Annotated in this window: 98 protein-coding genes, 5 tRNA genes, 1 pseudogene and 1 other annotated feature (2 of these 105 cut by a window edge); of the genes and pseudogenes, 46 read left to right on the forward strand and 58 right to left on the reverse strand. The window is 62.8% G+C overall.

What is annotated here, in order from left to right:
• Positions 1-156, forward strand: partial view of an LpxL/LpxP family acyltransferase gene (locus tag BN1143_RS18745; protein ID WP_042051701.1) — the end only. It extends 840 nt beyond the left edge of the window; 156 of the gene's 996 nt are visible here — the last part of the coding sequence; its start codon lies beyond the left edge, outside the window; the stop codon is at positions 154-156.
• A 110-nt stretch (positions 157-266) separates the two neighbouring features.
• Positions 267-1,127 (forward strand): PA4780 family RIO1-like protein kinase, encoded by an 861-nt coding sequence (locus tag BN1143_RS18750; protein ID WP_017782756.1) that lies wholly within the window; start codon positions 267-269, stop codon positions 1,125-1,127.
• A gap of 52 nt (positions 1,128-1,179) precedes the next feature.
• Here BN1143_RS18750 and BN1143_RS18755 read toward each other — a convergent pair whose 3' ends face one another.
• From BN1143_RS18755 to BN1143_RS18765, 3 genes are all read right to left on the reverse strand, one after another.
• On the reverse strand, positions 1,180-1,722 hold the full coding sequence (locus BN1143_RS18755; protein WP_042051703.1) for a GNAT family N-acetyltransferase: 543 nt from the start codon (positions 1,720-1,722) through the stop codon (positions 1,180-1,182).
• Positions 1,719-2,957: a GGDEF domain-containing protein gene (locus BN1143_RS18760; protein ID WP_042051705.1), complete on the reverse strand. Its 1,239-nt coding sequence runs from the start codon at positions 2,955-2,957 to the stop codon at positions 1,719-1,721. The genes BN1143_RS18755 and BN1143_RS18760 overlap by 4 nt, the downstream gene beginning before the upstream one ends.
• Before the next feature lie 202 nt (positions 2,958-3,159).
• Positions 3,160-3,654, reverse strand: a complete 495-nt coding sequence (locus BN1143_RS18765; RefSeq protein WP_197069886.1) for a prolyl-tRNA synthetase associated domain-containing protein — start codon at positions 3,652-3,654, stop codon at positions 3,160-3,162.
• Positions 3,655-3,849: 195 nt separating this feature from the next.
• Between BN1143_RS18765 and BN1143_RS18770 the strand changes: the two genes are divergently transcribed.
• On the forward strand, positions 3,850-6,288 hold the full coding sequence (locus tag BN1143_RS18770; protein ID WP_197069889.1) for a DNA polymerase II: 2,439 nt from the start codon (positions 3,850-3,852) through the stop codon (positions 6,286-6,288).
• Positions 6,289-6,423: 135 nt separating this feature from the next.
• Here the strand turns inward: BN1143_RS18770 and BN1143_RS18775 are convergent.
• From BN1143_RS18775 to BN1143_RS18805, 7 genes are all read right to left on the reverse strand, one after another.
• Positions 6,424-6,500 (reverse strand) — tRNA-Val (locus tag BN1143_RS18775).
• Between the two features lie 37 nt (positions 6,501-6,537).
• A tRNA-Val gene (locus BN1143_RS18780) sits at positions 6,538-6,614 on the reverse strand.
• Positions 6,615-6,672: 58 nt separating this feature from the next.
• Positions 6,673-6,749: transfer RNA gene (locus tag BN1143_RS18785), tRNA-Val, on the reverse strand.
• 16 nt (positions 6,750-6,765) lie between these two features.
• Positions 6,766-6,842 (reverse strand) — tRNA-Val (locus tag BN1143_RS18790).
• Between the two features lie 12 nt (positions 6,843-6,854).
• Positions 6,855-6,931 (reverse strand) — tRNA-Val (locus BN1143_RS18795).
• A 161-nt stretch (positions 6,932-7,092) separates the two neighbouring features.
• The gene (locus BN1143_RS18800) at positions 7,093-8,472 is read right to left on the reverse strand and encodes an MATE family efflux transporter (protein WP_017764378.1); all 1,380 of its coding nucleotides are present in this window, start codon (positions 8,470-8,472) and stop codon (positions 7,093-7,095) included.
• Between the two features lie 147 nt (positions 8,473-8,619).
• Positions 8,620-8,826 carry a YaeP family protein gene (locus BN1143_RS18805; RefSeq protein ID WP_005301307.1) on the reverse strand — a complete coding sequence of 69 codons (207 nt, stop codon included), beginning with the start codon at positions 8,824-8,826 and terminating at the stop codon, positions 8,620-8,622.
• A 131-nt stretch (positions 8,827-8,957) separates the two neighbouring features.
• Here BN1143_RS18805 and BN1143_RS18810 point away from each other — a divergent pair, with 131 nt between their 5' ends.
• Positions 8,958-9,569: a riboflavin synthase gene (locus tag BN1143_RS18810; RefSeq protein ID WP_005301301.1), complete on the forward strand. Its 612-nt coding sequence runs from the start codon at positions 8,958-8,960 to the stop codon at positions 9,567-9,569.
• Between the two features lie 85 nt (positions 9,570-9,654).
• Here the strand turns inward: BN1143_RS18810 and BN1143_RS18815 are convergent, their stop codons facing one another.
• From BN1143_RS18815 to BN1143_RS18835, 5 genes and pseudogenes are all read right to left on the reverse strand, one after another.
• Positions 9,655-9,858, reverse strand: a complete 204-nt coding sequence (locus BN1143_RS18815) for a CPXCG motif-containing cysteine-rich protein (RefSeq protein ID WP_005301298.1) — start codon at positions 9,856-9,858, stop codon at positions 9,655-9,657.
• A gap of 132 nt (positions 9,859-9,990) precedes the next feature.
• A pseudogene (locus tag BN1143_RS22955) lies at positions 9,991-10,113 on the reverse strand (hexitol phosphatase HxpB); the annotation flags it as partial.
• A gap of 8 nt (positions 10,114-10,121) precedes the next feature.
• Entirely contained in the window at positions 10,122-10,781 is a 660-nt protein-coding gene (gene hxpB, locus BN1143_RS18825) for a hexitol phosphatase HxpB (protein WP_010633870.1), read from the reverse strand.
• A 127-nt stretch (positions 10,782-10,908) separates the two neighbouring features.
• A complete protein-coding gene (purT, locus tag BN1143_RS18830; RefSeq protein ID WP_010633871.1) occupies positions 10,909-12,087 on the reverse strand; it encodes a formate-dependent phosphoribosylglycinamide formyltransferase in 1,179 nt (392 codons plus the stop codon).
• Positions 12,088-12,172: 85 nt separating this feature from the next.
• Positions 12,173-13,063: a DMT family transporter gene (locus BN1143_RS18835; RefSeq protein WP_042051863.1), complete on the reverse strand. Its 891-nt coding sequence runs from the start codon at positions 13,061-13,063 to the stop codon at positions 12,173-12,175.
• A gap of 225 nt (positions 13,064-13,288) precedes the next feature.
• On the opposite strand from BN1143_RS18835, the gene BN1143_RS18840 reads away from it, so the two are divergent.
• Positions 13,289-13,876 (forward strand): FMN-dependent NADH-azoreductase, encoded by a 588-nt coding sequence (locus tag BN1143_RS18840; protein ID WP_005301286.1) that lies wholly within the window; start codon positions 13,289-13,291, stop codon positions 13,874-13,876.
• Positions 13,877-13,972: 96 nt separating this feature from the next.
• Here the strand turns inward: BN1143_RS18840 and BN1143_RS18845 are convergent, their stop codons facing one another.
• From BN1143_RS18845 to BN1143_RS18860, 4 genes are all read right to left on the reverse strand, one after another.
• Complete coding sequence (locus BN1143_RS18845; protein ID WP_017779728.1) at positions 13,973-14,152, reverse strand: hypothetical protein; 180 nt, start codon at positions 14,150-14,152, stop codon at positions 13,973-13,975.
• A 163-nt stretch (positions 14,153-14,315) separates the two neighbouring features.
• Complete coding sequence (locus BN1143_RS18850; protein ID WP_010633874.1) at positions 14,316-14,504, reverse strand: DUF4250 domain-containing protein; 189 nt, start codon at positions 14,502-14,504, stop codon at positions 14,316-14,318.
• On the reverse strand, positions 14,501-14,971 hold the full coding sequence (locus tag BN1143_RS18855) for a MarR family winged helix-turn-helix transcriptional regulator (RefSeq protein ID WP_005301279.1): 471 nt from the start codon (positions 14,969-14,971) through the stop codon (positions 14,501-14,503). Before BN1143_RS18855 ends, BN1143_RS18850 begins: the two co-directional genes overlap by 4 nt.
• Positions 14,972-15,140: 169 nt before the next feature.
• Positions 15,141-16,355, reverse strand: coding sequence for a UPF0149 family protein (locus BN1143_RS18860; RefSeq protein ID WP_042051706.1), 1,215 nt, complete (start codon positions 16,353-16,355; stop codon positions 15,141-15,143).
• A 212-nt stretch (positions 16,356-16,567) separates the two neighbouring features.
• Between BN1143_RS18860 and BN1143_RS18865 the strand changes: the two genes are divergently transcribed.
• Both BN1143_RS18865 and BN1143_RS22195 read left to right on the forward strand, forming a co-directional pair.
• Positions 16,568-17,443, forward strand: a complete 876-nt coding sequence (locus BN1143_RS18865; RefSeq protein WP_010633876.1) for a CvfB family protein — start codon at positions 16,568-16,570, stop codon at positions 17,441-17,443.
• Positions 17,444-17,755: a DUF1289 domain-containing protein gene (locus BN1143_RS22195; protein WP_081588809.1), complete on the forward strand. Its 312-nt coding sequence runs from the start codon at positions 17,444-17,446 to the stop codon at positions 17,753-17,755.
• Positions 17,756-17,798: 43 nt separating this feature from the next.
• On the opposite strand, the gene BN1143_RS22685 is transcribed toward BN1143_RS22195, so the two are convergent.
• Positions 17,799-18,122: an HI1450 family dsDNA-mimic protein gene (locus BN1143_RS22685; RefSeq protein ID WP_005301259.1), complete on the reverse strand. Its 324-nt coding sequence runs from the start codon at positions 18,120-18,122 to the stop codon at positions 17,799-17,801.
• A gap of 145 nt (positions 18,123-18,267) precedes the next feature.
• Between BN1143_RS22685 and BN1143_RS22865 the strand changes: the two genes are divergently transcribed.
• On the forward strand, positions 18,268-18,402 hold the full coding sequence (locus BN1143_RS22865; RefSeq protein WP_017764392.1) for a hypothetical protein: 135 nt from the start codon (positions 18,268-18,270) through the stop codon (positions 18,400-18,402).
• A 23-nt stretch (positions 18,403-18,425) separates the two neighbouring features.
• On the opposite strand, the gene mtgA is transcribed toward BN1143_RS22865, so the two are convergent.
• The 5 genes from mtgA to minC form a co-directional block, all read right to left on the reverse strand.
• The gene (mtgA, locus tag BN1143_RS18880; protein ID WP_010633878.1) at positions 18,426-19,133 is read right to left on the reverse strand and encodes a monofunctional biosynthetic peptidoglycan transglycosylase; all 708 of its coding nucleotides are present in this window, start codon (positions 19,131-19,133) and stop codon (positions 18,426-18,428) included.
• A 53-nt stretch (positions 19,134-19,186) separates the two neighbouring features.
• Positions 19,187-19,513: an HI1450 family dsDNA-mimic protein gene (locus BN1143_RS18885; protein WP_005301255.1), complete on the reverse strand. Its 327-nt coding sequence runs from the start codon at positions 19,511-19,513 to the stop codon at positions 19,187-19,189.
• A gap of 198 nt (positions 19,514-19,711) precedes the next feature.
• Positions 19,712-19,978 (reverse strand): cell division topological specificity factor MinE, encoded by a 267-nt coding sequence (gene minE, locus BN1143_RS18890; protein WP_005301252.1) that lies wholly within the window; start codon positions 19,976-19,978, stop codon positions 19,712-19,714.
• 2 nt (positions 19,979-19,980) lie between these two features.
• Positions 19,981-20,793, reverse strand: coding sequence for a septum site-determining protein MinD (minD, locus tag BN1143_RS18895; RefSeq protein ID WP_005301248.1), 813 nt, complete (start codon positions 20,791-20,793; stop codon positions 19,981-19,983).
• Between the two features lie 18 nt (positions 20,794-20,811).
• Positions 20,812-21,522, reverse strand: coding sequence for a septum site-determining protein MinC (gene minC / locus BN1143_RS18900; RefSeq protein WP_042051711.1), 711 nt, complete (start codon positions 21,520-21,522; stop codon positions 20,812-20,814).
• Positions 21,523-21,629: 107 nt separating this feature from the next.
• Between minC and BN1143_RS18905 the strand changes: the two genes are divergently transcribed.
• On the forward strand, positions 21,630-21,911 hold the full coding sequence (locus BN1143_RS18905; protein ID WP_017764394.1) for a YcgL domain-containing protein: 282 nt from the start codon (positions 21,630-21,632) through the stop codon (positions 21,909-21,911).
• On the forward strand, positions 21,908-22,867 hold the full coding sequence (locus BN1143_RS18910) for a lytic murein transglycosylase (protein WP_042051712.1): 960 nt from the start codon (positions 21,908-21,910) through the stop codon (positions 22,865-22,867). The genes BN1143_RS18905 and BN1143_RS18910 overlap by 4 nt, the downstream gene beginning before the upstream one ends.
• 163 nt (positions 22,868-23,030) lie before the next feature.
• Here the strand turns inward: BN1143_RS18910 and BN1143_RS18915 are convergent, their stop codons facing one another.
• The 3 genes from BN1143_RS18915 to ppnP form a co-directional block, all read right to left on the reverse strand.
• Positions 23,031-24,401, reverse strand: coding sequence for an L-serine ammonia-lyase (locus BN1143_RS18915; RefSeq protein ID WP_005301233.1), 1,371 nt, complete (start codon positions 24,399-24,401; stop codon positions 23,031-23,033).
• A gap of 276 nt (positions 24,402-24,677) precedes the next feature.
• Positions 24,678-26,060 (reverse strand): L-serine ammonia-lyase, encoded by a 1,383-nt coding sequence (locus BN1143_RS18920; protein ID WP_010633883.1) that lies wholly within the window; start codon positions 26,058-26,060, stop codon positions 24,678-24,680.
• A gap of 202 nt (positions 26,061-26,262) precedes the next feature.
• A complete protein-coding gene (gene ppnP, locus BN1143_RS18925) occupies positions 26,263-26,547 on the reverse strand; it encodes a pyrimidine/purine nucleoside phosphorylase (RefSeq protein ID WP_010633884.1) in 285 nt (94 codons plus the stop codon).
• 269 nt (positions 26,548-26,816) lie between these two features.
• On the opposite strand from ppnP, the gene BN1143_RS18930 reads away from it, so the two are divergent.
• Positions 26,817-28,055 carry a dicarboxylate/amino acid:cation symporter gene (locus BN1143_RS18930; protein ID WP_005301229.1) on the forward strand — a complete coding sequence of 413 codons (1,239 nt, stop codon included), beginning with the start codon at positions 26,817-26,819 and terminating at the stop codon, positions 28,053-28,055.
• A gap of 56 nt (positions 28,056-28,111) precedes the next feature.
• Here the strand turns inward: BN1143_RS18930 and BN1143_RS18935 are convergent, their stop codons facing one another.
• Positions 28,112-28,507: a MerR family transcriptional regulator gene (locus BN1143_RS18935; protein ID WP_005301228.1), complete on the reverse strand. Its 396-nt coding sequence runs from the start codon at positions 28,505-28,507 to the stop codon at positions 28,112-28,114.
• A gap of 121 nt (positions 28,508-28,628) precedes the next feature.
• Here BN1143_RS18935 and BN1143_RS18940 point away from each other — a divergent pair, with 121 nt between their 5' ends.
• Positions 28,629-29,792 (forward strand): acetyl-CoA C-acyltransferase, encoded by a 1,164-nt coding sequence (locus BN1143_RS18940; protein WP_042051864.1) that lies wholly within the window; start codon positions 28,629-28,631, stop codon positions 29,790-29,792.
• Here the strand turns inward: BN1143_RS18940 and BN1143_RS18945 are convergent.
• The 11 genes from BN1143_RS18945 to BN1143_RS18995 form a co-directional block, all read right to left on the reverse strand.
• A complete protein-coding gene (locus tag BN1143_RS18945; RefSeq protein WP_042051713.1) occupies positions 29,789-31,012 on the reverse strand; it encodes an EAL and HDOD domain-containing protein in 1,224 nt (407 codons plus the stop codon). The two genes, BN1143_RS18940 and BN1143_RS18945, sit on opposite strands and share 4 nt — an antisense overlap.
• Positions 31,013-31,140: 128 nt before the next feature.
• A complete protein-coding gene (locus BN1143_RS18950) occupies positions 31,141-32,397 on the reverse strand; it encodes an OmpP1/FadL family transporter (RefSeq protein ID WP_010633887.1) in 1,257 nt (418 codons plus the stop codon).
• A 253-nt stretch (positions 32,398-32,650) separates the two neighbouring features.
• The gene (locus BN1143_RS18955; RefSeq protein WP_017786984.1) at positions 32,651-33,949 is read right to left on the reverse strand and encodes an outer membrane protein transport protein; all 1,299 of its coding nucleotides are present in this window, start codon (positions 33,947-33,949) and stop codon (positions 32,651-32,653) included.
• Between the two features lie 410 nt (positions 33,950-34,359).
• Positions 34,360-35,097 (reverse strand): DUF3379 domain-containing protein, encoded by a 738-nt coding sequence (locus tag BN1143_RS18960; RefSeq protein ID WP_042051714.1) that lies wholly within the window; start codon positions 35,095-35,097, stop codon positions 34,360-34,362.
• Complete coding sequence (locus tag BN1143_RS18965; protein ID WP_005301215.1) at positions 35,090-35,680, reverse strand: sigma-70 family RNA polymerase sigma factor; 591 nt, start codon at positions 35,678-35,680, stop codon at positions 35,090-35,092. The genes BN1143_RS18960 and BN1143_RS18965 overlap by 8 nt, the downstream gene beginning before the upstream one ends.
• A 12-nt stretch (positions 35,681-35,692) precedes the next feature.
• Positions 35,693-37,231: a BatD family protein gene (locus tag BN1143_RS18970; protein ID WP_042051716.1), complete on the reverse strand. Its 1,539-nt coding sequence runs from the start codon at positions 37,229-37,231 to the stop codon at positions 35,693-35,695.
• A complete protein-coding gene (locus BN1143_RS18975) occupies positions 37,228-38,718 on the reverse strand; it encodes a vWA domain-containing protein (RefSeq protein WP_042051717.1) in 1,491 nt (496 codons plus the stop codon). The genes BN1143_RS18970 and BN1143_RS18975 overlap by 4 nt, the downstream gene beginning before the upstream one ends.
• Positions 38,718-39,728, reverse strand: a complete 1,011-nt coding sequence (locus BN1143_RS18980; protein WP_042051718.1) for a VWA domain-containing protein — start codon at positions 39,726-39,728, stop codon at positions 38,718-38,720. The genes BN1143_RS18975 and BN1143_RS18980 overlap by 1 nt, the downstream gene beginning before the upstream one ends.
• Positions 39,725-40,297, reverse strand: a complete 573-nt coding sequence (locus BN1143_RS18985; protein ID WP_042051720.1) for a DUF4381 domain-containing protein — start codon at positions 40,295-40,297, stop codon at positions 39,725-39,727. The genes BN1143_RS18980 and BN1143_RS18985 overlap by 4 nt, the downstream gene beginning before the upstream one ends.
• Positions 40,282-41,172, reverse strand: coding sequence for a DUF58 domain-containing protein (locus BN1143_RS18990; protein ID WP_042051723.1), 891 nt, complete (start codon positions 41,170-41,172; stop codon positions 40,282-40,284). The genes BN1143_RS18985 and BN1143_RS18990 overlap by 16 nt, the downstream gene beginning before the upstream one ends.
• Positions 41,173-41,206: 34 nt before the next feature.
• Positions 41,207-42,157, reverse strand: coding sequence for an AAA family ATPase (locus tag BN1143_RS18995; protein ID WP_042051725.1), 951 nt, complete (start codon positions 42,155-42,157; stop codon positions 41,207-41,209).
• 194 nt (positions 42,158-42,351) lie between these two features.
• Between BN1143_RS18995 and fadI the strand changes: the two genes are divergently transcribed.
• The 12 genes from fadI to BN1143_RS19050 all read left to right on the forward strand — a co-directional run bounded on the left by fadI (position 42,352) and on the right by BN1143_RS19050 (position 57,968).
• Positions 42,352-43,662: an acetyl-CoA C-acyltransferase FadI gene (gene fadI / locus BN1143_RS19000; protein ID WP_017782779.1), complete on the forward strand. Its 1,311-nt coding sequence runs from the start codon at positions 42,352-42,354 to the stop codon at positions 43,660-43,662.
• Positions 43,662-45,785: a fatty acid oxidation complex subunit alpha FadJ gene (gene fadJ / locus BN1143_RS19005; protein ID WP_042051727.1), complete on the forward strand. Its 2,124-nt coding sequence runs from the start codon at positions 43,662-43,664 to the stop codon at positions 45,783-45,785. The genes fadI and fadJ overlap by 1 nt, the downstream gene beginning before the upstream one ends.
• Before the next feature lie 294 nt (positions 45,786-46,079).
• Positions 46,080-46,220, forward strand: coding sequence for a TIGR02808 family protein (locus BN1143_RS22210; RefSeq protein WP_005301193.1), 141 nt, complete (start codon positions 46,080-46,082; stop codon positions 46,218-46,220).
• A gap of 192 nt (positions 46,221-46,412) precedes the next feature.
• Positions 46,413-46,970, forward strand: a complete 558-nt coding sequence (locus BN1143_RS19010; RefSeq protein ID WP_005301189.1) for a YaeQ family protein — start codon at positions 46,413-46,415, stop codon at positions 46,968-46,970.
• Positions 46,971-46,981: 11 nt separating this feature from the next.
• The gene (locus tag BN1143_RS19015) at positions 46,982-47,866 is read left to right on the forward strand and encodes an AEC family transporter (RefSeq protein WP_042051728.1); all 885 of its coding nucleotides are present in this window, start codon (positions 46,982-46,984) and stop codon (positions 47,864-47,866) included.
• Between the two features lie 215 nt (positions 47,867-48,081).
• Entirely contained in the window at positions 48,082-50,016 is a 1,935-nt protein-coding gene (locus tag BN1143_RS19020; protein ID WP_042051730.1) for a sigma 54-interacting transcriptional regulator, read from the forward strand.
• Between the two features lie 428 nt (positions 50,017-50,444).
• On the forward strand, positions 50,445-51,632 hold the full coding sequence (ygeW, locus tag BN1143_RS19025) for a knotted carbamoyltransferase YgeW (protein WP_042051731.1): 1,188 nt from the start codon (positions 50,445-50,447) through the stop codon (positions 51,630-51,632).
• Positions 51,633-51,759: 127 nt separating this feature from the next.
• On the forward strand, positions 51,760-52,959 hold the full coding sequence (dpaL, locus tag BN1143_RS19030; RefSeq protein ID WP_042051732.1) for a diaminopropionate ammonia-lyase: 1,200 nt from the start codon (positions 51,760-51,762) through the stop codon (positions 52,957-52,959).
• 117 nt (positions 52,960-53,076) lie between these two features.
• A complete protein-coding gene (locus BN1143_RS19035) occupies positions 53,077-54,294 on the forward strand; it encodes a YgeY family selenium metabolism-linked hydrolase (protein ID WP_042051734.1) in 1,218 nt (405 codons plus the stop codon).
• A 119-nt stretch (positions 54,295-54,413) separates the two neighbouring features.
• Positions 54,414-55,838, forward strand: coding sequence for a dihydropyrimidinase (hydA, locus tag BN1143_RS19040; RefSeq protein WP_042051865.1), 1,425 nt, complete (start codon positions 54,414-54,416; stop codon positions 55,836-55,838).
• A 95-nt stretch (positions 55,839-55,933) separates the two neighbouring features.
• Positions 55,934-56,866: a carbamate kinase gene (gene arcC / locus BN1143_RS19045; RefSeq protein WP_017764418.1), complete on the forward strand. Its 933-nt coding sequence runs from the start codon at positions 55,934-55,936 to the stop codon at positions 56,864-56,866.
• Positions 56,867-57,044: 178 nt separating this feature from the next.
• Positions 57,045-57,968 (forward strand): DMT family transporter, encoded by a 924-nt coding sequence (locus BN1143_RS19050; RefSeq protein WP_005301161.1) that lies wholly within the window; start codon positions 57,045-57,047, stop codon positions 57,966-57,968.
• Positions 57,969-58,039: 71 nt separating this feature from the next.
• Here the strand turns inward: BN1143_RS19050 and yqeB are convergent, their stop codons facing one another.
• Both yqeB and yqeC read right to left on the reverse strand, forming a co-directional pair.
• A complete protein-coding gene (gene yqeB, locus BN1143_RS19055) occupies positions 58,040-59,632 on the reverse strand; it encodes a selenium-dependent molybdenum cofactor biosynthesis protein YqeB (protein ID WP_042051735.1) in 1,593 nt (530 codons plus the stop codon).
• 19 nt (positions 59,633-59,651) lie between these two features.
• Positions 59,652-60,500, reverse strand: a complete 849-nt coding sequence (gene yqeC, locus BN1143_RS19060; protein WP_042051736.1) for a selenium cofactor biosynthesis protein YqeC — start codon at positions 60,498-60,500, stop codon at positions 59,652-59,654.
• On the opposite strand from yqeC, the gene mocA reads away from it, so the two are divergent.
• The 12 genes from mocA to BN1143_RS19120 all read left to right on the forward strand — a co-directional run bounded on the left by mocA (position 60,499) and on the right by BN1143_RS19120 (position 82,140).
• On the forward strand, positions 60,499-61,134 hold the full coding sequence (gene mocA / locus BN1143_RS19065) for a molybdenum cofactor cytidylyltransferase (protein WP_226009926.1): 636 nt from the start codon (positions 60,499-60,501) through the stop codon (positions 61,132-61,134). The two genes, yqeC and mocA, sit on opposite strands and share 2 nt — an antisense overlap.
• Positions 61,135-61,554: 420 nt before the next feature.
• Positions 61,555-64,665 carry a putative selenate reductase subunit YgfK gene (gene ygfK / locus BN1143_RS19070; protein WP_042051737.1) on the forward strand — a complete coding sequence of 1,037 codons (3,111 nt, stop codon included), beginning with the start codon at positions 61,555-61,557 and terminating at the stop codon, positions 64,663-64,665.
• Positions 64,666-64,695: 30 nt separating this feature from the next.
• A complete protein-coding gene (ssnA, locus tag BN1143_RS19075) occupies positions 64,696-66,024 on the forward strand; it encodes a putative aminohydrolase SsnA (protein ID WP_042051738.1) in 1,329 nt (442 codons plus the stop codon).
• Positions 66,025-66,104: 80 nt separating this feature from the next.
• Positions 66,105-66,881, forward strand: a complete 777-nt coding sequence (gene ygfM, locus BN1143_RS19080) for a molybdopterin-dependent oxidoreductase FAD-binding subunit (protein ID WP_010633913.1) — start codon at positions 66,105-66,107, stop codon at positions 66,879-66,881.
• The gene (locus BN1143_RS19085; RefSeq protein ID WP_231570697.1) at positions 66,878-69,775 is read left to right on the forward strand and encodes a molybdopterin-dependent oxidoreductase Mo/Fe-S-binding subunit; all 2,898 of its coding nucleotides are present in this window, start codon (positions 66,878-66,880) and stop codon (positions 69,773-69,775) included. Before ygfM ends, BN1143_RS19085 begins: the two co-directional genes overlap by 4 nt.
• A gap of 95 nt (positions 69,776-69,870) precedes the next feature.
• Positions 69,871-71,388 (forward strand): nucleobase:cation symporter-2 family protein, encoded by a 1,518-nt coding sequence (locus BN1143_RS19090; RefSeq protein WP_042051740.1) that lies wholly within the window; start codon positions 69,871-69,873, stop codon positions 71,386-71,388.
• Between the two features lie 24 nt (positions 71,389-71,412).
• Entirely contained in the window at positions 71,413-72,729 is a 1,317-nt protein-coding gene (gene guaD / locus BN1143_RS19095) for a guanine deaminase (RefSeq protein WP_010633916.1), read from the forward strand.
• Positions 72,730-73,015: 286 nt separating this feature from the next.
• A complete protein-coding gene (locus tag BN1143_RS19100; protein ID WP_042051742.1) occupies positions 73,016-74,389 on the forward strand; it encodes an NCS2 family permease in 1,374 nt (457 codons plus the stop codon).
• 331 nt (positions 74,390-74,720) lie between these two features.
• Positions 74,721-77,039 carry a xanthine dehydrogenase molybdenum-binding subunit XdhA gene (xdhA, locus tag BN1143_RS19105; protein WP_042051743.1) on the forward strand — a complete coding sequence of 773 codons (2,319 nt, stop codon included), beginning with the start codon at positions 74,721-74,723 and terminating at the stop codon, positions 77,037-77,039.
• Positions 77,032-77,910 carry a xanthine dehydrogenase FAD-binding subunit XdhB gene (gene xdhB / locus BN1143_RS19110; protein WP_042051745.1) on the forward strand — a complete coding sequence of 293 codons (879 nt, stop codon included), beginning with the start codon at positions 77,032-77,034 and terminating at the stop codon, positions 77,908-77,910. Before xdhA ends, xdhB begins: the two co-directional genes overlap by 8 nt.
• Positions 77,907-78,392 (forward strand): xanthine dehydrogenase iron sulfur-binding subunit XdhC, encoded by a 486-nt coding sequence (xdhC, locus tag BN1143_RS19115; RefSeq protein WP_042051747.1) that lies wholly within the window; start codon positions 77,907-77,909, stop codon positions 78,390-78,392. Before xdhB ends, xdhC begins: the two co-directional genes overlap by 4 nt.
• Positions 78,393-78,921: 529 nt before the next feature.
• Positions 78,922-82,140, forward strand: coding sequence for an ExeM/NucH family extracellular endonuclease (locus BN1143_RS19120; RefSeq protein ID WP_042051748.1), 3,219 nt, complete (start codon positions 78,922-78,924; stop codon positions 82,138-82,140).
• A 127-nt stretch (positions 82,141-82,267) separates the two neighbouring features.
• Here the strand turns inward: BN1143_RS19120 and BN1143_RS19125 are convergent, their stop codons facing one another.
• Complete coding sequence (locus BN1143_RS19125; RefSeq protein ID WP_042051750.1) at positions 82,268-82,813, reverse strand: glycine zipper 2TM domain-containing protein; 546 nt, start codon at positions 82,811-82,813, stop codon at positions 82,268-82,270.
• A gap of 504 nt (positions 82,814-83,317) precedes the next feature.
• Between BN1143_RS19125 and BN1143_RS19130 the strand changes: the two genes are divergently transcribed.
• Positions 83,318-83,506: a hypothetical protein gene (locus BN1143_RS19130; protein ID WP_017764436.1), complete on the forward strand. Its 189-nt coding sequence runs from the start codon at positions 83,318-83,320 to the stop codon at positions 83,504-83,506.
• Positions 83,507-83,566: 60 nt separating this feature from the next.
• Here BN1143_RS19130 and BN1143_RS19135 read toward each other — a convergent pair whose 3' ends face one another.
• On the reverse strand, positions 83,567-85,093 hold the full coding sequence (locus tag BN1143_RS19135) for a YfcC family protein (protein ID WP_042051751.1): 1,527 nt from the start codon (positions 85,091-85,093) through the stop codon (positions 83,567-83,569).
• A 634-nt stretch (positions 85,094-85,727) separates the two neighbouring features.
• Here BN1143_RS19135 and BN1143_RS19140 point away from each other — a divergent pair.
• Positions 85,728-87,350 carry an acyl-CoA synthetase gene (locus BN1143_RS19140; protein WP_042051754.1) on the forward strand — a complete coding sequence of 541 codons (1,623 nt, stop codon included), beginning with the start codon at positions 85,728-85,730 and terminating at the stop codon, positions 87,348-87,350.
• A gap of 139 nt (positions 87,351-87,489) precedes the next feature.
• Positions 87,490-89,022 (forward strand): KAP family P-loop NTPase fold protein, encoded by a 1,533-nt coding sequence (locus tag BN1143_RS19145; RefSeq protein WP_042051755.1) that lies wholly within the window; start codon positions 87,490-87,492, stop codon positions 89,020-89,022.
• Between the two features lie 33 nt (positions 89,023-89,055).
• Here BN1143_RS19145 and hisIE read toward each other — a convergent pair whose 3' ends face one another.
• The 11 genes from hisIE to hisG form a co-directional block, all read right to left on the reverse strand.
• Positions 89,056-89,691, reverse strand: a complete 636-nt coding sequence (hisIE, locus tag BN1143_RS19150) for a bifunctional phosphoribosyl-AMP cyclohydrolase/phosphoribosyl-ATP diphosphatase HisIE (RefSeq protein ID WP_042051756.1) — start codon at positions 89,689-89,691, stop codon at positions 89,056-89,058.
• Positions 89,684-90,457, reverse strand: a complete 774-nt coding sequence (gene hisF, locus BN1143_RS19155; protein WP_042051757.1) for an imidazole glycerol phosphate synthase subunit HisF — start codon at positions 90,455-90,457, stop codon at positions 89,684-89,686. Before hisF ends, hisIE begins: the two co-directional genes overlap by 8 nt.
• 180 nt (positions 90,458-90,637) lie before the next feature.
• Positions 90,638-94,609: a PAS domain S-box protein gene (locus tag BN1143_RS19160; RefSeq protein WP_042051759.1), complete on the reverse strand. Its 3,972-nt coding sequence runs from the start codon at positions 94,607-94,609 to the stop codon at positions 90,638-90,640.
• The gene (locus BN1143_RS19165) at positions 94,606-96,759 is read right to left on the reverse strand and encodes a PAS domain-containing protein (RefSeq protein ID WP_017784286.1); all 2,154 of its coding nucleotides are present in this window, start codon (positions 96,757-96,759) and stop codon (positions 94,606-94,608) included. The genes BN1143_RS19160 and BN1143_RS19165 overlap by 4 nt, the downstream gene beginning before the upstream one ends.
• On the reverse strand, positions 96,752-97,861 hold the full coding sequence (locus tag BN1143_RS19170) for a response regulator (protein ID WP_017784287.1): 1,110 nt from the start codon (positions 97,859-97,861) through the stop codon (positions 96,752-96,754). The genes BN1143_RS19165 and BN1143_RS19170 overlap by 8 nt, the downstream gene beginning before the upstream one ends.
• A 151-nt stretch (positions 97,862-98,012) precedes the next feature.
• Complete coding sequence (gene hisA / locus BN1143_RS19175) at positions 98,013-98,762, reverse strand: 1-(5-phosphoribosyl)-5-[(5-phosphoribosylamino)methylideneamino]imidazole-4-carboxamide isomerase (protein WP_017778983.1); 750 nt, start codon at positions 98,760-98,762, stop codon at positions 98,013-98,015.
• A 5-nt stretch (positions 98,763-98,767) separates the two neighbouring features.
• Positions 98,768-99,397 carry an imidazole glycerol phosphate synthase subunit HisH gene (gene hisH / locus BN1143_RS19180; protein WP_042051760.1) on the reverse strand — a complete coding sequence of 210 codons (630 nt, stop codon included), beginning with the start codon at positions 99,395-99,397 and terminating at the stop codon, positions 98,768-98,770.
• The gene (gene hisB, locus BN1143_RS19185) at positions 99,397-100,527 is read right to left on the reverse strand and encodes a bifunctional histidinol-phosphatase/imidazoleglycerol-phosphate dehydratase HisB (protein WP_042051761.1); all 1,131 of its coding nucleotides are present in this window, start codon (positions 100,525-100,527) and stop codon (positions 99,397-99,399) included. The genes hisH and hisB overlap by 1 nt, the downstream gene beginning before the upstream one ends.
• 15 nt (positions 100,528-100,542) lie before the next feature.
• The gene (gene hisC, locus BN1143_RS19190; RefSeq protein WP_042051762.1) at positions 100,543-101,613 is read right to left on the reverse strand and encodes a histidinol-phosphate transaminase; all 1,071 of its coding nucleotides are present in this window, start codon (positions 101,611-101,613) and stop codon (positions 100,543-100,545) included.
• Positions 101,610-102,935, reverse strand: a complete 1,326-nt coding sequence (hisD, locus tag BN1143_RS19195) for a histidinol dehydrogenase (RefSeq protein ID WP_042051763.1) — start codon at positions 102,933-102,935, stop codon at positions 101,610-101,612. Before hisD ends, hisC begins: the two co-directional genes overlap by 4 nt.
• 12 nt (positions 102,936-102,947) lie before the next feature.
• Positions 102,948-103,844 carry an ATP phosphoribosyltransferase gene (hisG, locus tag BN1143_RS19200; protein WP_005301071.1) on the reverse strand — a complete coding sequence of 299 codons (897 nt, stop codon included), beginning with the start codon at positions 103,842-103,844 and terminating at the stop codon, positions 102,948-102,950.
• Between the two features lie 24 nt (positions 103,845-103,868).
• Positions 103,869-103,997: a sequence feature (His leader region), on the reverse strand.
• A gap of 186 nt (positions 103,998-104,183) precedes the next feature.
• Here hisG and BN1143_RS19205 point away from each other — a divergent pair.
• The 7 genes from BN1143_RS19205 to rnd all read left to right on the forward strand — a co-directional run bounded on the left by BN1143_RS19205 (position 104,184) and on the right by rnd (position 111,838).
• Positions 104,184-104,426, forward strand: coding sequence for a hypothetical protein (locus BN1143_RS19205; protein ID WP_005301068.1), 243 nt, complete (start codon positions 104,184-104,186; stop codon positions 104,424-104,426).
• Between the two features lie 71 nt (positions 104,427-104,497).
• Entirely contained in the window at positions 104,498-106,408 is a 1,911-nt protein-coding gene (locus BN1143_RS19210; protein ID WP_017788103.1) for a DNA repair helicase YoaA, read from the forward strand.
• A 157-nt stretch (positions 106,409-106,565) separates the two neighbouring features.
• Positions 106,566-107,267 carry a tRNA (adenosine(37)-N6)-threonylcarbamoyltransferase complex dimerization subunit type 1 TsaB gene (tsaB, locus tag BN1143_RS19215; RefSeq protein WP_017784293.1) on the forward strand — a complete coding sequence of 234 codons (702 nt, stop codon included), beginning with the start codon at positions 106,566-106,568 and terminating at the stop codon, positions 107,265-107,267.
• Positions 107,268-107,362: 95 nt separating this feature from the next.
• Positions 107,363-107,878 carry a Slp family lipoprotein gene (locus BN1143_RS19220; protein WP_017784294.1) on the forward strand — a complete coding sequence of 172 codons (516 nt, stop codon included), beginning with the start codon at positions 107,363-107,365 and terminating at the stop codon, positions 107,876-107,878.
• Positions 107,879-107,887: 9 nt separating this feature from the next.
• On the forward strand, positions 107,888-108,754 hold the full coding sequence (locus BN1143_RS19225; RefSeq protein ID WP_042051764.1) for an alpha/beta fold hydrolase: 867 nt from the start codon (positions 107,888-107,890) through the stop codon (positions 108,752-108,754).
• Positions 108,755-108,952: 198 nt separating this feature from the next.
• Positions 108,953-110,629, forward strand: coding sequence for a long-chain-fatty-acid--CoA ligase FadD (gene fadD / locus BN1143_RS19230; protein ID WP_010633942.1), 1,677 nt, complete (start codon positions 108,953-108,955; stop codon positions 110,627-110,629).
• 96 nt (positions 110,630-110,725) lie between these two features.
• Positions 110,726-111,838 (forward strand): ribonuclease D, encoded by a 1,113-nt coding sequence (rnd, locus tag BN1143_RS19235; protein ID WP_197069887.1) that lies wholly within the window; start codon positions 110,726-110,728, stop codon positions 111,836-111,838.
• A gap of 41 nt (positions 111,839-111,879) precedes the next feature.
• Here the strand turns inward: rnd and BN1143_RS19240 are convergent, their stop codons facing one another.
• The 3 genes from BN1143_RS19240 to dusC all read right to left on the reverse strand — a co-directional run.
• Complete coding sequence (locus BN1143_RS19240) at positions 111,880-112,647, reverse strand: substrate-binding periplasmic protein (protein WP_017782824.1); 768 nt, start codon at positions 112,645-112,647, stop codon at positions 111,880-111,882.
• A 94-nt stretch (positions 112,648-112,741) separates the two neighbouring features.
• The gene (locus BN1143_RS19245; RefSeq protein WP_005301043.1) at positions 112,742-113,110 is read right to left on the reverse strand and encodes a TraR/DksA family transcriptional regulator; all 369 of its coding nucleotides are present in this window, start codon (positions 113,108-113,110) and stop codon (positions 112,742-112,744) included.
• A gap of 97 nt (positions 113,111-113,207) precedes the next feature.
• A protein-coding gene (dusC, locus tag BN1143_RS19250) for a tRNA dihydrouridine(16) synthase DusC (RefSeq protein ID WP_042051768.1) crosses the window boundary here: on the reverse strand, positions 113,208-113,953 show its 3' portion. 199 nt of this gene lie beyond the right edge of the window; 746 of the gene's 945 nt are visible here — the last part of the coding sequence; its start codon lies off the right edge, out of view — the gene reads right to left on this strand; it ends in the stop codon at positions 113,208-113,210.

Genomic DNA, 113,953 nt, shown 5'->3' on the forward strand with positions numbered 1-113,953 from the left:
ATGAACGACATGGTGGAGCAGCAGCTGCGCCAGCACCCGGAGCAGTACATGTGGTTCCTCAAGATCTTCGAGACCATGGAGCATCCCCAGGGGCACGAGGGCTTCTACGAAGAGGGCATTAAGCGGATCCGCGGCGACCTGCCCCCCGAAAACTGACGCAATGGAAGGACCGGCGCCCGGGCGCCGGTGGCACGGCACAATCTGGAATAGGCAAGCGCACCGGAAGAGGCTATCTTCGGGGGCGCACACAGGGTGAAAGGGCGGGCATGAAAACTCCAAATCGAATCCAACCTCTGGTTGACGACGGCCTGGTTGACGAGGTGATCAGCCGGCTGATGAGCGGCAAAGAGGCCGATGTTTACGTGGTGCGCTGCGGCGACGAGATCCGCTGCGCCAAGGTGTACAAGGAGGCCGCCAAGCGCAGCTTCAAGCAGGCGGTGGTCTATCAGGAAGGGCGCCGGGTGCGCAGCAGCCGCGATGCCCGCGCCATGGAGAAGGGCTCCAAGTACGGTCGCAAGCAACACGAAGAGGTGTGGCAGAACACCGAGGTGGATGCCCTGTTCAAGCTGGCCGCTGCCGGCGTGCGGGTGCCGCGGCCCTATGTCTGCCTCGACGGCGTGCTCTTGATGGAGCTGGTGACCGATGCCGATGGCAATGTGGCGCCCCGCCTCAACGACGTGGCCCTCAGCCGCGAACAGGCGTTGGCCGACCACGCCAGGGTGATCCGCTACGTGGTGCGCATGCTCTGCGCCGGCCTCATTCACGGCGACCTGTCGGAGTTCAACGTGCTGGTGGATGAAGAGGGGCCTGTCATCATCGACCTGCCCCAGGTGGTGGATGCCGCCGCCAACAACCAGGCGAAGGCCATGCTGGAGCGGGACGTCGACAACATGCGCAACTACTACGGCATGTATGCCCCCGAGCTGCTCAAGACCCGTTACGCCAGGGAGATGTGGGCCCTCTATGAAGATGGCAAGCTCACCCCCGACAGCGAACTGACCGGGTTGTTCGAAGAGAGCAACGAGCGGGTGGATCTTGACGCCGTACTGCACGAAATCGAGAGCGCCGAGGAGGAGGCCCTGGCCCGCCAGGCGCGACTGAAGGCGGAGCAGGAGGAGGGCTACTGACGCCCAGGCTCCTGCAACCAAGAGACCGACTGAGCGCCTGCGGGCGCTCTTTTTATGGCTGCGAGTCAGCGGCGCCTTGCTGGCGGGCGGGGTGGGGCTGGATCTGGTAAAAGTTCACCCAGCAGCGATCGCCAGCATGGTAGCGGCGATCCAGCCATTGCCCGCCGACGCTGGCGATCACCTTGAGGGAGGCGGGATTTGCCTCGTCACAGCTGATGAGCACGGGGCCGCTCAGGACATGGCGTTGCAGCCAGCCGAGCAGGGTGCGGGCCACCCCTTCACCGCGGCGGGAGGGGCGGGTCTCGTAACCGATATGGCCGAGCCATTGGCGGGTTGCCGGGGTGTCGTCGTGGCGCAGGCGCAAGGTGGCGAGGATCTCTTCCCCCTCGAGGGCAAAGTAGGTGGTGGTGGGCGGGTAATCCGGCGGCAGGCGCTCGCCAGCGGCATGGGCGAGCAGATCCTGCAGCCACTGATCCGGGTCGAATTGCGCCACCTGATAGAGGGGCAGGCCGGCGGCACCACACTCGGCCACATAGCGGCGGTAGGCGGGGCCATCGGCAGGCTGCGCGGCTCGACACTCGATGACGGTTGTCACGGGTGCAGCTCTGCCGCTTGCAGCAGGCGTGGCTCGCTGTGGTGGGCCTCGCGGATGCAGGCGCGCATGCGCCCGCTCTGCTTGGCGGCATAGAGCGCCTGATCCGCCCGCAGATAGGCCTGCTCGAAGCTCTCTCCCGTCTGCAGCGAGGTCAGCCCCATGCTGAGGCCAATGGGGCCGCCAGCCAGCGGGCGGGTGGCCTCGGTGACCCCCTGTTGCAGGGCGTGGCAGTAGCCTGGCAGCGTCTGCGGCGTCTCCATCACCAGCAGCGCCAGCTCGTCGCCGCCGAGGCGCCCGGCCAGTGCCGCCGGTGGCAGGCTCTCCCGGATCACTCGCCCCACCGCCCGCAGCATGGCATCGCCGGCGGGGTGGCCGTGGCGGTCGTTGATCTGCTTGAAGTTGTCCAGGTCGATCAGCAGCAGCTGCCAGGGGCGGGCGCTGCGGCAGGCCCGCGCCGCCAGCTGCTGCTCGAAATGGTGACGGCTGTCCAGCCTGGTCAGGGCATCCTGGTTGGCGCGCCGCTCCAGCTCGCGCTGGGTGGCGAGCATGGCCTGCTGCTGGCGGGTGTGCACCAGGCTCAGCAGGATGAAGCTGCGGGCAATGGTAAAGAGCAGGCTGAGCAGGATCACCGGGCCGAGCAGGGGGTCGGTGAGGCTGGAGGCAGCCGACTCCGGCCACCACTGATGCTTGGCCATCCTGAGCAGCTGCAGGGCCAGTTGCAGGGCGAGCAGCAGGATGGCGAAGCGCAGCACCCGATAGGCGGGGGCCAGTCGCTGGTAGCGCCAGAGCTGCCACAGCAACAGGCCAATCTGCAGCGAGAGCACGCCGGAGAGGGTGATGATCCGGCTGTGCACATTGGCCAGCGGTTGCTGCGAGGCCACCAGGGCAAACAGCAGGAAGCCGGCGAGGGCGAGGAGCGGGCAGAGCCAGCCGAAGCGGTCGGCCTCGCGCCGGAAAAAGTGGCGCAGGCCCCGCTCATAGAGCAGCGGGGTGGCGATGATCAGCAGGTTGGTGAGCAGGATATTGGCAAGGGACGTCTCCCCCGTGAGGGGGCGCAGCAGCAGGCAACCAAAGGCGGCGGCGATGGCCAGCTCGCTGGCCGACCAGTAGAGCAGGGCGCGCAGCGGTCGCTGGGTATGCCACAGGTAGGCGAAAATGGCCGCGACCCCGACGTGGGACAGGCTGACAAACAGCACCAGGCTCAGCAACTGGGCCGAGGAAAACAGACTCTGCATCAAGGGTGTGGGCTCTTCCTGCCGGTAACGGCGCTGTGGTCTCAGGGCCGGGTGACTGGGGCGGATCACAGCATGAATTGTGCCGCTGAGCAATGGCTTGGATGGTCTGGGCAGGATAGTGCCAACACCCCCAGTTGCCGGCGGCTGACACGATTAATCAGGGACGGGGAGTGACGAAGGGCCATCCCCCCACACGTCGACCTCAGTCGACCACCACCGGCAGCCGCATGACGGTGGCATCCCGGCCGAGGTGGGCCAGCAGACGGCGCACGTCGTCGAGGCGAATAAGCAAGGTGGCGGTATTGACCAGCGGGTGGCACTGCACCCGCTCGGCCTGCCAGATCGTCTCATCCACCACCAGCTCCACCGCGTTTTCCCTGTCTCGCACCATGGCGAGCAGGGTGACCGAGCCCGGGGTGAGGCCGAGCACGGATTCCAGCCGCTCGGGCGAGCCGAAGCTCAGCCGTTTGACGCCAAGGGCACTCGCCAGCGCCTTGAGATCGATCCGGCTCTGCTCAGGGGTCACCACCAGAAACAACCGTTCGCTCTTGGGGTCGCGCAGGAAGAGGTTCTTGGTCTTGGCGGCGGGCAGGTTGGGCAACAGCCGGCTGGCCTCCTCGCAGGTGAAGACGGGGGCGTGATCGATGCGCTGATAGGAAATGGCCAGCTGATCCAGCAGAGAATAAAGCGCCACCATGACCTCCTGATGTTGGCTGACAAGCGGGGTGAGTCGATGGGCGAACACCACTGCCACAGGCAGTGCGTGCCCGTCTGGCCGAGCATACCAGTTTGCGCTGCCCCTGGCAGCCTGCGTGGCAATGGCAGCCTGGCGTGCCAATTGCAGTAAAGCACTGTATGAACGTACAATAGTCCCACACCTATGTTGATCCCGATGACTGGCATGACCGACCACCCCCCCATCCCTCCCGTTACCCCGCCGCGCGACGGCTTTATCCTGACCCGTCACGGGCGGGATTTTCGCGGCCGCGGTGAGCAGCCGGAGCGCACCGAGATCGTGATGTGGCTCTGGAGCGAACAGGGGCCGGTGCGGGTGGTGGTGCCGGGGCAGGAGCCGGTCTTCTTCCTGCCGCAGAGCCATATGGCGGAGGCGGCGGAGCTGTTCAAGGGGGCCGGGGTGAGCGGGCGGTTTCGCCGCCTGCCGATGCACACCTTCGACGGTCGTGCCGTGGTGGGCTGCTATTTTGCCACCCTGAGCGCCTTTCACCGCGCCATCGAGCTGCTGCTCATCCGCGGGCTGGAGCACTTCGAGGCGGATATCCGGCTGCCTGAGCGCTTCCTGATGGAGCGTTTCATCACCGCCGGCGTGCGCTTCGAGGGGCGGGCGCGCAAGAAGGGGGGCAAGCAGGGCTACTGGGAGGTGAACGAGGCGCGCTGCGCGCCCCAGGCGGTGACGCCGACCCTCTCCTGGGTGTCACTGGACGTGGAGTGCGCCATGGACGGGGCCCTCTTCTCGGTGGGGCTCTACAGCCCCGAGGATGCGCGGGTCATCATGATCGGTACGCCGGAGGCTGATGCCAACAGCTGGGGCACCCAGGTCGAGTGGGTGGCGGACGAGAGCGCCCTGCTGAGTGCGCTGGAGCGCTGGTTTGTGCGGCACGACCCCGATCTGGTGATCGGCTGGAACGTGGTCAACTTCGACTTTCGCCTGCTGCTGCGCCGCGCCGAGCTCAACAAGCGGCGGCTGCGACTCGGCCGTGGCCACGAGCTCTGCTTCTGGCGCTCATCGCGCAATGACCCCCAGAGCGGCAGCGTCATCATCCCCGGGCGCATGGTGCTGGACGGCATCGACACCCTCAAAAGCGCCACCTGGCAGTTCCCCAGCTACAGCCTGGATGCGGTGGCGAGCGAGCTGCTCGGCCGCGGCAAGGACATCGAGGACGTGGCCAACCGGGGGGAGAAGATCACCGAGCTGTTCCACTCCGACAAGGAGGCGCTGGCCCGCTACAACCTGGAGGATTGCAAGCTGGTGTGGGAGATCTTCGACTACTGCCACCTCATCCCCTTTGCCATCGAGCGCGCCTCTCTCACCGGCCTCGAGCTCGACCGGGTAGGGGGCTCTGTGGCGGCCTTCACCAATCTCTATCTGCCACGGCTGCACCGCGGCGGCTATGTGGCCCCCAACCTGCCCGCCGACGGGGGGCTCGCGAGCCCCGGCGGCTATGTGATGGACTCCAAACCTGGGCTCTATCGCCACGTGCTGGTGCTCGATTTCAAGAGCCTCTATCCCAGCATCATCCGCACCTTCTGCATCGACCCCATGGGGCTCATCGAGGGGCTGCAGCATCCCGACCATGCCATCCCGGGTTTTCGCGGCGCCCTGTTCTCCCGCGAGCGCCACTTCCTGCCGGATCTCATCGCCACTCTGTGGGCGGCGCGGGATAGAGCCAAGGCGGCCAGCAACAAGGCGCTCTCCCAGGCCATCAAGATCATCATGAACTCCTTCTACGGGGTGCTGGGCTCGGGGGGCTGCCGCTTCTACGACCCGCGGCTTGCCTCCTCCATCACCTTGCGCGGTCACGGCATCATGCAGCAGACCCGGGAGTGGATCGAAGGGGAGGGTTTCGAGGTGATCTATGGCGACACCGACTCCACCTTCGTCCACCTGGGGCGTGAGACCAGCCCCGCCCAGGCGGACGAGATTGGCCGGCGATTGGCCCGCATGATCAACGACAACTGGACTGCGCTGATCAAGCGGGAGTTCGATTTGCCGAGCTATCTGGAGATCCAGTACGAGACCCACTATCGCCGCTTCCTGATGCCCACCATTCGCGGGCTGGAGAAGGGGAGCAAGAAGCGTTATGCGGGTTTGGTGGCAGGCCATCAGACAGGTGAAGAGGAGCAGCTGGTGTTCAAGGGGCTCGAGTCGGTGCGCACCGACTGGACGCCCCTTGCCAAGGCGTTCCAGACCCGCCTCTACGAGATGGTGTTTCACGACCAGGATCCCAGCGGCTATGTGCGCACCATGGTGGACGAGACCCGCGCCGGCCTTCACGACGAGCTGCTGGTCTATCGCAAGCGGCTGCGCCAGAAACTCGAGGAGTACCAGAAGAACGTGCCGCCCCACGTGCGGGCGGCGCGCCTGGCGGACGAGGAGAACCTGCGCCGCGGTCTACCCCAGCGCTACCAGCACAGGGGCACCATCGCCTACCTGGTGACCCTGAATGGCCCCGAGCCGCTGGAATACCGGCGCAGCGCCATCGACTACGAGCACTACATCGACAAGCAGCTCAAACCCATCGCCGATGCCATCCTCCCCTTTATCGGTGAGTCGTTCGAGCGGATCTGCGGCCAGCAGCTCGATCTCTTCTGACTGGGCAAGGGAACGCTGCGGCCATGTCCCGACAATGGCCGCAGCGGGTCAAGAGGGGCTGATGAGAGGGGAAAGCATGGATCGTCAGAGAAGAGAGATGCAAAAAGCCCGCTCGAGGAGCGGGCTTTTCAAATCTGGTGCGTCCTAGTGGATTCGAACCACCGACCCCCACCATGTCAAGGTGATGCTCTAACCAGCTGAGCTAAGGACGCAGGGTGCGCAAGGCGACTTTGTGTGATTGCAGGGGAGTGGTGGGTTTAATTGGATTCGAACCAACGACCCCTACCATGTCAAGGTAGTGCTCTAACCAACTGAGCTATAAACCCACATCTGTGTTTGAGCTATCAGCTCACACTCAATTCCTGCAATTTATTCAAACTGTTATGGTGCGTCCTAGTGGATTCGAACCACCGACCCCCACCATGTCAAGGTGATGCTCTAACCAGCTGAGCTAAGGACGCATAACAGTGTTCCGGATGGTGCGTCCTAGTGGATTCGAACCACCGACCCCCACCATGTCAAGGTGGTGCTCTAACCAGCTGAGCTAAGGACGCATCGCGGAAAAGTGGTGGGTTTAATTGGATTCGAACCAACGACCCCTACCATGTCAAGGTAGTGCTCTAACCAACTGAGCTATAAACCCACTTCATAAACCGGATTGAAAACCCGTTTTATCCCGCCAGCACTGCTGGCGTGGTCGGCATACTACCCATGCCCCCCTAGGCTGTCAACAGGCCGCACGCACAAAGGAGACTGTTTGCCCAGTTCTTGCGCAGCCTGTTGATTTTGCAGGCGAGTTTCCCCTTATTGCGCCTTGGAGAGGGCGCTGCAGGCCTCCGGGCTGGCAAAGCGGCCATAGATGTAGCGCAGCCGGGTACCCAGCATCAGGGCGGCGCTGGTGAGGCCGACGATGAAGCCGACCCAGAAGCCCTGGGGTCCCATCTGCGGCACCACCCAGTCGGTCAGGCCCAGGATCATGCCGGTGGGCAGCCCCAGTCCCCAGTAGGCGACGATGGTGACGTAGAAGATCGCCTTGGTGTCCTTGTAACCGCGCAGGGCCGCCGCCGCCACCACCTGTACCGAGTCGGAGATCTGGTAGATGGCGGCGAAGAAGAGCAGGGTGGCCGCGAGGGTGATCACCTGCAGATCTTCGGTGTAGATGGTGGCGATCTGCTCGCGCAGCAGCACGGTGAGGGCGGCGGTGGCGGCGGCCACCGTCATGCCCAGCATCAGGCCGGTGCGGGCCGCGACCCGGGCGTGATCAGGCAGCCCTTCGCCGATGCTGTGACCGACCCGGATGGTGACGCCCACCCCGATGGAGAGCGGCAGCATGAACACCAGGCTGGAGAAGTTGAGCGCTATCTGGTGGCTCGCCACCGTCTCCGCGCCGAAGGGGGCCAACATCAGGGCCACCACGGTAAACAGGGTCACCTCGCAGAAGATGGCCATGGCGATGGGGAAACCCAACCGGAACAGGCGCCAGATCCGGCTGCCATTGGGGCGCGCGAGCTGGGCGAACAGGTTGATCTCCTTGAAGTGGCGGGAGAGCTTCACATAGACGATCATCGCCAGCAGCATGGCCCACAGCACGATGGCGGTGGCCACGCCGCAGCCGACCCCACCCAGTTTCGGCATGCCGAACAGGCCATGGATGAAGATGGTGTTGGCCGGGATGTTGACCGCCAGCCCCACGAAGCCGATCACCATGGTCGGCATGGTGTGGGAGAGCCCCTCGCTGAAGTTGCGCAGCACCTGGAACAGCACGAAGGCGGGCAGCCCCCACAGGATGGCGTGCAGGTAGCCGGTGGTCTTGGCGGCCATCACGGGATCCACCTCCATGAACTGCAGCGCCAGCGGGCTGAAATAGAGCGCCACCATGGCGATGGGGGTGACCATCAGCGCCAGCCAGAAGCCCTGGTGCACCGCCGGGCGCACCTCGTCCCGTTTGCGGGCGCCATTGAGCTGGGAGACGATGGGGGTGAGCGCCATGATGATGCCCTGCACCAGCAGGATCACCGGCAACCAGAAGCTGGAGGCAACCGACACGGCGGCCAGATCGACGGCGCTGACCTGTCCCGCCATCACGGTATCGACAAAGTTCATGGCGATCTGGGCCACCTGGGCGACCAGAATGGGGCTGGCTAGACGAACGAGTTGCCTCGCCTCGGACCAATAACGTTGCACTGACACCTCCGAGTGGATCAGATAAAGCGTAAAAAGAGCGGGTATCGGGAAGAGCCTTTGCACTCCGGAAGCGGGAGTGCAAAGTGCGGGGGGGGTCATTCTAGCCTGAAATTCATCCGGGACGAAACGATTGGTGCAAGCCCGGGATCAGGCGTCTTCGTGATCGCTGATCAGCAGGTTGGCGGCGGCGTAGGCGGCCTGCTCGCGCAGATCCGCCGGCACCCGCTCATCCGATGCCACGGCGTTGAGCGCCCTGATGGTGGCGGCGATGGCCTGCGGCACATAGCCCTGCTCGCCGGAGCCAATCTGGTTGTAGGCGATGCGAATGGCCTCACAGCATTGATATACCTGCATTTTTGTTTCCTTGTCAGCACTTGGTTTGAATGCCGTCACTATAGCGATCGGCCGCCTGCTTGTCAGCGGTTGCGCTTGTCTGGGTCGTGTGGCGAGGTTACCCTGCCTTTTTTCGTAGCAGGAGACGAGACATGTTCACCGGCATAGTGCAGGGGACCGCCGAACTGGTGGCCATCGAAGAGCTGCCCAACTTTCGTACCCACGTGATCCGCATGCCGAGCCCGGCCTGGGGCGAGGGGCTGGCGCTGGGCGCCTCCGTGGCCCACAACGGCTGCTGCCTGACCGTCACCCGGGTCGAAGGAGATCTGGTCAGCTTCGATTTGATGCAGGAGACCCTGCGCCTCACCAACCTCGGCCAGCTGCAGTTGGGGGACAAGGTCAACGTGGAGCGGGCCGCCCGCTTTGGCGACGAGATTGGCGGCCACGCCATGTCCGGCCACATCATGGGCACCGCGCAGGTTATCTCGGTCATCGACACCCCCAACAACCGGCAGGTGTGGTATCGCCTGGCCCCAACGCTTATGAAATACGTGCTGACCAAGGGTTACATCGGCATCGATGGCATCAGCCTCACCGTGGGCGAGGTGCGCGGCTGCGAATTTTGCGTCAACCTGATCCCCGAGACCCTGGCCCGCACCAACCTCGGCTGGGTCAAGGCCGGCTGGCAGACCAACATCGAGATTGACCCCCAGACCCAGGCCATCGTCGACACGGTGGAGCGGGTGCTGGCGGCCCGCCAATAAGGCGCAGAGGCGGCCGCTTAGGCGAAAAGGAAAGCGGGGCACAGTGGGCCCCGCTTTGTTTTGCGCTATCCCCTGTCAGGGCGACTCAGAACATTTGCTCGTCGTCAGCATCCACGAAGAGTTGCAGGCAGTCGCGCGCCTCATCCCGGTGCAGTCGCAGGTGGATGGGGTTGCAGCAGGCCATGCAATCCTCATAGAACTCCTGATCTCCCTGGCTGGCATCCAGCTCGACCCGGGTATGATGGCCACAATGGGGGCAGACGATGCGCTTGCTGGTGTACTCGATCATGATGACCTCCTCGGGCCCGTGGGCCGCCTCTCTCCCCAGATTCTAGCTGGATCGCACCTGCCTGACCGCGAGCAAGCGCACGATTATGACCGGGATCAAGGGAGGCAGGAGGTCAGTCCGCCAGAGCGTGGTTTATTTGACCCAGCTGGCCAGCATCTCGCAATTAAGCTCGGCCAGCGAGCGCAGCCGATGGTCGGCGATGGCCAAGCGTGGGTCACCCACCAATGCCGGGTACATGGGAACGATCTGCGCCTGCTGGTCGTTTACTTGACCCAGCTGGTCAGCATCTGGGCATCCAGCTCGGTGAGCGAGCGCAGCTGATGGTTGGCAATGGCCAGACGCGGGTCACCCACCAGCGCTGGATCCGGCACTATCAGCGTGGTCATGGAGGCCGCCTTGGCCGCCAGCAGACCGGTAAAGCTGTCCTCGATGGCGAGGCAATGCACCGGCTCGACTCCCAGCTTCTCGGCGGCGTGGATATAGACATCCGGGTGCGGCTTGCCAAAGCGCTCCACCTCGGCGGAGTGCACCGCCAGGAAGCGATCGCGAATGCCGAGCTTGCCGAGCACGGCCTCCACCATGGCAAAGGGGGAGGAGGTGGCCAGACCGATTTTAAGGCCTTGCGCCTCGATAAGGTCGAGTGCCTCCAGCACACCAGCCTTGGCCTGACCTTCGGAGAGGATCAGGGCGTTGACCCGATCCAGGATGCGCTGCACCACCTCTTCCTGGCTGGGGCCGCTCCAGGGGCGCAACCGATACCAGTGGGCGACCAACTGATCGATGCGCACGCCTATGGTCGATTCGCAATCTTCCACCGTGTGGGGATGGCCCAGTTCGGAGAAGACAGCCATCTGGGCTCGTTGCCAAAAGGGTTCCGAGTCGATCAGAACACCATCCATATCGAAGATCACGGCAGTTAACATCTTGTACTCCTGACATAGGTGAAGGGGGGATTATAAACAAGGTGCCTCAATGCAAAAGGGGCATTGCCATGCCCCTTGCGCTGGGTCATGCTGGCAAACGTTTGATTTCGTGTGCCAAAAAGTGGGCTTAGAACAGCACCTTGACGCCGGCCGCAACCGCTTTGGCTTTTTCTACCGCCTCGTCGCACTGCTTGGCTCGCGTCAGTGCCACGCCGAGCCGGCGGCGACCGGCGATCTCCGGCTTGCCAAACAGCCGCAGCTGGGCACCTGGCACCAGAGCCAGCGCCTCGCCAATCCCCTGATAGCGGATGTCCTGGCTGTGACCTTCGCGCAGCACCACGGCGGAGGCGCTCGGCCCGTACTGGGTGATGGCCCCGATGGGCAGCCCCAGAATGGCGCGCACGTGCAGGGCGAACTCGGAGAGATCCTGGGAGATGAGGGTCACCATGCCGGTGTCGTGGGGGCGCGGTGAAACTTCGCTGAACCACACCTCGTCACCCTTGATGAAGAGCTCGACCCCGAACAGGCCGTAGCCGCCCAGCGCCTCGACCACCTTGGCCGCTGCCTCCTTGGAGCGGGCCAGTGCCAGCTCACTCATGGCTTGCGGCTGCCAGGATTCGCGGTAGTCGCCATCTTCCTGGCGATGGCCGATGGGCTCGCAGAAGTGGATGCCGTCCACCGCGCGTACCGTGAGCAGGGTGATCTCGTACTCGAAGGGGACGAAGCCCTCGACGATCACCTTGCCGCGACCGGCGCGACCGCCCTCCTGGGCATAGGTCCAGCTCTCGTCGAGTTTGGCGAGATCGCGCAGCACGCTCTGCCCCTTGCCGGACGAGCTCATCACCGGCTTCACCACGCAGGGCAGGCCGATGGTCTCGACGGCGGCGACAAACTCCTCCTTGCTCTGGGCAAAGCGGTAGGGGGAGGTGGGCAAGCCCAGCGTTTCGGCGGCGAGGCGGCGGATCCCCTCCCGGTTCATGGTGAGCTGGGTGGCGCGGGCGTTCGGCACCACCTTGACCCCTTCCTGCTCCAGGGCGGCCAGGGTATCGGTGGCGATGGCTTCCAGCTCGGGGATGATCAGATCCGGTTTGACCTCGTTGACCAGGGCGCGCAGGGCGGCACCGTCCAGCATGTCCAGCACATGAGCGCTGTGCGCCACCTGCATGGCGGGGGCATCGGCATAGCGGTCGGCGGCGATCACCTCGATGCCGAAGCGTTGCAGCTCGATGGCGACCTCCTTGCCAAGTTCGCCGGAGCCCAGCAGCAGGGCGCGGGTGGCGCCGGGGCGGGTAGCGGTTCCAAACATGTGATCTCTCCTGATGTCGTGGGTGGTGATTGAGGGCCGCTATCGCACGAATAGCGGGCAAAAAAAGAGGCACGCATGGCGTACCTCAGGAAACGGATTTGTGGGCGCGCTGCTCCAGATGGGTGAGCAGGGTGATGGCGCCGATGATGATGGTGGCCCCCAGCCACAATCGGCCGGGCGGCGCCCAGCCAAACACCAGCCAGCCGGCCAGCACGTTCATGGGCAGCTTGGCAAAATCAAAGGGTTGCACGAACGAGGCCTCGGCCACGCTGTAGGCGCGGGCGATGGACATCTGGGCCAGCGCCGACAGCACGCCGGAGGCGGCCACCAGCAGCCACTGGGTTTCGCTCGGCCATTGCCACTCCGGCAGCGCCAGCATGGCGTTGAACGGGGTGCTGAAGATGAGCAGATAGACGACGATGGTGTGGGACGACTCGCTGGCCGCCTGATAGCGCACCAGCAAGGAGTAGCCGGCCCAGAACAGGGCCGCCGCCACCGGCAGCAACGAGGCCCAGCTGAAATCGTCGGTCCAGGGGGCCAGGATCAGCATGGCGCCGACAAAGCCGGCCAGGGTTGCCAGAATGCGGGCCCGGCTCACCTGCTCCTTGAGAAAGAGGGCAGAGCCCAGGGTGGCGAACAGCGGAGAAGTCATCAGCAGCGCTATCCCCTGCCAGATGGGAACGGGGACCGCCAGCGCCCACAGCCAGAACTGGATGCCGACCACCGCCAGGGCAACCCGCAGCAGGTGCAGCCGCAGCTGGTTGGTCATCAGCGACTGGCGCAGGCCGTGGCGAATGAGCCAGGGCAGCAGACAGACCAGGGCAATCAGATATTGATGGAAGGCGACCTGGGTCGAGGGGAGGCCGAGCTTGAAGCTGACATACTGGCTCAGGCTGTTGACGGCGGCGAAGCAGAGGCCCGCTACCATCATCCAGACTGCACCGGCAAAGGGGGAGTGCCTGCGCGAGGGTGTCATGGGATCCGGGTCGCTGAAAAAAGTGCGGCGGATCATAACGGCAATCGTTTGTTCTGCCAAGCCTTGGCGGAGCGTGAGAGAGGCGGCTGGCGAGAGAATGCACTACCATCAAAATTTTTGAACAAGTTGAGCATCTATTTTCGCTATCTGTATAGAAGCCCAATGTTTAGAGTGACCTCCATCGACAGCACCGCTGTTCAACCGACAACCTAATGGAGTTTCACCATGGCCAATATCCTCGTACTCAAGTCCAGCATCCTGGGCCAATATTCCCAATCCAACGCCCTGATCGACGGCTTCCTGGCCGACCATCAGTCCGACACCGTCACCGTGCGTGATTTGGCGGCCCTGAACCTGCCGGTACTGGATGGCGAGCTGGCGTCAGGCCTGCGCGGTGGTGAAAACCTCAATGAGCGTCAACTGGCCGTGCTGGCCCAGTCCGACGAGCTGATCGCAGAGCTCAAGGCGAGCGATCTGGTGGTGATTGCCGCCCCCATGTACAACTTCAACATCCCGACCCAGCTGAAAAACTGGATCGATCTGGTGGCCCGTGCCGGCGTGACCTTCCGTTACACCGAAACCGGTCCGGTCGGCCTGGTGGAAAACACCCGCGCCCTGGTGATCAGCCCCCGCGGCGGCATGCACGTCGGCAGCGCCACCGATCTGGTGACCCCCTACATGCGTACCGTGCTGGGCTTCATCGGCATCAAGGAGGTGGACTTCATCTACGCCGAAGGCATGGGCATGGGTCCGGATGCCCAGGCCAAGGGCATCGAGCAGGCCAAGGGCCAGCTGGAGACCCTGGCGCTCTGATCAAGAGAGCAACCAGCCATACGCCAGAAAGCAACAACGCAGCCCCAGGGCTGCGTTGTTTTTTTGGTGCCTGACCTGATGAAGCGGTCCGTCAGGTCAATCCCGCAGAAAGCGGCGACAGCCGCTGCCGACCATCAGGCAGACCACCACCAGGGAGCCCAGCAGCAGGGTGGTGAGCCACTGTTCGGCGCTGTCTGGCAGGCGGGGCGAGAGGAGGCTGATCATCAGCAAGGCACAGAGGGTGATCAGGCTGGCGGGACGGGTCAGAAACATCATGGGTCATCCTTGGCTACGGCTGGTGAAGAGAAGGCTAACCGCGGTCTGTGACAGCAAGATGTATCCATACCTCTTGCCGATGGTCAGTTGACCGGGGTAGCCATCACCATAGCAGCTTTTGCCGCCGGAGCCAGCGGCATGGGCCGGGTTGTGATCCGGATCCCTATCTGAACTGCTTCTGATCTTCCTGATAGTGGAAATCGCCGCTGGCGAGCCGGGCGACCAGCGCCGCCTTGTCGAGATCCTGCGCCTTGCAGAGATCATCGAGATCATCGTAGCAATCACGTAGCTGCATGTTGACCAGGCTCAGCAGCATGTTGACGTCCATGGTGGCAAAGTTGTTGAGGTTCATGAGGGTCGCTCGTTATCCAGCAGGTGAAGTTGTTCGATGGCATCGCTGACGCTTTGCAGGTGCAGACGGATGGATTGGCGCGCCTCGGCCGGCAGGTAGTCGGTGAGGGTGTGCTGCCAGCTGCCCGCTTCGCTCTTGAGCTGCTGGAACAGGGTGAGCCCCGCCTGGGTGAAGGAGACCAGGCTGACCCGCTTGTCGTGCTCGCTGCTCTCGGTGAACAGGATCCCTTTTTCCACCAGCCGGTGAATTTCGCGGGAGATCCGCACCTTGTCCATCCCGCTCGCCTCCACCAGCTCTTTCTGGCTGATGGGGTAGTGGGGGCCGAGCACCATCATCAGGCGCCATTGAGGCACCGTCAGCTGATAGCGTTGCTGGTAAAACTGTTCGAAGGTATCGCGCACCATCTCGGCGGCGTGTACCAGCTGATAGGGGGGATAGTGGGCAAGCAGCTCTATGATCTTTGACATATGACATCCTGCTGTGACGGCTGCATCGGGTGCAGTTTCTCTTGATACTTTGACCTTGATGATACGTAACACAGGGCCGTTTGTCTGAACAAGTACCAGAGAAATGTGCGGTTGCGCACGTCATCCGCCGCAACCGGGTCTATTCGAAGCTGGTTTTACTGTCGCCGGCTCAGCCTTTGCGCAGCCAGAGCAGGGCGTTGTGCTTGAGCCAGGCCTCGCGGCTTTGCAGGGTGTAGAGCGCCGCTTCGTCACGGCTGCCCGTCTGCCAGCTGTGGGGCTCCTGTTTGGGCAGCTTGCGCTGGCCCAGCAGACAGGCCGGTACATGGGCGTTGGCCTTGACAGCGGCGGCCAGCAGCGGCTGCGCGGCATCGGCGCCAGCGCAGACGAACGTCATCAGCGCCTTGTTGTAGAGCAGCCAGCTGGAGGCTTCATCAAAGCGCACCAGCAGAGCCTGCAGGGCCGACCAGTCCCCTTGCAGGGCATAGAGGCTGGAGAGGGGATAACGGCAACCCAGCTCATCGGCCACACACAGCTCGAGCAGGGCCAGATATTCGCTGCGCGCCTGTTCCAGCTGGCCGAGACGCAACAGGCAGTCGGCCCGCCCGGCCCGGGCGGCCAGCAGCGGGCGCGCTTCGTGGGCACTCCAGCCATGGCCGGCAATCTGCTGCCAGAAGGCGGCGTCAAACAGCGGCTCGGCGTCGGCGATCACCTTGTCAAACCAGCCGAGGCGGCTGTGCGGATCGCGGCTGGCATCGGCCAGTTCGAACCACTGCTGCCACTGCTCGGCCTGCTGGCTGTCCAGCGCCTGCTCCGTGCTCGGCACGGCCTGATACTCATCTAATTGCAGCAGCTGGTTGAGAGCGGTCTTCATGTTCTGGCGCTGACGCTTGCAGAACTCCATGAAGGGGAGGTCACTGCCGGCGGCCGCGTGCAGCATCTGCGCCATGGGCTTGTCGCGAAACAGGCTCAGCTCGGCGGCCAGGCTGAAACGGTACTGGGTGGTCGGATCGTTCAGATCCCTGGGCTTGGGCCAGGTGGCAAAGCCCTGGCTGAAGCCGTAACACCACTGACCGAGGGGGTGGCTCTGCTCGAACACCTGCTCCGGGCTCTCGGTGGAGAGGCGGCACTGGCTAGGCAGGGCGAGCTGGGCCTCATCGGCCTGGGTTTCCAGCTCGGCGATCAGGTGGCGCAGCGCCTCGGCGCTTTTTTCATCCAGCTCGGCGTCATGGGGCAACAGACCGGCCAGCGGGGCCTGCCAGTCAGGGGCATCCGGCCCGACCAGGCGGGCACACAAAAAGCCGTGCAGCGCCGGGTAGGTCATGTCCTGCCCACTGTGGGTCTGGATCCATTGATTGAGATGACGGGTACGAGTGGATGGATTCATCGACAGTTCCTCTGGATTTTGACAGCGGCGAAGTCTACCCAAAAGTGGGGTTATTTGCAGCAAAAGGGCGGCTGACTGGCGATTATATGGACACGCCCCGGCCAAAAGGCCCTGAAAATCACCCGCGAACAGGGCAAGGGACTAGGCCCTGTTACCGCTCTTGGGGTAACATGCGCGCCCATACAGGCAATGAAAAATTGGCCATCCGGACAATGAAAGAAGAGAACACCATGCTACAGATTGGCAAGATGAACACCCTTACCGTAGTCGAGCTCGAAGATCGGGGCGCCTGGCTGGCGGCTGGCGAAGAGTACGGCGAGCTGCTGCTGCCCAAGCGTCAACTGCCGGAAGGGGTGGCGGAAGGGGACGGCGTCAAGGTCTTCCTCTATCTGGATGCCGACTGCGAGCCGGTGATCACCACCGACAAGCCGTTTGCCATGGTGGACGACATCGTCGGCCTCAAGGTGGTCAATGCCAACAAGATTGGTGCCTTCCTCGACTGGGGCATGAAGAAGGATCTGTTCGTACCAAGCCGCGAGCAGAACAAGCCGATGCAGGTGGGCCATGTCTATCTGGTGCGGCTGATGCTCGATCACGAGGGGCGCATGGTGGGCACCAGCCGCCTCGAGCGGTTCCTGCGCACCGACAAACCTCCCTTCAAGGCCGGTGACGAAGTGACTGCCCTGCCTGGCGAGCGCACGCCGCTCGGCATCAAGGCCATCGTCAATGGCGAGTACTCCGGCATGCTGTTCAAGAACGAGGTGTTCGGCCGGGTGACCACGGGTCGTCCGCTGACCGCCTGGGTCAAGCAGGTGCGTGATGACGGCAAGCTGGATCTGACCCTGCAAAAGCCGGGTGTGGCGCGGCTGGACGATGCCGGCGAGCAGATCCTGGTCCGCCTCAAGAAGCAGGGCGGCAGCCTGGCGGTGGGCGACAAGAGCGAACCCGAGCTCATCTACAAGCTGCTCGGCATGAGCAAGGGCACCTTCAAGAAGGCCATCGGCGGCCTCTACAAGCAGGGCAAGCTGGTCATCGATGACTACAGCATCACATTGACGGGCGACGATCAGCGCGAAGGCGGCGAATAAGTGCCGAGCCCCTGCGTCGGTGCGTGCCGGGCAAAAGACGGTCTCTGCCTTGGCTGTGGTCGCACTCTGACCGAGATTGGTCACTGGTCCGCCATGGCGAGCGAGGCCCAGCTGGCGGTGATGGCGCAGCTGGATGGTTCCACCAGCACCCACCGCTGCCCCGGCTGCGGTGAACCGGCCTTTTGCGCCGTGTCGGCCGGCGCGACCATCGCAGAGTGCTGGTGCAGCCAGCTGCCGGCCCTGCCCATGGGGGAGGCTGATAGCTGCTGGTGCCGGCGCTGTCTGGCGAAGGCCATCGCGGCCCGGCCTTGAGCAAAGATCACCACAAAAGAAAAAGGCGCCGAGGGCGCCTTTTTCATGCCTGTTGCTGACGGTGCCAGCGCACGTGGACATCGTGCTCATTGCTATGACGGGGCAGCAGGAAGGTGGCAAAGATCACCTCAAACTCCTCCTGATGGTCCAGCAGACCCACCCACACTTCGACCCAGCGCTCCATGTCCACCGGCACACCGAGTTCGGTTGACCAGTCGGCATTGGGCAGGGTCGCCTCGACGGCGCCACGCTGTTCGAACTCCAGGGTGATGTCGACGATTTGTTCGGGGGCCAGCATGTCTGCGGCCTGCTCAAGAAACTGATCATAGGCCCATTCGACCAGCTGATCCGGGGTACGCTGTTCCATGAAATCACTCCAGATACATCGAGGTTCGCTACTGTAACAATTATTGGCGGTGGCGGCCAGACCAGTGGGAAGGGTGCGCCAGCGCCGGGCAAGGCTGACTGGAGTTGGGTATGGTTGAAGAGGGGCAGGGCAAGGGAGAGCGGGCATGAAACGGCGGACGAGACGGCAGCAGATCAAGCGGCGGCGGGAGACCTGGTGGTGGCACTACCTGCCGCTGCATCGGGGCACGGTGGGCGGGCACCTGGGGCCCTCCACCGACGAGGCCGGGCTCGCACCGTGAACAAGCCCGACACCCATCAGGCATCAGTCTGTCTGATGCACCTTGTTGAGGGTTACCTGCCCCAGCTGGCCCATCTGACGGCGGATCCAGGCCGAGCGCTGCTGGACGTAGGGCGAGGGGGGCTTGACCCGGTAGCGCCAGGGGTTGGGCAGGGCTGCCGCCAGCAGTGACGCCTCGTAGCGGGTGAGACGTATCGCCGGCTTGCCGAAGTAGTGTCTGGCCGCGGCCTCGGCGCCGTAGATGCCGGGCCCGAACTCCACGATATTCAGGTACACCTCGAGGATGCGGGACTTGTCCCAGCCCAGCTCCATCAGCAGGGTGAACCAGGCCTCGATCCCCTTGCGCAGGAAGCTGCGATCGCTCCACATGAAGAGGTTCTTGGCGGTCTGCTGGCTGAGGGTGCTGGCGCCGCGCACCCGCTCGCTGTGCTGATTGTGCTTGAGCGCCGAGCTGATGGCATCCATGTCGAAGCCGTTGTGCTCGGCAAAGCGCTGATCTTCGGCGGCGATCACCGCCAGCTGCAGCTCGCGGGAGATCTGCTCGAGCGGCACCCAGTCGTGCTTCACCTCGGCCACCTTGGCAGGGGGAAACAGCGCCCGCTCGATGCGCCAGGTCCACATGGGCGGATCGATGAAGCGCAGCAGCGCCACCGAGACGATGGTGCTGAGCAGGGCCGCCAGCAGCAGCTTGCCGAGCCAGTTCAGCAGGCGCCGTGCCGGATTGGGCCGCACGGGCTCTGGCTCCGACTCCCAGACGTAGTGACTCGGATCATCGGGATCCGGAATTATTGGGGCAGCCATTCGATGTGGCAGAACTTCTCGTCAACACGGCGGGAGAGCAGCATGCGGGCGAACAGGTGCTCGTACTCTTCCTGCTCGTTGCCAAGGCCGATCCAGATCTCGGCGTACTCGGCGTCGCTGACCTCGAAGCCAACGTCCGCTTCCCAGTCATCGGCCGGATCGGTTTCCGCCAGCAGGCCGCGGTCGTTGAACTCCTGATTGAAGCGGGCGATCTCCTGCTCCGGCAGGTTGTCGGAGGCCAGCTCCATGAAGAGTTCGAGGGCGGTGTCGAGCAGTTCCTCGACGCTGTGCATTTCGTCATTCAAAGACATAAGCGGTCTGTTCCAGCTGATAAATAAAGAAAAACACCGACGGCCCGGCCGCACGGTGGCGCGCCGTATTCTAGCCGTCCCCTACGGGCTTGGCGAGTGCAGCAGCGCCCTTGACCCGGTTGCGGCAATAAAAAACCGGATCCTGGCAGCAGGATCCGGTCTTCATTGGGGGAAAGGGTCACGCATAGGGCGTCAGGCTCATCCCTTCTTGTCGTCGGCGAAGGTGATGTTGAGCTCGAGTACCGACAGCTCATCACTCTTCTTGTCGAGCTGGACCGTGATCTTGTCAGGGTCTATCTCCACATATTTGCGGATCACGTCGAGGATATCCTGCTTGAGCTGGGGCAGGTAATCCGGCCCCCCTCTGGATGAACGCTCGTGAGCCACGATGATCTGCAACCGCTCTTTGGCCAGTTGTGCGGTGCTCTGTTTCTTGTTGGAACGAAAATAATCCAATAATGACATGCTTAACTCCCGAACAGTCGGCTAAAGAAGCCCTTCTTCTCTTCTTCCAGAAAACGAAAATCCTTGGTGTCACCCAACAGGCGGGCAACGGCGTCCTCATAGGCCTGACCGGCATCGGACTCCTTGTCCAGGATGACGGGCTCGCCGGAGTTGGAGGCGCGCAGCACCGCCTGGGACTCCGGGATCACCCCGAGCAGTTTGATGGCCAGGATCTCCTGTACGTCCTGTACGCTCAGCATGTCGCCGCGGTTGACGCGGGTCGGGCAGTAGCGGGTCAGCAGCAGGTGCTCCTTGATGGGGTCTTCGCCACGCTCGGCGCGACGGGACTTGGAGGCCAGGATGCCGAGGATGCGATCCGAGTCACGCACGGAGGAGACTTCCGGGTTGGTGGTGACAATAGCTTCATCGGCGAAGTAGAGCGCCATCAGGGCGCCGGCTTCGATCCCCGCCGGGGAGTCGCAGACGATGTAGTCGAACTGCATCTCGCTCAGCTGATCCAGGATCTTCTCGACCCCTTCGCGGGTGAGGGCATCCTTGTCCCGGGTCTGGGAGGCGGGCAGGATGAACAGGTTCTCGCAGCGCTTGTCCTTGATGAGGGCCTGGTTGAGGTTGGCCTCGCCATTGATGACGTTGACGAAGTCATACACCACGCGCCGCTCGCAGCCCATGATGAGGTCCAGGTTTCGCAGGCCAATGTCAAAATCGATGACCACTGTCTTGTGGCCACGCTGGGCTAAACCGGTACTCAGGGCCGCGCTGGTTGTGGTCTTGCCAACGCCACCTTTACCCGATGTAACGACTATGATTCGCGCCATTCTCGCTTCCTTGTAACTCTATTTGATACGGTCTATACGGAGTTGTTCGTTATCCAGCCGGACATGAACCGGCTGCTGGATGAGGCCGGCCGGCAATGCATCGCTGAGCTGGAAGGTGCCAGCGATGGAGAGCAGCTCGGCCTGCAGTTGCTGGCAATAAATCCGTGCCTGGGAGTTGCCCTTGGCGCCGGCAATGGCCCTGCCGCGCAGAGTGCCATAAATATGAATACTGTCGTCGGCGATGACTTCGGCGCCCGGGCTGACCGAGCCCAGCACCACCAGCGAGGTGCCGGCGGCATAGAGCTGCTGGCCTGAGCGAACCGGGCCCACATGCACCTTGCTCGCTATCACCGGTGCCGGCACGGGTTTCGCTTCTACGATGGGGGCCGGTGCCGGTTCTGGCTGGGGTTCGGCCTTGCGGCTCTTGCCGGAGGCCATCACCGCCAGCCCTGCCGCCTTGGCGGCTGTCTTCATCGCCTCGTTCTGGGCCCCCGTGATCCCGACCAGCACGAAGTCTTCCGATTCCACCAGCTCCTTGAGCTGTTCGAAGTCGGGGATCTCGGTGAGCCGTTCCACATTGATGACGAGGGGGGCACAATTAAAGAACTGGGGCGCCTGGGCCACTTTGGCCGCCAGCAACTGGCGGATCCGCTCAGGCTTGCCATCGCTGATATGCAACACAGAAATAGTGAAGGTGGTCCCTTTCAATTCGTTATCGCGCTCAACCATGAATCTTCCCCGAGACAGAGACGGTAATCCGTTATTGTTATTCAATTCCTGATGTTATAGTTTGCCATCCTCAGAGGCAATAAACCGGTTGGATTATATCAATTTCCATGTTGTGTGCAGTCTATAAAAGTCGCAAAAAAGCCGAGACCTATCTTTTTGTTGAAAGAAGAGAGGACTTTTCCCGCGTACCCGAGGTGCTGATGAGTACATTCGGCCGTCCCGAACTGGTATTGATGACCAAACTGGACCCAGCCAAGCCCTTGGGGATCGCCTCCACCAGCCGGGTGATGGAGGCGCTGCAGAGTCAGGGCTTCTATCTGCAGATGCCCCCTCCGCCGGAAAACCTGCTGGAGCAGCACAAGGCTCAATTGAAGGCCGAACGGAAATGAAGAGGCGGCTGGCACTGCTGCTGATGGGGGGATTGTCGAGCCACCCGCTGCAGGCCAGCCCCGATTTTGACCATTATGTGACGGGCCTCAAACAGGAGGCCCTGGCCGCCGGGATCCAGCCCGCGACCATTGCTGCCGCCTTCGCCGATATTCATCTGATCGAGGTCGCCATTCGGCACGATAAAAATCAGCCGGAATTTAAACAGACCCTCGCCACTTATATTTCCAACGCGGTGCCGCAGTGGAAAGTCAATCAAGCCAAACGCCTATATCGTCAGTATTTGCCGCTGCTCACAAAAATAGGGGCGGAATATGATGTGCAACCCCGCTTTATTGTCGCCCTGTGGGGCATTGAAACCAATTTCGGCAAATTGACCGGCAAATATCCGCTGGTCTCGTCGCTGGCGACCCTGGCCTGGGAGGGGCGCCGTGAGGCCTTCTTCAAGGGGCAGCTGTTCGATACCCTGCGCATGCTGGAAGAGGAGCCGATCACCCCGGCCGAGCTCAAGGGCTCCTGGGCCGGCGCCATGGGACAGGTGCAGTTCATGCCCTCATCCTTCCGTCAATACGCGGTCGACCAGGACGGTGACGGCAAGAAGGATCTGTGGGGGACGCCGGCGGATGTGTTTGGTTCGGCAGCCAATTATCTGCGCCAGAACGGCTGGCACGGGGATGAAACCTGGGGGCGCCGGGTGAGGGTGCCCACCGGTCTGGATCCTGCGCTGGTCGGGCTTGAAGATACCCGAACGCTGTCGGCATGGCAGGCCCTCGGGGTACGCAAGGCAGATGGTGGCGATTTGCCCGCGGTGAAGATGCAGGCCTCGCTGGTGCAGCCCGACGGGGCAGGGGGCGCTGCCTATCTTGCCTATCCCAATTATCGGGTGCTGCGTGACTGGAATCGCTCCCACTATTTCGTGGTGGCGGTGGGGACCCTGGCCGATCGCCTGATGGAATAAGCCCGAGGCGCTCTGGCCATCAATCTCGGCCGGGCTGCAGGATGGCCCCGGAAATTAGCGAGCCAGCCCCAGGGAAATGGCGCCATGAGGAAGGTGATGAGCGGGAAATAATGGGCAATAAAAAAGGCGGGAATTCCCGCCTTTTGCGTTTGCCGTTATCTGCTTAGTCGCAGGCAACCTGCATCACCTTGATGGCCAGGCCACCGCGGGAGGTTTCACGGTACTTGGAGTCCATGTCCTTGCCGGTGATGTACATGGTCTCGATCACCTTGTCCAGCGAGACGCGCGGCTTGGAGGTGCGACGCAGCGCCATGCGGGAGGCGTTGACCGCCTTCATGGCGGCGATGGCGTTGCGCTCGATGCAGGGCACCTGCACCTGGCCGGCGACAGGGTCACAGGTCAGACCCAGGTTGTGCTCCATGCCGATCTCGGCGGCCTCACAGACGTGCTCGGGGCTGCCGCCCATCAGCTCGGTCAGGCCGGCGGCGGCCATGGAGCAGGAGACGCCCACCTCACCCTGGCAGCCCACTTCGGCGCCGGAGATGGAGGCGTTCATCTTGTAGAGCATGCCGACGGCAGCCGCAGCCAGATAGAAGCGGGTGTAGTCGTCACGGCCAACCGGCTGGATGAACTTGTCGTAGTAGGCCAGCACGGCCGGGATGATGCCGGCGGCGCCGTTGGTCGGCGCGGTCACCACACGGCCACCGGCCGCGTTCTCTTCACTCACCGCCAGGGCAAACATGTTGACCCAGTCGACGATGTTCATCGGATCGTTGGAGAGGTTCTCGTTGGTGGTCAGCTGGCGATAGAGCGGCGCAGCGCGGCGCGGTACGCGCAGCGGGCCGGAGAGGACGCCCTCGGTGCGGCAGCCGCGCTCGATCCCTTCACGCATGGTGGTCCAGATCTTGCCGAGCTTCTTGTAGATCTCTTCCGGGGTGTTGAAGCACTTCTCGTTCTCCATCATCAGGGCGGAGATGGAGAGGCCGGTCTGGCTGCAGTGGGCGATGAGCTCGGCCGCGCTCTTGAACGGGTAGCTGACGGACATGTCGCCGCTGTCGCCCTTGCCGAAGTTCTCTTCGTCAACGATGAAACCACCGCCGATGGAGTAGTAGGTCTTGCTGTAGACGGCTTCGTCTTCGATGAAGGCGGTCAGCTTCATGCCGTTCTCGTGCAGCGGCAGGGCTTCGTCATGGAACACCATGGCGTCGCGCGGGAAGCTGACGGTATGGCAGTGCAGGCCGATGGGCAGACGACCGGTCTGTTCGACGCGGGAGATGAACTCGGGGATGCCGTCGATATCGACATTTTCCGGCAGGTTGCCCGCCAGACCCATGATGATAGCGGTATCGGTGTGGTGACCTTTACCGGTCCAGGAGAGTGAGCCGTAGACATCGACCTGGATCCGGGTGATGTCACGGATCTTGCCGCCTGCACGCAGTTCATCCACGAACTGTTTGGCTGCCTTCATCGGGCCGACAGTGTGGGAAGAGGAGGGGCCAACACCGATTTTGAAGATATCAAAAACGCTGATCATGTAACAATTACCTCAGGATAGAAGGGGGCGCCATGCCCACTCGCAGAAACGGGGTGATCCATGGGACGAGGGCGTCGTCGCCGAGGTCAATGAACCAGATAACCACAGTGTAACGGCTCAAAGCCCAAAAAAAGTTGAAATAGATCTATTTTTGTTGAATCAGAGCGGCGAGTATAAAATTTATTTTGATGCTTATCCATTTTGTTAAGCGTTTGCCCATAAAAATACCCGACAATGCCGGGTATTTAGGAACCAAATGGAGCAAATTACCGATTTTTAACACTCGGTAATGTTAACCGCCAGGCCACCACGGGCCGTTTCCTTGTATTTGGTCTTCATGTCGTTGCCGGTTTCCCACATGGTTTTGATCACTTTGTCCAGCGACACCTTGTGCTCGCCGGTGCCGCGCAGGGCGAGGCGGGCGGCGTTGATCGCCTTGACCGCCCCCATGGCATTGCGCTCGATACAGGGCACCTGCACCTGGCCGCCCACCGGATCACAGGTGAGACCCAGGTTGTGCTCCATGCCTATTTCGGCGGCGTTTTCGACAATCGCCGGGCTACCACCCAGGATCTCGGTCAGCGCCCCCGCGGCCATGGAGCAGGCCACCCCCACTTCCCCCTGGCAGCCCACTTCCGCACCCGAGAGGGAGGCGTTCTTCTTGTAGAGGATGCCGATGGCGGCGGCGGTGAGGAAGTAGCTCAGCAGCAGCTCGTCATCCACCTTGCGCACGAAACGATCGTAATAGTGCAGCACGGCGGGAATGATGCCGGCGGCACCGTTGGTGGGGGCGGTCACCACCCGACCGCCGGCGGCGTTCTCCTCATTGACGGCCAGCGCGAACAGATCCACCCACTCCATCACCATCAGCGGATCCTTGTTGAAATTGGTCTCGCAGCTGAGCTGGCGATAGAGGGCCGGCGCCCGCCGTTTCACCTTGAGCCCGCCGGGCAACACCCCCTCGCTGCGACAGCCACGCTCGACGCAACCCTGCATCGCCTGCCAGATCTTGCGCAGGCCCGCCTTGATCTCGGCCTCCGTGCGAAACACCTTCTCGTTGGCCAGCATCAGGCCGGAGATGGAGAGGCCGCTCTCCTGGCAGTGGGCCAGCAGCTGGGCGCCGCTCTCGAACGGGTAGGGAACGGGGTGGGCCGCATCGAAGCGGGCGGCCTCCTCCTTGGCGTTGGCGAAGTGGCTCTCCTCGATGATGAAGCCGCCACCGATGGAGTAGTAGGTCTGCTCGAGCAGCAGCTGTTCACCGGCGAAGGCGCGCAGGGTCATGCCGTTGGAGTGGGCGGGCAGGGTCTTGCGCCGGTTGAAGATGATGGCGCCGCTGCGGGCGAACTGGCTGGGCTGCTCCCCCGCCAGCCGCAGCGACTGGCTGCGCTCCACCTCGGCCAGGAAGGCGGGAATGGCCTCGATGTCCACCGACTCGGGTTCAAAACCGGCCAGCCCCAGGATGATGGCCTTGCCGGTGCCATGGCCCTTGCCGGTCTGGCCGAGGGAGCCGTAGCACTCCACTTCTACCCGTTCGGTCCGGGGCAGCAGCCCCTGTTGCTTGAGTGCGATGACGAAGGCGTAAGAGGCGCGCATCGGCCCCACGGTATGAGAAGAAGAGGGACCGATCCCGATGGAAAACAGGTCGAAGACACTGATCATGACACCACTCCGATTATGGGTTTCGTCTAAATATTGTAAATTTTTTGTAGTCGATGGAAAGCGGGAAAACCGAGGGGTGTGATGGCGGCACGCAAATGAGGGGGTCACGGCGAAGGGTTGTCGAGACGGGAAGGGGATCAGATGAAAAAGAGCGGACTCGGGTCCGCTCTCTTATCCACCTGGGCTGCAGCTTGTCTGCGGCTTAGTCGAGGAACTCGCACAGATAGGCGGTGGGGGTCTTCACTTCCAGCTTGAAGGAGGAGTGGCCGGCCACGTCGAAGGATTGGCCCTGCTCATAGGTGTGCCACTCATCTTCATCGGCCAGCTGGATGGTAAGGGCACCCTTGACCACCGTCATCCGCTCGGGGGCGGCGGTATTGAACTGGTAGTGACCCGCTTCCATCACACCGACGGTCGCTTTGTCCCCTTTTTGCTCGAAACCGATGGATTTTACATTTCCGTCAAAATATTCGTTAACTTTCAGCATGTTTTCATCCCTGTATGCACATTTGCCACGTCAAAATAGCACAATGTTTTGTCAGTTGTCATGATGAAAGCGGGAAAAATCGCCGTGTTCCTTTTGAATCTTAACTTTATTGCAAACTTATCAATAACTCCCGTTAACGATTTGGCGATTTCAAACAGCCAATAAATATGAGATAAAGCGCGCGCTCAGGAGAATGGACAGCTGTTCTTCCCCTGTTTGGTTGATTGCACTGGGAAAGTGTAAATAATTGCTACATAAAGGAACATTCTGTGTTAACAAAAGGACTCATTAAGAACGTTGGCTTCCAGGTCGTGGTTGCCATGGTGCTGGGGGCACTGGTGGGGGCGTTCATGGGTGAACAAGCCACCGTGTTCGCACCGCTCGGTACTCTCTTTATCCAGCTCATCAAGATGCTGGTGATCCCGCTGGTGGCGGTGGCCATCCTGTCGGGGGCAGCCAATCTGGGGGCCAGCCCGGCAGCAGGCAAGATTGGCGTCACCACGCTGGCCTTCTTCCTCGGCACCTCGGCGCTGGCGGTGCTGCTGGCACTGGTGATGGGGCAGATCTTCAAACCCGGGATCGGGGTCGAGTTCGGCTCCATGGCCTCCATGTTCTCCGGTGACTATTCCGACAAGGGCGCCCTGCCCGATGCGGTTGCCACCCTGCTCGGGATGATCCCGACCAACGTCTTCCAGTCGCTCAACGAAGCCAACATCCTGCAGATCCTGGTGTTCTGCATGTTCCTCGGCATCGCGCTGGCCAAGCAGCCCCGCGAGCGGGCCAAGCCGCTGGTCGATGGTTTGAACACCCTGGTGGATGCCTTCGTCTGGATGATCAACAAGGTGATGCTGATTGCGCCGCTCGGCGTGTTCGGCCTGATGGCCGACGCCATCGGCACCTACGGCTTCGACGTGCTGACCCTGGTGATCAAGCTGTTCGTGGTCTATCTGGCCGCCATCCTGATCTTCGGTTTCGTGGTCTATCCGCTGCTGGTCATGATCTTCTCCAACACCCCGGTGCGCAAGTACCTGTCGGCCATGAAGAAGCCGCAGATCGTCGCCTTCTCCACCGCCTCTTCCATGGCGACCTTGCCGGTCAACATGGAGACCTGCGAGAAAGAGCTGAAGGTGAGCAATGCCACGGCCTCTTTCGTGCTGCCGCTGGGTGCCACCATCAACATGAGCGGCAACGCCATCTATTACGGTCTGGTCGCCATCTTCTTCGCCCAGGTCTATCAGATCGATCTCTCCATGGGTGCCTGGGCCGCCATCATAGTGACCGCCACCCTGGGGGCTATCGGTCAGGCCGGCGTACCTGGCCCGAGCTTCCTGGTGGTCGCCGTGCTGCTGGCCGCCGGGATCCCCATCGAGGGACTGCCGCTGTTGTTTGCGCTGGATCGTCTGTTCGACATGATCCGTACCGCCCTCAACATCACCGGTGATGCGGCCTGCGCCGTCATCGTCGACCGCTACAGCCCGGATTACGATCCGGACCGCTGGAACAAATAATCCAGTTGCAATGAAAAGGGGCCCGCGGGCCCCTTTTTTATGCTTGTCTGTTTGCCTCAGCCGAGCTGCTCCAGCGCCTGCTGGCAGCGCTGCTCGGCGGCGTCCAGCTCCAGCAGCACCATCTTGATGTCTTCCAGCTGCTGCTGCAGGGTATCCCGCTTGTCGGCCACCAGTCCAAGCATGGTCTGCAGCTGGGTACGGCTGCTCTTGTCCGCATCGTAGAGATCGAACAGATCGCGGATGTCCGCCAGGCTGAACCCCAGTCGCTTGCCGCGCAGGGTGAGCTTGAGCCGCACTCTGTCCTGACGGCTGTAGATCCGGGTCTGCCCCTGACGAGCAGGATTCAAAAGTCCCTGATCTTCATAAAAACGAATACTTCGGGTCGTAACATCAAATTCACGGGCCAGTTCGCTGATGCTGTAGGTCCGTTTGTCATCCTTGGTTCGGTTCATGGCGCTATCTTGACTGTCAATCCTGGCTGGCACCTTACCCAAACGTCAACTGCCCCGCAAGTCTTGTTCCCGCGACGGCGGCGGCATATGTTATCTCAATGTAACAAGGAGAGTACAATTGATGGATATCGTGATTGTTGCGGCCAAACGTACCCCCATGGGGGCCTTTCAAGGGGCCCTGGCCAACCTGAGCGCACCCGAACTGGGTGCCTGTGCCATCGCCGCAGCCATGGCGCAGGCCGGGCTCAAGGGGGAGCAGATCGATGAGGCTTATCTTGGCAACGTGCTGAGTGCCGGGGTCGGCCAGGCGCCCGCCCGTCAGGCGGTATTGAAGGCGGGCCTGCCGGACAGCATCCCCTGCACCACGGTCAACAAGGTGTGCGGTTCCGGCATGAAGGCGGTGATGCTGGCGGCCGATGGGTTGCGACTCGGTGACACGAACGTGGTGATCGCCGGCGGGATGGAGAGCATGAGCCGTGCCCCTTATCTGCTCGACAAGGCGCGCAGCGGTTTTCGGATGGGGCACCAGAGCGTGCTCGATCACATGTTCCTGGACGGGCTGCAGGATGCCTACGAAGGTCAACTGATGGGCCATTATGCCCAGCTGAGCGCGGATCGTGCCGGGCTGACCCGCTCCGACATGGATGCCTTTGCCATCACCTCGCTGGAGCGGGCACTGGCGGCCCAGCGCAGCGGCGCCTTTGCAGCGGAGCTGGCGCCGGTGAAGGCCGGAGAGACCCTGCTGCTGGCCGAGGATGAGCAGCCTGGCAAGGCACGCCCCGAGAAGATCCCCCAGCTCAAGCCGGCTTTCAGCAAGACGGGCACCATCACGGCGGCCAATGCCAGCTCCATCTCGGATGGGGCGGCGGCGCTGATCCTGATGCGGACCGACACCGCCGCGCAGCTCGGCGTGCCCGTGCTGGCACGGCTGGTGGGTTATCAGAGCCACGCGGCCCTGCCTGCCGAGTTCACCAGCGCGCCCATCGGGGCCATCGAGGGCTTGTTGGCCAAGGTGGGCTGGCAGGTGGGCGAGGTGGACCTGTTTGAGGTCAACGAGGCATTCGCCATGGTGAGCATGCTGGCCATGGCGGGTTGCAAGCTGCCCCATGACAAGGTGAACGTGAACGGCGGCGCCTGTGCCCTCGGTCATCCGCTGGGAGCAAGTGGCGCCCGGATCCTGGTGACCCTGATCCACGCCTTGCGCGAACGTTGCCTCAAGCGCGGGATCGCCAGTCTGTGCATCGGGGGCGGGGAGGCAACCGCAGTCGCCATCGAGCTGGGTTAATCTATCTCCGCCATCGCCTGGAGTTGCTGGTTGACCCAGGCGGTGGCGGTCAGATAGAGCTGGCTGACCTTCTCTTCATTGAGCCCTAATTGGGCCGTTCTGGCGGTGATCCGCTGCCAGTTCGCATTCTCGTAATCTTCGCAAAACGACAGGTAGAACCCCAGGTTGCCCTTGCGCTCGAGCAGGGCGACCCGGATCTCCTCGATCAGCGGAATGGTGCCGAGCAGCTTGTCCATCGGCTGCTCCATCAAGACGTCGAGCAGGGAGAAGAGGCCGGTGATGAAGGCCTGCTGGGCCTCCTGGGTCGGCGCATGGGTATGGGCCAGCAGCTCGCAGAAACGGGCCCGGATCATCGACATCTGATAGAGCTCGGCGCTCTTGCCCTGGCCGGCGCTGGTGGCGGCCACCAGGGTCACGAAGCGCTTGAGCTGGGTGTGGCCGAGATAGACCGCCGCCTGGCGAAAAGAGGAGATGGGGTTGGCGTGGCTCTTGAGGTGGTTGACGTAACGCAGCAGCTTGAGTGACAGAGAGATGTCCTGACTCAGCAGTTGCTCGATGCGGTTGAGATCCGGCTCGGCCTGGTTGACCACGTTGAGCAACTGCATCACCACCACCTGGGCCGGCTCCATGGTGGCCTGCTTGACCATTTCGGGGCGGCTGAAGAAGAAGCCCTGGAACAGGTCGATGCCGAGCCGTTTGGCCCGTTCGAACTCCGCCTTGTCTTCCACCTTCTCGGCCAGATAGGTGAGTTTGAGCTGTTGATGCTGCTGGATGAACACCTTGATCCGCAGCAGGGAGGTGGTGCGCAGATCGAACTTGATGATGTGGATGTAGGGGAGGAAGCGCTCCCAGTCCGGCGACAGGGTGAAGTCATCGAGTGCCAGCTGATAGCCCAGCTCGTGCAGCTGCTTCACCTTGGCCAGCAGGGCGTCGTCGGGGGCGGCGTCTTCCAGGATCTCGATCACCACCTTCTCCGGCGGCAGGCATTCGGCCAGTCCTTCCAGCAGCAAGGAGTGGGGGAAGTTGATGAAGCAGGGGCGACCGCCGAGCAGCTGATCGATGTTCTGTTGCAGGAACTGTTCGGCTACCAGCCTGGCCGTGGCCTGCTGGGAGGAGATGGGAGGAAACACGTTATCCAGACTGTCGCGAAACAGCAGCTCATAGGCGTGGGTCTTCAACTCCCGATCCAGGATGGGCTGCCTTGCTACGTAGGAATACATGCATCTCTCCAGCGGGTGTACTGGATTGATTTTATTGTGAAGCAGAGCACTATGCCAGCGCGTGAAGGCCAGAAACGGTCAATAACTGGCATAGTGCTTGAATAGACGGGCCCAGGAGGCCCGCCGGATCAGAACAGGTAGTTGAGCTGCAGGCCGGCCAGCCAGGCGTCCCCTTCCGAGGTGCCCTGGAAGGTGGAGGTGGTCTGCGGGATGCCGGGTTTGAGCTGCATGGTTTCGCTCACGTCCACCTTCTTGCCGTCGATCAGGGTGACCCCCAGATCCAGCGAGAGGTTGCGATCGAACTGATAACCCACCCCGGCGCTGTACCAGACCCGATCCGAGTCGGGGATGGAGATGGTGCGGCGATCTGCCGGCACCGGGCTGCGGTCGTAGGCAAGGCCCGAGCGCAGTGTCCATTGCGGCGCCAGCTGGTAGGTCAGACCCAGCGCATAGCGCCAGCTGTCATTCCAGTGCTCGTCCTTGATGTGCATGACGCCGTGGTGGTCGAGCTCGGACTCCAGCTGCACGAACTTGCTCCAGTTGGTCCAGTTGATGCTCGAGTGCAGTGCCAGCGCCGGCGTCAGCTGATGGAACAGGGCCAGCTCGGCGGTGGCGGGCAGCGGCAGATCCAGGCTGCCGGTATCGGTGAAGGGCTGACCGTTCTGATCGATGCCGATGGCATCGCCCGAGAGCTTCAGGGTCACGTCGTGGCGATAGGAGAGGCCGATGCGGGTCGCGTCCGACAGCTCCAGCAGGGTGCCCAGGTTCCAGCCCATGGCCCAGCCATCACCTTTGAGGTGCTTGGCAATCTGGTTGTTGGAGGGGAAGGTGCCGCCCACTTCCCCTTCGCCCCGAATGGCGGAGAGGCCGGCCCCGACGGACCAGACGCGGTTGACGCGATAGGCCAGCGAGGCGCCCAGATCCACGGTCTTGATGTCGGAGACGTTGCCGAAGTGGCCGGCATTGTAGTTGTCCGGCATCTTGACGCCGAGCCCGTAATAGGAGGTGGCGGCCAGCCCCAGGCGCCACTGATCGTTGAGCGGCACTATCAGGTAGGCGTTGGGCACCCAGGCATCATCGGCGATGTCGTGGGCCGCCGCATCCAGGTCGACCGGCCCTCTGGCGGTCGGCACCCGGGTGGTGCCCTCGATATTGACATCGGGGTGCACGTAGATGAAGCCACCGGAGAAGGCCATGGTATCGAAACGGGTCATGGCGGCGGCATTGCGGGAGAGCACGCTGGCATTGTCGGCGATGGCGGCTTCGCCCGCGAAGGCGCGGCCCATGCCGGTGGCGGATTGCTCGGCCAGCTGGAAACCTGCCGCCTGGGCCTGGCTCGACAGCACCAGCAGGGCGATAAGAGACGGCTTCATGATGGAGTGCATTGCATTGTCCTTGAAAGTGAACCTTGGGTTCGAACGTTTTTCTGATTGGATGCAGGATTTTATATGGTACGACCAGTAAGGCAACGGGCGCGGAAGCTGGCGGGCGAAAACGGGATTAAATGCTGGAGGATGTGCAGCTAATAGCTTGATAAAAAAAGAAAAGCGCACAGTTGTTTACTACAGATGTACGCTGAAACAGGCATTGAGCATAAAAAAAGAGCGCCCGTAGGCGCTCTGGTCAATTCGCTGATGATCAGAATTTCATGTTGAACTGAGCGGAAGCGAGGAAGGCATTGCCGTGGGAGGTGCCTTTCCAACGCAGGGCTTCGTTGCTTTCAACCAGCTTCTCGTTGACGTCCACTTTCTTGCCGTCCAGATAGGCCATGCCGAAATCGACGCTCATGTCCTTGTCGATGTGGTAGGTGGCACCGGCGCTATACCATACGCGGTCGGAGTCCGGGATGCTCAGGCTGCGGTATTCCGGCTCGATCGGGGTGTTGTCGTAGGCAAAGCCGATACGCGCTTCCCAGGACGGGTTGACGTACCAGGTACCGCCCAGAGAGTAGCGGGTGGAGTCCTTGAACTTCTCCGGCTTGTAGAGGCAGACACCGGCACCGTCGGTGCTGTTGCACTGGCCGCTGGTGGCCTTCAGCTCCTGGAAGGCGCTCCAGTCGGTCCAGTTGACGGAGTAGTGCACCGCAAACTGCTGGTTCAGACGGTGGTAACCGGCGAACTCGGCCTGGGCCGGCAGATCCAGCGGCAGTTCGCCACCGACGGTCTTGAAGCCGGAGGAGGTACCCTGGTAGTCACCCTTGAACTTCAGATCCACCTGAGAGCGGTAGGTCAGGGCGAAGCGGTTGTTTTCGTTGACTTCGAACATGGTGCCCACGTTCCAGCCGTAACCCCAGTCGTCACCCTTCAGGTGGCTGACGATGGTGTCCCTGCCGATACCCGGTACATCTTTGAGCGGTGGAACGGCGGCCAGCACACCGGCACGGCGGTTCAGTTCAGCCTTGGCATAGACCAGGTTCACACCGGCACCGAAAGTGAAGTGCTGGTTGACGCGGTAGGCGATGTTCGGGTTGATGTTGAAGGTCAGCAGTTCGGTGTTGCCGGCAATGGAGCCACCGTTGAAGTTCTCGGTATACTCGGTTGACAGACCGTAGTTGGAGAACAGGCCGATACCCCAGGCCCACTGATCGTTCAGCGGCTGGATGAAGTAGGTGGCGGGCACGAAGGCGCTCGGTGCGATGCCGCTCTCACTCGCGCTTCCTTTATTTACTGTACCCGCATAGATGTCACCATTTACATCCACGTCCGGCTTGATGTAGGTGCCGGATACGGAGAACGCCATCTTGTCAAACTGGGTCATGGCTGCCGGGTTGCGGGACAACACGGAGGCGTTGTCTGCCACGGCGGCTTCCCCGGCGTACGCACGGCCCAGACCGGAGGCTGAGTGTTCGTTCAGCTGAAACGCGGCGGCGAAGGTTTGGGTACTGGCCAGAGTGACGGCGGCAGCGATCAGGCTCTTTTTGAAAAAGGCAGTTGTCATAGTGTTCTCTCTTGTAGGCAGATTTTCTGTCAGCATCGGGGCTTTTTTGCCTCCGTATGTGACAAGATCTGTTGTTATTTCAGCTTCTTCCCATTCAATTCTGGCGTGATTCTATGGATCTGGTAGGAGGTAAGAAATCAGACCAGTGACAGCAGAATACATAAAAGTTTCTGGAGTGTTAATCATTTGTTTGAATGTGCCGCATAAATAGTCTCTTTTACCATTTATTGGATAAAAAACACGCACATAGGGCGATCTGCATCACAAAAATATTTTTCGGCACTTGCCGTGAATGAGCCGGAAATGGCGGCAAATCGTGGGGGATAAGGGCGGAAACGGGCAGCCAAGTTGTCTGGTCTGCCCGTTGGGTTGACCCGATGTCGTTCGGGTCAGGATTGCGTTAACACCTGTTAAATCGACCAGTGCAGCCGGGATTCCAGCTGCTGCGCCACCGGTGCCAGCGGCTCTTCCATGTCACCGATCAGCACCATGTTGGCCCCCTTGAGTTGCAGGATCTCCCCCTTGAGCTGGCCATCCTCGAAGGTGGGCTGCAGGGTGAGCGGCACATGCTTGGGCACCAGGAACAGGGTGACCGGGCCCATCTTGCCCTGCAGCACCATGTGCAGCGCCGGCCCCTGATAGAAGGAGCAGTGGTTGACATAGGTGATCTTCAGCCCCTGCATGCCCATCAGGGTGGCGCCATATTTCTCCATCTTGGCGTTGATGGTGCGCAGGCTCACCTGCTCGTCCACATCCTTGATGAAGGGCTCCTCGCCATAGACGTGGGCCATGGCGACCTGGGCCAGCGAGAGCTCGTCCGGGGTGGCCTGCGGCCAGCTCAGCCAGCGGGTGCTCATGCCGAGCAGGAAGGCGACCGAGGCGGCCATCGCCAGCGCACGCCAGTTGCTATGCGGGCGCAGGGGCACCACCTGCTCCTGATCTGCTTCCAGTGCCTGCCTGAGCAGGATTCGCTCGGCCAGGCCGGCCGGTACCTCGACCTCCATCGCCCGCTGCAGGCTGCGATCGAGCTGCTTCATCTCCTCCAGATGCTTGCGGTTGGCGGGGGAGCGCTGGGCCTGCTCGAGAAACGTGGGATCCTGCTCATGTGGATGGGCTATAGCCCGACGGCGAAATTCCAGCTCATCCATTGGTGTGTCCTCTCTGTTGGGTCGTTGACTCCATGGCCTCTTTGATCTGGTTGCGGGCCCGAAACAGGCGGGTCATGACGGTGTTCTTGTTGAGCCCCAGTTGCGCCGCGATCTCGTCGCCGCTGAAGCCTCCCAGCACCTGCAGCAGCAGGGGCTCCTGGTATTCTGCCGGCAGGCGGGCGATGTGGCGTCTGAGCCACTCGTTCTCCATCTCCTGCTCGCTGTGCAGCGCCTCCTGATCGCTCTGGGGGTGCTCGTCGAGATCGACGAGATCGAACTGCTTGCGCTCGAAGCGCCGGGCGTTCTCCCGCCGCAGTATGGTGATGAGCCAGGCCTTGGCGGCCTTGTCATCCACCAGGGTGTCTATCCCCTTCCAGGCGCGCAGGAAGGTCTCCTGCACCAGGTCTTCCGCCACTTGCGGATCCCGGCACAGCCAGTAGGCGTAGCGGTAAATGTCCCCGTGCAGGGCATGCACCAGGGCTTCGTATTTGGTTTGTTTGTCGGCCATACCTCCATAGACCGGAGAGGTCGTGGGATCCTTTCCGACCGTGGCGCCTTTTTTTCTGAAAAATCCTAAAGCCATCGCTGGGCTTCCTTATTTGAATGAAGGCCCGGAACCACAGATCCGGGCCAGTTGCCTGAGGCCATAGGCTATCGCAAAAGTTTCATGGCCGCATAGGGCCGCGGCAAAGCCGCGCCAGTTGTGCCCAATATGGCCAGCGGGGGAGACGGCGGCAAAACAGGCTCGCTCCAGGGCGGCGAAGTGGGGCGCAAGGGCGGGATCGCGGCGACAGGGCAGGGTGTCGAGACGAAGATGGGGCTGTGGCCAGCGCAGGGCGGCCCAGCCAAGCAGGTGTTGGCGGATCGGCTCGGCCTCGGTGCGGGCCAGCGCCCGCTGCAGGCGATAAAAGGCGTGCCAGCGCGGCCCGTGGCGCCAGCAGGCGCGCAGCAGCAGAGCCCAGATGACCCAGCGCAGGCTCTCGTCGTTCGGCCCATCCTGTGCCAGTTGCCCCTGCGCGCCCGCGGTGATGTGCAGGGGGACGGCGGGTAAGTGCGCGTATTCGATGCGCTTGTGTTGGGTGTTGAACCAGGCCAGCTCGATGGCGGGCAGCAGGTAGTCGCCGGGCTCGTCGACGGTCAGGGCCTGACGCCACTCGCGCTCGAAGCGCAGCGTCCCCTCGGCGAGATAGCGCTCCTGCTGCTGCTCTCCATCCGGTCTAGCCTGCACGCTGGCGGGCAGGCCGGATGAGCCGAGGCGTGCCAGATTGAGGCGACTGCCATCCCCCCCCTCCAGGGTGAGGGTCAGGGTGCGGATCACCGGTTCACCCGCTCTGGCACCGGTGGGCGGATCCAGCCGCTGGTTCAGGGTGAGCCGGCTCGCCACCGGTTGCAGCGGGGGCTTGTCGATCTGCACGAACAGGGTGGCGGCCCGGGCCGAGAGGGGGTCGCTGCCGCCGTCATCCTGCGGCAAACGCCCCTGAAAGCGGGGGGACTCCAGCGGATGGCGCCCGGCTTCCCTGGCCTGCAGCAGCCAGCTGCGGGTCAGCCGGCCCGGCAGGCCGGGGCTCGCCGGGGGCTGCCACTGATCGTTGCCGAGACGACGGATGGTGAAGGCATCGCTGGCCGGCTCGGTGAGGTTGGGGGCCTCCATGTTGGCGGGCAGCCAGAGGCTGAGCTGATAGACAAAGGGCTGGCCTGGGTAGAGCGGCCCCTGTTGCAGCACCCGGGCCTGCAACTCGATGGGGGAGATGGCAGGGGCTGGCACCAGGCTGCCGCTCTCGGAGCGCGGCGGAAAGGGGATGGACGGGGTCTGCTCCGTCCCCAGCGACAGAGCCGGCACCTGCTGCTCTGCGTCGTCCAGCAGGTGCAGGGGGATCTGCCAGCGGGTCAGGTTTTGCTGTGGGGCCGTGACCCGGCTCATGGTCACCTTGCCCACCGCAAAGCGGCGCAGTAGGGGGGTGATGGCGAGTTCATCGCTCTGGCGTTCGCCGTCCGCTTCGATGATCAGCAGCCAGTCGCGGCGATCGGCCCCCGGCAGCAGCTCGGCCCGGGGCGGGGCGGCAAAGAGCTGAGCCGGCAGCAGCCAGAGCAGCAGAAGGCAGAGCGCATGGTAAGGGGCAAAGAGGCGCGTCACCAGGGATCCTCCCCTCTTGTAGGGAGAAGGCCCTTGTCGGCCTCCTGCTCGCGTCTGCGCTGATCCTCCTTGCGCAGCCGCTGCTCCAGCAGCAGTACGGGGGGAGATGGAGGCAGCGGGGCATCCGGGGTAGCGGCCTGTTCGGGGGGATCGACGGGCTTGGGATCCTGCGCCTCTGGTACTGCCGCGGGCGGCTGGGCGCGCAGCAGCGCCAGGTTGTAAAGTGCATCTTCATGGTTGGGGGCCAGTGCCAGCGCCGCCAGATAGGCCTGCTCGGCGGCGGCCAGCTGGCCCAGCTGTACCAGGGCGTTGCCCCGGTTGTAGTTGGCGGTGGCGCTGTTGGCCCGGCCGTAGGCGGCAACGGCCCGGGCGTAGTCGCCGGCCCGATACCAGGCATTGCCCTGCCAGACGGGATCGGCAAAGGCGCGGGCCGCCTCCTGATAGCGCCCCTGCAAGAAGGCCTGCCAGGCCAGGTTGTCCCCGTCGGGGGGCATGCTGGCAAGTGCCGGATTGGCCTGCAGGGAGGGGGGCGTCAGCAAGAGTGTCCCCATTACCACCAGCCATAGGCTGCCGATGCGGGCCAGCAGTGCCAGCGGCAGCAGGGGCAGCAGCAACCAGGGGCCGAGATCCTGCGCCTGGTGCGCGCCTGTGGTCTGACTCATGGGCAGGGGGGCAAAGCGCGGCAATCCTTGCTGCAGCCACTGCAGCTGACCGCCGAGATCGGTTGCCAGCTGCTGCAGCGTTGCCACATCCGGGGCGGGCAGCTCGCGGCCAAGGCCGCCGCCCAGGGTGGCGGGCAGCTGACTGGCCTGGCCTGCGTTGACCAGCAGGATATCGAGACGGGCTTGCACTTCGGGGTGGCAAAAGAGGTTGCCCTGGCAGGGCCAGCTCGCCTTGATCCGCTCGGCCTGACGGGCGGTCAGGTCATCGGTGATCAGCAGCAGGCGGGCTTGCCGGCCGGCGGGGATCTGCTTGAGCGCCAGTGCCACGGCGCGCTCGGGCGCACTGCCCTGTCTTGGCATGATGGCCGGGCGTAGGTCGGGCAGCAGCAGGGCGATGGCCTGCTGATCCCGGGTGGGCGGCATGGCGAGGTAGGCATCCCCGGCAAACAGAATGAGGGCGATGGGATGGGCTGCTTCCTGCCGCTCGCTGTCGGCCAGCAGATCCTGCAGCAGTACCCGCACCCGGGTGGCCCGATCCGGCAGCAGGTCGGTGGCCAGCATGGAGCGGGAGAGATCCAGCAGCCAGATGTCTAGGGCCGGGCTTGGCACGCTCAGGCTCTGCTGACGCAGGGCCGGGCCGCTCAAGGCCAGGATCACCGGCAGGCAGGCCAACCAGAGCCAGGGGCGCTGGCGCCGCTGCCCCGGCAGCAGATAGGCCTGCATGGCGGGGGCCAGCAGCGGGGCCTGGCGGCGACGGCGCCACCCCTGCCACAGCCAGGGCAGCAGGGCCAGCAACCAGAGTGGGCGCAGCAGGGTGAGCTCCATCATGGGGCGCCTCGGGACGGCTGATCAGGCTGGGCCTTGCGAGTCAGCCGCACCGGCCAGCGCAACCGGGCTGGCCAGCTCAGCAGCAGCCAGGCCAGCGCCAGCGGCCAGGGGTAGAGCTCCACGTTGGGGCGATAACGGGTTTGCGCGGTGGCGACGGGTTCCAGGGTATCCAGCGTCTGATTGATGGCCTCGAGATCCCCCTGGGTGCGCGCGCGGAAGTAACGGCCATGGCCCACCTCGGCCAGTTGCTGCAAGAGGGCTTCGTCCAGCTCGGCGCTGGGATCGCTCTGGGCCGGGGCCAGCGTGGGTGCCATCGCCTCGGCAAAGGTATCCGGATCGGCGCCCACCCCCAGGGTATAGAGGCGAATGCCTGCGGCGGCGGCTCGTTTGGCTTCGCTCAGGGGATCGGCGCTGCCGGCGGTGTTGCGCCCGTCGGTGACCAGCAACAGGGCGGTGGAGCGGTTGGGAGCCTTGTGCTGGTGAGCAAGCAGGATGGCCTCGCCCAGCGCGGTGGTGCGTCCCACCAGCTCGAAATCGAGCTCGCGGGTGAGGCCGAGCAGGGCGTTGGTCTCCTGGGTCAGGGGTGAGAGCAGGTAGGCGTGATCGGCAAACACGATGAGGGCGATGCGATCACCGGGGCGGGCGGCGATGAGCCTGTCTATCTGCTGGCGCACCGCGCTGAGCCGGTTTTTTTGCTCCCCGTCGTCCAGCATGTCCTGGGTGCGCATGCTGTCGGAGAGATCCACCGCCAGGATGAGATCCCGGCTGCTCTGATAGCTCACCTGAGGCGGCTCCTGCCACTGGGGGCGGCAGAGCGCCAGCACCAGGGCGCACCAGCACAGCGCCATCCGCCACAGGGGCTGGCCGGCATGGGGGCGCAGCAGAGGAAAGCCGGCATGGTTCAGCACGCCGGGGTCGTGTGCGCCGCTGGGGCGGGGTGGCAGACCGAAGCGCACCAGCAGCGGCAGCACCAGCGCCAGGGCAAACCAGGGCCAGGCGAGGATCATGATTGCCTCCGGATGTGCACATTTCTTGTGCGGCTTCGCCAGCGAGTGCGCAGCGCCAGCAACCAGGCTGGCGGGCAGATGCAGCTGCGTCCCCAGGCGAGGTAGGCCCGGCGCAGTGCTTGGCGCTGCTGCGCATCCGGGCTTTGACCGCCGTAGAGCCAGGCAGACCAGTGCGGGGCCAGCTCGCGAAAACGGCTGCCTCCCAGAGGATCGAGCCCCAAAGAATCAAGAAAGACGAGCCAGGACTCGCCCTGCAGGGAGGCCGCCTCGGGCCAGCGCGGCAGCACGGCCTCGCGCATCACGGCTTGCAACTGGGGCACCAGATCGGGGGCCTGCCAGTCGAGCTGCCGCTGCCAGCGGCGATAACGCAACAGGCTCTGCACGCCGAGGATGATCAAGGTGCCGACCAGCAGGGCGATCAGCAGCCACCACCAGCCCAGCAGGCGGGGATCAGAGGCGAGCTGCAGCGGTGGGCCGGGATGAATGTCGCGCAGCTGGGCCGCCAGCGGGGAGGTGGGTACATTGCTGCCCGGCACGGCGCTGGCAAGCCAGTTCAGAATTGGCGGCATGCCCCCTCCTGCCACTGGCGTTGCAGCGGCTGGCCGTTGTCGAGCCGGTAGAGGCGCTGCACCAGCGGCAGCAGTTGCTGATGGCTCTGGCGGGCCAGCTGCTCGGCGGCCGCTTGATAGCGCCAGGCGAACCCCGCTTCGCCGGCCTCGAGCCAGCCGCTCTGCTGGCCGGCGCGCACCGCCAGGCGGCCCTGGGCGGGCAGGGCTGCCTCCAGCGGATCGCGGATCTGCCAGCAATGAATGTCGTGGCGCCGACCGAGCAGCTGCAACTGGCGGCAGAGCGCCTCATCGAGGGGGCTGTGATCGGTGATCAGGGTCAATCTGGCGCCGTGGGGCAGGTTGAGCCGGGCCAGGGTATGGGCCAGGGCGTGGGGTGGCGGTGTGCGTGCCAGCCCCAGCCGGTAGTGGTGGCAGAGGGCCTCCAGCAGCGGCACCAGCGGGCCGCGCTGATGTTGCAGGTGTGTCTCCACGCCGTGGCAGATCAGGGTGTTGGCCTGCTTTTCCCCTTGCCAGAGCAGGGCGGCGGCCAGCTCGCAGCCCAGGCGTGCCTTGAGCTGGTGGCGTGAGCCGAAGTACATGGCCGGAGAGAGATCGAGCAGCAGCCAGTGGGCCTGATCCTGCTCTTCGCTGTAGAGCCGGGTATAGGGGCGACCGAGGCGGGCGGTCACCCGCCAGTCGATGTGGCGCACCTCGTCGCCGGCCTGATAGGCGCGCAGCTCGCGAAAGGTGAGCCCCGGCGTGCGGCCAAGTCGGCCCTGCGCCACCGGTTGAATACGCGAGCGCGGCCCCTGCCGGGCCCACAGCCTGATCGCCAGCAACCTGGCAAGCGGCAGGGCGATATCTGGATGGGCGAGGGGATCGGCGGCGCTCGTCATGACAGCAGGGCCTGTGCAGAGGGTGCGAGCGGGCTCAGGGGCATGGGATCGCATCCAGCAGCAGGGTGATGAGCGCCTCGTTGTCGAGGTTGTCCGCCAGCGCCTGATAACTGGGGATGAGGCGATGGCGCAGCACGGCCGGCGCCAGCTGCTGAATGTCTTCGGGCAGCACGAAATCCCGCCCGGCCAGCCAGGCCCTGGCGCGGGCCGCTCTGGCCAGACCTATGCTGGCCCTGGGGCTGGCGCCCACCGCGACCAGGGGTTCGAGCTCCGGACACAGGCCGCTGCCGGGGCGGGTGGCGCAGACCAGCTGCACCAGATAGTGCTCGAGGCGCCCCTGCATCAGCACCGCCTGCACCGCGCTGCGGGCCGCCAGCAGATCGGCCTGGCTCAGGGTGAGTGGCGGCGTTGGCAGGGTGTCGCCCTGGGCGTTGAGCTGGAGGATGGCGAGCTCCATGGCGGGGCTCGGGTAGTCCACCAGCAGCTTGAGCAGGAAGCGATCGAGCTGGGCCTCCGGCAGGGGATAGGTCCCCTCCTGTTCTATCGGGTTTTGCGTGGCGGCCACCATAAAGAGGGGTGGCAGGCGCCAGCTCTTCTTGCCCACGGTGATCTGATGCTCAGCCATCGCCTCCAAGAGGGCGGATTGCACCTTGGCCGGCGCCCGGTTGATCTCGTCCGCCAGCACCAGGTGGTTGAAGAGGGGGCCGGGCTGAAACACGAAGCTGGCATCCTGAGGGTGAAACACCTCGCTGCCGGTGAGATCGGCGGGCAGCAGATCGGGGGTGAACTGGATGCGGGCGAAGCGCCCCTCCACCGCGCCGGCCAGCGCTTTGACGGCCCGGGTCTTGGCAAGACCGGGGGCCCCTTCGATCAACACATGTCCTTCACATAACAGGGCGATCAGCAGCCCCTCGATGAGGGGGCCCTGTCCCAGAATCTGACTACCAAGATAGTCCCCAAGCTGTCTGAACTCGGCCGCTGCCATGCAATAAACCCGTTGTTTTCATAGAAGTTGATCTTTTTATACTCCAGTTGGCGCACAAGGGCGAGGGAGGGGGCCAAGATGGCGGCAATTTAGTTTCAATCAGCCGTATGAAATTTGTGAGTGGATTGTTAAGATGTGGCGCAATGAGGTCAGACCTCTCCCTTTTAGTCTTCTCGTTTAACCAAGGAGCCAGGATGAAAGAGCCATTGAAACTGACGACTCGCCAGGGCGAACGGATTGCCGTCGTGGCGGGTTTGCGCACTCCCTTTGCCAAGCAGGCCACCGCCTTTCACGGCGTGCCTGCGGTGGATCTGGGCAAGCTGGTGGTGAGCGAGATGCTCGCTCGCACCGATCTCGATCCCAAGCTCATCGACCAGCTGGTGTTCGGCCAGGTGGTACAGATGCCGGAAGCCCCCAACATTGCCCGCGAGATCGTGCTCGGCACCGGCATGAGCGTCAGCACCGATGCCTATAGCGTGTCGCGCGCCTGCGCCACCAGTTTCCAGGCCGTCGCCAATGTCACCGAATCCATCATGGCCGGCACGGTGGACATCGCCATCGCCGGCGGTGCCGACTCCTCCTCCGTGCTGCCCATCGGGGTGAGCAAGAAGCTGGCCCGCGCCCTGGTGGATCTCAACAAGGCGCGCAATCTGCAGCAGCGTTTCAATATCCTGCGCCAGTTGCGGGTCAAGGATCTGCTGCCGGTGCCGCCCGCCGTGGCCGAGTACTCCACCGGTCTCTCCATGGGGCAGACCGCCGAGCAGATGGCCAAGAGCCACCAGATCAGCCGCGAGGCGCAAGATGCGCTGGCGCACCGCTCCCATACCCTGGCCGCGCAGGCCTGGGCCGATGGCAAGTTGAGTGGCGAGGTGTTTACCGCCCACGTGCCTCCCTACAAGGCGCCGCTGGAGCGAGACAACAACATCCGCGAAAGCTCGGATCTGGCGAGCTACGCCAAGCTCAAGCCGGTGTTTGACCGGCTGCACGGCTCCGTCACCGCCGCCAACGCCACCCCGCTCACCGACGGCGCCGCCGCTGTGTTGCTGATGCGCGAAGGGCGGGCCCGCGAGCTCGGTCTCGAGCCCCTCGGCTATATCCGCAGCTTCGCGTTTTCTGCCATCGATGTGTGGCAGGACATGCTGATGGGCCCCTCCTACGCCACCCCGCTGGCGCTGGACCGCGCCGGCATCACGCTCAGCGATCTCACTCTGATCGACATGCACGAAGCCTTTGCCGCCCAGACCCTGGCCAACCTCAAGATGTTTGCCAGCCACGAGTTTGCCCAGAGCAAGCTGGGTCGTGATCAGGCCATCGGCGAGGTGGACATGGACAAATTCAACGTCCTTGGTGGCTCGCTGGCCTATGGTCACCCCTTTGCCGCGACCGGTGCGCGCATGATCACCCAGACCCTGCACGAGCTGCGGCGTCGGGGAGGAGGATTGGGGCTGAACACCGCCTGTGCGGCGGGCGGTCTCGGCGTGGCCATGGTGTTGGAGGTAGAGTGATGAGCGAGAAGACTTTTTCCCTGGCGGTGCGCCAGGATGGCATCGGCATTCTCACCATGGATGTGCCGGGCGAGAGCATGAATACCCTCAAAGCCGCCTTCGTGGACGAGATCCGCACGGTGCTGGCCGAGGTGAAAGCCAATAAAGAGCTGATCGGCCTGGTGGTGGTCTCCGGCAAGAAGGACTCCTTCATTGCCGGCGCCGACATCAGCATGCTGGCGGCTTGTACCAGCGCCAAGGATGCCGAGACGCTGTCGCGGGAAGGGCAGGTGATCTTTGCCGAGATCGAGTCGCTGCCCATCCCGGTGATCGCCGCCATCCACGGCCCCTGCCTCGGTGGTGGGCTGGAGCTGGCGTTGGCCTGTCATGGCCGGGTGGTCACCGATCACGGCAAGACGGTGCTCGGCCTGCCCGAGGTGCAACTGGGCTTGCTGCCGGGCTCCGGTGGGACCCAGCGTCTGCCGCGCCTCATCGGGGTGGCCAAGGCGCTCGACCTGATGCTGACCGGCAAGCAGGTGCGGGCCAAGCAGGCCAAGAAACTGGGGCTGGTGGACGATGTGGTGCCGCCCTCCATCCTGCTGGAGGCCGCCATCAAGTTGGCCAAGAAGGGCAAGCCCCGTCACGAGCTGAAGCGGGATCTGCAGGGCAAGCTGCTGGAGACCAACAAGCTGGGCCGCAAGGTGCTGTTCGATCAGGCCCGCAAGGGGGTGAAGGCGAAGACCCGCGGCAACTACCCGGCGCCGGATCTGATCCTGGAAGTGGTACGCATCGGGGTGGAAGAGGGGATGCAGGCCGGCCTTGCCGCCGAATCCCGCCACTTTGGCGAGCTGGTGATGACCAGCGAATCCGCCGCCCTGCGCTCCATCTTCTTTGCCACCACCGAGATGAAGAAGGAGGTCACCTATCAGGGGGCCGAGCCGCGCAAGGTGGGCCATGCCGCCGTGCTGGGCGGCGGTCTGATGGGGGGCGGCATCGCCTTCGTCACCGCCACCAAGGCGGGGGTACCGGTACGGATCAAAGACGTGGCCAGTGCCGGCATCGGCAACGCCATGCGCTACAGCTACGACATCCTGGCCAAGAAGCTCAAGCGTCGTCATATCCTGCGCAGCGAGCTTGAGAAGCAGATGAGCCTGCTCACCGGCACCCTCGACTACTCCGGTTTCCACCGGGTCGACATGGTGGTGGAAGCCGTGTTCGAAGATCTCGCCCTCAAACACCAGATGGTGCAGGACGTGGAGCGCGAATGTGGCGAGCACACAGTGTTTGCCTCCAACACCTCCTCCCTGCCTATCCACCAGATCGCCTCGGCGGCGGCACACCCGGAGCGGGTAGTGGGGCTGCACTACTTCAGCCCGGTGGACAAGATGCCGCTGGCGGAAATCATCCCCCACGCCGGCACCAGTGCCGAGACGGTTGCCACCACCCTGGCCTTCGCCCGTGCCCAGGGCAAGACCCCCATCGTGGTCAAGGACGAGGCGGGTTTCTACGTCAACCGCATCCTGGCCCCCTATATGAACGAGGCGGCGCGCCTGGTGCTGGAAGGGGAGCCGGTGGAGGTGCTGGACGGTGCCCTGCTCGATTTCGGCTTCCCGGTGGGCCCCATCACCCTGCTGGACGAGGTGGGGATCGACGTTGGCGCCAAGATCTCCCCGATCCTCGAGAAAGAGCTGGGGGGCGAGCGCTTCCAGGCGCCGGCGGCCTTTGACAAGCTGCTGCAAAACGATCGCAAGGGGCGCAAGAATGGCAAGGGCTTCTACCTCTACGGCAAAGCCGCCAAGGGCAAGAAGAAGGTGGACGACAGCGTCTATGGCGTCTTGGGCGTCAGCCCCCAGGCCAAACAGGCCAAGGCGGAGATCGCCGAGCGCTGCGTGCTGATGATGCTCAACGAAGCGGCCATGGCGCTCGACAGCGGCGTGGTGGCCTCGGCCCGCGATGGCGACATCGGCGCCATCTTCGGCATCGGCTTCCCGCCGTTCCTGGGGGGACCGTTCCGCTACATGGACAGCCTCGGCATCGAGCATTTGGTGGCGCGCCTTGAGCACTACCAGAAGCGCCATGGCGATCGGTTTGCCCCCTGTGAGCGCCTCAAGGCGATGGCCGCCGAGCAGCAGCGCTTCTATTGAGGGTGCGCCGCTCGCGGCAACAAGCCAACCGACAAGGAGGCGATCCCGGGGTCGCCTCCTTCTTTTTGGCGCAGCGCTGGGGGAGGAGAGGGCAGTAGGCTGACAACGGGTTGAATTGCGTCCATATTTTTCCTCGGCAAGGGATAAATTGTTGATCCAACGCAAAGTAGCCCCCTATTTATTACTTTGGTGGCATAGGACTCAGGCGCTGGTTGGGGTCAAATAGCATCATCAGGAACGGGGAATAACCCCGTCACGAAAGGGACACCCATTTCACTGGATGAAGGACACATAATGAGTCTGCTTGAACAAACCATCTGGACTGTATTGGGATACGGGGCCATGCCCTTTATCTTCCTGAGCGGGTTTGTAGCGGTGGCAGTGACCTGCTGCTTGCTGCTCAATGCCTTCGGGGTCAAGTCCGCCGAGAAGTGATCCGCTTCTTTCGTTCATACCGCCAAATGCCAGTCTTCGGACTGGCATTTGTTTTTTGAGCCTTGGCAGGCCGTTATCTGCACGAGCCGGGCCAAATGTGTGCTGCTTGAGGTCGAACCTGCCGCCGATTTTGATTACACTGGCGCGCAGTTTTTCGTTTCGGCCCGCTTCCCAAGGTATTCAAGGTTTTCTATGGCTCTCAAGGCAACCGTATTCAAGGCTCAGCTCAGCCTGTCCGACATGGATCGCAATCTCTATCAGGACTTCTCTCTCACCCTGGCCCGTCACCCCTCCGAGACCGACGAGCGGATGATGATCCGGCTGGCGGCCTTCGCCTGGCACGCCGCCGAGCGACTGGAGTTCACCAAGGGACTCTCTGCCGATGATGAGCCCGAGCTCTGGCGCAAGAACTATTCCGACGAGATTGAACTCTGGGTAGAGCTCGGCCAGCCCGACGAGCGCCGTCTCAAGAAGGCGTGCAATCGCTCCCGCCATGTGGTGCTCTACCTCTACGGCGGCCGTGGCACCAGCGTCTGGTGGAAGCAGAACCAGGGCAAGCTCAGCCTGCACGACAACCTCACCGTGATTGAGCTCTCCGACAGCCAGACCCTGCCGCTGACCGAGATGGTGGAGCGCACCATGCAGCTCACCTGTACCATCTCCGACGGCCAGCTCTGGGTGAGCAACGGTCGCCAGGAAGTGACCCTGGATCCCGTGCTGCTGATGGGAACCCCCGCCCGCGAACTGTAAAGGACTCGCCCATGTTCAGCGCGCTGCTCAATATCGTCATTCCGGTGTTTGCGGTGGTGGGGCTTGGCGCCCTCTACGGCCGGTTGCGTCCGGGCGGCGCGCTGGGCTATGTCAATCGGGCCAATATCGAGCTGTTTACCCCCGCGCTGGTGTTCTCGGCGCTGGTCAAATACCCGCTGGATCTGATGGCCCACCTCTCGCTCATCGCGGCGGGGGCCCTGGTGATCCTGCTGCCGGGGCTGCTGCTCTCCCTGCTCAGGCTTAGCAGCATCAGCCGACCGGCCCTGATCCTGCCCGCCATGTTTCGCAACACCGGCAACCTCGGCATTCCGCTGATGGTGCTGGCCTTCGGCGAGCAGCAGCTGGGCGCCATCATCATCCTCTTCGTGCTCTCCAACCTGCTCCACTTCTCGGTGGGCATGTTCATCCTCTCGGCCAACACCTCCCGCTGGCTCTGGCTGAAAAGCCCTGTGCTGTGGGCCGCCTTGGCGGGCCTGCTGGTGGCCAATCTGCACATTCCGCTGCCCGAGTACCTGGTGACCAGCGCCTCGCTGCTCGGCCAGATCTCGGTGCCCTTGATGCTGTTTGCCCTCGGCATCCGGCTGATGGAAGGGGAGCTGGATCACCTGGGGCTCGCCCTCAAGTGCAACCTGCTCTATCTGCTGGCCGGCGGCATCTCCCTGGGTCTGGCGGTCTGGCTGCTGCCGCTGCAACCGGCCTGGGTCCCGCTCCTGATGCTGTCGGTCGCGCTGCCGCCGGCGGTGCTCAACTACATGCTGTGCGAGCAGTACCAGTGCCAGCCCGAGAAGGTGGCCAGTATCGTGCTCGGTGGCAATGCGCTCTCGGTCCTGGTGATCCCGCTGGCAGTCTGGCTGGCCCTGCATCTGGGCAGTTGATCCGGCTGTTCTCACCGTTTTCGCGCACCCCAGATGATGTCCGTGGCCTGCTCCTTGGCTTTTATCTTCCCCACTCTGCGCCAGCTCTCACTCCGGGGAGCGGGGCGGGTGCAAGTTCCCTTTTCGTGATCCTCGGCGAAGTCGTTGCTGTCGAATTGGCATAGTATCTGGCCAGCATGAATCCCACCCAGGGTGGGAGCCAGGGGATTTACAACATGATGTCCGTCAGTAACCAATGTTTGTTGATGCAGATCCAGCCCACCATTTTGCGCTTTGCCAAGATGCTGGCCAGCGTGCTGCAACTGGAAGTGGAAATCGTGGACGCCAACATGGTGCGGGTGGCGGGAACCGGCCCTTACGGCAAGTTCTTCGGTCGCCAGCTGGAGGGGGACTCCCGCCTGTTGCGCTACGTCATCGAGCATCAGCGCGAGAAGATCGTCACCCACACCAGCGATGATCCGGTCTGCGAGGGGTGCAGCTGCAAGGAGAGCTGCCGGGAGCGGGCCTTTCTCGGGGTGCCCATCATGGTGGAGGAGAACTGCATCGGGGTGATCAGCCTGGTGGCCTTCAATCCGGAGCAGCAGGCCCGCCTCAACAACAACCTGCAGGAGGTGTGCGATTATGTGCAGCACATCTCCAGCATCTTCGTGGCCAAGCTGCTCGACTCGCGCGGCCTGTCGGACGGGGTCAACAAGGTCTTCCTCAGCCTGATGAACCACATGGATCAGGGCTGCCTGCTGCTCGACGAGAAGAGCCAGCTGCTCTACGCCAACGAGGTCGCGCTCAAGCAGCTCAACTGCCAGCAGGAGGCGCTGCTGGGCTGCGAGATAGGGCTGCGGCCGCTCACCTTTGCCCAGCAGGGGTTGACCGGCCACCTGCAGCACATCGTCACCCTGGGGGATCGCCAGGAGCTGATCATCGGCCAGCTGCACCACGTACAAGGCCAGCAGCTGTTTCTGATGGCATTTCACCAGTCCCATGGCACGCCGAACCCGCCGCTGGAACCCGACGAGGGAGTCAGCATGCTGATCGGGGAGAGCAAGCCGATGCGGGCCCTGAAAAAGCTGCTCCATCGCATCGCCCTGAGCCCCTCCAGCGTGCTGGTGTGCGGCGAGAGCGGCACCGGCAAGGAGGTGGTGGCCCGCGCCATCCACCGACTCAGCCCGCGCCGCGACAAGCCCTTCATCGCCATCAACTGCGCCGCCATCCCCGAGCAGCTGCTCGAGAGCGAGCTGTTTGGCTACGTGAAGGGGGCCTTCACCGGGGCCTCCAGCACCGGCAAGCAGGGGCTGATCCAGGCTGCCCAGCAGGGCACTCTGTTTCTCGACGAGATAGGGGACATGCCGCTCACCATGCAGGCCAAGCTGCTGCGAGTGCTGGAGCTGCGGGAGGTGACCCCCATCGGCGCCAGCCGGCCGGTGCCGGTGGACATTCGCATCATAGCCGCGACCCATCAGCATCTGGAGCAGTACATCGCCGAGGGCAAGTTTCGCGAGGATCTCTTCTATCGCCTCAACGTCATTCCCATCCACCTGCCGCCCCTGCGTGAGCGGGAGGGGGACGTGGCGCTGCTGACCCACTACTTCCTCAACCTGCACACCAGCCGCATCGGCCTGCTGTATCCGGGGCTGAGCCCGGAGGTGATGGCACTGCTCGAGGGCTACCGTTGGCCCGGCAACGTGCGCGAGCTCAGCAACCTCATCGAGTACCTGGTGAACGTGGTGCAGGCGGGGGAGGTGATCGAGAGCATCCTGCTGCCCCCCAATATCCTGCGCAACCAGCGTAGTGGGGCGGACGAGCCGCCTCGGAGCACGGCGCAAATCGCGCCCATGCCGCACTCGCCCGGCCCTTATTCCCATGGCGTGCTGGCCGACCCTGCGCTCAGCCCTGCCGCTGGCAACCCTGCATCGGCTACGGGGGCGCCCTGGTCATTGCCAGAGGCAAGCCAGCCAGAGCCGGCCGCCGGCCAGGTCGAGCGCGGGTTGGCGCTGCCACTTGGCGAAAACGGGCTGGAGAACATGGAAAAGCAGATGATAGAGGAGACCCTGCAGCGCCTTGGCAACAAGAAGCTGGCCGCTCAGGCACTCGGGATCGGCATCGCCACCCTCTATCGCAAGATAAAGAAGTACGAGATAGCCGTGCAGGCCTGAGCCCGCAGCGGGTCGCCTGGCGGCCCCGCTTCACCGCGCCGCGACCGACAATCGCGGCGTTATCATTATGAGAATGTGGCCCCGCTTTCTATCAATTGGCAGGTGTCGGTGATAGCCGGACTGATAATTATCAGGGCCGGCTTGGTCTCCTCTCACCCTATTCTCGCGCTATTTCAGCAGCGTTCAGCCATCAGCTTGAAAATAAGATATCTCACCTGCCTTGGCGGGGCGCCATATAGCCTCAGGCTGTGCGCCGGCTCACATTCAAGAATCCTTTTCTGGTTATTTCCCGCTTATTTATGCGTTGGCACGCTTATTGATTGCCCTTATTTGACGCTGACCGATGAACTCACCCAATGGCCCTTGTTTCGGTGACCTGTGAGTGGAAGGGGAGCAATGCATTTCTCATCAACAGATTGGGGCTAACGATGAAAGCAGTGAACCAGTTAATCAAAGAGATCAATGAACTCAAGTCCAACCTGCATGAAAAAGACTTCCTGCTGACCTGGGAGCAGACCCCTCAGGAGCTGGCGCTGGTGCTCAAACTGGCCGAGGCCCTCAAGGGACTGCGCGCCGAAAACATCGCCACCAAGCTGTTCAATACCGGTCTTGGCATCTCGGTGTTTCGTGACAACTCCACCCGTACCCGTTTCTCCTACGCCTCCGCCCTCAACCTGCTCGGCCTGACCCAGCAGGATCTGGATGAAGGCAAGTCCCAGATTGCCCACGGCGAGACCGTCCGTGAAACCGCCAACATGATCTCCTTCTGCGCCGATGCCATCGGCATTCGCGACGACATGTACCTGGGGGCCGGCAACGCCTACATGCGTGAAGTGGGCGCCGCGCTTGACGAAGGGTTCGAGAAGGGAGTGCTGCCCCAGCGCCCGGCGCTGGTCAACCTGCAGTGCGACATTGATCACCCGACCCAGTCCATGGCTGATCTCGCCTGGTTGCAGGAGCACTTCGGCAGCCTGGAGAACCTCAAGGGCAAGAAGATTGCCATGACCTGGGCCTACTCGCCGAGCTACGGCAAGCCGCTCTCCGTGCCGCAAGGCATCATCGGCCTGATGACCCGTTTTGGCATGGATGTGACCCTGGCCCACCCGGAGGGGTATGACCTGATCCCGGACGTGATCGAAGTGGCCAAGGAGAATGCCAAGGCCTCCGGTGGCAGTTTCCGCCAGGTCACCTCCATGGCAGAGGCGTTCAAGGATGCCGACATCGTCTATCCCAAGTCCTGGGCGCCCTATCAGGTGATGGAGCAGCGCACCGAGCTGCTGCGGGCCAACGACCACGCCGGCCTCAAGGAGCTGGAGCAGTATTGCCTGGCGCAGAACGCCAAGCACAAGGATTGGCACTGCACCGAAGAGATGATGGCCCTCACCAAGGGGGGCGAGGCGCTCTATATGCACTGCCTGCCGGCGGATATTTCCGGCGTCTCCTGCAAGGAAGGGGAAGTGAGTGAAGGGGTATTCGAGAAATACCGGATCGCCACCTACAAAGAGGCGAGCTGGAAGCCCTATATTATCGCCGCCATGATTGTCGCCCGTAAATTCTCGGCACCGGGTGCCGCCCTCGAAGGCTTGATAAAAGAGGCGCAAAAACGCGTCAAATAATGGCTTGGCCGGGCGGGAAATAAGTCCCGTCCGGCCGTCGTCATCACGCAATGATTGTCACGGGTTCTCTCCCCGGGGCGCTTTTCACTCGATGATCCCCGGCGAGATGACTCTTTGCGAGGTATTCATGTCCCAATTTTCCCTGAAGATGGAAATTGCCGATAACCGTTTCTTTACCGGTGAGTCGCTGCCCCTGTTTTCCTGTGCCGAGGCGCAAAAGGCCCGCGCCTTTCATAAAAAACTGGCCGGTTATGAGCCCACCCCCCTGTGCGATCTGAAGGCGCTCGCTGGCTATATCGGGGTGAAGAACATCCTGGTGAAGGATGAGTCCAAACGCTTTGGCCTCAACGCCTTCAAGATGCTGGGTGGGGTCTACGCCATCGCCAACCTGCTCTGTGAAAAATACGGGGTGGCGGTCGAGGATTTCACCTTCGATCTCATCAAGCGCACCATCAAGGAGCCGATGACCTTCGCCACCACCACAGATGGCAACCACGGTCGTGGCGTCGCCTGGGCCGCCAAGCAGGTGGGTCAGCATGCGGTGGTCTACATGCCCAAGGGCTCTGCGCAAGAGCGAGTGGACCACATCCTGGCGCTGGGGGCCGAGTGCATCGTCACCGACATGAACTACGACGATACCGTGCGCCTGACCATGAAGATGGCCGAGGAGCGCGGCTGGTACATAGTGCAGGACACCGCCTGGGAGGGTTACACCAGGATCCCGACCTGGATCATGCAGGGCTACGCCACCCTGGCCGACGAAGCGGTCGAGCAGATGCAGGCCATGGGCATCAAGCAGCCCACCCACGTGCTGCTGCAGGCCGGGGTCGGGGCGCTGGCGGGCGGCGTGCTCGGTTATCTGGTGGACTGCTTCGGGGCGAAGAACCTGCACAGCATAGTCGTCGAGCCGGATCAGGCCGACTGCATCTACCGCTCCGGCGTGGCGGGGGAGATGGTCAACGTGGGGGGCGACATGCGCACCATCATGGCCGGTCTCGCCTGCGGCGAACCCAATCCCCTCGGCTGGCCGGTGCTGCGTGGCTGCACCACCCAGTTCATCTCCTGCCATGACAAGGTGTCGGCGCTCGGCATGCGGGTGCTCGGCAACCCCCTTGGCAATGACCCTCGCATCATCTCCGGCGAATCCGGTTCGGTCGGTACCGGTGTGCTGGCGGCGGTGCGCCACCACCCGGATCGCGCGGCGCTGATGGCCCGGCTGGGGCTGGATGAGCAGTCGGTGGTGCTGGTGATCAACACCGAAGGGGACACCGACGTGGCCCATTACCGGGAAGTGGTGTGGGAAGGCAAGCACCCTGCCTGCGGGTAATCCCGCCTGCAAATGAAAGAGGCACGAATTGAAACAGGATGGTACCCGGCGGGTGCCATGACGAGTAGCGGGCGGGAGGCGCACTCCCGCACCCCAGGTTGGTTATGGAGAATCACAATGAGCAAGCAAATTCCGTTTGAAATGGTGTTGGAGAAGGCCTACCAGTACAAGGCCGAGATGACTCAGTTCCTGCGCGACATGATCGCCATCCCGAGTGAGAGCTGCGATGAGGAGCGGGTGGTGCTGCGCATCAAGCAGGAGATGGAGAAGGTCGGCTTCGACAAGGTCGAGATCGACCCCATGGGCAACGTGCTGGGCTATATCGGCCACGGCCCGCACCTGATCGCCATGGATGCCCACATCGATACCGTGGGGGTCGGCAACATGGCCAACTGGACCTTCGATCCCTATGAGGGGATGGAAGATCACGAGATCATCGGCGGTCGCGGCGCCTCCGATCAGGAAGGGGGCATGGCCTCCATGGTCTACGCCGGCAAGATCATCAAGGATCTGGGGCTGGAAGACGAGTACACCCTGCTGGTGACCGGCACCGTGCAGGAGGAGGACTGCGACGGCCTCTGCTGGCAGTACATCATCGAGCAGAGCAAGATCCGCCCCGAGTTCGTGGTCAGTACCGAACCGACCGACTGCCAGATCTACCGTGGCCAGCGTGGTCGTATGGAGATCCGCGTCGAGGTGCAGGGGGTCAGCTGCCACGGCTCCGCGCCGGAGCGCGGTGACAACGCCATCTTCAAGATGGGCCCTATCCTCGGCGAATTGCAGGAACTCAGCCACAACCTCGGCCATGACGACTTCCTCGGCAAGGGCACCCTGACCGTCTCCGAGATCTTATTCACTTCGCCAAGCCGCTGCGCCGTGGCGGACAGCTGCGCCGTCTCCATCGACCGCCGTCTCACCTGGGGCGAGACCTGGCAAGGGGCGCTCGACGAGATCCGCGCCCTGCCTGCGGTGCAAGCCGCCGGTGCCGAGGTCTCCATGTACCAGTACGACCGTCCGGCCTACACCGGCTTGGTCTACCCGACCGAGTGCTACTTCCCGACCTGGAAGGTGGAAGAGGATCACATCACCGTCAAAACCCTCTCCAAGGCGTACACCCAGCTGTTCAACAAGGCGCCGGTGGTGGACAAGTGGACCTTCTCGACCAATGGGGTCTCCATCATGGGTCGTCACGGCATCCCGGTCATCGGCTTTGGCCCGGGTAAAGAGCCGGAGGCCCACGCGCCGAACGAGAAGACCTGGAAGGAGCATCTGGTCAAGTGCGCCGCCATGTACGCCGTGATCCCCATGCTCTATCTGGCCGAGCTGGACAAGTAAGGGGTCTGCCGGGCGGTGACTGCCATCGCCGCCCGGCTGTGGCAAGTGTGGCAAGTGCCCCGTCTGTGTTGAGGCGGGGCCTTGCTGTTTGAAGCGATCGGATGTTCGAGGTGGTGGGGATGAAACGGCTGATCAAGAACGGTGTGCTGGTCGATGCACAGGGTGAATATCGTCAGGATCTGCTGATCGAAAACGGGGTGATCCTTGAGCGCGCCGCCGCTATCGAGCCCGATGGCGAGACCGAGCTGATCGATGCCAGTGGCTGCTACGTGATGCCGGGGGGGATCGACGTCCATACCCACTTCAACATAGATGTCGGCATTGCCCGCAGTTGCGATGACTTTTTCAGCGGTACCCGTGCCGCCGCCTGTGGTGGCACCACCACCATCGTCGATCACATGGGATTTGGCCCGGCGGGGTGCAACCTGCATCACCAGCTGGCCCGCTATCACGACTATGCCGCCACACAGGCGGTGGTCGATTACAGCTTTCACGGGGTTGTCCAGCATGTGGATGATGCCATCCTCCACGAGATGACCGCCATGGTGCAGGAGGAGGGGATCAGCAGCTTCAAGCTCTATCTCACCTACCAGTACAAGCTGGGTGATCACGACGTGCTGCGCGCCCTGGCCCGCCTCAAGGAGGTGGGGGCGCTTGCCACCGTCCACCCCGAGAACGATGCCGCCATCGCGGCGCGCCGTGCGGCCCTGCTGGCCGCCGGCCACTGTGAACCCTGGTATCACCCGCAAAGCCGCCCACTGGAGTGCGAGGCGGAGGCCATCGCCCGGATGATCAATCTGGCGGGGCTCGCGGGCAATGCGCCGCTCTATATCGTCCATCTCTCCAATGGCTTGGGGCTGGAGTACCTCAAGCTGGCGCGCCGTCAGGGGCAGCCGGTCTGGGTGGAGACCTGCCCGCAATACTTGCTGCTCGATGAGCAGTGTTATTACAAGGAGAACGGGGTCGACTATCTGCTGAGTCCGCCGCTGCGTGGGCGTAGCGAGCAGGACAAGCTGTGGGTCGGCATCGCTGCCGGCGACATCGACGTGGTGGCGACCGATCACTGCAACTTCTCCCACGTCCAGCGCATGACCCTCTCCGGCGGCGATTTCAGCCGCTGCCCCAACGGCTTGCCTGGGGTCGAAAACCGGATGCTGCTGCTGTTTGCCCACGGAGTGCTCGGCGGGCGCATCTCGCCGTCGCGCTTCGTGGCCCTCACCAGCGCCAACCCGGCGCGCCTGTTTGGCCTCTGGCCGCGCAAGGGCAACCTGCAACTGGGGTCTGACGCCGATCTGGTGGTGATGGATCCCCGTGGCGAGACACTGATCCGTCACGCCGCGCTACACGACAACGGTGACTACAGCCCCTACGAGGGAATGCGCTGCCCCGGTCGGATCAGGCTGACCCTGAGCCGCGGCGAGATCGTCGCCCGCGATGGCGAGTTTCTGGGGCAACGCGGTCACGGCCGCTTTCTGGCCAGAGCGCCCTTTGACCCGGCCTTGGCACCGGAGCTGCACTCGCCTTGCCCCGTGGTGGCAGGCTGACAATCCGTTCGAAACAGGCTGACCCGCAAGCTTATGTGCACAACGAAAGGTGGGCCGGTATCGCGCCGGCTTGTCCCCTCACTGGAGATAACAAGATGAAACAGCGAATCGTACTGGCCCTTGGTGGCAATGCGCTGGGCAACAACCTGCCCGAGCAGATGAAGGCGGTGCAGAGCACGGCGGGCACCATTGCCGACCTGATTGCCCAGGGGCACGAGGTGGTGGTGACCCATGGCAACGGCCCGCAGGTGGGGATGATCCAGCAGGCGTTCGAGGTGGCGGCCCGCCACGATCCCAAGGCGCCCCATCTGCCCATGTCGGTCTGTGTGGCCCTGAGTCAGGGTTATATCGGTTATGACCTGCAAAACGCCCTGCGCGAGGCCTTGCTGGAGCGCGGCATCCACAAGCCGGTCGCCACCCTGGTGACCCAGGTGGAGGTTGACAAGAAGGATCCCGCCTTCCTCGACCCGAGCAAGCCCATCGGCGGCTTCTTCAGCAAGGAGGAGGCCGAGGTATTGATGGCCAGGGGCGAGCGGCTCAAAGAGGATGCCGGTCGCGGCTATCGCCGGGTGGTGGCATCTCCCAAACCCATCGATATCATCGAGAAAGAGACCGTCTCTGCCATGCTGGCCGCCGGTCAGGTGGTGATCACCGTCGGTGGCGGCGGCATTCCGGTGCTGCGGGAGGGCAATCACCTGCGCGGTGCCAGCGCGGTGATCGACAAGGATTGGGCCAGTGCCAGGCTGGCGGAGCTCATCGATGCCGACATGCTGATCATCCTTACCGCGGTGGAGAAGGTCGCCATCAACTTCGGCAAGCCCGAGGTGCAGTGGCTCGATACCCTGAGCGTGGCCGATGCCAACAGCTTTATCGCCCAGGGGCAGTTTGCCAAAGGCTCCATGCTGCCCAAGGTGGAGGCGGCGCTCTCGTTCGCCACCTCCATGGCGGGGCGCAAATCCCTGATCACCCTGCTGGAGAAGGCCGCCGATGGCATTGCCGGCAAGACCGGCACCCTGATAAGCCAGTAGGAGCGAGCAAGGTTGTAACCTGGGGGCCGTAGGCCCCCTTTCTGTTGGTTGGTGCAGGGGGTTGGCAGAGGGATGCATGGGCCGGCCAGCTCTTATCTGCGGTGGGCAGGGGGACGGCAGAGGAGTAAGATGGCGCCCCGAATGGCGGACGCACCGGCCGCAGCAACAAGGCAGCACAATGAATAGCAAGTTGAACATGGCGGCGCTGGGGGGATTGGTCCTGCTCACCGCCATCTGGAGTTACAGCTGGATCGTGATGAAGCAGGTGATGCTCTACGCGGGGGCGTTCGAGTTTACCGCCCTGCGCTGCCTGTGCGGATCCCTGGTGTTGCTGCTGGTGCAGTGCCTGCGTGGCCGCCGTTATCTCAAACCCACCCCGTTTCGCTATACCCTCGCCATCGCCCTGTTCCAGACCTGCGGCATGGTGGGATTGGCCCAGTGGGCGCTCATCAGCGGCGGGGCGGGCAAGGTGGCCATTCTGAGTTACACCATGCCGTTCTGGGTGGTGATCTTCGCGGCGCTCTTTCTGGGTGAACGGATGCGCAAGCTCCACTATCTGGCGGTTGGGGTGGCGGCCTGCGGCCTGCTGTTGGTGATCGAGCCCTGGCAGCTACATCTGGATTCCATGAAGAGCGCGCTGCTGGGCATGGCCTCCGGCATCTGCTGGGGGATCAGCGCCATCATCGCCAAGCGGATGTATGCTCGCCACCCTGCGGTGGATCTGATGTCCCTCACCACCTGGCAGATGATCTACGCCACCCTGGTGATGGCATTGGTGGCGGCCCTGGTGCCGGAGCGACCCATCGACTGGCAGCCCTATGTATTTGGTGCGCTCGCCTACAGCGCCATCTTCGCCACGGCGCTGGCCTGGAGCCTCTGGTTGTTCGTGCTGAAAAAGCTGCCGGCGGGGATCGCCGGGCTCAGCACCCTGGCGGTGCCGGTGAGCGGCGTGCTGCTCTCCTGGTGGCTGCTGGGGGAAAACCCGGGGCCGGTGGAAGGGAGCGGCATCGCCCTTATCGTGCTGGCGCTCATCGTTATCAGCCGCAAGGGCAAGCGCTCTGTGGTGTCGGTGGTGGGGGAGACCCGGGTCAAGCAGGGCTAAGCCGATTGCCGGCAAAGAGATAAAAAGGGCCCGCCATCATGGCGGGCCCTTCTGGTTTTAAGAACACTCTCTTATCTGCGCTGGGCCAGATGCATCATGGCCTCCAGCACGGCGCCGCCGATGGCGCGTGCCTTGTCAGAGACGGTAGTGGGATCGGCCCGCTCGCCCCTGGGGTCGATGTCACCGATCTTGAAGCCGACGGTCACCTCGATGCCATCGCTGAGCAATCCCCGTACCATGCCGGAGAGCGGCGCTATGATGGGGGCGTCCCCCACATGGGCGATCACGTCCCCCTCCTGCACCAGATCGCCGAGCCTGATCAGGCTCTTCATCACCCCGGCGACAGGGGCGCGTACCACCCGGCGGGCGGAGTGCCCCTCGATCACCCCGGGAATGCCGGTATTGGGCTGGGCAGGGCCCTGATAGATGACCCGGCCCAGATGGTGGCCGCGGTTGGTCTCAATGACCGCATCGCAGTCGCGACCCGCCTCAAAACCCGGGCCAAGGGCCACCGTGATGGGGGCCATCTCCCTGTGGGTGCCGAGATTCTGCTTGGCGAGGATGGCATCCACCAGATAGCGGGGCTTGAGTTCGGCAAGGGTGGCGCAGTCGGGGTCAACCAGCAGCGGTATGACGCCCAGATCCAGCTGCTCGAACGCCTGCTCGACGCTCTCCACCCGCTTGGCTCGCACTCCTTCGACGCGGGTTTCACCGTCGAACATCCCCTGGGCGAAGGCGACGGTGCGGCGGATCACTGTGGGTTTGTCGAGATCCAGCATCACCACCTTGAAACCGGCATGGTAGAGGCGCAGCGCCACCCCGGTGGCGATATCGCCGGAGCCACGCATCACCACCAGCTGATCCCGCTTGAGGCGCACGTCATCCTGCATCAGACCACCCGCTTTACCGTTTTTCACCTGCAGCAGCTCGGCGAGGATGCTGATGGCGATCTCCTCGGGGGTTTCGGCACCTATGTTGTAGCCGATGGGGGCGTGCAGCCGCTGCAGTTGCTCTTGGCTCACCCCTTGCTGGCGCAGGGCCTGGGTGAAGGTCTGCACCTTGCGCTTGCTGGCGAGCAGCCCCAGATAGGCGAGGGGACGGCTGATGAGCCGCTCCAGCGCCTCCTTGTCCTGGTGGTTGGTGGCGATGATGACGAAGTTGGCGGGCTCGATGGCCAGCGCCTCGATCACCGCGCTGATGGTGTCGGCCTGCACCAGATGGGTACCGGCCGGGAAGCGATCTGGGCTGAGGCTCCCCTCGAAGCAATCCCCCACATGGATATCAAAGCCGAGCGGCGCCGCGGCATGGGCCAGTGCCCGGTTGACGTGGCCGGCGCCGATCAATACCAGACGTGGGCGCAGGCCGTAGACGTCGATATAGACCGACATGGCGCCGCCGCAATCCGAGCCCACAGCATGTTCGCCGTTGCGGGCCATCCGACCGTGGAAGATGCGCGGTTTGCGCTCGGCAATGGCGGCCATCGCTTCTTCTATCACCAGCCGCTCTATCATGCCGCCGCCTATGGTGCCGAGGATCCGGCCATCGGCCATCACCAGCATCTGGGCCTGATGGCGCGGGGTGGAGCCCCGGCTCTCGATGATCTGGGCCATGGCAAAGGGGGTGTTCTCCTGCTCCAGTCGGGCAGCGTGTGCAAACAGATTCATAAGGTACCTCGTATCATCCTTAACGGGTCAGCGACTGCGCGGCTTCGGGGGCAGGCCGACAGCAAACATGGTGAATGGCGCCGGGTTCACGCACGGCCCCCTGCCAGATGGCGTGGAGCTCGGGGTGGCGTTGCAGCAGGTTTATCAGGGCGGGCAGCCACTGCTGCTCATTTTGATAATCGCCATTGATAAACCAGACTCGGCGCGCCCCGGGCGGGGTGCCCTTGAACGCCCCCTCGGGGTGGGCGATGAGCCGGTCAAACAGGGCCCAGTCGAGTGGCTCACCTGCCGCAATCCCGCACAGGGCCTGGAACTCGGCCCAGCGGTGGATCTGCGCCGGGTCGGCGCTGGCGCCCACCATGGCGCCGCCCACCATGGCGATCACCCAATCACTGTGCCGAGGAATGCAAGGTTCGTGCAAAGCGGGCGCTTTCAATAACTTGTGATGGGCGCCGTCCGCCTCCACCAGGATGATGTCGAAGCGTTGCTGCCCCTTGAGCAGATCGATCTGCTGGGGGCTCGGCCCCACCGCCTTGCCGCTGGCCCGATCGAGGTGGCTGAACAGCACCAGCTGCATCGGTTTATCGGGCAGTGCCTGGCAGCGGGTCAGCTGACGAATGGGGTCGGCCTCGATCAGCAGGGTGCGCCGAGGGGAGGGGGCGGGCAGAAACATCCGGGTGCTGGTGGTGAGCAGCACCTTCTTGCCCTGTTGATGGAAATAGTCGGCCAGCCAGAAGAGGGTGCTGGTTTTCCCCCCGGCGCCGCAAAGACTAATTAAAGTGGTACGCCCATCAATATTTTCGGTGAGCGGGTTTAATACACTCTCGATATTTGGCGAGGTGAGCAGAATGGGTGATGAAATAGCCATGGCGACGACCGATGAAAATAGAGGCGCGGTCAGTGAGAAGCACTGGCATTCGCGCGAGCGGTGCGACTGCCTAATTACGGCGGCCGGCCTCTCATCACGAATGGGCGCGTGGAAATTGATGCTACCGTATCGCCAGAGCACGATTCTTGATGAGAGTCTCAAAAATGCCCTGGTGCTGTGTGACCGGGTCATTCTGGTGGTGGGGCATCGCGCCGATGAGCTGATCAGCCGCTACGCCAATCACCCCCGTATCCGGCTGGTACACAACCATGATTATGCACAGGGGCTTGGCAGCTCCATCCGCGCGGGGCTCGCCGCCTGTAGCAGCGATCACCTCTTCATAAGCCACGGCGATCTGCCCTGCATCCCCCCCGAGGTGTACCGCACGCTCTGGCAGGCACGGGGGGACGAGACCCTCTTTCCCTCCTATCAGGGGGAGGCGGGCCACCCCGTGCTGTTGCCCAGAGCCCTTGCCAGGGCGCTGGCGGCGGCGCCGGCACAGGGTTCGGTGCGCCGCTGGCTGCTGGCGCACCCCCATCGATTCATCGAGATGCAGAGCGCCGCCATCCTGCAGGATGTGGACACCCCGGAGCGTTATCAGGCGCTGCTGGCAAACGAAGCATTCGAGCGCTGAACTGGTCGTCTGGCAGGGGTTTGTCCGGCCTTGCTTTGCATATTTATCCCCTTGTCTAACCCGTTATCAGGGGCCGACAGCGGCCGTTATCATCCTGGCCGGCCTGATAATGGCGGCGGCCTCGCTCTTTATCAAACTGATAGCGCGCCGCGCCAAAGTGAGATCATTTTTAGCCGTGAGGGCGGTGTTTCCATTATTTAAATTCGGTGTTGATAGCCACTCTCATTGTCGAAACTGGTATCGGCTTTCGATGTTTTATTAATTGGAGGTGCCTCACGTTTTTATGGCTGAAAAATAAAAAGATCCGGCGCTGGCCTGATTGTTGCTCTTGTCAGTTTCAAGGGGCTTTTTATGCGTGGTTATGGATGGGCCCCATTTATTCACCCTGTCAATGAGCAGTGCCGCTGCAAGGAGATCAACATGGGCGATATTATGCGACCCGTTCCCTTCAAGAACCTTCTGGTCCGTATCTTCTCGGAATATAAAGCGAGTCAATCCATCTTCGGCATTCCCGCCGCGCAATTCTATCGCAAGCAGGACGAGCGCAAGATCAAGGTGTTCGGTGAAACCTGCGAGACCCCCATAGGCCCGGCAGCCGGCCCCCATACCCAGCTGGCCCAGAACATCGTTACCTCCTGGCTGACCGGCGGGCGCTTTATCGAGCTCAAGACGGTGCAGATCCTGGACCGTCTCGAACTGGAAAAACCCTGCATCGATGCTGAAGACGAGTGCTTCAACACCGAGTGGTCTACCGAGTTCACCCTGCCCAAGGCGTTTGACGAGTATCTGAAAGCCTGGTTTGCCCTCTATCTGCTGGAGGAGGTGTTCGACCCGCGCCTCGACGGAGAGGCCAAGTCCTTCATTTTCAACATGAGCGTGGGTTACAACCTCGATGGCATCAAACAGCCACCGATGCAGCAGTTCATCCATAGCCTGATGGATGCAAGAAGTAATCCGAAATTTGCCGAGTACCAGCAGGTGGTGCGAGACCTCGTGGCCGACGAGCAGTTTATCGCCGAGCTGGGACTGGGGGCGCGGCGCGCTCGCCTGCAACAGCTGGTGGATCGCATCCCGGCCAAGCTGGTGCATGGCGTCACCCTCTCTACCATGCACGGCTGCCCGCCCAACGAAATTGAGGCCATCTGCCGCTACATGCTGGAAGAGAAGGGGCTCAACACCTTCGTCAAACTGAACCCGACCCTGCTGGGTTACCCGCGGGTGCGCGAGATCCTCGATACCTGCGGCTTTGATTACATCGGTCTGAGCGAAGCGTCGTTCGATCACGACCTCAAGCTGGATCAGGCCAAGGCGATGCTGACCCGCTTGATGGCGCTGGGGGCCGAGAAGGGGCTCACCTTCGGGGTGAAGCTCACCAACACCCTCGGCACCATCAACCGCAAGGGGGCGCTGCCGGGTGATGAGATGTATATGTCCGGCCGTGCGCTGTTCCCGCTCTCCATCAATGTGGCCGCCGTATTGTCGCGCGCCTTCGATGGCAAGTTGCCCATCTCCTACTCAGGCGGTGCCAGCAAGTTCAATATCTGCGAGATCTTCGAAACCGGCATCCGCCCCATCACCATGGCCACCGATCTGCTCAAACCCGGTGGCTACCTGCGCCAGCTGGAGTGTCTCAAAGAGATAGATGCGTCCGACAGCTGGGCCATGACCCGGGTGGATGTCGCCAAGCTGGAGGCCCTGGCCGCCAAGGCGCTCACCATGGATTACACCCAGAAGGAGTGGAAGTCCGAGGATCGCATCGAAGTGGGCGGCGGCCTGCCGCTGACCGACTGCTACGTGGCGCCCTGCGTCACCGCCTGCGCCGTGCATCAGGATATCCCCGAGTACATTCGTCTGATGGGCGAGGGAGAGTATGTGGCGGCCCTTGAGCTGATTTACCAGCGCAACGCCCTGCCGGCCATCACCGGCCACATCTGCGATCACCAGTGCCAGTACAACTGCACCCGTCTCGATTACGACAGCCCCCTCAATATCCGCGAGCTGAAAAAAGTGGCCCTCGAGCGCGGCTGGGAAGGGTACAAGGCGCGCTGGCACAAGCCGGCCGGCAGCGGTGACAAACACCCGGTGGCGGTCATTGGCGCCGGCCCGGCCGGTCTCTCCGCCGGCTACTTCCTGGCCCGCGCTGGTCACCCGGTCACCGTGTTCGAGCGCGAAGCGGATGCCGGTGGCGTGGTCAAGCACATCATCCCTGAGTTCCGCATCCCGGCCGAGCTAATTCAGCACGACATCGACTTTGTCGCCGCCCACGGGGTCAAGTTCGAGTTTGGCTGCGATCCGGCGCTCACCGTCGACAAGCTGCACGCCCAGGGCTTTACCTATGTCTTCGTCGGCATCGGCGCCGACAAGAATGGCGGCATGCGCCTTGAAGGAGGTCATGAGCGGATTTACAAGTCTTTTAACTTCCTGCGCAGCTTCAATCAGGGCAAACGGCTGCCGCTGGGTCGCCATGTGGCGGTGATCGGCGCCGGCAACACCGCCATGGACTGCGCCCGCGCCTCCCTCAAGGTGCCAGGTGTCAGCGATGTGACCGTGATCTACCGCCGTAGCGAGAAAGAGATGCCCGCCTATCGCGAGGAGGTTCTGGAAGCGGTGGAAGACGGGGTACGTTTTTGCTTCCTCACCAATCCGGAGCGCTTTGACAAAGATGGCAAGCTCACAGTTCGGATGATGGCGCTGGGGGAACCTGACGAACAGGGCCGCCGCCGTCCGGTGCCCACCGAGCAGACCGAAGTGATGCAGATGGATGCCCTGATCACCGCCATCGGCGAGCAGCCTGACTGCGAAGTATTGAAAGCGATGGGCATTCCTCTTGGCAGCGATGGCTGGCCCAAGGTGGATGGCCAGACTGGTGAAACCAGCCGTCGCAACGTCTTCTTGATTGGTGACGTGCAGAGCGGCCCATCCTCCATCGTCGGTGCCATCGGCGGTGCCCGCCGCGCCGCGGATCTGGTGCTCTCTCGCGAGCATATCGCAGGCAGTCAGCCCGAGGTATCAATCCAGCCGTCGGGCAAGGACGAGATCTACCGCCGCAAGGGAAACATCGCCGTCACCCTGGTGGACAAGGGCGAGCGGGAGGCCTTCGTGGCGCAAGAGGCGCACCGTTGCCTCGAGTGCAACTACCTCTGCAGCAAGTGCGTGGATGTCTGCCCCAACCGGGCCAACGTCGCCATCGCGGTGCCGGGCTTCAAGGACCAATTCCAGACCCTGCACCTGGATGCCTACTGCAACGAGTGCGGCAACTGCGCCCAGTTCTGCCCGTGGCAGGGCAAGCCCTATCAGGACAAGGTCACCATCTTCAGCCTGCCCGAGGACTTCGACAATAGCCGCAACCCCGGTTTCTATCTGGCTGACGGTGGCGAACTGCGGGTGCGTCAGGATGGCGAGATCTATCGCCTGACCATAGACGCCCAGAGCCGGATCCAGGATGCGCCCGAGGCGCTTGGCGACATGTGCCGCATCATCAGCCATGTCCATGCGCACCACCACTACCTGCTGGGGGCCGTCGAGGCCTGAGTGAACAACGAATAAGCGAAGGAGCCAATCATGTTTATTCTGAAGAACGTCACCGCCCTCCAGCTGGAACCGACCCTGGTGCTGGAAGGGGTGGATATCGCCATCGAAGGATCGCTTATCAAAGCGGTGGGGCCCAATCTGCGGGCCCTCTACCCGCAGGCCAACTATCGGGAGATGGGTGGCAAGCTGGTGATGCCGGGCATCGTCTGTGCCCACAACCACTTCTACTCCGGCCTGTCGCGGGGGATCATGGCCAACATCGCCCCCTGCCCGGACTTTATCTCCACCCTGAAAAACCTCTGGTGGCGCCTCGATCGGGCGCTCGATGAGGAGTCCCTCTACTACAGCGGCCTCATCTGCTCGCTGGAAGCGATCAAGAGCGGCTGCAGCGCGGTGATCGACCACCACGCCTCGCCCAACTTCATCAAGGGCTCCCTGAATGTGCTGCGCAAAGGGTTTGTGGAGGCGGGCCTGCGCGGCATGACCTGCTTCGAGACCACGGATCGCAACGGCGGCCTCGCCGAGCTGCAGGCCGGGGTGGAGGAGAACATCCTGTTCGCGCAGGCCATTGATGCCGCCAAGGCCAAGGGGAGCGAGCCCTATCTGGTGGAAGCCCATATCGGTGCCCACGCACCCTTCACCGTGCCCGACGAGGGGCTCGCCATGCTGCGCGAAGCGCTGCAGGTCACCGGTCGCGGGCTGCATATCCATGTGGCGGAAGACCGTTACGACATGGCCCATGCTCACCACCACTATGGCAAGGAGCCCATCGCCCGGTTGGATGCGTTTGGCCTGATCGACAGCAAGACCCTGATCGCCCACGGCATCTACCTGAGCCCGGCTGACATCGAGCTGCTCAACAGCCGTGATGCCTTCCTGGTGCATAACGCCCGCTCCAACATGAACAACCACGTGGGCTACAACATGCACCTGCCGGAGTATCGCAATCTGGCGCTCGGCACCGATGGTATCGGCTCCGACATGCTCGAAGAGCTCAAGTTCGCCTACTTCAAACACAAGGATGCCGGCGGAGCACTCTGGCCCGACAGCTTTGCCCGCTTCCTCTGGAACGGCAACACCCTGCTGGAACGCAACTTCGGCGCCAAATTTGGCCGCCTGGAGCCGGGCTACAAGGCCGACCTCACCATCTGCGACTACGCCGCACCGACCCCGCTGGCGCCGCGCAACCTCGGCGGCCATCTCGCCTTTGGCATGGGCTCATCCTCGGTCAACAGCGTGATGGTGGAGGGGCGCATGGTCTATCAGGATCGCGAGTTCGCCTTTGACGTCGAACCCATTTATCAGCAGGCCAGCAAGGTGGCGAGCCGCCTGTGGCAACGGATGGATCAGCTGGCCTGAGGCCACACTCCGCACGTTTGGACTGGATTGCCCGCCCTGTGGATTTTCCCGGCGGCGGGCAGCAAGAGTAAGGACGACACATGATTGAGCAATTCTTCCGACCCGAGCAACTGGGTCAGGCTTTGGAACTCAAGGCCCGCTTTGGCAACGACGCCGTCTACATGGGGGGCGGCAGCAAGCTCAACGCCGCCCCGACCCGCACCGACAAGAAGGTCGCCATCTCGCTGGACAAGCTCGGACTTGGCCAGATTGAGCAGCAGCACGGCCAGCTCCACATCGGCGCCACCGTCACCCTGCAAGCCCTCAAAGACGACCCCCGTACCCCGGCCGCCCTGTGTGAGGCGCTGGGGTTTGTCTACTCCCGCCATCTGCGCAATCAGGCCACCCTCGGTGGCGAAATTGCCTGCCAGCAGCAGGACTCCCCCCTGCTGCCGGTGCTGCTGGTGCTCGAAGCGGTAGTGGTGCTGGAGAACAACCAGCTGCAACCCATCGATGCCTATCTGGCCGGCCAGCGCAAGGAGCTGGTGCTGGGGGTGGTGCTGCCGGAGCCCGAGCTGCGCTGCGCCACTCGTCGCATCAGCCGCAACGCCGACGGCCTGGCGGTGATGACTGCTGCGGTGGCCCTCGACGCCCTTGGCGAGATGCGGGTCGCCCTGGCGGGTGTCACCCCGCAACCGATGCGCCTGCGGGACGTGGAGCGTCATGAGCTGCACGATGCGGCGCTGGAGGCGGCGGTGAGCGCGCTGATTGCGCCGCGCGCGGATCTCGGTGGCAGCGTGGCCTACAAGCGCTATATCAGCGGCGTGGTGGTGGCGGATCTGCTGGTGGAGTGCCAGCAGCAGGAGGTACAGGCATGATGGAACTCAACTTTACCCTGAACGGTGCCCTGCGCACCGTCATCGCCCCGGCTGGCGAGAATGCCCAGCGGGTGCTGTTCAACCAGTGTCGGATGCACTCGGTGCGCAACAGCGACGACGGCTTCGGCTTTGCCGGCTCCGACGCCATCCTCTTCAATGGCAAGGTGATCAACGCCTCCCAGCTGATCGCAGCCCAGCTGGAGGGGGCAGAGGTGCGCACCGCCGAGTCGCTCGGCAGCTGGAACCAGCTCAGTCTTGTGCAGCAGGCCATGGTGGACGTGGGCGTGGTGCAGTCCGGCTACAACGATCCGGCCGCGGCGCTCATCGTCACCGACCTGCTTGATCGCCATCCCGAACCCACCCGTGATCAAATCGACGACGCCCTCTCGGGCCTGTTTCACCGCGATGGCGGCTACCAGCAGTTCTATCAGGCCATCGAGCTCGCCAGCTCGCGCCTCAAGGATCCCGATTACCTGTGCCAGATTGCCCCCGAGTTTCGTGACGATCTGCGCCACATCGGCAAGAGCTGCCCGAAAGTGGACGCCGCCAAGATGGTGCAGGCCAAACCCTGCTACGTGGAGGACAGGGTCACCGAGGATGCGCTGGTCATCAAGATGCTGCGAAGCCCCCATCCCCATGCGGTGATCACCAAACTCGACGTGAGCCGCGCCGAAGCCATGGCGGGGGTGGTGCATGTCATCACCCACCTCAACTGCCCGGATGTCTACTACACCCCGGGTGGCCAGAGTGCCCCCGAGCCGTCACCGCTGGATCGCCGCATGTTTGGCCGCAAGCTGCGCCACGTGGGGGATCGGGTGGCCGCCGTGGTGGCCGAGAGCGAAGCCATCGCCTTGGCGGCGCTCAAACTCATCGAGGTCGAGTATCAGGTGCTGCCGGCGGTCATGAGCATAGACGAGGCGATGGCCCCCAATGCACCGCTGGTGCACGACGAGCCCATCGTCTACATGGCCGGAGCGCCGGCGGATCTGGAGCAGCAGAACGCCTGCTCGGTGCGCCGTGGCGACGAGCATATGATCATCAACTTCCCCATCGGCTCTCGCCCGCACGAGAACCTGGCCGCCAGCGTCCATGGCCAGATTGGCGATGTGGCCAAGGGCTTTGCCGAGGCGGATGAAATTGTCGAGCGCACCTACGAATCCACCCAGGCCCAGCAGTGCCCGACCGAGCCGCACATCTGCTTCACCTACATGGATGGGGATCGGCTGGTGATCCACGCCTCCACCCAGGTGCCCTGGCACGTGCGCCGTCAGGTGGCGCGCATCGTCGGCATGAAGCAGCACCAGGTGCATGTGATCAAGGAGCGGGTAGGGGGCGGCTTTGGCTCCAAGCAGGATATCCTGCTGGAAGAGGTGTGCGCCTGGGCGACCAGGGTTACCGGCCGTCCGGTCACCTTCCGCTACACCCGTGAAGAGGAGTTCATCAGCAACACCTCCCGCCATGTGGCCAAGGTGAAGGTGAAAGTGGGGGCCAAGAAAGATGGCACCATTACCGCCATCGAGATGGATTTTCGCGCCAACACCGGCCCTTACGGCAACCACTCTCTGACGGTGCCGAGCAACGGCCCGGCGCTCTCGCTGCCGCTCTACCCGTGCGAGAATGTGCGCTTTACCGTCAACACCTACTACAGCAACATCTGCCCGACCGGCGCCTATCAGGGTTATGGCGCGCCCAAGGGCAACTTCGCGCTGACCATGGCCATTGCGGAACTGGCCGAGAAACTCGGCATCGATCAGCTCGACATGGTGGAGCACAACCGGGTGCACGAGGGGGATATCCTCAAGGTGCTGGGGGCCATCGGCGAGGGCAAGATGCCCACCTCGGTGCCCCACGCGGCCAGCTGCGCCCTTGAGCCCATCCTGAAACAGGGGCGCGAGCTCATCGAGTGGGACAGCCCCAAACCCGCGGACGGGGATTGGCGCATCGGCCGTGGCGTCGCCATCATCATGCAAAAATCGGGGATCCCGGATATCGATCAGGCCAACTGCATGGTCAAGCTGGAATCTGACGGCACCTTTATCGTCCACTCCGGTGGCGCCGATATCGGCACTGGCCTGGATACCGTGGTGGCCAAGCTGACTGCCGAGGTGCTGCACTGCCCGCTCGGAGATGTGCACGTCATCTCCGGCGACACCGACCACGCCCTGTTCGACAAGGGGGCCTACGCCTCGTCAGGTACTTGCTTCTCCGGCAACGCGGCCAAGAAGGCGGCCGAGAACCTCAAGGAGAAGATCCTGTTCCACGGCGCCGCCATGCTGGGCGAGCCGGTAGCCGATGTTGAGCTGGCGTTCCCGGGCGTGGTGCGCGGCAAGCTGGGGGAGGTGAGCCTCGCCAAGCTGGCCCACAAGGCCGAGACAGGTACCGGCTTCGGTATCCTGGTGGGCACCGCCAGCTACATCACCTCTGAGCTCGCCTTCCCGTACGGCGCCAACTTCGCCGAGGTGGCGGTCAACGTCAGAACCGGCGAGATCCGGCTCGACAAGTTCTACGCCCTGCTCGACTGCGGCACCCCCATCAACCCGGAGCTGGCACTCGGCCAGATCTACGGGGCGACCATGCGGGCCATCGGCCACTCCTTGACCGAGGAGATCTGCTACGACGGCAAGGGCATTCCGCTGACCCGGGATCTGAAGAGCTATGGCGCGCCCAAGATCGGCGATATTCCGCGCGATTTTCGGGCCTTCCTAGTACCGAGTGACGACAAGGTCGGCCCTTACGGCGCCAAGTCCATCTCGGAGATCGGGGTCAACGGCGCCGCACCTGCCATCGCCACCGCCATCCACGACGCCTGCGGTGTCTGGCTGCGCAAGTGGCACTTCACGCCGGAGCAGATCCTGCGTGAACTGGGCAAGCTGGAGCAACAAGCGTCGGCATAACAAAAGAAAAGGTGAGGGGCGGGCACAGGCTCGCCCCCAGCACCTGACAGCGGAATGAGTACTCCGCCCATATTCTGTGTGATGGGACAATCAAGATGTCTAAAACAACACGCAAGCACTCGGACCTGATTTACGCGCTCGAAGACAAACCTCCCTTTTACCAAACCCTGATGGGGGCCGTGACCCACCTGCTGGCCATTTTTGTTCCCATGGTGACGCCGGCCCTCATCGTGGGCGGGGCCCTTGGCCTCTCCACCGAGACCACCGCCTACCTGGTCTCCATGGCGATGATCGCCTCCGGCATCGGCACCTGGCTGCAGGTGAACCGTTACGGCCCCATCGGCTCGGGGCTGCTCTCCATCCAGTCGGTCAACTTCTCCTTCGTCACCGTGATGATTGCGCTCGGCAGCGCCATGAAAAAAGATGGCCTGCACGAGGAGCTGATCGTCTCGACCCTGCTCGGGGTCTCCTTCGTCGGGGCCTTCCTGGTGATGGGCTCCTCCTTCGTGCTGCCCTACCTCAAGCGGGTGATCACCCCGACCGTGAGCGGGGTGGTGGTGCTGATGATTGGCCTGAGCCTCATCAAGGTGGGGATCATCGACTTTGGCGGCGGCTTCTCCGCCATGAGCAGCGGCACCTTCGGCAAATACGAGAACATCGGCCTGGGGCTCTTGGTGCTCTGCGTCATCGTCGCCTTCAACTGCAGCAAGAGCCCCTTGCTTCGCATGAGCGGCATCGCCATCGGCCTGCTGGTGGGCTATGCGGTGGCCCTGATGCTCGGCATGGTGGATTTCTCCGCCCTTGAGAACCTGCCGCTCATCACTGTGCCCATCCCGTTCAAGTACGGTTTTTCCTTCGATCTGCACGCCTTCGTGCTGGCCGGCACCATCTATCTGTTGAGCGTGCTGGAGGCGGTGGGGGACATCACCGCTACCGCCATGGTCTCCCACCGGCAGATCCAGGGCCCCGAGTTTCAAAAACGGCTCTCCGGCGGCGTGCTGGCGGACGGCCTGGTGTCGGTGATCGCCTCGGCGCTCGGCTCCCTGCCGCTCACCACCTTCGCCCAGAACAACGGCGTCATCCAGATGACCGGGGTGGCCTCGCGCCACGTGGGCAAGTTCATCGCCGTCATCCTGGTGCTGCTCGGCCTCTTCCCGGTGGTGGGGCGCTTCTTCACCACCATACCGTCGCCGGTGATGGGGGGCGCCATGGTCATCATGTTCTCCATGATCGCCATCGCCGGCGGGCGCATCATCATCAGTCACGGCTTCGATCGGCGCGAGACCCTGATCGTCGCCACCTCGCTCGGGCTGGGGCTCGGGGTCTCCTATGACCCGAACGTGTTCAAAGTGCTGCCGGCGGGGATCTACATGCTGGTGGAGAACCCCATCTGCGCCGGCGGCATCACCGCCATCATCATGAACCTGGTGCTGCCCCAGAGCCGTAGACGCAAGGCGGCCGCCAATGCCGCCGAGGCGGTAGAGCTGATCCAGCTGAGCGACAAACCCGACACCCGTTTTGCTACCCGGCCCGCTCCGTCGGCCACCGCCCGCCAACAGGGGCTGGCGACGGAGGAGGCCCAGGTGCGCGCCCCGCAAGTGGATCGCGGCTAACGAACAACTAGAGGGAATTGAGAGATGAAAAACGACAACTCCGTCAAGGCAGTGCGCGGCAGCTTCTTTGACATCACCCGGGTGGTGAGCCAGCCCGAGGAGATAGAGCCCAATGCCCGTCTCATCGAAGATGGCCTGCTGATCATTCGCAACGGCTGCATCGACTGGTTCGGCCAGTGGGAGGAGGGCCGAGATCGCATTCCGGCCCAGGTGCGGGTGCGGGATTATCGCGGCAAGATGATAGTGCCGGGCTTTGTCGACACCCACATCCACTACCCGCAAAGCGAGATGGTGGGGGCCTATGGCGAGCAGCTGCTGGAGTGGCTCAACCGCCACACCTTCCCGGCCGAGCGGCGCTACAACGATCTCGAGTACGCCCGCGAGATGTCCACCTTCTTCATCAAGCAGCTGCTGCGAAACGGCACCACCACGGCGCTGGTGTTCGGCACCGTCCACCCCGAATCGGTGGATGCCCTGTTCGAGGCGGCCAGTCGCATCAACATGCGGATGATCGCCGGCAAGGTGATGATGGATCGCAACGCGCCCGACTATCTGCTCGATACCGCCGAGAGCAGCTATGAACAGAGCAAGGCGCTCATCGAGCGCTGGCACGGCAACGGCCGCTTGCTCTACGCCATCACGCCGCGCTTTGCTCCCACCTCGACCCCGGCGCAGCTGGCGATGGCGCGGCGGCTGCGCGAAGAGTACCCGACCACCTACCTGCACACCCACCTGTGCGAGAACAAGGACGAGATAGCCTGGGTCAAATCCCTCTTCCCGGCGCATCAGGGCTATCTCGACGTCTATCACCAGCACGGCCTCACCGGCCATAACTGCGTGTTTGCCCACTGCGTCCATCTGGAAGAGCAGGAGTGGGATTGCCTGAAGGAGACCGGCTCCACCATCGCCTTCTGCCCCACCTCCAATCTGTATCTCGGCAGTGGCCTCTTCAAGCTGCACAAGGCGTGGCACAAGCAGGTGAAGGTGGGGATGGGCACCGACATCGGCGCCGGCACCACCTTCAACATGCTGCAGACCCTCAACGAGGCCTACAAGGTGATGCAGTTGCAGGGCGAGCGCCTCTCGGCCTATCAGGCCTTCTATCTGGCCACCCTGGGCGGCGCCCATGCGCTCGGGCTGGACGAGCAGATCGGCAGCTTCGCGGTGGGCAAGGAGGCGGACTTCGTGGTGCTCGACCCGGTCGCCACCCCGCTGCAGCAGCTGCGCTACGACAACTCCACCACCTTGCGCGACAAGCTGTTCGTGCTGCTGACCCTGGGGGATGACAGATCCATCTACCGCACCTATGTGGATGGTCAGCTGGTGCACGAGCGGGGCTGATCCGGTTTTCAAAGCAGAGGGGCGGGCATGCTCGCCCCGGGAACACGGCAGCAGGGGCCAGCGTGGTGCCTGCGCCGCACGACAGGCGAGGCGCTTGCCCCGCCACAGCAGGTGAAATGGCCCGGTTTTTTTTAGACGGCAAGTTAAACGTTTGCCTTGTCTGCCAACCCCATGATGCCGGCGACCGTGGCAGCAGAGATCCACGGCACCGACCGCCATTTCGACACGACACATTCAGGGATGCAGGAAGGAGTCGGCCATGAGCCAGACAAACAGGATAAACGAGATGGACGGGGCAGTTGCGGACAAGGGGGCGGCGGGACGACAGCCCGCCGGCGGCGCGCTCGATCGCTACTTCATGATCAGCGAGCGAGGCTGCAACGTGCGCCAGGAGGTGCTGGCGGGGCTCACCACCTTCCTCGCCATGGTCTATTCGGTGATCGTGGTGCCCAGCATGCTCGGCAAGGCGGGCTTTCCCCCCGGCGCCGTGTTCGTGGCCACCTGTCTGGTAGCGGGTTTTGGTTCGCTGCTGATGGGGCTCTGGGCCAAGCTGCCGATGGCCATCGGCTGCGCCATCTCGCTCACCGCCTTTACCGCCTTCAGCCTGGTGCTGGGGCAGCAGATCTCCATCCCGGTGGCGCTCGGCGCCGTCTTTCTGATGGGGGTGCTGTTTACCGCCATCTCGGTGACCGGGGTGCGCAGCTGGATCCTCGACAACCTGCCGATGGGGATCGCCCATGGCACCGGTATCGGCATCGGGCTCTTCCTGCTGCTGATCGCCGCCAACGGGGTGGGGCTGGTGATCAAGAACCCGCTGGAGGGGCTGCCGGTGGCGCTGGGGGCCTTTACCTCCATGCCGGTCATCATGTCCCTCATCGGGCTGGCGGTCATCGTCGGGCTGGAGAAGCTTAAAGTTCCGGGCGGGATCCTCTTGGTGATCATCGCCATCTCCATTTTCGGCCTCATCTTCGATCCGGCGGTCAAGTACCAGGGGCTGTTCGCCATGCCGAGCCTCGCCGACGAGCAGGGCAACTCCCTCATCTTCAGCCTGGACGTGATGGGGGCGCTCTCGCCGCTGGTGCTGCCAAGCGTGCTGGCGCTGGTGATGACGGCGGTGTTTGATGCCACCGGTACCATTCGCGCCGTGGCGGGGCAGGCCAACCTGCTGGACAAGGACGGTCACATCATCAACAGCGGCAAGGCGCTCAGCGCCGACTCCATCAGCAGCATCTTCTCCGGTCTGGTGGGGGCCGCGCCGGCCGCCGTCTACATCGAATCGGCGGCGGGCACGGCGGCAGGGGGCAAGACCGGTCTCACCGCCACCGTGGTGGGGGTCTTGTTCCTGTTGATGCTGTTCCTCTCGCCGCTCTCCTACCTGGTGCCGGCCTATGCCACCGCACCGGCGCTGATGTACGTGGGGCTCTTGATGCTGAGCAACGTCGCCCGGCTCGACTTCGATGATTTCGTCGGCGCCATGTCCGGCCTGCTGTGCGCCGTCTTCATCGTGCTCACCTGCAACATAGTCACCGGCATCATGCTGGGCTTCAGCGCCCTGGTGATCGGCCGCATCTGCTCGAAGGAGTGGCGCAAGCTCAACGTCGGCACCGTCATCATCGCCCTGGCGCTGGTGCTCTTCTACGCCGGCGGCTGGGCCATCTAGTCCGCATCGCGTCCTTCTCTATCGCGGGGCCAGCCTCTCTTGGCCGGCTCCGCGCCGCAAACCAAACTCATACCATTTTGATAACGGGGCTTACCAGATTGATAACGCCGCCCGACCACTGGCGCCGCCGAGTCCTCCATGGGCTGCTGCTGCGGGGCCGGCCACGGCCATGACGGAGAGCCTGATGGGCGCCGGATGGGATCTTCTTCACACTTCTTCCCTTTGCTCGCCGCCTTTGCCCCCCGGTTGGCCCGCCTTGCCGGAAACGGGCGCATATCTTGCTGTTTTTTATACCGGTTCTGATTTTTTTTGCCTGACAAAGGACTTGCATATGTCCATAGGATTACCGCTCAAGCGGGTGGATGCCGAGGCCAAGGTGACCGGCAGCGCCCGCTACACCGACGACAACATCATGCTCGGCATGCGCCACGCCAAATACGTGCGAAGCCATATCGCCCACGGCAAGGTGCTTGCCATCGACGCCAGCGAAGCGCTGGCCCTGCACGGGGTCGAAGCCGTGTTCACCCACGAGGATGTGCCCACCACCTGTTTTCGCACCGCCGGTCACGCCTGGTCCCTCGATGAGACCAAGCGGGACGTGAAAGACCGGCGCCTGCTCACCGACCATGTGCGCCATTTTGGCGATGGCGTCGCCATAGTCGTGGCCCGCGATCCGCTGGTTGCCGAGAAGGCTGCCGCCCTGGTCAAGGTGACCTACGAGCCGCTGCCGGTGATGACGGATGCGGCCAGCGCCCTGGCCGAGGGGGCCTATCCCATCCACCCGACCGGCAACCTGCTGCGCCAGAGCCAGATCCGGGCGGGAGAGCCGGAGCAGGCCATCGCCGCCGCCGACTTGCAGTTCAGGGGGCACTACCAGACGCCGGTGGTGCAGCACTGCCATCTGGAGACGGTGACCTGCTACGCCTACATGGATCAGCCGGACCACATCATCGTCGTCACCAGCACCCAGATCCCCCAGATTGTGCGCAGCCGGGTGGCCAAATCCCTCGGCCTGCCCTGGTCGAGCGTGCGGGTGATCAAGCCCTACATGGGCGGCGGTTTTGGCAACAAGCAGGATGTGCTGGAAGAGCCGATGGCGGCGTTTTTGAGCTACAAGCTCGGCGGCGTGCCGGTCAAGGTGACCTTGAGCCGGGAGGAGTGCTTCTTTGCCTCTCGTACCCGCCACGGCTTTGCCATCGACGGCACCCTTGGCATCAACCGGGATGGCACCCTCAAGGGGTATCAGCTTGACGTGCTCTCCAACACCGGCGGCTATGCTTCCCACGGTCACTCCATCGCCAGCGCCGGCGCCAACAAAATAAGCTACCTCTATCCGCGCAGCGCCTTTGGCTATGACGCCAAAACCTTCTACAGCAATTTGCCCACCGCCGGTGCCATGCGTGGCTATGGCGCGCCGCAGGTGGTGTTTGCCCTCGAATGCATGCTGGACGATGCCTGCGCCGAGCTGGGTCTGGATCCGCTTGCGGTGCGCATCGCCAACGTGGCCCGCGAGGGGGACGTCAATCAGGTCAACCAGAAGACCATCTACAGTGCGGGTTTGCCCGAGTGTCTGCGTCGGGGTGGCGAGCAGTTCCAGTGGGAACGGCTCAAGGCCGAGTGTCTGGCGCAGGATCCGGCGAGTCGGGTGCGCCGTGGCATCGGGGTGGCGTGTTTCAGTTATGGATCCAACACCTATCCGGTGGGGGTCGAAATTGCCGGCGCCCGCATGCTGCTCAATCAGGATGGCACCGTCAATCTGCAGATCGGCGCCACCGAGATAGGACAGGGATCGGACACCGTCTTTGCCCAGATGGCGGCCCAGACGTTAGGCATTCCGTTTGAGCAGATCCGGGTCATCTCGACCCAGGATACCGACATCACCGCCTACGATCCGGGTTCGTTCGCCTCGCGCCAGAGCTATGTGGCGGCCCCCGCCATCCATCAGGCGGCGCTGCAACTGCGGGCCCGCATCCTCTCGCTGGCGGCTCAGCTCTGCCATCAGGATGTGGGATCGCTCACCCTGATCGACGGTTACGTGGTGCTGGCGGGTGCGCCGGACAAGGTGCTGATCAGCGTCGCCGAGGTGTCGGTCAACGCCTATTACCATCTCACCATCGGCGGCCAGATCACCTCGGAGGTCTCCCACAAGACCACCACCAACCCACCGAGCTTTGGCTGCACCTTTGTCGATCTCAGTGTCGATATCGATCTCTGCAAGGTGACCATCAATCGCATCCTCAACCTGCACGATGCGGGCAAGATCCTCAACCCGCAGCTGGCACAGGGGCAGGTGCACGGCGGCATGGGGATGGGGATCGGCTGGTCGCTGTTCGAGGAGATGATCATCGACGCCAAGACCGGCGTGGTGCGCAACCCCAATCTGCTCGACTACAAGTTCCCCACCATGCTGGATTTGCCGGAACTCGAGTGCGACTTCGTGCAGACCTACGAGCCCCAGTCGGTCTATGGCCACAAATCCCTGGGGGAGCCGCCCATCATTTCGCCGGGCCCGGCCATTCGTAACGCCATCAGGATGGCCACCGGCGTCGCCATCAATGAGCTGCCCATCACCCCCAAAACCCTGTTCCGGGAGTTTGTCGCGGCGGGTCTGATTGGCGAGGGAGCAGGGGAGGAGCAACGCCATGTTTGATATTGCCCGTTACTACAAGGCCCACAGCGTGGCCGAGGCGGTTGCCCTGCGCCAGGCCGACCCCGAGGCGCGTCTCTTGGCCGGTGGCACCGATGTGATGATCCAGCTGCATCACCTCAACGCCGCCTATCGCCATATCGTCGATATTCACGACTTGCCGGAGCTCAAGGGGGTGAGCGAGCTGGCTGACGGTTCTATTCGCATCGGCTCCGGCACTACCTTTACCGAGCTCATCGAAAACGAGCTGGTGCAGCGCCGCCTGCCGATGCTGGCCGAGGCGGCCGCCACCATCGCAGGCCCGCAGATCCGCAACGTCGCCACCTATGGCGGCAACATCTGCAACGGCGCCACCAGTGCCGACTCGGCGGCGCCCACCGTCGCGCTGGAAGCAGAGCTGGAGATCGCCGGCCCCGATGGCACGCGCCGCATCCCCATCGCCGGTTTTCACACCGGCCCCGGCAAGGTGGCGCTGCAACCGGCGGAGATCTTGGTAGCATTCCACTTTGCCCCGGACTCGCACCCCCATGCGGGATCCCACTACTTCAAGTACGCCATGCGAGGGGCCATGGACATCGCCACCATAGGCTGCGCCGCCTACTGCCAGATTGAGGATGGTCACTTCAAGCGCCTGCGGCTGGCCTATGGCGTGGCGGCGCCGACGCCGGTGCGCACCCCTCACGCGGAAGCTGTAGCCGAGGGGCAACCCCTGACCCGTGCCACACTGGCCGCCATTGCCGAGGCGGTGGTGGCCGATGTGGCGCCGCGCTCCTCCTGGCGGGCGGAGAAAGAGTTCCGCTTGCACCTTATCAAAACCCTGGCGCAGCGGGTGGTCACCTGCGCCGTCGAACGGGCCGGAGGCCAGATCCTATGATGCAACCGCAAACCTGTCCCGCTGTGGAGATCCAGTGCGAGATCAATGGCAAGCCCTACTCCTATGCGGTGTCGCCCACCATGTCGCTGCTTCACTTCCTGCGCGGGCTGGGGCTTATCAGCGTGAAAGAGGGGTGCAGCGTCGGCGAGTGCGGCGCCTGTACCGTGCGGGTCGATGGCGTGGCCCTCGACAGCTGCCTCTATCTGGCGGTATGGGCCGATGGCAAGTCCATCCGCACCGTGGAGGGGGAACGTAAAGGGAGTGAGCTCTCCGACGTTCAGCAGGCCTTTATCGACGAGGGGGCGGTGCAGTGCGGTTTTTGCACCCCGGGCCTGGTGATGGCGAGCGCCGCCCTGCTCGACAAGACAGATCGCCGACCCTTGACCGAGGCGGAGATCCGCCGCGGCCTGTCGGGGAATCTGTGCCGCTGCACCGGTTATCAGAACGTGGTGCGGGCGGTGAAGAAGTGCTGCAAGGGGTGATGGGGTCGCCCCTCGATTAGCTTCTCAAGCCGTTATTCGGCAGCGAGGTGACAGCGGCTGAAATAGGCCGCGAGGGTTATTTTCACCCCGCCGGTCAAACACGCATCCCGTTATTTCGGGCGGGCACTGGGGAACAGGCATACTGCACTGCCGGGCTGTCAGCACAAATAATGAACAGCCTGGTCCGCGCAGCGGCCTGGAAATGGCAAGCGACTGTTTTTACGCACTATGTCAACTTGTGTCGCCATCTTGTGCGCCTCTTTTGCATATTGGCGACAGCAAATACCGGTGGGCGGGAAATAACGGAAAATAACGGCAAGGGGGCTGAAAAAAAGCCCCTTTTTCGTCACGTGACCGCAACATTTTTCTGTAATTGTTAGCCAGCTCGCGGCGGCCCTGCGCCGAAACGGGCAGAGTAGGCGCCGTGGTTGGCCGAGGCCGCCATGATGCTCAATCAGAATCGTAACAAGGTGCTGCGGCCCGCCTGGCGGGGCGCAAAACATAACGTCAAAAAGAAAAGGAAACTGGCATGTCAGGAAGACACTCTCTGGTAGCGCTGGCCGTCGGGCTGGCGCTGGCGGGACAGGCACAGGCACAGCTGCTTATCAGCGAATACCTGGAAGGCTCGGGCAACAACAAGGCGGTGGAGCTGAGCAACCTCGGCAGCGACGCCGTCGATCTCTCCCAATACCGGTTGGCGCTCTACGCCAACGGCAAACCCATCAGCGAATCACCTACCAACAGCCTGGCGCTGCAAGGCACGCTGGCCCCGGGGGCCACTTTGGTGCTGGCCAACCCCTCCGCCAGCAGCGAGATCCTGGCCAAGGCCAACCGCACCAGCGGCAACCTGGTGTTCAACGGTGACGATGCCCTGGTGCTCTATCGCGGCAGCGAGATAATCGACAGTTTCGGCCAGGTGGGGGTGGATCCGGGTACGGCCTGGGTCTCCGGCAACGTTTCGACTCTGGACATGACCCTGCGCCGCAAGGCCACCGTCACCACAGGCCGGACTGATGCAACCGCCCCCTTCGATCCGGCGCTCGAATACGTGGCCGCCCCGAAAGATGACGCCAGTGGCCTGGGTTGCAGCGGCGATGGCCCCTGCGATGGCACCCAGCCGCCCGCCTTCGTCTGCCCGGTGGACAGCCTGGTGCCGGTGCCCGCCATTCAGGGCCCAGGCACCAGCAGCCCGCTGGTGCCGGCCGGCAAGTTTGAATCGGAGCAGGCCTATGCCACCCGCGGTGTGGTGACTCAGGTAGTGAGCGGCCTCTACAAGGGCTTCTTCATTCAGGATGAGCAGGGGGACGGCGATCCGGCCACCTCCGACGGCCTCTTTGTCTATAGCACCAAGGCCAACGCCGCCGTTGTGCCGGGGGCCGAGGTGTGCGTCTCGGGCAAGGTGAAAGAGTATTTCAACCAGACCCAGATCAACGCCGACGAGCTGGTGGTGACTCGGCCGCAAGGCGCTGTTCCGGCTGCGGTGGATCTGGTGCCGGTGGCGGGGGAGAGCCTGAGCCAGCTGCTGGAGCGTCACGAGGGGATGCAGGTGCGACTGGTGCCCGAATCCAGCCTGGTGGTGACCCGCAACTTCAGCTTTGATTACGACGGCAAGCGCAACAACCTGGTGCTGGCTTATGGCGCGCCGCTCATCAAGTCGACCCAGAAGTTTGCCGCCATGAGCGAGGAGGCGAGCAACTGGGCCCTGCGCAACCAGCAGAACCAGCTGGTGGTGGAGACCGACGCCAAGGCGCCGGATGGCGTGCTGCCCTGGTTCCCCGGCTTCAACGCCGAGGACGGTTACCTGCGCATCGGCGACAAGCTCAACGGGCTGGAGGGGGCGCTTGGCTACTCCTACAACCTGTTCCGTCTGGTGGCCAGCAACCGCATTGATGCAAGCCAGATAGATCACAGTGGCTGGGATCGGGTGGAAACCCCCGAACTCGCCGAGGCGGGGGATCTGCGGGTCGCCAGCTTCAACGTGCTCAACTTCTTCACCACGGTCGTGGGGGGCGATGCCAACCCCACCGGCAGCAACCGGGGCGCCCTGACGGTGGCGGAGTTCGAGTTGCAGCGCACCAAGATCGTCAGCGCCATCACCCGCCTCAACGCCGACGTGGTGGGGCTGATGGAGATAGAGAACAACGGCTACGGCGACAACTCCGCCATCGCCAACCTGGTGGCGGCCCTGAACGCCGCCCTGCCGGATGAGGCGGATCACTACCGCTGGATTGCCTCGCCGGATGGCAAGCCGATAGGCACCGATGCCATCACGGTGGGGCTCATCTACCGGCCCGCCAAGGTGACCCCGGAGGGGGCCGCCAGTCTCATCGCGCTACCGGTGCAGCAGGCCGAGGCGCAGGACGCCAGCGGCAAGCCGGTGACCATCAATCAGGGGATGCGCGAGTCGCTGGTGCAGCGCTTCAGCTCGCCCAAGGGGGATGCGCCGCTGACCCTGGTGGTCAACCACCTCAAGTCCAAGGGCTCCGCCTGCTTCGAGGATTACCCCGACTACGCCAGCGCCGATCCGCTGGATGGCCAGGGCCACTGCAACGCGCTGCGAGTCTCCGCCGCCAAGGTGCTGGGTGAGAGCCTCAAGGATCTGGCCGGGGATCTGCTGCTCATCGGCGACATGAACGCCTACGGCATGGAGGATCCCATCCGGGTGCTGACCGACTATGATCCGGCCGCTCAATCGCGCCAGATCATGAGCGCCTCCTTCACCACCTTGGCGGGCCAGCCCTTCGAGGAGAGCGGCAGCGCCCTTGGCAAGGGGTATGGTCTGGTGAACCTCAACACCCGCTTCCACGGCACCGACACCTACTCCTACAGCTATGAAGGGGAGCTCGGCAACCTGGATCACGCCCTGGCAAACTCGAGCCTCGCGGCTAAGGTGATCGGCATCGAGGATTGGCACATCAACTCCGCCGAGAGCAACTTCTTCGAGTACGGCAGCAAGTACAGCGGCCAGCTGGCGAAATCCGAAGGGCCCTTCAGCGCCTCGGATCACGATCCCGTGCTGGTGGCCATCCAGTACCCGCTGCCGCCCGCCGGGGTCTTGAGCCTCGAGAGCGCCGCTGCGAATGTAGAGGAGGGCAACACCCTGACCTTGAGCGTGGCGCGCCGTGACGGCAGCTATGGGGAGGCCAGCGTCAGCTATCGCATTGCCTACGGCAGCGCGGACGCAAGCGACGTGGCGCCACTCACCGGCACCCTGCACTGGGCCGCTGGCCAGAGCGACAGCCAGACCATCAGCATCCCGGTGAAGAGCGACACCCTGCACGAGGGGGACGAGACCTTTACCCTGGAGCTGTTTGATGCGAGCGGCGCGACCCTGGGCGAGCAGCACCAGACCCTGGTGACCATCAAGGACAAGCTGGCGCCGTCCACCATTTCGCTGGCGCGTGCCAGCATGACGGTGAACGAGGGGCAGTGGTTTGCCGAGATCCCGCTGGTGCGCAGCGGCGATCTGAGCAAGCCGGCCCGGGCCAGGGTGGCCCTTGACGGAGTCACGGCGCACTGGGGGCTGGATTTCCTGCCCTGGTTCAGCCAGACCGTGAGCTGGGCCGCGGGCGAGGGGGGCAGCAAGTCGGTCAAGGTGCTGATCATCGATGACTGGTTTGTCGAGCCCGCCGAGCAGTTCAAGGTGAGTCTGGCCGCGCTGCAGGGTGGCCAGCCGGGCAACCTGCAGGAGACCCGGGTCGACATTCTGGACAACGACAAGTCCTGGTGGCCCTTCGGTCGCCACTGAGGATGACTTCTCAATATGAAAAGGGGCCTGCGGGCCCCTTTCTGTTGTTTCTGTTGTCGGCCAAGAGCGGCAAAAACAGCGAGGCCCATCACCAGGATGGGCCTCTGAGCGGGACCAGCCGACGGGATCAGCTGCCGCTTTGGGAGCCGTCGATCACCAGCTTGCCATCCTTTACCGGGATGGTGGTGCCGGGGGCCTTGTTCATGCGGATCACCCCTTCCTGACCGGCGAGGCGGTAGGTGACGTCATAGCCCAGGGTGCGGGTGCTGCTCTCCTGCACCGTCTTGCAACGCTGCTCTGTGGTGGTGTAGGTATCACCGGCCTGCATGTTGCCCTGCACCTGGTTGCCGGCGTAGCCGCCTGCCACGGCACCTGCGGCGGTCGCCACCTTCTTGCCGTTGCCGCCACCAAACTGGTTGCCAAGCACGCCGCCCAGCGCCGCGCCGACCACGGTACCCAGGATCTTGTGCTCGTCCTGCACCGGTTTGCGGTGGGTCACGGTGACGTTGCGACACTCCCGCCGGGGGGTCTTGATGGTCTCGGTCACCGCTTTGCTGGCCAGCACTTCGGCGAACTGAGGCTGTGATGAAAACAGGGATCCGCTGGCGGCGGCTGACAAGGCCAGCGCAGAGGCCACACCGATCCCGACTCCTGCCAACATGGATTTGTTCATTTTCTCTTCTCCTCAAATGCATCACGGGATGCGTCTCTTGCTTGCGCTCATCTTGGCACAAGGGCAAGGAGGCACAAGGCAAAGCCCGTGCGGGCACGACAGCCCCTGACTGCACCGAAAAGTGCCTCGCCAAAAAGGTGTCGGGCTTTGGCGACAAAGGCGGGGTGAAGGGAGAAAAAGCGATCTGCGAGTGGCATTTTGCGATTCAGCTGGGCCTGTTTTCCCATTTTGCGCCAAGCTTCTGCCGCTGCCGACTGGCGCAGTGGCAAACAAGGGGGGCTCGTCGTCAACAAGGACCCGTCAGGGTGCGCCAACCGCTTGATAAATCACTGTTGCCAGAATGGCTGGTGGCCGATAACAGATCACGGCAAGCATTATGCTTGCTCTGTTGGCAGAGAGGATCAATCGCGCGTCTCTGGCGGCCCGCAGCAATGTGAGCCGGCAGGCGCCACCCGCAGTCAGGCCAGATTCGGCTGCGGTCATCCGGTCAGCAAGGGGGTTCATATGTCGATGCTGCCAAGATGGATACAACCGGCCGTGCAGGCCGGCATCATCACCCGGGAACAAGCCCAGCGGCTGCTGGACTCTCTCTATCAACCCCTCTGCGAGACGGCGCAGGAGCTGCCTGCCGACCTTGCCGACATCAGCCTCAAGCTCTTCTGTTTTCGCCAGCAGCACAGGGTGCGCCACTAGTTCCCTCAGAGCTGCGCCTTGGATAAGGCATGACCCCCGCCGGGGCGGGGGCCATGTACGCTAGATCATCATCACCTGCGCCACCAGCATCAGGGCGCCGAAGCCCAGCACAAAGCCCACCATGGGCAGCACGAACCTGACCCACTGGTTGAACTGGATGCCGAGCATCTGCAGGGTGACCAGCACCAGCCCGGTGGGGGCCAGGAACAGCATGGCGTATTGGCCCCAGTTGTAGGCCGACACCACGATATAGCGCGGGATCATCACGGTATCCGCCAACGGCGCCATGATGGGCATGGAGAGCACCGCCAGCCCCGAAGAGGAGGGCACCACCAGCCCCAGCAGGGTGAACACCAGCATCTGGGCCACCGCGAACACGGCGCCGTGCATGCCGGCCACCAGACTGGAGGCATAGGCCAGTATGGTGTCCGAGATCATCCCCTGATCCAGCACCAGATTGACCCCCCGCGCCAGCCCGATGATGAGGGACACCGCCACCAGCTCGGACGCCCCCTGGGTAAAGGCCTCGACCGCCTCTTTCTCCTTGAGGCCGGAGATGAAGATGATGACGATGGCGACGGCCAGGAAGGAGGCCGCCATCTGCGGGAACCACCAGCCAGCCATGGAGACACCCCACACCATGAGCGGGAAGGCGAGGATGAACAGGGTTAGGATGATCTTGCGGCGCAGGGTGAAGGGGACCCCTTCATCGAGGGAGCCCTCTTTCAGGAAGCGGGCCCGGAAGCTCTCTCTGTCCTCATAGGTGTAGGAGAAGGCGGGGTTGGCCTTGATCTTCTTGCAATACCAGTAGAGATAACCGATCACCACCAGGGTACCCACCAGACAGCCGACGGCGCGAACGCTCAGCCCCTCGGTAAAGGGGATGCCGGCGGCGTTGGAGGCGATCACCACCGAGAAGGGGTTGATGGTGGAGAAGGTGGTGCCCATGGAGGCGGCAAGGAAGATGGCCCCCACGCAGACGATGGCGTCATAGCCGAGCGCCAGAAAGATGGGTACCAGGATGGGATAGAAGGCGACCGCCTCCTCCTCCAGTCCGCAGGTGGTGCCCCCCAATGCCATGACGAAGCAGACCAGCGCCACAAACAGGAACTCGTTGCCGCGGGTCTTGCGCGATAGCGCCACCAGCCCCGCATTGAAGGCACCGGTCTTGTTGATGACGCCGATAAGCCCGCCCAGCACCAGAATGAAGACGATGATGTCGGCCCCCTCTATGGTGCCCTTGACCATGCTCACCGCCACGTCGGAGAGCCCCTTCGGCGCCTGGGCCAGCCGCTCATAGGTGCCGGGGATGGCGATGGGCTTGCGGATGGTGCCGTTGACGAACTGCTCCACCCCGATATTGATATCGAGTCTGGTCAGCTCATCCTGAGTGGCGGGCACTCGCCGGGTTTCCCCTTGCGGCGTGTTGATGGTCAGCATATGGCTGGCGGCATTATAAGAGAGCTTGGCATAGGCGCCCGCCGGAATTATCCAGGTGAGGGCGATGGCCAACAACATGATCAAAAACAAGATGGTAAACGCGGTGGGAAATTGTCTGCGGGTCTGGTTATTCGGCTCGGCACACATAAAATGCTCCTCGGTAAAGCAGGTTCGGGCTCGGCGGAATATCGGGTCGATAGGGTTCCTTCGTCATGCAGCATGAGTGCGCAAATTCACTGGTTGTGGCGCATCGTATGGCGAGAAATCTGGCCTGATATTGAACATCCGGTAGATTGTTTCACCAAGAAACCATAACCCGCCGAGGGGAAGCATGAACAGCGCTGCGGGCCTGCTTTATGGAAACCGTCACAAAATATATTTCATGAGGAATATGTCATTAATTTATTGGCAATAAACCGATGTGCTTGCTTATGCCATAAATATCCAGCTGGCATTGTTTGTAAATATATCCATATCGGCAAGCCTGCAACCCGATATGGCCAGTTTGCATGCAAGCATCAGCATATTCATTATTTGCCGGGTTTTATGCCGAGGATATTGGCCGTCGACATTTGTCGCTGAAAAAACAGGCACCGACATGCAGCTCGGTCAGCTTGGCGTCGCCGGCGCAGCGCCTCTAAGACGTTTTGCTAATACCTGTGGCCACCACCTCGCGCTAGGCTGTGATCCCCGATACGAGCACCCTCTGGCAGGACGCCAGACGTGGTTGCCGGCGCTCCCGGGAGCGCACCGCTTTTGCTACCTGCGAGGAAGGAACCCGATGACAGAGCAGAACATCTATCAGCGCGATCTGGAAAAAAATCCTGCCAATTATGAGGCGCTGACCCCCATCAGCTTTCTGGGACGGGCCGCCCGGGTCTATCCCGACTATCCGGCGCTGATCCACGGCCCCCTGCGCCAGAGCTGGACCCAGACCGAGCGACGCTGCCGCCAGCTGGCCTCGGCCCTGCGCCTGCGCGGCATCGGCGAGGGGGATACCGTCTCCATCGTCGCCCCCAATACCCCGGCCATGTTCGAGGCCCACTTCGGGGTGCCCATGAGCGGCGCCGTGCTCAACACCATCAACACCCGGCTCGATGCCGAGTCGATGGCCTTTATCTTCCAGCATGCCCAGAGCAAGGTGGTGCTGGTAGACCGGGAGTTTGGCGCCCTGGTGCAAAAGGCGTTGGCACTTGTCGAGAACCAGCCGCTGCTGATCGCCATCGACGATCCCCTCTATCGGGAGGGGGAGCTGGTCGTCGACCTCGACTATGAGGCGTTTCTTGCAGAGGGCAATGGGGATGAGCCCGGCTGGCTGCCGCAAGATGAGTGGCAGGCGATTTCCCTGAACTACACCTCCGGCACCACAGGCAACCCCAAGGGGGTGGTCTATCACCATCGCGGCGCCCACCTCAATGCAGTCAACAACGTGCTCTCCTGGGAGCTGCCCAAGCACAGCGTCTATCTCTGGACCCTGCCGATGTTTCACTGCAACGGCTGGTGCTTCCCCTGGACGCTGGCAGCTACCGCAGGGGTGAGTGTCTGCCTGCGCCATGTGCAGGCGGCGGCCATCTATGAGGCGCTGCACGAGCACAAGGTGACCCATTTTTGCGCCGCGCCCATCGTTCTCAACATGCTCAACAACGCCGATCCGGCCCTCAAACGCTGGCTCGACCACCCCATAAAGGCGATGACCGCAGGCGCGGCGCCCCCCGCCACCGTGATCGCCGGCATGGAGGCGATGGGGATCGCCGTGACCCACGTCTACGGCCTCACCGAAACCTATGGCCCCTGCGTGCTGTGCGAGCCGCAAAGAAGCTGGCAGGGGCAGGATGCCACCACGCTGTCGCGTCTGAAAGCACGCCAGGGGGTGGCCTCACCCCTGCAGGGGGAGATGCGGGTCATCAACCCGGTCAGCGGCGAGCCGGTCCCCCGGGATGGCAAGACCATGGGCGAAATCGTGCTGCGCGGCAATGTGGTGATGAAGGGCTATCTCAAGAACCCGGTCGCCAGCGCCGAGGCGATGGCGGAGGGCTGGTTTCGCAGCGGCGATCTGGCGGTGTGGCACCCGGACGGTTATGTGGAGATCAAGGACAGATCCAAGGACATCATCATCTCGGGCGGGGAGAACATCTCCAGCCTGGAGGTGGAAGATGTGCTCTATCGCCATCCCGATGTGGACGAGGTGGCGGTGATCGCCATGCCGGACGAGAAGTGGGGGGAGGTGCCCTGCGCCTTCGTCAAGCTCAAGGAGGGGCGCGAACTCAGCCAGGCCGAACTCATCGAGTTTTGCCGCGAGCAGATGGCCCATTTCAAGGCCCCCAAGCGCATCATCTTCACCCCACTGCCGAAAACCTCCACCGGCAAGGTGCAGAAATTTATGCTGCGCCAGCAGCTGGGGTAGGAGCTGGCCACTCTTATCCCAAGTTTTAAGTTGGTGCCATTTTGCCTGGAGCAATATGGCGCCAAACTTCTATCTTCATCAAATTATTTCGGGGCTCACTCTGGTAATATCCTGCTCAATATCGAGGCAGGAAATTATTATGACGCGTGCAGAATTTGATTGGAAAAATTCCATTGCATGGAGTGGTCCGGGAACAATTGAAGGAGTGCAGGATACTCTCGCAGGTGATCGGCTGGATCGCGCTCGCTATGCCGAGTTTCTGACCAGTTATCTGGCGACAGAGGGCAAACAGCGCAACTATGTACTGAACCTCAATGCCGAATGGGGGGCGGGCAAGACCTGGTTTATCAAGCGCTGGTATATGGAGCTGAAACAGCACTATCCCACCGTCTATATCGATGCCTGGCAGCAGGACTTTTCTGATGACCCCTTGTTGACGGTGATCTCGTCGATTATCGAACAACTGAGAGATGCTGCTGGAAATAAGCTTACCGTACCTGATGGTATCAAGTCCAAGCTATTGGGTTTGCTCAAGGTCGGCGGGAAATTGGTGCTCAAGTCAGCCATTAAAAAAGCTGGACTGGAAGATGGTGACTTTTCTGTGGAAGGGGAAGACGCAGACAAACTGGTTGATACGCTTTGCAGCAATCACAAAGAGCGTTATGAATCTATCCAGTATCTTACACAAGAGATCCGGCAATGGGTTGAAGGAGCTGTTTCAACAAACTTAGACCAATTGGATGGCCATGGTCGTTTGGATTACCCCGCCTTTATTTTGATTGATGAACTTGATCGCTGCCGCCCCTCTTATGCAGTGGAGATGTTGGAAACTATCAAGCATATCTTTGATATTAAGGACGTGGTGTTTGTTTTGGCAACGGATACTGAGCAGTTACAGCATGCTATCAAGGTCATTTATGGCGATGGTTTTGATGCAGAAAGCTATCTGGGGCGATTTTTTCATAGGCGATTTACGTTAGGTAGTATCTCTCGGCGAGAGTTTATTAAGCAGGCAATTGTAGATAAAGAATTGCATTTTGAGCATGTCAATGTATGGCCTGAGATCACTAATAGCCAAGTGTTGGTAAATGTATTGACAGCTGTTTGTGATCATTTTTCATTGAGCTTAAGAAAAACAGAGCAAGTGTTGGATCGAACGATCGCGTCCATCGTCAATTACCAAGGTTGCACATTAAATCTGATTTTTCTTGTTTACCTGTTTTCTCTGTGTGAAAAAAACAATGAAGATTATCGATCTGTAGTGGATGGCAAAATGCCTAAGACAGATAATCATCCTAAGCTGAAAGGTTTCAATAGTCTGACAAGTGAATATGAAGAACAACATTTTCAATGTTTTATAAAAGCAGGTAGTGCCATAGGAAGTTATATTGAGGATGTGGATTGTGAACGGTATGCAAATCCATTTAAAGATGGTGAATATATGATTTCCTTGAAAAATATTTTAGTCATAACTTATGAGGGGCTATTAAATCCGAATTTAGATGATGAACATTCCAATCGTTTTATCTCGTTAACAATAGATTGTGTTAGGCGTATGCGAAATTTGACTGTAGAAGAAAATACTATTTTGGCAGAAAAGGAGCTGTCGCTATTGGAGCGACGTTTAACAACGTATAAAAATTTAGTTGAGCTGGCCGTGCATCTTGACTAAATAAAGCCGGGGTAACCCGGCTTTATTATCAGTTTATTTATTGTGGCGCTCATGCAGGCGCTGCACCACATCCTTCAACGCCAGCCCTTCGTTTTGCAGCAAGACGGTCAGGTGGTAGAGCAGATCGGCGGATTCGTTGATAAGTTCCTCCCGATCCTTGGCCATGGCGGCCAGCGCCACTTCCACACCCTCTTCACCCACCTTCTGGGCGATGCGTTTGGTGCCCTTGGCATAGAGGCTGGCGGTGTAGCTGGTGGCCGGATCCGCGCCTTTGCGTGCGGCCAGGATCTGCTCGAGCTCGGCCAGGAAGCCAAGGGGCGGCACGGGGTGGCCGTCGAAGCAGGAGGGGTTGCCCAGATGGCAGGTGGGGCCGACGGGGTTGGCGGCGATCAGCAGGGAGTCCTGATCGCAGTCGGTGGTGATGGCGACCAGCTGGAGCACATGGCCCGAGCTCTCCCCCTTGGTCCAGAGGCGCTGCTTGCTGCGGCTGAAGAAGGTGACCTGGCCAGTCGCCAGGGTTTTATCCAGGGCTTCCCGGGTCATAAAACCCTGCATCAGCACTTCGCCGCTGGCGGCATGCTGGACGATGGCGGGGATCATGCCGTCACATTTCGCCCAGTCCAGGCGCTCAGCCAGCGATGCGTCGTTGTTTACAGCTTGATTATTCACGGATGGCGACTCCTTCGGTTTTCAGCCAGCGTTTCAGTTCGGGAATGGGGATAAGGCCTTTGTGGAACACGGAGGCGGCCAGCGCCCCGTCCACGTCGGCGAGGGTGAAGGCATCGCGAAAGTGCTCCATGGCACCGGCGCCGCCGGAGGCGATGAGCGGCACCTTGCAGACGGCGCGCACCAGCTTGAGCTGTTCGAGATCATAGCCCTGGCGCATGCCGTCCTGGTTCATCACGTTCAGCACGATTTCACCGGCGCCACGCTTTTGCGCCTCCTGCACCCAATCCAGGGTATGCCAGGCGGTGGTGCGAGTGCGGCTCTCGTCGCCGGTAAACTGCTTGACCTGATAGTGACCGCTCTGGGCATCAAAATAGGAGTCGATGCCCACCACCACGCACTGCACGCCGAAGCGCTCGGCCAGGCGGGTGATGAGGGTGGGATCGGCCAGCGCCGGCGAGTTGATGGAGACCTTGTCGGCCCCGAATTCCAGGATCTGGCGGGCATCCTCGACACTCTTGATGCCACCGGCGACGCAGAAGGGGATGTCGATGACCTCGGCCACCCGGATCACCCAGCTCTTGTCCACCACCCGCTCATCGCTTGAGGCGGTGATGTCGTAAAACACCAGCTCGTCGGCCCCCTCGCTGGCGTAGCGGCGGGCCAGCTCGACGATGCCGCCCATCACCTCGTGATTACGAAACTGCACTCCCTTGACCACCACGCCATCTTTGACGTCGAGACAGGGGATAATACGCTTTGACAACATGCTCGTTGCTCCATGTAAAGCACTGTTAAAACTAACGTTGTTGCTAACGGGCCCGAGAGCCCGGTGGCGAGTGAAAAAATGTCAATGGCATGCTTTAACAGCGGGTTCCTGTACGGGAGAAAAGACCGGATCCGGACGGTGTTTTCACGCGGGGGAACACCACTATATGCACGACTTTATTCAGTGATTCAACCCTTTATCTGCCCTGTTGGCCCCCTGGGATCCCATGCTGCCATCGGGCTGGCGTGCCAGGGGTTCCCCATGAGAATCATCCGTTGCCAGCAGTGCCCGCAGAGTGAGCAGGGCCCCATCAAAGTCGAACACCTTGAGCTGACGGGCCAGCGTCTCGCCTTGGGCGCCCAGCGTGAGCATCAGGGGGGCGGCATACTGCTCGAACAGCGGCAGCACGGCGGTGTCGCTTTGCAGCAGCAGATCTTCCATCTGACGCAGCAGCGGTTGTTGCCACTGGCCGCCAAGGGGTGTCGAGGTGGCGGGGACCAGGCGCTCCTCCTCTCCCAGCAGGTTGAGCAGCTCAGAGAGGTGGCGCTCGATGGGCATCATCAGCTCGGCCGGGACCAGGTTTCCTTTGGCAAGGGCCTGCTCCAGCTGCTGACAGAGCGCGGCCAGCTCGACCAGCCCCAGGGTGCTGGCAACCCCGCGCAGGGTGTGAACCAGCCGGGTGGCGGCGGGCTTGTCACCGGTTTGCAGCTGAGCGGCCAGCTGCTGCATGTCCAGACTGTGTTCGCTGGCGAAGTGGCGCAGCAGGGTCACGTACTTGTTCTGGTTGCCCTGCAACACCGCCAGCCCCTGCTGCAGGTCGAGCCCGGGCACCCCTTGCAGGCGGGCGAGGGGGCCGATCAGCAGATCGTTGGCCCGGCGTTGATAAGCGGGTTTGGCGGCTGAGCTGTTGGGCAACCACTGTTGCAGCGCTGCAAACAGGCGGGTCGGGGTGACCGGTTTGGCGATGAAGTCGTTCATGCCGGCGGACTCGCAGGCCCTTCTGTCTTCTTCGAAGGCACTGGCGGTAAGCGCCAGAATGGGCACCTTATCCCAACCCGGCAGCGCCCGGATGGCGCGGGTGGCGCTGTAGCCATCCATCAGCGGCATCTGTATGTCCATCAGGATAAGATCGAAGGGGTGCTGACTGACGCGCTCCAGCGCCTCCTGGCCGTTCACCGCCGTCTCTATGACCAGGCCGCTGTTGCCGAGCAGCTCCAGCACCACCTCGCGGTTGATGGCGTTGTCCTCCACCAGCAGCACCCTGGCATGGCTGGCGAAAAAGAGAGCCTGCTGCACCGTCTGCTCCAGCCGGGCGGGCTGTTGCGGCTCGCCCTGGCCTGCCGAGAGGCGGGCGGTAAACCAGAAACAGCTGCCCTTGCCGAGGGTGCTGCTGACCCCCACATCCCCGCCCATCAGGGTGGCGAGCCGGCTGGTGATGGCGAGCCCCAGCCCGGTGCCGCCATATTTGCGGGTGGTGGAGACGTCCGCCTGCTCGAAGGCCTGGAACAGCTTCTCGGTCTGTTCCGGGCTGATGCCGATGCCGGTGTCTTCCACCTCGAAGCGCAGCAGATAGTCGTTGCCAAGCTGGCGCTCCGGTCGTACCCGCAGGGTGACCGAGCCCTGCTCGGTGAACTTGATGGCATTGGCCGTGTAGTTGAGCAGCGCCTGGCGCAGGCGGGTGATGTCGCCGTGCACCCAGGCCGGGGTGTCGCCGATGTCGACTATGATGGTGAGCCCCTTGGCGCGGGCCTGCTCGCTCATCAGGGCGCTGACGTTGTCCAGCATGGCGGTGAGGGAGAAGTCGCTCTGCTCCAGCGCCATCTTGCCGGCATCGATTTTGGAGAGATCCAGAATGTCGTTGATGATGGTGAGCAGATGCTGGGCGGCGTTGTCGATCTTCTCCAGCCGCTCCTGCTGGGTGTGATCCGGCGTGTCGCGCTTGAGCAGATAGGTGAGCCCCAGAATGGCGTTCATGGGGGTGCGGATCTCGTGGCTCATGTTGGCCAGAAACGCACTCTTGGCGCGATTGGCGCTCTCCGCCCGCTGGTGGGCCTGGGCCAGTTGCAGGGTGCGCTCGTCAACCATCTCCTCCAGGTGGTAGCGGTACTGATCGAGCTCCTCGCCGAGCTGCTTCTTCTCGGTAATGTCGGCCTGTACCGTCACGTAGTGGGTCACTACCCCGTTCTCCTGGCGGATGGGGGAGACGGTGGCCAGCACATGATAGTGGGAGCCGTCCTTGCGTTTGTTGATGAACTCGCCGTGCCAGCGCTGGCCGCGCTTGATGGCGTCCCACAGGGCGATATAGGTGGCCCTGGGGGTGAGGCCGGAGCGCAGCAGGGTCGGGGTCTGGCCGATCACTTCGCTCTGCTGGTAGCCGCTGGTGGTCAGGAAGGCGACGTTGACATACTCGATGCGGGCCTGGGTATCGGTGATGAAGACGCCGTCCGGGCTTTGCTCCAGCGCGAGCGACAGCTGGCGCAGCTGCTGCTCGGCCAGTTTGCGCTCTGTGATGTCCAGATGGATGCCGAGCAGGCGCAGCGGGCGCTGCTGGGCATCCCGATAGACGCTGCCCTTGCTGCTGAGCCAGCGCACCTCGCCGTTGGGCAGCAGGATCCGGAACTCGAGCTCCACCGGTTTGCCGCCGGCGGGAAGGTCTGCCAGCAGCTTGTCGATGCGCGGCTTGTCGTCCGGGTGCAGGCAGCGCTGCCAGGTGTGGATCTCGCTGAGTTGCTCTGCGCTGCGGCCATAGAGGCGGGCGCACTCGGGGGAGAAGTAGAGGCGACCACTCTGGATGTTCCACTCCCAGATCCCGATGTGCGCCCCCTCCTGGGCCAGCAGCAACCGCTGTTCACTCTCGCGCAGGGCGCTGCTGGTGGTCTCGGCGCGGATGCGGGCGCTGATGGCGTCATCCATCAGATTGAGCGCCGCCAGTCGGGCGCGGCGCTGGGTATCGAGCGCTATCTGCTGGTTGTGCAGCAACTGCTGCTCGGCCAGCTTGCGCTCCGTGATGTCCTGTACCGTGCCGTAAAGCTCGACTATGGTCCCCTCACTGTCTCGAAGCGCCGCCCCCCGGGCGATGATCCAGGCGGGGTCGCCATGTTCGTGATACACCTCGGCATCGCACTCGTAGGGTTGACCATCCTGCAGGCAGCGTTCGACCGACTGGGCAATGGTTCGCCACCCCTCCTGGGTGAAATACTTCTTCACTTCGGGATAGATGGCAGGGGGCAGGGAGGGATCGCGGCCATAGATGCGGTAGATCTCCGGCGACCAGAAGTGGCTGTCATCGGCGATGTGCCAGCGCCAGTTGCCGATCTTGGCCAGGTGCTGGGATTCACGCAGGATCCCCTCGTTGCGGCGCAGGGCCTCCTCCGCCTCCTTGCGCTGCTGGTTGTCCTCGATCACCGAGATGAAGTAGTCGGGCTCCCCCTTGAGGTTTTTGACCAGTGCCACCGTCAGGGTGATCCAGAGGATCTCGCCCCCCTTGCGCAGGTAACGCTTCTCCAGGGTGTACTGCTGGCGTTCGCCGGCCAGCATCTGGGTCACATAGGTCTGGTCGATGAAGAGATCGTCCGGGTGGGTGATCTGCTGAAAGGTCATCCCCATCAGCTCGTCGGCCTGGTAGCCCACCATGTCGCACAGCCGCTGGTTGACCCGCAGCCACTTGCCGTCGGGGGCGACCAGGGCAATGCCGACCGCAGCCTGTTCGAAAGTGGCCTGGAAGCGGGTTTCACTCTGTTGCAGACGGGACTGGATGCTGGCCAACTCTTGCCAGCGCTGGGTCTCCCGGCTGCGGGAGTGGTGCACAGCGGCGCTCAGCAGGCTGATGAGGATGCCGTTGACCTCCAGAATGCCCCACTGCACCAGATCCTGGCCGGAGCCGATGCGCAGCTCGTGGACCGGGAGCAACACGAAGTAGGCCGTGAGCAGGCCGCTCATCAGGGTGCAGAGCAGACCGGGCAACAGCCCCCCCAGCAGGGCACAGACGATGATGGGCAGCATGAACAGCACCAGCAGGGGGCGCTCGCCAAAGGCGATGGGCAGCTGGACCCGGATCTGCAGCATCAGGACGGGCAGCAGCAGTGCCAGCAGGCAGACGCCCCAGCGCTGTTTGGTGGGGCGCATATGCCACAGCGAAGACCAGTTCATCATAGGGACTCTTCCGGCGGAGTGGGGGCCTGCGGATAGGGGGGCTGCTCTCCGAGCTGGAGCGACAACTCATTGATCTTGTGCTTGAGGGCCAGCATGGCGAGCTCCCTGTCCACCATCACCTTGTTGAACCGCTCCAGCTCGTTGTTTTGCTGGCGCAGTTCGCTCGCCTGACGGGTCAGGGCCTGTTCGACCTGCTCCCGCTCCGTGATGTCCAGCAAGAGGCCGAGCACGGCGGGCTGGCCACGGTAGTCGACGCGCCGGCCGTACAGCTCCATCTCGATGTTCTGGTGATCGTGATGCAGGGCGGTGAAGCGGGTGTGGATCTCGCTGTCTTCCTGCTCGCAGCGCTGCAGCTGTTCGGCCACTCTGGCGCTGTCCTTGGCACTGGCCAGGGCTGGCAGGGAGCCAATCTTCAGCAGCGCCGCGGTCGAGCCGTAGCCGAACAGGCGGGCAAAACCTGGGTTGATGTAGCAGAGCTGACCCTGCTGGATGATGTAGATGCCGGCCAGGGATTGCTCCACCAGGGCGCGGAACAACCCTTCACGCTCGCGCAGACCCGCCTCGGCCCGCTTGAAATCAGTGATGTCGCGGGAGATGCCAAAGATACCGATCACCTCGCCATCGCTGCCCTGCAGCGGCCCCTTAGTGGCGAGAAACACCCGCTCACCGCCTGGCAGGGTCAGAAACTCCTCCTGGGTCTGCACCCGGTTGCTGGCAATCACCTGGCGGCCAATCTCCATCAGCATGCGCGCCTGATCGGGGGGAAAGATGGCCGTGTCATCCTGGCCCAGCATCTCGCTGGCCGACTTGCCGACAAACTGGCTGGCTGCCCGGTTGAACAGGATGTACTTGCCCTCCAGATCCTTGGCGAAGATGGCGTCTTCCGAGCTGTCGGCGATGGCGGAGAGCAATTGCAGCGCCTGCAGCCGGCCTGCCTGGGACTGGCGAACCTGCTCAGCCATCTGCAGTCGGGTGTGCTGGCGCAGCAGCACTATGCCCGCATTGGTAATGAAGAGGGCAAGCAGGCCGATGAGCCCGATCCAGATGCTCTCTTTCAATACCGCGCGGTTGAGCTCCGCCTCGTCTATCTTGGCCAGCAGGTACCAGTCGGTGCCCAGCACCGGACGGGCGGTGCCAAACACAGGTACGTTGCGATAGTCCCGGCCAAAGAAGATCGCTTTGTCCTGGGCGTCGTGATCATGGCGCAGGTACTGGGCCGCCAGCAGCTCCTTGCTGCTGGCCGGCAACTGCAGGCTGAGGGCCGAGTCCGGACGATAGCGGACGTCATTGATGAACTGGATCTGCTCGCCGTTGCGGCGAAACAGCAGGGCTTCGCCGCTGCTGTCCGGTACCGGCCAGGTCTTGAGAATGCTGTTGAGGGGATCGCTGCTGCTGATCTGCAGCACGATCAGGGGGGGCTTGCCGTCGGTCACCGGCAGGGGAGCGATGAAATCGAGCCGGGCATGCCCTTGCTCGTCCAGGTAGGGGCCCACCCGGGTGATACGCCCGGTGCTGACACTGGCCAGGGCATTGCGCAGCGCGGAGTTGAGCCCGCTGGCCCCCTGCGTCTGCCACAGCACCTCGCCACCCGGCGCCAGCACGGTGGCGGCGCTGAAACGGCGGATGGAGAGAAACTCATCGAGTCTGGCCATCAGGTCGGCCTGGCCGGCATGGCTGGTCTGGGCTTCGCGATAGAGGGCGCCATAGAGCGGGTTTTCGAGCAGGATGTGGGCGTCGAATTCGCGGGAGTTGAGCCACTCGGTGATGCGCTTGCCTTTAAGGTCGGCGATGGTCTCGAGCCGGGTCGCCTCCTTGTCCTGGGTCAGATTGATGTTCTGGGCGATGGCCATGGCGGTCAGGGCGATGATGAGGCCATTGAACAGCACGAAGGGGAGCAGTTGGCGCCTCGATGGCGTGCTGCTGACAGTGGGCTGATCGATGCGCCGGCGCAGCATGGCGTAGAGCAGGGTGGCGGTGATGACAATGAACAGCCACCCCTTGATGGTACTGGCCAGTGCAAATTGCGCCGGGGTGCTGAACAGCCACTCCACCGCCTTGTCGGATAGCAGGATCCACAGGCTCGCCACGGCGGCATAGGTGAGCACCACATTGAGCACATGGGCCCGGGTCAAGGGCGGCCGTTCAGCCATGAGGGACCTCGTTGTCGTCCTTGTAGCGCTCGGCGATGGCGATGAACTCGTCGAAGTGATTGTCAAAGGCGATCACCACGTCCGGGTCGAAATGCTGGCCGCTGCCGGAGAGGATCAGGGCGCGCGCCTCGTCATAGGGCATGGCCGCCTTGTAGACCCGCACGTTGATGAGGGCGTCGAACACGTCCGCCAATGCCATCAAGCGGGCCGAGAGTGGAATGGCGTCTCCCTTCAGACCATCCGGATAGCCGCTGCCGTCCCACTTCTCGTGGTGCCAGTGGGCGATCTCCTTGGCCAGGGTGAGAAATACCAGTGGCTGATCGATGTCCCGTTCTGCCTCCTCAATGGCATCGCTGCCGAGCTTGGCGTGGGTGCGCATGATCTGCCACTCCTCGGGCGTCAACTTGCCCGGTTTTAGCAGGATCTGATCCGGTATGCCCACCTTGCCGATGTCGTGCAGCGGGGCCGAGCGGCTCAGCAGGTCGATGTAGCGGGGGGTCAGGGTCTCGGCAAAGCGGGGATGGGTCGACAGCGCGCTGGCCAGCTGCCTGACATAGCCCTGGGTGCGCAGGATGTGATTGCCGGTTTCGGGATCGCGGATCTCCGCCAGATGGGCGAGGGCGCGGATGGAGACCTGCTGGGTCAGATCATTTTCCGCCATGCGCCGTGCCACTTCGGCTTCCAGCGCGGCATTCTGGTTCTGCAGACCGTCGCGGGCCTGCTTGGCCTCCAGCTGGGTGCGTACCCTGGCCTGGACGATGGCGGGTTTGATGGGTTTGGTGATGTAGTCGGCGGCTCCCAGCGACAGGCCGTACTCTTCGCTCTGGGGATCGGCGAGGGCGGTGAGCAGCACGACCGGGATGCGGCTGGTTTGCCCGTTGAGACGCAACTGCTTGAGCACCTCGTAGCCGTCCATGCCAGGCATCATCACATCCAGCAGGATGAGGTCCGGTGTGATCTTGCCGGTGGCGATGCGCAGGCACTTCTCTCCGCTCTGGGCCGCGAGCACCCGGTAGGTGGAGGAGAGCAGGTCGGTCAGCACCATCAGATTCTCGGGGGAATCGTCGACAATCAGGATGGTGGCGGAGTGAGATGTAAACATAGATCCTCCGTGACGTTGTCTCAGTGAGTTCGAGTATAGAGTCAATTGTTACCAAGTAATAAGGACTTACCCCGATTTACCCCTTGCTGGAGAGAGGCCCGCAGGCGGGCCTTCACCAGTCAACGTCAGGAGGTTGTCTGCTGTGGCGGGATCAGCCGGCGCTGCCGTGGCTGCCCCAGCAGGCGATGGCGTCCCCCACCGAGAACTTGCCCTCCAGCAGGGCACGACCGAGGATGATCCCCTTGACCCCTGAGCCCTTGAGCGCCTCGATATCCTCGATGCCGCCAATGCCGCCGGAGGCCTGGAAACCGACGCTCGGGTAGCGGGCGCAGAGATCCCGGTAGAGCTCGACGTTGGTACCGGCCAGGGTGCCGTCACGGCTGATGTCGGTGCAGAGCACGTGCTTGAGCCCGGCGGGGAGGAAGCGCTCGATCAACGCCTCTATGGTCACCCCGCTGTTCTCCTGCCAGCCGGCCACCGCGATGTGGCGATTGCCCTGGGCATCGATATTGACGTCCAGCGCCAACACGATGCGCTCGGGGCCGTATTTCTCCATCCAGCTGGCCACCAGATCCGGCGATTTGACGGCGGTGGAGCCGATCACCACCCGACTGGCGCCGGCGGCCAGCAGATCCGCCACATCCTGCTCGCTGCGCACGCCACCCCCTACCTGCACCGGCGCCTCGGTGGCCGACAGCAGCTGGGCGATGAGGGGGAGCTGGCGCGCCTTGGCATCCTTGGCACCGTCCAGATCCACCAGGTGCAGCTGCACCGCTCCCTGGGAGACATATTCATCGAAGCGGGCCTGCGGGCTGTCGCTGTAGGCGGTCTTCTGGCCGTAGTCGCCCTGATAGAGCCTCACGACTTGGCCGTTAATCAGATCAATGGCTGGGATAATCATCCTTGTTAAAGCTCCAGAAAGTTTTGCAGTAGGCGGGCACCGGCCGCGCCGGATCGCTCCGGGTGGAATTGGGCGCCAAAGAAGTTGTCACGACCGACGATGGCGGTAAACTGCTGGCCGTAGTCGCAGGTGGCGATGGTGGCGTCGGTCACCTCCAGGGCGTAGGAGTGGACGAAGTAGAAGTAGCTGCCGCTCGGAATGCCCTTGAGCAGCGGGTGGCTCTCGTCGTGCTCCACCTGATTCCAGCCCATGTGAGGCAGGCGCAGGTTGCCCACCTCCATCAACCGGATCTTGCCCGGGACTATGCCGAGGCAGTCGATAAGCCCGCCCTTGTCTTCGCCCTTACTCATGATCTCTTCGGAGGCCTCCGCCAGCATCTGCATGCCGAGGCAAAAGCCCAGCAGCGGCTGTTTGGCGGCGCGAATGAGCGGCACCAGATTGCGCTCGTTGAGGTTCTTCATGGCGGCCACGGCGGTGCCGACCCCGGGCAGGATCAGCTTGTCCGCCGCTTCGATGTCGGCCGCCTCGCGGGAGACCCGCGGTTGCACGCCGAGGCGCTCGAACGCCATCCTGACCGACGCCAGATTGGCACACCCCGTATCGATGATGACCAGCTTCTGTTTGCTCACATCCATCACAGCACCCCCTTGCTGGAGGGAAGTTCGCTCCCTTCCACCCGAATGGCCTGGCGCAGGGCGCGGCCAAAGCCCTTGAACAGCGCCTCCACCTGGTGGTGGGTGTTGCCGCTGCCCACCTTCATCTGCAATGTGATGGCCATGGCGTCCGAGAGGGAGCGAAAGAAGTGGGGCACCATCTCGGTGGCCATCTCGCCCACGTTGTCGCGGCCAAAACCGCTCGGGCAGTCGAACACGAAGTAGGGGCGACCGCTCAAATCCAGCGCGGTGGCCACCTCCTGCTCGGTGAGCGGGGTCTCTTCATCCGCACGCGGGCGGCCATCGATCACCGCCTGTACCTCGTCCATCGCCAGCACGAAGCCGAAGCGGCCGATGCCGCGCTTGTTGCCAAGGGCCTGGCGCAGGGCCTGACCGAGGGCGAGGCCGACATCTTCCACCGTGTGGTGATCGTCGATGTGCAGATCGCCGCTGACCTTGAGCTTGAGCCTGAAGCCGGCGTGGGTCGCTATCTGATCCAGCATGTGATCAAAGAAGCCGATGCCGGTTTCAATCTGGTTGCCGCCGCTCTTGTCTAAATCCACCGCCACCTGGATGCGGGTCTCCTTGGTGTAGCGCTCAACCTCGGCCACTCGTCCTTTGGAGAGCAGCTGATCACGGATGGTGAGCCAGTCGTGATCTTGCGGGTGGTAGCGGATCCCGCTGATGCCCATGTTCTCGGCAAGCTGCAGATCGGTCTGTCTGTCACCAATCACGAAGGAGTTGGCAAAGTCGATGCGACCCGAGGCGAGATACTCCTTCACCAGGCCAAGGTGGGGCTTGCGGCAACTGCAGCCGTCGGTGGGGAAGTGGGGGCAGATCAGCACCTTTTCCCAGCTCACTCCTTGCGATTCGAACAGGTGCATCATCAGGTCGTGGGGCGGCTGGAAGTTCTCCAGCGGCAGGCTGGCGGTGCCCAGCCCATCCTGGTTGGTCACCATCACCAGCACGTAACCGGCGGCCTGCAGCTCGCGCAGTACCGGGATCACCATGGGTTCGAAGCGCAGCTTGGCGAGGCTGTCCACCTGCTTGTCGGTCACCGGCTCTTCAATCAGGGTGCCGTCGCGGTCGATAAACAAAAACGGGGTCTTCATCGCTACATCCTTGTCTTACAAAGTGGGAGAGGGCAGATCACGCAGCACGGCCAGCACGGCGTCCATCTCGCCCTGATAGCCGATGGTGACGCGAATGCTGTTGTCCAGGCCCGGCTTGGTCGAGAAGTCCCGCAGGATGATGCCGGCGGCCTTCATGGCGGCAAAGACGGCGGCGCCATCCACAAAGCGCACCAGCACGAAGTTGCCCTTGTCCTCGAACACTTCCTTCACGCAGGCAAATCTTGCCAGTTCAGCCTTGAAGGCAGCCTTTTGCCTGTTGAGCTCCACCACGCGCTCGCGCATCAGCTCGAGCCCCATGGGGGAGAGGGCCTGCGCCGCTATCTGGGCGATAGGCTCGGGAATGGGATAGGGGGCGATCACTTTGGCCAGCATGGCGATCACCTCCGGGTTTGCCAGCGTAAAGCCGCAGCGGATCCCCGCCAGGGCAAAGGCCTTGGAGAGGGTGCGGGTCACCACCAGATTGGGGAAGCGAGCCAGCAGATCCACCACGGAAGCCTCGGGGCAGAACTCGATATAGGCCTCGTCCACCACCACGATGGCGCGATCCTGCGCCTTCTCCAGCAGGGCGATGAGCCCGTCGCGACCTACCAGATCCCCGGTGGGGTTGTTGGGGGAGCAGAGAAACACCAGCTTCACGTCGCCGAGGCGATCGGCGATGGCGGGCCAGTCGGGCTGGCGGTTTGCGGTCAGCGGCTGCTCGACGATACCGACACCACAGGTCTCGGCGCTGATGGCGTACATGCCGTAGGTGGGGGGGCAGATGAGGATCTGATCCTGCCCCGCCTCGCAGAAGGTGCGGATCAACAGCTCGATGGCCTCGTCGGCACCGCGGCTCACCAGCACCTGATCGGGATTGACCGCGGCGTAGGCGGCATAGCCGTTCACCACCTCGGCCGGTTGGCACTCGGGGTAGCGGTTGAGACGGCTCCCCTCGATGGTGAAGGGATAGGCCAGCGGGGCCTCGTTGGCGTTGAGCCAGACGTGGCCCTTGCCGCCGATGCGGCGGGCAGATTGATAGGGGGTGAGGGCCCGCACCACGCGGCGCGCCAGATTGGCAATGCTCATGACAAATCCTTCTGCTGTGCTGTTTGTTGGGACGCGGCGGCCAGGGCGTTCAACCTGAGGGTGACGGCGTTCTTGTGGCCATCAAGCCCCTCGGCCTGGGCGATGCGCTGGACTATGGGGCCAAGGCCCTGAATGCCGCGCTCGCTCAGCTCCTGCACCGTGTAGCGGCGCTGATAGTCGGCGAGGCCAAGGCTCGAGCAGGTGCGGGCATAGCCGTAGGTGGGCAGAGTGTGGTTGGTGCCGCTGGCGTAATCGCCGACCGATTCCGGTGTCCATGCACCGAGGAAGATGGAGCCGGCGTTTTCAAGCCGGTCCAGCAGCTCGCGCGGGGCGCGGGTCTGCACGATCAGGTGCTCCGGCGCGTAGGCGTTGGAGATGGCGCACGCCTCGGCCAGATCGTGACAGAGGATCACCAGGCTTGAACCCAGCGCCTTGGCGGCGATGTCGCGCCGAGTCAGTTTGGCCAGCTGGCGCTTGATCTCTCCGTTGATGGCGTCGGCCAGCAGCGGCGAGGTGGTCACCAGCACCACCTGGCTGTCGGGGCCGTGCTCGGCCTGGGAGAGCAGATCCGCCGCCACGAAGGCCGGGTTGGCGCTCTCGTCGGCGATCACCAGCACCTCGGAGGGGCCGGCCGGCATGTCGATGGCGGCGCCGCGCCAGTCGCGCGACACCTGGCCCTTGGCTTCGGTCACATAGGCGTTGCCCGGGCCGAAGATCTTGTCCACCTTGGGAATGCTTTCGGTACCGTAAGCCATGGCCGCGATGGCCTGGGCACCGCCGATGGCGAACACCTTCTCGACCCCGCAGGCGCGGGCGGCGAACAGGATCTCGTCGCTGGCCGGGGACGGGGTGCAGAGCACCACTTCACGGCAACCGGCGATGGCTGCCGGAATGGCCAGCATCATCACTGTGGAGGGGAGCGGCGCGCTGCCACCCGGCACGTAGAGGCCGACCCGGCTGATGGGCTGGGTGCGCAGCTCGCACACCACCCCGGGTTGGGTTTCCACCCGCACCACGGGTTGTGCTTGCGCGGCGTGGAAGGTGCGAATGTTGGCGATGGCCGCCTCGATGGCGCCCTTGATGTCGTCATCGAGGCGCTCGCAGGCGGCCTCGATTTCGGCATTGCTTACCTGCAGTTGCTGGCGGGGGGCACGTTCGAAACGCTGGCTCAGCTCGCGCAGGGCCTCATCGCCCCGGCTGCGTACCGAGCCGATGATCTCCCGTACCACGGCGCCGATGTCGGCTTCGTCGCTCAGGGCGGGCCGGGTCAGCACGTCGGCCTGCTGGGCGGGGGAGAGGGTCTTCCAGATCAGGGTCTGCATGATATCCCTTCCTTATTCCATCATCTTCTCGATGGGCAGTACCAGAATGGAGCTGGCACCCAGGGCCTTGAGCTGTTCCATGGTTTCCCAGAACAGGGTCTCGCTGGAGACGACGTGCAGCGCCACCTGATTGGTTTCGCCCGCCAGCTGCATGATGGTGGGACGTTCGGCCCCCGGCAGCAGATCGGTGATGGCATCGAGCTTGTCCTTGGGGGCGTGCAGCATGATGTACTTGCTCTCGCGCGCCTGCTGCATCCCCTGAATGCGGGGCAGCAGGGTGTCGATGATCTTCTGCTTGGCATCGGACAAGGGGTTGGGTGCTTGTACCAGTACCGCCTTGGAGCGGTAGATCACTTCTACCTCTTTGAGGCCGTTGGCCTCCAGGGTGGCACCGGTGGAGACCAGATCACAGATGGCATCGGCCAGGCCCGCGCGCGGTGCCACTTCCACCGAGCCGCCCAGCATCACGCTCTTGAAGCCGAGCCCCTTCTCGTCGAAGAAGCGCTTGAGCAGCCCAGGGTAGGAGGTGGCGATGCGCTTGCCGGCGAGGCTCTCTGGCCCGGTGTAGTTGACGTCGTCCGGCACCGCCAGGGAGAGGCGGCAGCCGCCGAAGTCGAGCTGCTTGAGGGTCTTGACCGCAAAGGGCTGGCCCTGGGAGGCGCGGATGAGCTGCACCTCTTCCAGCACGTTTTCGCCGATGATGCCAAGGTCGACCACCCCTTCCATCACCAGCCCCGGGATGTCGTCATCGCGCACCCGCAGGATGTCGATGGGCATGTTCTCGACATGGGCGATGAGGCGCTGCTCGCGCAGGTTGATCTTGAGGCCGCAGCTCTTGAACAGGGCCTGGGAGTCCTGGCTCAGGCGACCGGATTTTTGCATGGCGATGCGCAGACGTTGTGTTTCCATTGCTCGATTTCCTTCTAGTCAAAAACGAAAAAACCCTCGGAAGTGGGTGCTTCCGAGGGTTTATGAATCTTGCGGTCCTTTTGGAAGTCACCAGTTAAGTGTCTTCCAGCAGTCAACCTCCTGAAAGACTATTCGGGATGATGATGGTGGTGATGAGTCTTCAGGCTGGTGAACTGCATGTAATCAATCCTTTACAAATAAGATGTCGTAGTTGACGCCCGATTTAAACTACCTGCCTTGACGGAAAAAGCAACCGGAAAATGTGATTTGGTCGATTAAAGTTGAGAAAACGGTTTTATGGTCGATAACTAGACAAGGTGAGCCAGAGGAGGCGACATCATGCCCAGCCAGGACCTGTTATTCCCCATTCTGCCCAGGGCGCCGGCCGCGCCGAGCAGTGACGACATCAAGCGGGAAGTAACCCAGATCAGCCAGAAGCATCAGTTGCGCAAGACCAGCACCGACAACGGCGACTCCCAGCAGCGCCAGCAGCCTTACCCCTCGGCCAAGCGTGATCAGGAAAAGCCTGAAGAGGACGATCACAAGCCGGATCCCGATCACCAGATCGATCTCTTCGTCTAGGGGCAGAAGTCAGTCCCGCTTTTGCCACCTTTTTGGCATAATGCCCCCTTTTGTTGCAGCGGGACGCCCCTTTGACCATCCAGACCCTGTTCAAGCCAGACGGCCCTCTGGCCAGCCATATCGACGGTTTTGTCGCCCGCGCCCCGCAACTGGAGATGGCCGAAGCGGTGGCCAACGCCATCAAGTCACACGGTCGCTTGCTGGTGGAGGCGGGCACAGGTACCGGCAAAACCTACGCCTATCTGGTGCCGGCGCTGGAATCCGGCAAGCGGGTGGTGATCAGCACCGGCTCCAAGAACCTGCAAGAGCAGCTCTTCTATCGAGACCTGCCGACCATCACCGGCGCACTCTCCTATACCCCGCCGGTGGCTCTCCTTAAGGGGCGCAGCAACTATCTGTGCATCGAGCGGATGAACCGGTTGCTCAGCGAATCCCACCTGCAAAAGCCCGAAGTGCTCAACGATCTGGTCAAGGTGAAGTCCTGGTCCACCGCCACCGACAACGGTGACGTGGGCGATATTCCGGGGCTGCAGGAGAATGCCGAGATCCTCGCGCACGTCACCAGCACCAATGAAAACTGCCTCGGCCGCGATTGCCCCTATTACGACGACTGCCATCTGGTGGTGGCCCGTCGCCGCGCCATGGATGCCCAGGTGGTGGTGATCAACCACCACCTCTTCTTCGCCGACATGGCGGTGAAAGACACCGGATTTGGCGAGCTGGTGCCCGAAGCACAGGTCTATGTGTTTGACGAAGCGCACCAGCTGCCCGAGATCGCCACCAACTACTTTGGCAAGTCGGTGGGCAGCCGCACCATCCAGGATCTGGCGCAGGATATCCAGCTTGCCTATCGGGCCGAGGCCCACGACATGGGCCAGCTTGGCAAGGCGGCGGACAGGCTCGCCATCGCAAGCCAGGACTTGCGGCTCGCCTTCGGGGTGGACGGCGGTCGTGGCAACACCCGTGACATGTTGCGCCAACCGCTCTGGGGCCAGGCGCTGGCCCGCCTCAACGATGCCCTCGGCCTGTGTTACGAGGTGCTGAAGCTGGCGCTGGGGCGAGGGGAGCAGCTTGACCACTGTTTCGAGCGCATCAGCGAGCTGCGCACTCGTCTTGGCGAGGTGCTGGCGGTCAACCAGACCGGATTCTCCTACTGGTATGATTGCTCGCGGCTCCATTTCACCCTCAATCTGACCCCGCTGTCGGTGGCCGAGCGCTTCGGCGCCGAGGTGCTGCGCCCCGAGGTGGCCTGGGTGTTTACCTCGGCGACCCTGACGGTGGACATGCGCTTTGATCACTTCAAGGCGGAGTTGGGGCTGGCCGGCAGCGCCGAGCTTATCCTCGACAGTCCGTTCGACTATGGCGAGCAGGCGCGCCTGTGCGTGCCGCGCTTTCTGCCCGAGCCCAATGCCTTTGGTCGGGGCGAACAGCTGGCCAACCTGATGATCCCGCTTATCAACAAGACGCCGGGGGGCTGTTTCTTCCTCTGTACCAGTCATCAGGTGATGCGCCAGGTGGCCGAGGTGCTGCGCCGGGAGATCGGTCGCACCGTGTTGCTGCAGGGGGAGGACAACAAGCAGCGGCTGCTCAAGGAGTTTGTCGAGAATGGCCGCGCCGTGCTGGTGGCGACCAGCAGCTTCTGGGAGGGGATCGACGTGCGTGGTGCCGCGCTCTCCTGTGTTATCATCGACAAGCTGCCGTTTGCCAGCCCCGATGATCCGCTGCTCAAGGCGCGGGTGGATGATTGCAAGCTCAGGGGCGGTGATCCATTCGCCGATATCCAGCTGCCCAAGGCGGTAATTGCCTTGAAGCAGGGGGTGGGGCGACTCATTCGTGATCGCAGTGATCACGGCGTACTGGTCATCTGTGATCCCCGCATGGTCAACAAACCCTACGGCGCGACCTTCATCAAGAGCCTGCCCGCGATTCCTCGGACTCGAGAGCTGGCCACCCTGGGCGGGTTTTTCGATCGCAAGGGCTGAATCTACCGAAGATGCTGCGCACCCGTGCGATGGCGTGACGACCACGCTGCCGATAGGGGCCGAGGCGGCCCGCAATTCGCGCACCAGAATGTGAAAACTGCTGGCAGAGCCTGCTTGCAGATTATGTAATTGACTGATTTTATAGAGATTGGAAAGCATGAACGAGTTGAAGATCCTGGCCGTAGATACCGCCACCGAAGCCTGCTCCGCCGCCTTGCTGGTGGGGGAAAAGGTATTCTCCCGTTGGGAAGAGGCGCCGCGGGATCACACCCGTAAAATCCTGCCCATGGTTCAGGCTGTGTTGGACGAGGCCGGGGTAACCTTGGACGAGCTCGATGCCATCGCCTTCGGCCGCGGTCCCGGCTCCTTTACCGGGGTACGGATCGGCATCGGCGTGGCACAGGGGCTGGCGCTGGGCGCAGGTGTACCGCTGATCGGTATCTCCACCCTGGCCGCCATGGCGCAGGGGGCTCATCGGCTGGACGGCGCCGAGCGGGTGTTGACCGCCATCGATGCGCGCATGGACGAGGTCTACTTCGGCCAATATGAGCTCATCGATGGCCGCATCCAGCTAGTGGGCGAAGAGATGGTGAGCGGCCCCGCCGCACTGGTGGCGTCCCGCGGCACGCTGCCGGGCAGCTTTACCCGCGTCGGTACCGGTTTTGAGACCTATGGTGAGACCCTCGCTGCGCTGGCCGACGAGCTGGTGGCGAGCCAGGTACGCTTCCCTGCGGCAGAGGACATGCTGCCGCTGGCCCGCAGCGCCTGGCTGGCCGGCGAGGCGGTGGCGGTCGAGCAGGCGACCCCGGTATATTTGCGTGACAAGGTGACCTGGAAGAAGCTGCCGGGTCGCGAATAAGGGCAGGAGTGGCAGACTTGTCGCTCATGCCGGTCGACACAGGCCCCATGCGGGCGGTTGAGAGGTCGGGCCCAGCCCGACTCAAGGAGAGTGACATGTTGAAGCGTGCAATGGTGATGGGGGCCGTCGGCCTTCTGCTCGGTGCCTGCAGCTCGGTCCCGCAAGAACTGGCCTATGAGCCCGCCAACCAGCTGGTGGCCTACCAGCCGGCCCTTGCCGGCCTGGAAGGCAAGCCGGCCCGCTGGAGCGGCGTCATCTCGTCGGTACACAACAAGGCGGATCAGAGCGTCATCGAGGTGGTCTATCTGCCGCTCAAGTCCAACGGGGTGCCGGAGCAGACCGAACAGAGCCCGGGCCGTTTTCTGGCCATCATGCAGGGTTTTGTCGACCCGACCCTCTATGCCAAGGGGCGCAGCCTGACGGTGCTCGGCACCATAGCCCAGCCGGTGGACAGCCAGATTGGCGAGCACAAATATCGCTTCTCGGTGCTCAAGGTGACGGGCAGCAAGCTGTGGCCGCCGGTCAAGGAGGTGGAGGTTCGCTACATGGATCCCTACTTCTACGACCCCTTCTATGATCCCTACTGGCCGAGACGGCCGCTGCGCCGCTAGGAGCTGGGCATGAACACCTTGCTGCAAGAGCGCTTCCTGACCCTGGCCGACGGCCGCCGGGTTGCCTTGCTCGAGAGCCTGCCGGCGCAGGGGGAGCAGGGGGACAAACCGCTGCTGCTTGCCCTGCATGGCTGGCTCGACAACAGCGCAAGCTTTGTGCCCCTGGCCCCTTATCTGACCCACTTTCAGCTGGTCTGCATCGATCTGCCGGGGCACGGTCGCTCGGATCACAAGAACACACCCTATGTCTTTGTCGACTGGCTGGACGATCTCTATCAGATCACCCAGGCCGCCGGCTGGTCGCGCTTTGTGCTGCTGGACCACTCCCTGGGGGCGCTGATTGCCTCCGCCTATGCCGGAGTCTTCCCCGAGCAGGTGGAGCGGCTCATTCTGCTGGAGGGGCTCGGACCCCTCAGTCAGCCGGACGACGCCGTGCCGGAGCAGCTGCGCCGAGCCATCCTCAACCGCAGCCGAACTCGCGAGCGAGCCTCCCAGGGCTTTGCCTCCATCGACGAGGCGGTGGCGGCGCGCTGCAAGGTGGCGGACATCACCCCGAGTGCGGCACGCCTTATCTGCGAGCGGCAGCTGGAAGCCCGGGCAGGGCGCTGGCACTGGCGCAGCGATCCCCGTCTGCGGGATCTCTCCCCCATGCGCATGAGCGAGGGGCAGGCCCAGGCCCTGATCCGGGCCATTGCCTGTCCTGTGCTGTTTATCGCCGGCCGCGAGGGATTTGCCAGCCTGCAGGCACAGTGGCAACAGCGTCATGCCGCCTTTACACGCATTGAACGGGTCATTTTGGCGGGAAACCACCATTTTCATATGGAAAATTCGGCAGAGACCGCGGTTTGTATCGAAAAATTTTGTCAAATTCGGTAGAATTGGCGGCTTTCAATAATTCCAGGTTTGTCTTCCCCCTCACATTTTTCCGTTGTTAATTCGCTGTTAATTGATGTTGCCCTATGTAAATATGGGCGGCATTAGAGTATGAGCTTAAAACAACTGCTTGAAATGGATGTGAACAGGGACGGAGGCAACACAGTGAGCGCACAGGTGCTAGTTATGCAGGAGAAGTTCGTGGAAAAAGTCTGGCTGAAGCGTTATCCAGAAGGGGTGCCCGCCGAGATCAATCCAGACCAATACAGCTCCCTGGTCGAGATGTTTGAAGAGTCGGTGAACGAGTTTGCCGACCAGCCTGCCTTCGTCAACATGGGGCAGACCATTACCTATCGTCGTCTCGAGGAGCAGTCCCGCGCCTTTGCCGCCTACCTGCAAAACGAGCTCAAGCTGAGCCAGGGTGACCGGGTCGCCGTGATGATGCCGAACCTGCTGCAGTACCCCATCGCCGTGTTCGGCATCCTGCGTGCCGGCATGATAGTGGTCAACGTCAACCCGCTCTATACCCCGCGCGAGCTGGAGCATCAGCTCAAGGACTCCGGCGCCAAGGCCATCGTCATCGTCTCCAACTTTGCCCACACCCTGGAAAAAGTGGTCTACGACACCCCGGTCAAGCACGTGATCTTGACCCGGATGGGGGACAACCTGGGGCTGGCCAAGGGAACCCTGGTCAACTTCGTGGTGAAATACGTCAAGAAGCTGGTGCCCAAGTACAATCTGCCCCACGCCAGTACCATGCGTCAGGCGCTGGCCAAGGGGCGCTATCTGCAGTACATCAAGCCCGAGATCAACAACGACGATCTCGCCTTCCTGCAGTACACCGGCGGTACCACTGGCCTCTCCAAGGGGGCCATGCTGACCCACCGCAACATGATTGCCAACGTGGAGCAGTGCCTCGGCGTCTATGGCCCTGTGCTGGAGCGGGGCAAGGAGTTCGTGGTCACCGCACTGCCGCTCTACCACGTCTTCGCGCTGACCGTTAACTGCCTGCTGTTCATGCGTCTGGGTGGCTACAACCTGCTGATCAGCAACCCGCGCGACATCCCGGGCTTTGTCAAAGAGATCAAGAAGTACCCCTTCACCTGCATCACCGGGGTCAACACCCTGTTCAACGCGCTGGTCAACAATGGCGAGTTCCAGAGCATGCCCTTTGACAAGCTCAAGCTCACCATCGGCGGCGGCATGGCGGTGCAGCGGGCGGTGGCCGAGCAGTGGAAGGCGTTGACCGATACTCCGCTGCTGGAAGGTTACGGCCTGACCGAGTGTTCACCCCTGGTGAGCGTCTGCCCCTACGATCTGGTGGACTACAACGGTTCCATCGGCCTGCCGGTCTGCTCCACCGACATCCGGCTGGTGGATGACAACGGCCAGGTGATCCACGAACTCGGCAAGCCGGGGGAGATGCAGGTACGCGGTCCGCAGGTGATGAGCGGTTACTGGCAGCGGCCGGAAGCCACCGCCGAGGTGATGCAGGATGGCTGGCTCTGTACCGGTGATATCGCGGTGTGCGACGAGCAGGGCTTCTTCAAGATCGTCGATCGCAAGAAAGACATGATCCTGGTCTCCGGTTTCAACGTCTATCCGAACGAAATTGAAGACGTGGTGGCGCTCCACCCGAAAGTGCTGGAAGTGGCCGCCGTCGGCGTGCCGCACAAGGTTTCCGGCGAGCTGGTGAAGATCTTCGTGGTGAAGAAAGATCCAAAGCTGCTGGAAGACGAGATTATTGCGCACTGCCGCAAACATCTGACTGCCTATAAGGTCCCGAAACTGGTAGAATTTCGTGACGAACTTCCCAAGACCAATGTGGGCAAGATCCTGCGCCGCGTGCTGCGCGACGAGGAGATTGCCAAGCAGTAACCGGCGTGGCGCTGCCAAGCAGCATGCCGTCGTTATGCAAAACCGTGGGTCAGCCCACGGTTTTTTCTTTTGGCCCTGATCAACGCGCAGGCACAGATGCATTATCAACTCATTTCACAGCAAGCCGAACTGGATCAGTATCTCGCCTCCCTGGCCGACGTTCCCCTGGCCATCGATACTGAATTCGTCCGCACCCGTACCTATTACCCCCAGCTGGGCCTGTTCCAGATCTATGACGGCCACCAGCTGGCGCTGCTGGATCCCTTGACGCTGGATCTCTCCTCCCTCTGGCAGCGACTCGGTCGGGTAGGGCAGATCGCCATTTTGCACGCCTCAGGCGAAGATCTGGAGCTCATCCAGCATCAGGCGGGTCATCTGCCCAACCAGATGCACGACACCCAGCTGGCGGCAGCCTTTCTGGGCCACGGGGTCTCGGTGGGCTTCGGCGCTCTGGTCAACGAGTTTCTCGGCGTGACCCTGGAAAAGGATCAGGCGCGCACCGACTGGCTGGCACGTCCGCTCACCCCCCGTCAGCTCGAATATGCGGCGGCCGACGTCTTCTATCTGCTGCCTCTCTACGACAAGGTGATGGCGGCGCTGCGTGAAAGTGGCAAGTTCGCCTGGTTCGAGCAGGAGTGCCAGAACCACTCCGCCCGCAAGACCCAGAGCAGCGATCCCCGTCAGGCCTATCTCGACATCGTCAACGCCTGGCAGCTGGGACGCCGTGAACTGGCGATCCTGCGCGAGCTGGCCGCCTGGCGTCAGCAGGAGGCGGTGCGCCGGGATCTGGCCCTCAACTTCGTGGTCAAGGAGCTGCACCTCTTCAAGGTGGCGGAGCGCAAGCCCACCTCCCTGCGCGATCTCAACGAGCTGGGGCTGGCCCCCATCGAGATCAAGATCCACGGCAAGCGGATGCTGGATATCGTGGCCGCCGCCCAGCAGAGCGATCCCGCCGGCTGGCCCGAGCCCATTCGCCGGCTGGTGGATTACCCCCAATACAAGGCCGAGCTCAAGCGCATCAAGGGGATGGTGGAGGAGAAGGCCAAGGCCAGCAATATTCCGCCCGAACTGGTGGCCAGCAAGAAGATCATTCACCAGTACTTCACCTGGAGCTGGCGCATGAGCGACGAAGAGCGGGCCCGGGCCGACAAGCCCATGCTGCTGCAGGGCTGGCGCTTTGAGCTGGTGGGCCATCTGTTGGCCCAATGAGATAGCGCACAAGAGAACGGGCCCACTGGGCCCGTTTTTTTTCATTTGATGGGCGGCAACTGATAACGATAGCGGGCCAGGATCTGGGTGTATTCCGGGCTGGTGAGCAGCGCCTGGATGGCCTCGTCCAGCCGGTGCAGCTGGGCTGGCGTGGTGGTGCGCCGACTCAGCATCAGATGCACCGGTGTGCGCTGGATATTGAGCAGGGGGGTGAGGTCATCAAGCGGGATACCGGCCAGGTTCATCTCCTGCAGCCCCATGGGATCGATGACCACCCCCTGAATGCGGCCGGCCAGCAGCAGCTTGAGCAAGGGCTCCATCCGCAGGCGGGCCAGCAGCCGATCCTGCATCTGGGGCGATTGCATGAAGGTGCGAAAATCGGTGCCGTAATCAAAATCACGCATCATCCCTATGGTGAAATCCTGCCGTGGCAGCAGGTCCGAGAGCTGGGTGATCCCTTGCCAGCGCGCCCTGTCCTGACGGCGCACCAGCAGCACTGTCTCTTCGTTGCGATAGGGCAGGCTGAAGCGGGCGTACCGCTCGCGCTCGGCGGTCTGGTTGGCGGACATGGTGAGCTGGATGGTGCCGAACTCCAGCTCGCGCAGTACGCGGGCCCAGGGCATCTCGCTGTAGCTGGCGCTGAAGCCGGCCCGGCTGAAGATGGCTTGCAGCAGGTCGATGTCCAGCCCCTGCAACTGCTGCTGTTCGTCGCGAAAGCTGAACGGGTGCCAGCTGGCCCAGCCCACCTGCAGTGACTCCTGCGCCCAGGCGGCGGTGCACAAACACCATAACAACAAGACTCTGTACACGGAGCTATCCCTGTTCAGCGTGGTTGTTGTTGATTATTGAATAGAAATGTCGGGCTGACCAGCCCGGGGGAAAGGATGCACGAAGGTGCATCCCTCAGAGCTCGTGGGCGTGGAATCCCTTGCGATAGCGGGCTTCGCAGCGCGGGCAGCGTTGCAGGGTCGGGTCCTGCTCCAGCCGTTCGATGGCCAGCGGTTCCTCGCAGTCGGAGCAGAGACCATAGAGGCCCAGATCCATCTGGCAGAGGGCGGCATCGATCCGCTTGAGCCTGGCCACGCTCTGCTCCACCTTGGGCAAGTCGAGGCGGCTGGTGAGATCGACCAGCTGATCCCGCTCGCAGTGATCCACCTGCTCCGCCCACTCGTCACGCCGACAGGCTTTGAGCTGACCGATCAGCTCTTCTCTTACTTGCGCCCAGTCAGTCAGCAGGCGATCACGCCACACGGCCAACTGAGCTTGCGTCATTTCACACACACTAGCCCCCAACGGACGAATAACAAATTGTGGGCAGTATAGGGAAGCGACAGGATTATCAAGATGATATGCGTCAAGTAAAGAACGGTTAGATCACAGTTTTCGCGGCCTGCAGCAGGGCGTCCCGAATGGGATGGGTCTCCTTGAGTACCCGGATCTCCTGAAACAACAGATCTGCCTCGGGATACTCCCGCTTGAGGTAGCTGAACCACTGCTTGATGCGACTCGGGTAATAGTCGGCCTTCTCGCTGGCCAAATCCTGCTCGGTGTAGCTCACCATCAACTGCAGCACTTCGGCCCAGCTCATGTGGGCACAGCCGGTCTTCATCACGTTGGCCAGGTTGGGCAACGAGATGGCGCCGCGGCCCACCATCAGGGCATCGCAGCCGGACACCCGGGCACAGGTGAGGGCATCGGCATGGTTCCAGATCTCGCCGTTGGCGGTGACCGGGATGGGCAGGGCACGGCGAATGGCGTCCACATACTCCCAGTGAGCCGGCGCCTTGTAGCCTTCGCGCTTGGTGCGGGCGTGCACGGCCAGCTCGTTGGCCCCGGCCTGATGAACCGCCTGGGCGTTCTCCAGATAGAGATCATTGTCATCGTAGCCGAGGCGGATCTTGGCGCTCACCGGCAGATGGGCCGGCACCGCTTCGCGCACCGCCTTGACGATGCGATAGATGGTCTCGGGCTCCTTGAGCAGCACGGCCCCTCCCTTGCTCTTGTTGACCGTGGGGGCGGGGCAGCCAAAGTTGAGATCGACGCCGGGGGAGCCAAGCTCGATGGCGCGCAGTGCGTTCTCGGCCAGCCATTCGGGGTGTTGGCCCAGCAGCTGTA

Origin of the sequence: Aeromonas dhakensis, assembly GCF_000820305.1 — a bacterium.
Taxonomy (GTDB): domain Bacteria; phylum Pseudomonadota; class Gammaproteobacteria; order Enterobacterales; family Aeromonadaceae; genus Aeromonas; species Aeromonas dhakensis.

What these genes read in the sequence shown, in the direction of transcription:
- BN1143_RS18965 (WP_005301215.1), bottom strand. Translation starts at nt 35,680, where the DNA reads ATGGCTTTAGGATTTTTCAGAAAAAAAGGCGCCACGGTCGGAAAGGAT.
- BN1143_RS18760 (WP_042051705.1), bottom strand. Translation starts at nt 2,957, where the DNA reads ATGCAGAGTCTGTTTTCCTCGGCCCAGTTGCTGAGCCTGGTGCTGTTT.
- BN1143_RS18910 (WP_042051712.1), top strand. Translation starts at nt 21,908, where the DNA reads ATGAAGAGGCGGCTGGCACTGCTGCTGATGGGGGGATTGTCGAGCCAC.
- BN1143_RS19135 (WP_042051751.1), bottom strand. Translation starts at nt 85,093, where the DNA reads ATGTGTGCCGAGCCGAATAACCAGACCCGCAGACAATTTCCCACCGCG.
- BN1143_RS18765 (WP_197069886.1), bottom strand. Translation starts at nt 3,654, where the DNA reads ATGGTGGCGCTTTATTCTCTGCTGGATCAGCTGGCCATTTCCTATCAG.
- BN1143_RS19015 (WP_042051728.1), top strand. Translation starts at nt 46,982, where the DNA reads ATGTTCAGCGCGCTGCTCAATATCGTCATTCCGGTGTTTGCGGTGGTG.
- BN1143_RS18855 (WP_005301279.1), bottom strand. Translation starts at nt 14,971, where the DNA reads ATGTCAAAGATCATAGAGCTGCTTGCCCACTATCCCCCCTATCAGCTG.
- BN1143_RS19130 (WP_017764436.1), top strand. Translation starts at nt 83,318, where the DNA reads ATGTCGATGCTGCCAAGATGGATACAACCGGCCGTGCAGGCCGGCATC.
- BN1143_RS18835 (WP_042051863.1), bottom strand. Translation starts at nt 13,063, where the DNA reads ATGACACCCTCGCGCAGGCACTCCCCCTTTGCCGGTGCAGTCTGGATG.
- mocA (WP_226009926.1), top strand. Translation starts at nt 60,499, where the DNA reads ATGGCGACGACCGATGAAAATAGAGGCGCGGTCAGTGAGAAGCACTGG.
- BN1143_RS18750 (WP_017782756.1), top strand. Translation starts at nt 267, where the DNA reads ATGAAAACTCCAAATCGAATCCAACCTCTGGTTGACGACGGCCTGGTT.
- xdhB (WP_042051745.1), top strand. Translation starts at nt 77,032, where the DNA reads ATGTTTGATATTGCCCGTTACTACAAGGCCCACAGCGTGGCCGAGGCG.
- BN1143_RS19085 (WP_231570697.1), top strand. Translation starts at nt 66,878, where the DNA reads ATGATGGAACTCAACTTTACCCTGAACGGTGCCCTGCGCACCGTCATC.
- BN1143_RS19205 (WP_005301068.1), top strand. Translation starts at nt 104,184, where the DNA reads ATGCCCAGCCAGGACCTGTTATTCCCCATTCTGCCCAGGGCGCCGGCC.
- BN1143_RS18810 (WP_005301301.1), top strand. Translation starts at nt 8,958, where the DNA reads ATGTTCACCGGCATAGTGCAGGGGACCGCCGAACTGGTGGCCATCGAA.
- BN1143_RS19010 (WP_005301189.1), top strand. Translation starts at nt 46,413, where the DNA reads ATGGCTCTCAAGGCAACCGTATTCAAGGCTCAGCTCAGCCTGTCCGAC.
- arcC (WP_017764418.1), top strand. Translation starts at nt 55,934, where the DNA reads ATGAAACAGCGAATCGTACTGGCCCTTGGTGGCAATGCGCTGGGCAAC.
- ygfM (WP_010633913.1), top strand. Translation starts at nt 66,105, where the DNA reads ATGATTGAGCAATTCTTCCGACCCGAGCAACTGGGTCAGGCTTTGGAA.
- BN1143_RS18935 (WP_005301228.1), bottom strand. Translation starts at nt 28,507, where the DNA reads ATGAACCGAACCAAGGATGACAAACGGACCTACAGCATCAGCGAACTG.
- BN1143_RS19120 (WP_042051748.1), top strand. Translation starts at nt 78,922, where the DNA reads ATGTCAGGAAGACACTCTCTGGTAGCGCTGGCCGTCGGGCTGGCGCTG.
- BN1143_RS18945 (WP_042051713.1), bottom strand. Translation starts at nt 31,012, where the DNA reads ATGTATTCCTACGTAGCAAGGCAGCCCATCCTGGATCGGGAGTTGAAG.
- hisH (WP_042051760.1), bottom strand. Translation starts at nt 99,397, where the DNA reads ATGGATGTGAGCAAACAGAAGCTGGTCATCATCGATACGGGGTGTGCC.
- BN1143_RS19090 (WP_042051740.1), top strand. Translation starts at nt 69,871, where the DNA reads ATGTCTAAAACAACACGCAAGCACTCGGACCTGATTTACGCGCTCGAA.
- BN1143_RS18985 (WP_042051720.1), bottom strand. Translation starts at nt 40,297, where the DNA reads ATGCCGCCAATTCTGAACTGGCTTGCCAGCGCCGTGCCGGGCAGCAAT.
- BN1143_RS19035 (WP_042051734.1), top strand. Translation starts at nt 53,077, where the DNA reads ATGAGCAAGCAAATTCCGTTTGAAATGGTGTTGGAGAAGGCCTACCAG.
- tsaB (WP_017784293.1), top strand. Translation starts at nt 106,566, where the DNA reads ATGAACGAGTTGAAGATCCTGGCCGTAGATACCGCCACCGAAGCCTGC.
- ygeW (WP_042051731.1), top strand. Translation starts at nt 50,445, where the DNA reads ATGAAAGCAGTGAACCAGTTAATCAAAGAGATCAATGAACTCAAGTCC.
- hisB (WP_042051761.1), bottom strand. Translation starts at nt 100,527, where the DNA reads ATGAAGACCCCGTTTTTGTTTATCGACCGCGACGGCACCCTGATTGAA.
- BN1143_RS18960 (WP_042051714.1), bottom strand. Translation starts at nt 35,097, where the DNA reads ATGGATGAGCTGGAATTTCGCCGTCGGGCTATAGCCCATCCACATGAG.
- hisF (WP_042051757.1), bottom strand. Translation starts at nt 90,457, where the DNA reads ATGTTGTCAAAGCGTATTATCCCCTGTCTCGACGTCAAAGATGGCGTG.
- BN1143_RS19140 (WP_042051754.1), top strand. Translation starts at nt 85,728, where the DNA reads ATGACAGAGCAGAACATCTATCAGCGCGATCTGGAAAAAAATCCTGCC.
- BN1143_RS19225 (WP_042051764.1), top strand. Translation starts at nt 107,888, where the DNA reads ATGAACACCTTGCTGCAAGAGCGCTTCCTGACCCTGGCCGACGGCCGC.
- BN1143_RS18950 (WP_010633887.1), bottom strand. Translation starts at nt 32,397, where the DNA reads ATGCACTCCATCATGAAGCCGTCTCTTATCGCCCTGCTGGTGCTGTCG.
- BN1143_RS18905 (WP_017764394.1), top strand. Translation starts at nt 21,630, where the DNA reads ATGTTGTGTGCAGTCTATAAAAGTCGCAAAAAAGCCGAGACCTATCTT.
- minC (WP_042051711.1), bottom strand. Translation starts at nt 21,522, where the DNA reads ATGGTTGAGCGCGATAACGAATTGAAAGGGACCACCTTCACTATTTCT.
- purT (WP_010633871.1), bottom strand. Translation starts at nt 12,087, where the DNA reads ATGTTTGGAACCGCTACCCGCCCCGGCGCCACCCGCGCCCTGCTGCTG.
- BN1143_RS19220 (WP_017784294.1), top strand. Translation starts at nt 107,363, where the DNA reads ATGTTGAAGCGTGCAATGGTGATGGGGGCCGTCGGCCTTCTGCTCGGT.
- xdhA (WP_042051743.1), top strand. Translation starts at nt 74,721, where the DNA reads ATGTCCATAGGATTACCGCTCAAGCGGGTGGATGCCGAGGCCAAGGTG.
- fadJ (WP_042051727.1), top strand. Translation starts at nt 43,662, where the DNA reads ATGAGCGAGAAGACTTTTTCCCTGGCGGTGCGCCAGGATGGCATCGGC.
- BN1143_RS18805 (WP_005301307.1), bottom strand. Translation starts at nt 8,826, where the DNA reads ATGCAGGTATATCAATGCTGTGAGGCCATTCGCATCGCCTACAACCAG.
- yqeB (WP_042051735.1), bottom strand. Translation starts at nt 59,632, where the DNA reads ATGAATCTGTTTGCACACGCTGCCCGACTGGAGCAGGAGAACACCCCC.
- ygfK (WP_042051737.1), top strand. Translation starts at nt 61,555, where the DNA reads ATGGGCGATATTATGCGACCCGTTCCCTTCAAGAACCTTCTGGTCCGT.
- BN1143_RS18845 (WP_017779728.1), bottom strand. Translation starts at nt 14,152, where the DNA reads ATGATGTTTCTGACCCGTCCCGCCAGCCTGATCACCCTCTGTGCCTTG.
- ssnA (WP_042051738.1), top strand. Translation starts at nt 64,696, where the DNA reads ATGTTTATTCTGAAGAACGTCACCGCCCTCCAGCTGGAACCGACCCTG.
- BN1143_RS19050 (WP_005301161.1), top strand. Translation starts at nt 57,045, where the DNA reads ATGAATAGCAAGTTGAACATGGCGGCGCTGGGGGGATTGGTCCTGCTC.
- BN1143_RS19160 (WP_042051759.1), bottom strand. Translation starts at nt 94,609, where the DNA reads ATGATGAACTGGTCTTCGCTGTGGCATATGCGCCCCACCAAACAGCGC.
- BN1143_RS18915 (WP_005301233.1), bottom strand. Translation starts at nt 24,401, where the DNA reads ATGATCAGCGTTTTTGATATCTTCAAAATCGGTGTTGGCCCCTCCTCT.
- BN1143_RS18840 (WP_005301286.1), top strand. Translation starts at nt 13,289, where the DNA reads ATGGCCAATATCCTCGTACTCAAGTCCAGCATCCTGGGCCAATATTCC.
- guaD (WP_010633916.1), top strand. Translation starts at nt 71,413, where the DNA reads ATGAAAAACGACAACTCCGTCAAGGCAGTGCGCGGCAGCTTCTTTGAC.
- dpaL (WP_042051732.1), top strand. Translation starts at nt 51,760, where the DNA reads ATGTCCCAATTTTCCCTGAAGATGGAAATTGCCGATAACCGTTTCTTT.
- BN1143_RS18885 (WP_005301255.1), bottom strand. Translation starts at nt 19,513, where the DNA reads ATGTCTTTGAATGACGAAATGCACAGCGTCGAGGAACTGCTCGACACC.
- hxpB (WP_010633870.1), bottom strand. Translation starts at nt 10,781, where the DNA reads ATGTTAACTGCCGTGATCTTCGATATGGATGGTGTTCTGATCGACTCG.
- BN1143_RS19165 (WP_017784286.1), bottom strand. Translation starts at nt 96,759, where the DNA reads ATGGCTGAACGGCCGCCCTTGACCCGGGCCCATGTGCTCAATGTGGTG.
- BN1143_RS19245 (WP_005301043.1), bottom strand. Translation starts at nt 113,110, where the DNA reads ATGACGCAAGCTCAGTTGGCCGTGTGGCGTGATCGCCTGCTGACTGAC.
- BN1143_RS18865 (WP_010633876.1), top strand. Translation starts at nt 16,568, where the DNA reads ATGAAAGAAGAGAACACCATGCTACAGATTGGCAAGATGAACACCCTT.
- BN1143_RS18995 (WP_042051725.1), bottom strand. Translation starts at nt 42,157, where the DNA reads ATGGCAGCGGCCGAGTTCAGACAGCTTGGGGACTATCTTGGTAGTCAG.
- BN1143_RS19125 (WP_042051750.1), bottom strand. Translation starts at nt 82,813, where the DNA reads ATGAACAAATCCATGTTGGCAGGAGTCGGGATCGGTGTGGCCTCTGCG.
- hisD (WP_042051763.1), bottom strand. Translation starts at nt 102,935, where the DNA reads ATGCAGACCCTGATCTGGAAGACCCTCTCCCCCGCCCAGCAGGCCGAC.
- hydA (WP_042051865.1), top strand. Translation starts at nt 54,414, where the DNA reads ATGAAACGGCTGATCAAGAACGGTGTGCTGGTCGATGCACAGGGTGAA.
- BN1143_RS22865 (WP_017764392.1), top strand. Translation starts at nt 18,268, where the DNA reads ATGAAACGGCGGACGAGACGGCAGCAGATCAAGCGGCGGCGGGAGACC.
- BN1143_RS18815 (WP_005301298.1), bottom strand. Translation starts at nt 9,858, where the DNA reads ATGATCGAGTACACCAGCAAGCGCATCGTCTGCCCCCATTGTGGCCAT.
- BN1143_RS18980 (WP_042051718.1), bottom strand. Translation starts at nt 39,728, where the DNA reads ATGATCCTCGCCTGGCCCTGGTTTGCCCTGGCGCTGGTGCTGCCGCTG.
- ppnP (WP_010633884.1), bottom strand. Translation starts at nt 26,547, where the DNA reads ATGCTGAAAGTTAACGAATATTTTGACGGAAATGTAAAATCCATCGGT.
- BN1143_RS18770 (WP_197069889.1), top strand. Translation starts at nt 3,850, where the DNA reads ATGACTGGCATGACCGACCACCCCCCCATCCCTCCCGTTACCCCGCCG.
- BN1143_RS18860 (WP_042051706.1), bottom strand. Translation starts at nt 16,355, where the DNA reads ATGAATCCATCCACTCGTACCCGTCATCTCAATCAATGGATCCAGACC.
- BN1143_RS22685 (WP_005301259.1), bottom strand. Translation starts at nt 18,122, where the DNA reads ATGGAACAGCGTACCCCGGATCAGCTGGTCGAATGGGCCTATGATCAG.
- BN1143_RS18990 (WP_042051723.1), bottom strand. Translation starts at nt 41,172, where the DNA reads ATGACGAGCGCCGCCGATCCCCTCGCCCATCCAGATATCGCCCTGCCG.
- rnd (WP_197069887.1), top strand. Translation starts at nt 110,726, where the DNA reads ATGCATTATCAACTCATTTCACAGCAAGCCGAACTGGATCAGTATCTC.
- BN1143_RS18940 (WP_042051864.1), top strand. Translation starts at nt 28,629, where the DNA reads ATGGATATCGTGATTGTTGCGGCCAAACGTACCCCCATGGGGGCCTTT.
- hisC (WP_042051762.1), bottom strand. Translation starts at nt 101,613, where the DNA reads ATGAGCATTGCCAATCTGGCGCGCCGCGTGGTGCGGGCCCTCACCCCC.
- hisA (WP_017778983.1), bottom strand. Translation starts at nt 98,762, where the DNA reads ATGATTATCCCAGCCATTGATCTGATTAACGGCCAAGTCGTGAGGCTC.
- BN1143_RS22210 (WP_005301193.1), top strand. Translation starts at nt 46,080, where the DNA reads ATGAGTCTGCTTGAACAAACCATCTGGACTGTATTGGGATACGGGGCC.
- BN1143_RS18920 (WP_010633883.1), bottom strand. Translation starts at nt 26,060, where the DNA reads ATGATCAGTGTCTTCGACCTGTTTTCCATCGGGATCGGTCCCTCTTCT.
- minD (WP_005301248.1), bottom strand. Translation starts at nt 20,793, where the DNA reads ATGGCGCGAATCATAGTCGTTACATCGGGTAAAGGTGGCGTTGGCAAG.
- fadI (WP_017782779.1), top strand. Translation starts at nt 42,352, where the DNA reads ATGAAAGAGCCATTGAAACTGACGACTCGCCAGGGCGAACGGATTGCC.
- BN1143_RS19145 (WP_042051755.1), top strand. Translation starts at nt 87,490, where the DNA reads ATGACGCGTGCAGAATTTGATTGGAAAAATTCCATTGCATGGAGTGGT.
- BN1143_RS19170 (WP_017784287.1), bottom strand. Translation starts at nt 97,861, where the DNA reads ATGTTTACATCTCACTCCGCCACCATCCTGATTGTCGACGATTCCCCC.
- BN1143_RS18850 (WP_010633874.1), bottom strand. Translation starts at nt 14,504, where the DNA reads ATGAACCTCAACAACTTTGCCACCATGGACGTCAACATGCTGCTGAGC.
- yqeC (WP_042051736.1), bottom strand. Translation starts at nt 60,500, where the DNA reads ATGGCTATTTCATCACCCATTCTGCTCACCTCGCCAAATATCGAGAGT.
- BN1143_RS18955 (WP_017786984.1), bottom strand. Translation starts at nt 33,949, where the DNA reads ATGACAACTGCCTTTTTCAAAAAGAGCCTGATCGCTGCCGCCGTCACT.
- BN1143_RS19100 (WP_042051742.1), top strand. Translation starts at nt 73,016, where the DNA reads ATGGACGGGGCAGTTGCGGACAAGGGGGCGGCGGGACGACAGCCCGCC.
- BN1143_RS19020 (WP_042051730.1), top strand. Translation starts at nt 48,082, where the DNA reads ATGATGTCCGTCAGTAACCAATGTTTGTTGATGCAGATCCAGCCCACC.
- minE (WP_005301252.1), bottom strand. Translation starts at nt 19,978, where the DNA reads ATGTCATTATTGGATTATTTTCGTTCCAACAAGAAACAGAGCACCGCA.
- xdhC (WP_042051747.1), top strand. Translation starts at nt 77,907, where the DNA reads ATGATGCAACCGCAAACCTGTCCCGCTGTGGAGATCCAGTGCGAGATC.
- hisG (WP_005301071.1), bottom strand. Translation starts at nt 103,844, where the DNA reads ATGGAAACACAACGTCTGCGCATCGCCATGCAAAAATCCGGTCGCCTG.
- BN1143_RS18975 (WP_042051717.1), bottom strand. Translation starts at nt 38,718, where the DNA reads ATGGAGCTCACCCTGCTGCGCCCACTCTGGTTGCTGGCCCTGCTGCCC.